The 93419-nt window shown below is 72.4% G+C and carries 100 protein-coding genes and 1 pseudogene; 59 read left to right on the forward strand and 42 right to left on the reverse strand.

Features of this window, described 5'->3' with window-relative positions; translation table 11 throughout:
- On the reverse strand, positions 1–322 hold a 322-nt coding region (locus Asi02nite_RS19160), incomplete at its 3' end, for a sigma factor (RefSeq protein ID WP_275410362.1).
- Positions 323–515: 193 nt separating this feature from the next.
- On the opposite strand from Asi02nite_RS19160, the gene Asi02nite_RS19165 reads away from it, so the two are divergent.
- The 13 genes from Asi02nite_RS19165 to Asi02nite_RS19225 all read left to right on the forward strand — a co-directional run bounded on the left by Asi02nite_RS19165 (position 516) and on the right by Asi02nite_RS19225 (position 12712).
- Positions 516–1178, forward strand: a complete 663-nt coding sequence (locus Asi02nite_RS19165; RefSeq protein WP_203714784.1) for a nucleotidyltransferase family protein — start codon at positions 516–518, stop codon at positions 1176–1178.
- Between the two features lie 32 nt (positions 1179–1210).
- On the forward strand, positions 1211–2026 hold the full coding sequence (uraD, locus tag Asi02nite_RS19170; protein ID WP_203714957.1) for a 2-oxo-4-hydroxy-4-carboxy-5-ureidoimidazoline decarboxylase: 816 nt from the start codon (positions 1211–1213) through the stop codon (positions 2024–2026).
- A gap of 5 nt (positions 2027–2031) precedes the next feature.
- Positions 2032–2889, forward strand: a complete 858-nt coding sequence (gene pucL / locus Asi02nite_RS19175; protein WP_203714786.1) for a factor-independent urate hydroxylase — start codon at positions 2032–2034, stop codon at positions 2887–2889.
- A gap of 2 nt (positions 2890–2891) precedes the next feature.
- Complete coding sequence (locus Asi02nite_RS19180) at positions 2892–3749, forward strand: FAD binding domain-containing protein (protein ID WP_203714788.1); 858 nt, start codon at positions 2892–2894, stop codon at positions 3747–3749.
- Positions 3746–4213: a (2Fe-2S)-binding protein gene (locus Asi02nite_RS19185; RefSeq protein WP_203714790.1), complete on the forward strand. Its 468-nt coding sequence runs from the start codon at positions 3746–3748 to the stop codon at positions 4211–4213. Before Asi02nite_RS19180 ends, Asi02nite_RS19185 begins: the two co-directional genes overlap by 4 nt.
- The gene (locus Asi02nite_RS19190) at positions 4210–5562 is read left to right on the forward strand and encodes an 8-oxoguanine deaminase (RefSeq protein ID WP_203714792.1); all 1353 of its coding nucleotides are present in this window, start codon (positions 4210–4212) and stop codon (positions 5560–5562) included. The genes Asi02nite_RS19185 and Asi02nite_RS19190 overlap by 4 nt, the downstream gene beginning before the upstream one ends.
- Positions 5559–7811, forward strand: a complete 2253-nt coding sequence (gene pucD / locus Asi02nite_RS19195; RefSeq protein ID WP_203714794.1) for a xanthine dehydrogenase subunit D — start codon at positions 5559–5561, stop codon at positions 7809–7811. Before Asi02nite_RS19190 ends, pucD begins: the two co-directional genes overlap by 4 nt.
- Positions 7808–8989, forward strand: a complete 1182-nt coding sequence (locus tag Asi02nite_RS19200; RefSeq protein ID WP_203714796.1) for a DUF6986 family protein — start codon at positions 7808–7810, stop codon at positions 8987–8989. The genes pucD and Asi02nite_RS19200 overlap by 4 nt, the downstream gene beginning before the upstream one ends.
- On the forward strand, positions 8977–10293 hold the full coding sequence (gene allB, locus Asi02nite_RS19205; RefSeq protein WP_203714798.1) for an allantoinase AllB: 1317 nt from the start codon (positions 8977–8979) through the stop codon (positions 10291–10293). Before Asi02nite_RS19200 ends, allB begins: the two co-directional genes overlap by 13 nt.
- Entirely contained in the window at positions 10290–11321 is a 1032-nt protein-coding gene (gene alc, locus Asi02nite_RS19210) for an allantoicase (protein WP_203714800.1), read from the forward strand. The genes allB and alc overlap by 4 nt, the downstream gene beginning before the upstream one ends.
- A gap of 4 nt (positions 11322–11325) precedes the next feature.
- A complete protein-coding gene (gene sepF, locus Asi02nite_RS19215; RefSeq protein WP_203714802.1) occupies positions 11326–11547 on the forward strand; it encodes a cell division protein SepF in 222 nt (73 codons plus the stop codon).
- 85 nt (positions 11548–11632) lie between these two features.
- Entirely contained in the window at positions 11633–11935 is a 303-nt protein-coding gene (locus tag Asi02nite_RS19220) for a hypothetical protein (protein ID WP_203714804.1), read from the forward strand.
- A gap of 21 nt (positions 11936–11956) precedes the next feature.
- Entirely contained in the window at positions 11957–12712 is a 756-nt protein-coding gene (locus Asi02nite_RS19225; protein ID WP_203714806.1) for a hypothetical protein, read from the forward strand.
- A gap of 682 nt (positions 12713–13394) precedes the next feature.
- Here the strand turns inward: Asi02nite_RS19225 and Asi02nite_RS19230 are convergent.
- Both Asi02nite_RS19230 and Asi02nite_RS19235 read right to left on the reverse strand, forming a co-directional pair.
- Positions 13395–14006 (reverse strand): general stress protein, encoded by a 612-nt coding sequence (locus tag Asi02nite_RS19230; protein ID WP_203714808.1) that lies wholly within the window; start codon positions 14004–14006, stop codon positions 13395–13397.
- An 82-nt stretch (positions 14007–14088) separates the two neighbouring features.
- Positions 14089–15483, reverse strand: a complete 1395-nt coding sequence (locus Asi02nite_RS19235; protein ID WP_203714815.1) for a glycoside hydrolase family 6 protein — start codon at positions 15481–15483, stop codon at positions 14089–14091.
- Between the two features lie 132 nt (positions 15484–15615).
- On the opposite strand from Asi02nite_RS19235, the gene Asi02nite_RS19240 reads away from it, so the two are divergent.
- Positions 15616–16419, forward strand: a complete 804-nt coding sequence (locus Asi02nite_RS19240) for a class I SAM-dependent methyltransferase (protein WP_203714816.1) — start codon at positions 15616–15618, stop codon at positions 16417–16419.
- A 235-nt stretch (positions 16420–16654) separates the two neighbouring features.
- On the opposite strand, the gene Asi02nite_RS19245 is transcribed toward Asi02nite_RS19240, so the two are convergent.
- Positions 16655–17491: a polysaccharide deacetylase family protein gene (locus Asi02nite_RS19245; protein ID WP_239126820.1), complete on the reverse strand. Its 837-nt coding sequence runs from the start codon at positions 17489–17491 to the stop codon at positions 16655–16657.
- A gap of 74 nt (positions 17492–17565) precedes the next feature.
- Positions 17566–18876, reverse strand: coding sequence for a hypothetical protein (locus Asi02nite_RS19250; RefSeq protein WP_203714818.1), 1311 nt, complete (start codon positions 18874–18876; stop codon positions 17566–17568).
- Positions 18877–19022: 146 nt separating this feature from the next.
- Here Asi02nite_RS19250 and Asi02nite_RS42580 point away from each other — a divergent pair, with 146 nt between their 5' ends.
- Together Asi02nite_RS42580 and Asi02nite_RS42585 are read left to right on the forward strand one after the other, a co-directional pair.
- Positions 19023–19271, forward strand: coding sequence for a hypothetical protein (locus tag Asi02nite_RS42580; protein WP_308440165.1), 249 nt, complete (start codon positions 19023–19025; stop codon positions 19269–19271).
- Positions 19268–19693 (forward strand): DUF4097 family beta strand repeat-containing protein, encoded by a 426-nt coding sequence (locus tag Asi02nite_RS42585; RefSeq protein ID WP_308440166.1) that lies wholly within the window; start codon positions 19268–19270, stop codon positions 19691–19693. The genes Asi02nite_RS42580 and Asi02nite_RS42585 overlap by 4 nt, the downstream gene beginning before the upstream one ends.
- 55 nt (positions 19694–19748) lie before the next feature.
- On the opposite strand, the gene Asi02nite_RS19260 is transcribed toward Asi02nite_RS42585, so the two are convergent.
- A complete protein-coding gene (locus tag Asi02nite_RS19260) occupies positions 19749–19913 on the reverse strand; it encodes an RNA-dependent RNA polymerase family protein (protein ID WP_203714819.1) in 165 nt (54 codons plus the stop codon).
- Positions 19910–20509: a DUF1684 domain-containing protein gene (locus Asi02nite_RS19265; protein WP_203714820.1), complete on the reverse strand. Its 600-nt coding sequence runs from the start codon at positions 20507–20509 to the stop codon at positions 19910–19912. The genes Asi02nite_RS19260 and Asi02nite_RS19265 overlap by 4 nt, the downstream gene beginning before the upstream one ends.
- Before the next feature lie 81 nt (positions 20510–20590).
- Between Asi02nite_RS19265 and Asi02nite_RS19270 the strand changes: the two genes are divergently transcribed.
- Entirely contained in the window at positions 20591–21064 is a 474-nt protein-coding gene (locus Asi02nite_RS19270; RefSeq protein WP_203714827.1) for a MarR family winged helix-turn-helix transcriptional regulator, read from the forward strand.
- Between the two features lie 9 nt (positions 21065–21073).
- Positions 21074–22063 carry a pirin family protein gene (locus Asi02nite_RS19275; protein WP_203714828.1) on the forward strand — a complete coding sequence of 330 codons (990 nt, stop codon included), beginning with the start codon at positions 21074–21076 and terminating at the stop codon, positions 22061–22063.
- A 6-nt stretch (positions 22064–22069) separates the two neighbouring features.
- Here the strand turns inward: Asi02nite_RS19275 and Asi02nite_RS42350 are convergent, their stop codons facing one another.
- Positions 22070–22198: a hypothetical protein gene (locus tag Asi02nite_RS42350; RefSeq protein ID WP_275410363.1), complete on the reverse strand. Its 129-nt coding sequence runs from the start codon at positions 22196–22198 to the stop codon at positions 22070–22072.
- A 163-nt stretch (positions 22199–22361) separates the two neighbouring features.
- Here Asi02nite_RS42350 and Asi02nite_RS19280 point away from each other — a divergent pair, with 163 nt between their 5' ends.
- Positions 22362–23939 (forward strand): phospholipase D family protein, encoded by a 1578-nt coding sequence (locus Asi02nite_RS19280; protein WP_203714829.1) that lies wholly within the window; start codon positions 22362–22364, stop codon positions 23937–23939.
- On the opposite strand, the gene Asi02nite_RS19285 is transcribed toward Asi02nite_RS19280, so the two are convergent.
- Genes Asi02nite_RS19285 through Asi02nite_RS19295 form a run of 3 tightly spaced genes read right to left on the reverse strand, consistent with a single transcriptional unit; the run spans position 23936 to position 26677 of the window.
- Positions 23936–25072 (reverse strand): protein-L-isoaspartate O-methyltransferase family protein, encoded by a 1137-nt coding sequence (locus tag Asi02nite_RS19285; protein ID WP_203714830.1) that lies wholly within the window; start codon positions 25070–25072, stop codon positions 23936–23938. The genes Asi02nite_RS19280 and Asi02nite_RS19285 overlap by 4 nt on opposite strands.
- Positions 25069–26283, reverse strand: coding sequence for an aminoglycoside phosphotransferase family protein (locus Asi02nite_RS19290; RefSeq protein ID WP_203714831.1), 1215 nt, complete (start codon positions 26281–26283; stop codon positions 25069–25071). Before Asi02nite_RS19290 ends, Asi02nite_RS19285 begins: the two co-directional genes overlap by 4 nt.
- A 43-nt stretch (positions 26284–26326) precedes the next feature.
- Positions 26327–26677, reverse strand: coding sequence for a hypothetical protein (locus Asi02nite_RS19295; protein WP_203714832.1), 351 nt, complete (start codon positions 26675–26677; stop codon positions 26327–26329).
- Between the two features lie 52 nt (positions 26678–26729).
- Here Asi02nite_RS19295 and Asi02nite_RS19300 point away from each other — a divergent pair, with 52 nt between their 5' ends.
- Positions 26730–27221: a metallophosphoesterase family protein gene (locus Asi02nite_RS19300; RefSeq protein WP_203714834.1), complete on the forward strand. Its 492-nt coding sequence runs from the start codon at positions 26730–26732 to the stop codon at positions 27219–27221.
- On the opposite strand, the gene Asi02nite_RS19305 is transcribed toward Asi02nite_RS19300, so the two are convergent.
- The 5 genes from Asi02nite_RS19305 to Asi02nite_RS19325 form a co-directional block, all read right to left on the reverse strand.
- Positions 27218–28219 carry a serine hydrolase gene (locus Asi02nite_RS19305; protein ID WP_203714836.1) on the reverse strand — a complete coding sequence of 334 codons (1002 nt, stop codon included), beginning with the start codon at positions 28217–28219 and terminating at the stop codon, positions 27218–27220. The genes Asi02nite_RS19300 and Asi02nite_RS19305 overlap by 4 nt on opposite strands.
- Positions 28220–28286: 67 nt before the next feature.
- A complete protein-coding gene (locus Asi02nite_RS19310; RefSeq protein WP_203714837.1) occupies positions 28287–29309 on the reverse strand; it encodes a serine hydrolase in 1023 nt (340 codons plus the stop codon).
- Positions 29310–29362: 53 nt separating this feature from the next.
- Complete coding sequence (locus Asi02nite_RS19315; RefSeq protein WP_203714844.1) at positions 29363–30625, reverse strand: cation:proton antiporter domain-containing protein; 1263 nt, start codon at positions 30623–30625, stop codon at positions 29363–29365.
- A complete protein-coding gene (locus tag Asi02nite_RS19320; RefSeq protein ID WP_203714845.1) occupies positions 30622–31290 on the reverse strand; it encodes an HAD family hydrolase in 669 nt (222 codons plus the stop codon). Before Asi02nite_RS19320 ends, Asi02nite_RS19315 begins: the two co-directional genes overlap by 4 nt.
- On the reverse strand, positions 31287–33341 hold the full coding sequence (locus tag Asi02nite_RS19325; protein ID WP_203714846.1) for an ATP-binding SpoIIE family protein phosphatase: 2055 nt from the start codon (positions 33339–33341) through the stop codon (positions 31287–31289). Before Asi02nite_RS19325 ends, Asi02nite_RS19320 begins: the two co-directional genes overlap by 4 nt.
- A gap of 114 nt (positions 33342–33455) precedes the next feature.
- Between Asi02nite_RS19325 and Asi02nite_RS41690 the strand changes: the two are divergent.
- Positions 33456–34104 (forward strand): annotated as a pseudogene (locus Asi02nite_RS41690) (mechanosensitive ion channel family protein); the annotation flags it as partial.
- A 461-nt stretch (positions 34105–34565) separates the two neighbouring features.
- Here the strand turns inward: Asi02nite_RS41690 and Asi02nite_RS19335 are convergent.
- Positions 34566–34778: a hypothetical protein gene (locus Asi02nite_RS19335; RefSeq protein WP_203714847.1), complete on the reverse strand. Its 213-nt coding sequence runs from the start codon at positions 34776–34778 to the stop codon at positions 34566–34568.
- A gap of 87 nt (positions 34779–34865) precedes the next feature.
- Here Asi02nite_RS19335 and Asi02nite_RS19340 point away from each other — a divergent pair, with 87 nt between their 5' ends.
- Both Asi02nite_RS19340 and Asi02nite_RS19345 read left to right on the forward strand, forming a co-directional pair.
- On the forward strand, positions 34866–35585 hold the full coding sequence (locus Asi02nite_RS19340) for a hypothetical protein (protein ID WP_203714848.1): 720 nt from the start codon (positions 34866–34868) through the stop codon (positions 35583–35585).
- A 38-nt stretch (positions 35586–35623) separates the two neighbouring features.
- Entirely contained in the window at positions 35624–36895 is a 1272-nt protein-coding gene (locus tag Asi02nite_RS19345; RefSeq protein WP_239126821.1) for an MFS transporter, read from the forward strand.
- Positions 36896–37067: 172 nt separating this feature from the next.
- Here the strand turns inward: Asi02nite_RS19345 and Asi02nite_RS19350 are convergent, their stop codons facing one another.
- A complete protein-coding gene (locus Asi02nite_RS19350) occupies positions 37068–37511 on the reverse strand; it encodes a MarR family winged helix-turn-helix transcriptional regulator (protein WP_239126822.1) in 444 nt (147 codons plus the stop codon).
- A gap of 82 nt (positions 37512–37593) precedes the next feature.
- On the opposite strand from Asi02nite_RS19350, the gene Asi02nite_RS19355 reads away from it, so the two are divergent.
- From Asi02nite_RS19355 to Asi02nite_RS19400, 10 genes are all read left to right on the forward strand, one after another.
- Entirely contained in the window at positions 37594–38016 is a 423-nt protein-coding gene (locus Asi02nite_RS19355; protein WP_203714849.1) for a MarR family winged helix-turn-helix transcriptional regulator, read from the forward strand.
- An 848-nt stretch (positions 38017–38864) separates the two neighbouring features.
- Positions 38865–39830, forward strand: coding sequence for an ABC transporter permease (locus Asi02nite_RS19360; RefSeq protein WP_239126823.1), 966 nt, complete (start codon positions 38865–38867; stop codon positions 39828–39830).
- Positions 39827–40699, forward strand: coding sequence for a carbohydrate ABC transporter permease (locus tag Asi02nite_RS19365; protein ID WP_203714851.1), 873 nt, complete (start codon positions 39827–39829; stop codon positions 40697–40699). The genes Asi02nite_RS19360 and Asi02nite_RS19365 overlap by 4 nt, the downstream gene beginning before the upstream one ends.
- A gap of 23 nt (positions 40700–40722) precedes the next feature.
- Positions 40723–42402, forward strand: coding sequence for an extracellular solute-binding protein (locus Asi02nite_RS19370; RefSeq protein WP_203714852.1), 1680 nt, complete (start codon positions 40723–40725; stop codon positions 42400–42402).
- Positions 42399–43496: a Gfo/Idh/MocA family protein gene (locus Asi02nite_RS19375; protein WP_203714854.1), complete on the forward strand. Its 1098-nt coding sequence runs from the start codon at positions 42399–42401 to the stop codon at positions 43494–43496. The genes Asi02nite_RS19370 and Asi02nite_RS19375 overlap by 4 nt, the downstream gene beginning before the upstream one ends.
- Complete coding sequence (locus tag Asi02nite_RS19380) at positions 43493–44389, forward strand: DUF6807 domain-containing protein (protein ID WP_203714856.1); 897 nt, start codon at positions 43493–43495, stop codon at positions 44387–44389. Before Asi02nite_RS19375 ends, Asi02nite_RS19380 begins: the two co-directional genes overlap by 4 nt.
- The gene (locus tag Asi02nite_RS19385; protein ID WP_203714858.1) at positions 44386–45099 is read left to right on the forward strand and encodes a cupin domain-containing protein; all 714 of its coding nucleotides are present in this window, start codon (positions 44386–44388) and stop codon (positions 45097–45099) included. Before Asi02nite_RS19380 ends, Asi02nite_RS19385 begins: the two co-directional genes overlap by 4 nt.
- Positions 45100–45180: 81 nt before the next feature.
- On the forward strand, positions 45181–46896 hold the full coding sequence (locus Asi02nite_RS19390; protein ID WP_239126824.1) for a serine hydrolase domain-containing protein: 1716 nt from the start codon (positions 45181–45183) through the stop codon (positions 46894–46896).
- Positions 46897–46910: 14 nt separating this feature from the next.
- Positions 46911–47495 (forward strand): GNAT family N-acetyltransferase, encoded by a 585-nt coding sequence (locus tag Asi02nite_RS19395; RefSeq protein WP_203714860.1) that lies wholly within the window; start codon positions 46911–46913, stop codon positions 47493–47495.
- Between the two features lie 139 nt (positions 47496–47634).
- Positions 47635–48390, forward strand: coding sequence for a hypothetical protein (locus Asi02nite_RS19400; protein WP_203714862.1), 756 nt, complete (start codon positions 47635–47637; stop codon positions 48388–48390).
- On the opposite strand, the gene Asi02nite_RS19405 is transcribed toward Asi02nite_RS19400, so the two are convergent.
- Positions 48343–49545 (reverse strand): glycosyltransferase, encoded by a 1203-nt coding sequence (locus Asi02nite_RS19405; RefSeq protein ID WP_203714864.1) that lies wholly within the window; start codon positions 49543–49545, stop codon positions 48343–48345. The two genes, Asi02nite_RS19400 and Asi02nite_RS19405, sit on opposite strands and share 48 nt — an antisense overlap.
- 209 nt (positions 49546–49754) lie before the next feature.
- Between Asi02nite_RS19405 and Asi02nite_RS19410 the strand changes: the two genes are divergently transcribed.
- Genes Asi02nite_RS19410 through Asi02nite_RS19420 form a run of 3 tightly spaced genes read left to right on the forward strand, consistent with a single transcriptional unit; the run spans position 49755 to position 51699 of the window.
- On the forward strand, positions 49755–50720 hold the full coding sequence (locus Asi02nite_RS19410) for a YihY/virulence factor BrkB family protein (protein ID WP_203714866.1): 966 nt from the start codon (positions 49755–49757) through the stop codon (positions 50718–50720).
- 57 nt (positions 50721–50777) lie between these two features.
- Positions 50778–51188: a DUF2795 domain-containing protein gene (locus Asi02nite_RS19415; RefSeq protein ID WP_203714868.1), complete on the forward strand. Its 411-nt coding sequence runs from the start codon at positions 50778–50780 to the stop codon at positions 51186–51188.
- A 49-nt stretch (positions 51189–51237) separates the two neighbouring features.
- Entirely contained in the window at positions 51238–51699 is a 462-nt protein-coding gene (locus Asi02nite_RS19420; RefSeq protein ID WP_203714869.1) for an SRPBCC family protein, read from the forward strand.
- A 44-nt stretch (positions 51700–51743) separates the two neighbouring features.
- Here Asi02nite_RS19420 and Asi02nite_RS19425 read toward each other — a convergent pair whose 3' ends face one another.
- The 4 genes from Asi02nite_RS19425 to Asi02nite_RS19440 are packed head-to-tail and all read right to left on the reverse strand — an operon-like array spanning position 51744 to position 54383.
- On the reverse strand, positions 51744–52523 hold the full coding sequence (locus tag Asi02nite_RS19425; RefSeq protein WP_203714870.1) for an energy-coupling factor ABC transporter ATP-binding protein: 780 nt from the start codon (positions 52521–52523) through the stop codon (positions 51744–51746).
- Complete coding sequence (gene cbiQ, locus Asi02nite_RS19430) at positions 52520–53281, reverse strand: cobalt ECF transporter T component CbiQ (RefSeq protein WP_203714873.1); 762 nt, start codon at positions 53279–53281, stop codon at positions 52520–52522. Before cbiQ ends, Asi02nite_RS19425 begins: the two co-directional genes overlap by 4 nt.
- Complete coding sequence (locus tag Asi02nite_RS19435; RefSeq protein ID WP_203714875.1) at positions 53281–53673, reverse strand: PDGLE domain-containing protein; 393 nt, start codon at positions 53671–53673, stop codon at positions 53281–53283. Before Asi02nite_RS19435 ends, cbiQ begins: the two co-directional genes overlap by 1 nt.
- Positions 53670–54383 (reverse strand): energy-coupling factor ABC transporter permease, encoded by a 714-nt coding sequence (locus Asi02nite_RS19440; RefSeq protein WP_203714877.1) that lies wholly within the window; start codon positions 54381–54383, stop codon positions 53670–53672. The genes Asi02nite_RS19435 and Asi02nite_RS19440 overlap by 4 nt, the downstream gene beginning before the upstream one ends.
- Positions 54384–54693: 310 nt before the next feature.
- Here Asi02nite_RS19440 and Asi02nite_RS19445 point away from each other — a divergent pair, with 310 nt between their 5' ends.
- Complete coding sequence (locus Asi02nite_RS19445; RefSeq protein WP_203714879.1) at positions 54694–55923, forward strand: glycoside hydrolase domain-containing protein; 1230 nt, start codon at positions 54694–54696, stop codon at positions 55921–55923.
- Here the strand turns inward: Asi02nite_RS19445 and pcaD are convergent.
- The 4 genes from pcaD to Asi02nite_RS19465 are packed head-to-tail and all read right to left on the reverse strand — an operon-like array spanning position 55910 to position 59870.
- Positions 55910–56662, reverse strand: coding sequence for a 3-oxoadipate enol-lactonase (gene pcaD / locus Asi02nite_RS19450; RefSeq protein ID WP_203714881.1), 753 nt, complete (start codon positions 56660–56662; stop codon positions 55910–55912). The two genes, Asi02nite_RS19445 and pcaD, sit on opposite strands and share 14 nt — an antisense overlap.
- A gap of 1 nt (position 56663) precedes the next feature.
- Complete coding sequence (locus Asi02nite_RS19455; protein WP_203714883.1) at positions 56664–57167, reverse strand: hypothetical protein; 504 nt, start codon at positions 57165–57167, stop codon at positions 56664–56666.
- Positions 57168–57207: 40 nt separating this feature from the next.
- Positions 57208–58848, reverse strand: coding sequence for a RecQ family ATP-dependent DNA helicase (locus Asi02nite_RS19460; protein ID WP_203714885.1), 1641 nt, complete (start codon positions 58846–58848; stop codon positions 57208–57210).
- Positions 58849–58886: 38 nt separating this feature from the next.
- A complete protein-coding gene (locus tag Asi02nite_RS19465; RefSeq protein ID WP_239126825.1) occupies positions 58887–59870 on the reverse strand; it encodes a TIGR03557 family F420-dependent LLM class oxidoreductase in 984 nt (327 codons plus the stop codon).
- 224 nt (positions 59871–60094) lie between these two features.
- Here Asi02nite_RS19465 and Asi02nite_RS19470 point away from each other — a divergent pair, with 224 nt between their 5' ends.
- Both Asi02nite_RS19470 and Asi02nite_RS19475 read left to right on the forward strand, forming a co-directional pair.
- A complete protein-coding gene (locus Asi02nite_RS19470; RefSeq protein ID WP_203714887.1) occupies positions 60095–61594 on the forward strand; it encodes a glycoside hydrolase family 3 protein in 1500 nt (499 codons plus the stop codon).
- 170 nt (positions 61595–61764) lie between these two features.
- Positions 61765–62373: a TetR/AcrR family transcriptional regulator gene (locus Asi02nite_RS19475; protein WP_203714889.1), complete on the forward strand. Its 609-nt coding sequence runs from the start codon at positions 61765–61767 to the stop codon at positions 62371–62373.
- Here the strand turns inward: Asi02nite_RS19475 and Asi02nite_RS19480 are convergent.
- Positions 62370–63536: an amidohydrolase family protein gene (locus tag Asi02nite_RS19480; protein ID WP_203714897.1), complete on the reverse strand. Its 1167-nt coding sequence runs from the start codon at positions 63534–63536 to the stop codon at positions 62370–62372. The genes Asi02nite_RS19475 and Asi02nite_RS19480 overlap by 4 nt on opposite strands.
- Positions 63533–63817: a GNAT family N-acetyltransferase gene (locus Asi02nite_RS19485; RefSeq protein WP_203714899.1), complete on the reverse strand. Its 285-nt coding sequence runs from the start codon at positions 63815–63817 to the stop codon at positions 63533–63535. The genes Asi02nite_RS19480 and Asi02nite_RS19485 overlap by 4 nt, the downstream gene beginning before the upstream one ends.
- Positions 63818–63834: 17 nt before the next feature.
- On the opposite strand from Asi02nite_RS19485, the gene Asi02nite_RS19490 reads away from it, so the two are divergent.
- The 9 genes from Asi02nite_RS19490 to Asi02nite_RS19530 all read left to right on the forward strand — a co-directional run bounded on the left by Asi02nite_RS19490 (position 63835) and on the right by Asi02nite_RS19530 (position 69930).
- A complete protein-coding gene (locus Asi02nite_RS19490) occupies positions 63835–64746 on the forward strand; it encodes a phosphotransferase enzyme family protein (RefSeq protein ID WP_203714901.1) in 912 nt (303 codons plus the stop codon).
- Between the two features lie 34 nt (positions 64747–64780).
- Positions 64781–65107: a hypothetical protein gene (locus tag Asi02nite_RS19495; RefSeq protein WP_203714902.1), complete on the forward strand. Its 327-nt coding sequence runs from the start codon at positions 64781–64783 to the stop codon at positions 65105–65107.
- 40 nt (positions 65108–65147) lie between these two features.
- On the forward strand, positions 65148–65969 hold the full coding sequence (locus Asi02nite_RS19500; protein ID WP_203714904.1) for a DUF1206 domain-containing protein: 822 nt from the start codon (positions 65148–65150) through the stop codon (positions 65967–65969).
- 123 nt (positions 65970–66092) lie between these two features.
- The gene (locus Asi02nite_RS19505) at positions 66093–66563 is read left to right on the forward strand and encodes a phage holin family protein (RefSeq protein ID WP_203714906.1); all 471 of its coding nucleotides are present in this window, start codon (positions 66093–66095) and stop codon (positions 66561–66563) included.
- Complete coding sequence (locus Asi02nite_RS19510) at positions 66560–66901, forward strand: DUF3618 domain-containing protein (RefSeq protein ID WP_203714908.1); 342 nt, start codon at positions 66560–66562, stop codon at positions 66899–66901. Before Asi02nite_RS19505 ends, Asi02nite_RS19510 begins: the two co-directional genes overlap by 4 nt.
- Positions 66902–66975: 74 nt before the next feature.
- Positions 66976–67248, forward strand: coding sequence for a DUF4235 domain-containing protein (locus tag Asi02nite_RS19515; protein WP_203714910.1), 273 nt, complete (start codon positions 66976–66978; stop codon positions 67246–67248).
- Positions 67249–67314: 66 nt separating this feature from the next.
- Positions 67315–68013, forward strand: coding sequence for an LppX_LprAFG lipoprotein (locus tag Asi02nite_RS19520; RefSeq protein ID WP_203714916.1), 699 nt, complete (start codon positions 67315–67317; stop codon positions 68011–68013).
- Positions 67991–69559: an MFS transporter gene (locus Asi02nite_RS19525; RefSeq protein ID WP_203714918.1), complete on the forward strand. Its 1569-nt coding sequence runs from the start codon at positions 67991–67993 to the stop codon at positions 69557–69559. The genes Asi02nite_RS19520 and Asi02nite_RS19525 overlap by 23 nt, the downstream gene beginning before the upstream one ends.
- Positions 69560–69726: 167 nt before the next feature.
- Positions 69727–69930, forward strand: coding sequence for a cold-shock protein (locus Asi02nite_RS19530; RefSeq protein WP_007075740.1), 204 nt, complete (start codon positions 69727–69729; stop codon positions 69928–69930).
- 113 nt (positions 69931–70043) lie between these two features.
- Here the strand turns inward: Asi02nite_RS19530 and Asi02nite_RS19535 are convergent, their stop codons facing one another.
- Both Asi02nite_RS19535 and Asi02nite_RS19540 read right to left on the reverse strand, forming a co-directional pair.
- Entirely contained in the window at positions 70044–70253 is a 210-nt protein-coding gene (locus Asi02nite_RS19535) for a hypothetical protein (protein WP_203714920.1), read from the reverse strand.
- Between the two features lie 4 nt (positions 70254–70257).
- Complete coding sequence (locus Asi02nite_RS19540; RefSeq protein WP_203714922.1) at positions 70258–71238, reverse strand: aldo/keto reductase; 981 nt, start codon at positions 71236–71238, stop codon at positions 70258–70260.
- Between the two features lie 98 nt (positions 71239–71336).
- Here Asi02nite_RS19540 and Asi02nite_RS19545 point away from each other — a divergent pair, with 98 nt between their 5' ends.
- Both Asi02nite_RS19545 and Asi02nite_RS19550 read left to right on the forward strand, forming a co-directional pair.
- Positions 71337–72125, forward strand: a complete 789-nt coding sequence (locus Asi02nite_RS19545; RefSeq protein WP_203714923.1) for a methyltransferase domain-containing protein — start codon at positions 71337–71339, stop codon at positions 72123–72125.
- A complete protein-coding gene (locus tag Asi02nite_RS19550; protein ID WP_203714925.1) occupies positions 72122–73144 on the forward strand; it encodes an adenosine deaminase in 1023 nt (340 codons plus the stop codon). The genes Asi02nite_RS19545 and Asi02nite_RS19550 overlap by 4 nt, the downstream gene beginning before the upstream one ends.
- An 87-nt stretch (positions 73145–73231) precedes the next feature.
- Here the strand turns inward: Asi02nite_RS19550 and Asi02nite_RS19555 are convergent, their stop codons facing one another.
- From Asi02nite_RS19555 to Asi02nite_RS19575, 5 genes are all read right to left on the reverse strand, one after another.
- Positions 73232–73840 (reverse strand): hypothetical protein, encoded by a 609-nt coding sequence (locus Asi02nite_RS19555; RefSeq protein ID WP_203714927.1) that lies wholly within the window; start codon positions 73838–73840, stop codon positions 73232–73234.
- Positions 73841–73880: 40 nt separating this feature from the next.
- A complete protein-coding gene (locus Asi02nite_RS19560) occupies positions 73881–75248 on the reverse strand; it encodes a sensor histidine kinase (protein WP_203714929.1) in 1368 nt (455 codons plus the stop codon).
- Positions 75249–75277: 29 nt separating this feature from the next.
- Positions 75278–75967 carry a response regulator transcription factor gene (locus tag Asi02nite_RS19565; protein WP_203714931.1) on the reverse strand — a complete coding sequence of 230 codons (690 nt, stop codon included), beginning with the start codon at positions 75965–75967 and terminating at the stop codon, positions 75278–75280.
- A gap of 91 nt (positions 75968–76058) precedes the next feature.
- Positions 76059–76448 (reverse strand): nuclear transport factor 2 family protein, encoded by a 390-nt coding sequence (locus Asi02nite_RS19570; protein WP_203714932.1) that lies wholly within the window; start codon positions 76446–76448, stop codon positions 76059–76061.
- A 68-nt stretch (positions 76449–76516) separates the two neighbouring features.
- Positions 76517–77992: an MFS transporter gene (locus tag Asi02nite_RS19575; protein ID WP_203714933.1), complete on the reverse strand. Its 1476-nt coding sequence runs from the start codon at positions 77990–77992 to the stop codon at positions 76517–76519.
- A gap of 151 nt (positions 77993–78143) precedes the next feature.
- Between Asi02nite_RS19575 and Asi02nite_RS19580 the strand changes: the two genes are divergently transcribed.
- Positions 78144–78707: a TetR/AcrR family transcriptional regulator gene (locus tag Asi02nite_RS19580; protein WP_203714934.1), complete on the forward strand. Its 564-nt coding sequence runs from the start codon at positions 78144–78146 to the stop codon at positions 78705–78707.
- Here Asi02nite_RS19580 and Asi02nite_RS19585 read toward each other — a convergent pair.
- Entirely contained in the window at positions 78704–79861 is a 1158-nt protein-coding gene (locus Asi02nite_RS19585) for a class I SAM-dependent methyltransferase (RefSeq protein WP_239126826.1), read from the reverse strand. The genes Asi02nite_RS19580 and Asi02nite_RS19585 overlap by 4 nt on opposite strands.
- Positions 79862–79957: 96 nt before the next feature.
- Between Asi02nite_RS19585 and thrS the strand changes: the two genes are divergently transcribed.
- The 5 genes from thrS (at position 79958) to Asi02nite_RS19610 (ending at position 85258) form a co-directional block, all read left to right on the forward strand.
- Positions 79958–81964 carry a threonine--tRNA ligase gene (gene thrS, locus Asi02nite_RS19590; protein WP_203714935.1) on the forward strand — a complete coding sequence of 669 codons (2007 nt, stop codon included), beginning with the start codon at positions 79958–79960 and terminating at the stop codon, positions 81962–81964.
- Positions 81964–82476 carry an HIT family protein gene (locus tag Asi02nite_RS19595; protein ID WP_203714936.1) on the forward strand — a complete coding sequence of 171 codons (513 nt, stop codon included), beginning with the start codon at positions 81964–81966 and terminating at the stop codon, positions 82474–82476. Before thrS ends, Asi02nite_RS19595 begins: the two co-directional genes overlap by 1 nt.
- 192 nt (positions 82477–82668) lie before the next feature.
- A complete protein-coding gene (locus Asi02nite_RS19600; protein ID WP_239126827.1) occupies positions 82669–83592 on the forward strand; it encodes a CapA family protein in 924 nt (307 codons plus the stop codon).
- A gap of 42 nt (positions 83593–83634) precedes the next feature.
- Complete coding sequence (locus tag Asi02nite_RS19605) at positions 83635–84135, forward strand: RNA polymerase sigma factor (protein ID WP_203714940.1); 501 nt, start codon at positions 83635–83637, stop codon at positions 84133–84135.
- Positions 84128–85258 carry a sialidase family protein gene (locus tag Asi02nite_RS19610; RefSeq protein WP_203714941.1) on the forward strand — a complete coding sequence of 377 codons (1131 nt, stop codon included), beginning with the start codon at positions 84128–84130 and terminating at the stop codon, positions 85256–85258. Before Asi02nite_RS19605 ends, Asi02nite_RS19610 begins: the two co-directional genes overlap by 8 nt.
- Here the strand turns inward: Asi02nite_RS19610 and Asi02nite_RS19615 are convergent.
- Positions 85255–86097, reverse strand: coding sequence for an SDR family oxidoreductase (locus Asi02nite_RS19615; RefSeq protein ID WP_203714942.1), 843 nt, complete (start codon positions 86095–86097; stop codon positions 85255–85257). The two genes, Asi02nite_RS19610 and Asi02nite_RS19615, sit on opposite strands and share 4 nt — an antisense overlap.
- Before the next feature lie 52 nt (positions 86098–86149).
- On the opposite strand from Asi02nite_RS19615, the gene soxR reads away from it, so the two are divergent.
- On the forward strand, positions 86150–86611 hold the full coding sequence (soxR, locus tag Asi02nite_RS19620; RefSeq protein WP_203714943.1) for a redox-sensitive transcriptional activator SoxR: 462 nt from the start codon (positions 86150–86152) through the stop codon (positions 86609–86611).
- Between the two features lie 51 nt (positions 86612–86662).
- On the opposite strand, the gene Asi02nite_RS19625 is transcribed toward soxR, so the two are convergent.
- The 4 genes from Asi02nite_RS19625 to Asi02nite_RS19640 form a co-directional block, all read right to left on the reverse strand.
- Positions 86663–87634 carry a hypothetical protein gene (locus tag Asi02nite_RS19625; RefSeq protein ID WP_203714944.1) on the reverse strand — a complete coding sequence of 324 codons (972 nt, stop codon included), beginning with the start codon at positions 87632–87634 and terminating at the stop codon, positions 86663–86665.
- Positions 87635–87688: 54 nt separating this feature from the next.
- Positions 87689–88354 (reverse strand): hypothetical protein, encoded by a 666-nt coding sequence (locus Asi02nite_RS19630; protein ID WP_203714946.1) that lies wholly within the window; start codon positions 88352–88354, stop codon positions 87689–87691.
- A 305-nt stretch (positions 88355–88659) separates the two neighbouring features.
- Positions 88660–89742 (reverse strand): winged helix DNA-binding domain-containing protein, encoded by a 1083-nt coding sequence (locus Asi02nite_RS19635; RefSeq protein WP_203714948.1) that lies wholly within the window; start codon positions 89740–89742, stop codon positions 88660–88662.
- Between the two features lie 81 nt (positions 89743–89823).
- Positions 89824–91980 (reverse strand): elongation factor G-like protein EF-G2, encoded by a 2157-nt coding sequence (locus Asi02nite_RS19640; RefSeq protein ID WP_203714949.1) that lies wholly within the window; start codon positions 91978–91980, stop codon positions 89824–89826.
- Positions 91981–92143: 163 nt separating this feature from the next.
- Here Asi02nite_RS19640 and pgsA point away from each other — a divergent pair, with 163 nt between their 5' ends.
- Positions 92144–92788 carry a phosphatidylinositol phosphate synthase gene (pgsA, locus tag Asi02nite_RS19645; protein WP_203714951.1) on the forward strand — a complete coding sequence of 215 codons (645 nt, stop codon included), beginning with the start codon at positions 92144–92146 and terminating at the stop codon, positions 92786–92788.
- Positions 92785–93419: phosphatidylinositol mannoside acyltransferase (locus tag Asi02nite_RS19650; protein ID WP_203714955.1), on the forward strand; the 635-nt coding region annotated here is incomplete at its 3' end. The genes pgsA and Asi02nite_RS19650, both read left to right, overlap by 4 nt.

Below are 93419 nucleotides of genomic sequence, written 5' to 3' on the forward strand. Positions count from 1 at the left end.
GGCGCTTGAGCTCGCCGATGATGGTCGGGATCGCGTAGCCGGCGAAGTCGACGCCGCGGCTGGGGTCGAACTTGTCGACCGCCTTGATGAGGCCGACGGCGGCGGTCTGGAGCAGGTCGTCGGTGGGCTCGCCACGGCCGCTGTAGCGGTGGGCGAGGTGGTTGGCCAGGGGGAGCCAGGCCTCGATGGTGCGGTCGCGCAAGGCCGCCCGGGAGGGGTGCGTCGGGGGCAGTGCGGCGAGGGCGGTGAGCAGCTCGGTCGCGGTGTCGGTGAGCGGGGCGGTGCGCGTCTCGTCGACCTTCTCCACCGTCTGCACGGTCATCGGGGGGACCTCCTGCAGTTGATATGTGCCTGAAGCTGAATGTTGCTATGGAGCACGGACTGGCCGTTCGGCACTCACCGTAGCCTGTTCGTCCAGCGAAAAGCTAGCCGAACGGCCGATGGATATAACACGCGAATGGGGCATAGCGGGGTGTATTACTGAAGATTTTCGACTCCGACTAGGGTGATGGGGCATGACCGCCGGGCTCGTTCTCGCCGCCGGAGCCGGTCGCCGGTACGGCGGCCCGAAGGCGCTCGTCCGCCGCGACGGGGCCCTGCTGGTCGAGCGCGCGGTCGCCACGGCCCGTGCGGGCGGCCTCGCCCCGGTCTATGTCGTGGTCGGTGCGGCCGCCGACCGGGTCCGCGCCGAGGCCGACCTCGGCGACGCGGTGCTCGTCGACAACCCCGACTGGCCGACTGGCATGGGCTCGTCCCTGCGGGCCGGCCTGGCCGCGCTCCGGGAGACCGAGGCTGAGGCGGCCGCCGTGCTGCTGGTCGACATGCCCGGCATCACCGCCGCCGCGATCGCCCGGGTCACCGACGGTGCCGGCCCGCAGACGCTGGCGATGGGCGGCTACGACGACCGCCGCGGCCATCCGGTCGTGCTCGGGCGTGGCCACTGGGTGGGCGTCGCCGACACCGCGGCCGGGGACGCCGGCGCCCGCGCCTACCTGCGCGCCCACGCGGCCGCCGTCACCGTCGTGCCGTGCGGCGACGTCGCCGACGACACCGACCTGGACACCCCCGACGACATCGGCCCGGACACCCCCGACGACATCGGCCCGGACACCCCCGACGACCAGGACACGCCGTCGCCGGGTGCGGAACGCCTTGATCGGGGGCGCGCGCTGGAGTAGTCATTCGGTATCCGCTTCACGAGGAGGACGTCATCGGCGACGTCGACCGTTTCAACCGGCTCCCGCCCGCCGAGGCCGAGCGCGAGTTGCTCGCCTGCTGCGCGGCACCCGTCTGGGCGGAGGCGGTCGCCGCCGGCCGCCCGTACCCCGATCGCACCGCCCTGCTGGCCGCGGCCGACGCCGCGCTGCGCCGGCTCACCTGGAACGACGTCTCGCTCGCGATCGCCGCGCACCCGCGGATCGGCGAGCGCCCGAGCGGCGGCGACCGCGAGTCCAACTGGTCGCGGCAGGAGCAGTCCGGAGTGGCGGCCGACGCCGACACGCTGACCGCCCTCAAGCGGGCCAACCTCGACTACGAGCGCCGCTTCGACCACGTCTTCCTCGTCTTCGCGACCGGGAAGTCGCAGGCCGAGATCCTCGACGCGCTGCGGCACCGGCTCGACAACGACGCGGCCACCGAGCAGCGGGTCGTCCAGGAGGAGCTCCGCAAGATCGCGCTGCTACGGCTGGAGCGGCTGGTCACCGACCCGACGGCGCCGCTCACGACCCACGTGCTCGACCTCGAGCGCGGCCGGCCCGCGGCGGGTGTCGCGGTGCGCCTCGAACGCGGCGCGGAGATGCTGGCCAAGGGCCGCACCGACGACGACGGCCGGCTCCGCGAGTGGGTGCCGGCGGAGGGCTGGGCGGCCGGCGACTACCGGCTCGTCTTCGACGTCGCCGGCTACCTCGACGGCGCGACGTTCTTCCCCGAGGTCACCGTCGGTTTCCGGGTCACCGCACCCGACCAGCACCACCACGTGCCGCTGCTGCTCAACCGGCACGGCTACACGACCTACCGGGGGAGCTGACGGCGATGGCGATCACCCTGGGCGACAACCAGTACGGCAAGGCCGGGGTCCGCCTCGTCCGGGTGGCCCGCGACGGGCCGCGGCACGAACTGCGCGACCTGACCGTCAGCGTCGCGCTGGCCGGCGACCTGGCCGCCGCGCACCAGGGTGACAACAGCGGCGTGCTGCCGACCGACACCCAGAAGAACACGGTGTACGCGTTCGCGAAGCGCTACGGCGTCGGCGAGCCGGAGGCGTTCGGCCTGCTGCTGGCCCGGCACTTCGTCGACACCCAGCCGACGATCCACCGGGCCCGGGTCGACCTGACCGAGCACCCGTGGTCGCGCCTCGGCCCGCACTCGTTCGCCCGCGACGGCGGCACCACCCGGCACGCCACCGTGACCGTCACCGCGGAGGCGTCCCACGTGGTCAGCGGGCTGTCGGGGCTGGTGCTGCTGAACACCACCGACTCGGAGTTCCACGGCTACGTGCGCGACGGCTACACGACGCTGCCGGAGGCCACCGACCGGATCCTGGCGACCGAGGTCCAGGCGCGCTGGCGCTGGGCGGCGGTCGGCTCCGGCCCGTCATGGTCGACCTCCTGGCAGGGCGTACGCGACGAGTTGGTGGCCGCGTTCGTCGAGACCTACAGCTACTCGCTCCAGCAGACGCTGTACGCGATGGGCAGCCGGGCGCTGGAGAAGCACCCGGAGATCGCCGAGGTGCGGCTCACGCTGCCCAACAAGCACCACTTCCTGGTCGACCTGGCGCCGTTCGGGCTCGGCAACGACAACGAGGTGTACGTCGCCACCGACCGCCCGTACGGCCTGATCGAAGGCACCGTGCTGCGCGACGACGTGCCGCCTGCCCCGGAAGCGTGGTGACCATGGAGTTCCTGCAGCCGGCCGACTGGGCCGAGGCATTGGCCGTGAAGGCGGCCCACCCCGACGCGCTGCCGATCGCCGGCGGCACCGACGTGATGGTCGACCTCAACTTTGACCGCGCCCGCCCCGGCGCGCTGCTCGACCTCACCCGGGTGACCGACCTGACCGACTGGGGCACCGACGGCGACTGGCTGCGGGTCGGCGCCGGCGTCACCTACCGGCGGCTGATCGACGAGCTGGCCGGCCGGGTGCCGGGGCTGGCGCTGGCGTCCCGCACGGTCGGCTCGCCGCAGATCCGCAACCGCGGCACGGTCGGCGGCAACCTCGGCTCCGCCTCGCCGGCCGGTGACGCGCACCCGGCGCTGCTCGCCGCCGGCGCGCTGGTCGAGCTCGCCTCGGTGCGCGGCACCCGGCGGGTGCCCGTCACCGAGTACTTCACCGGCCCGAAGCGCTCGGTCCGCACGCCCGACGAGCTGATCGCCGCGTTCCTGGTGCCGGCCCGGCCGGGCGCCGAGCAGTTCGCCAAGGTCGGCACCCGTAACGCGATGGTGATCGCGGTCTGCTCGTTCGCGCTCTCCCTCGACGCCGCGACCCGCACGGTCGGCACCGGGATCGGCTCGGCCGGCCCGACACCGCTGCGGGCCACCGAGGCGGAGGCGTTCCTCGCCGCCGAGCTGCCGTGGGAGACGCGCGGCGCGGTGCCGGAGAGCGTGGCGGCCCGGTTCGGCGAGCTGGTCGGGTCGGCCGCTCGGCCGATCGACGACGTGCGCGGCAGCGCCGACTATCGACGGCACGCGCTGGCGGTGCTGGCCCGGCGGGCGCTCGCCTGGGCCTGGACGGATCCGGGAGGTGCGGTGTGAGGGTCACCTGCGTGGTCAACGGCGAGACCCGCGAGGCCGACGACGTCTGGCCCGGCGAGAGCCTGCTGTTCGTGCTTCGCGAACGGCTCGGCCTGCCCGGCGCCAAGAACGCCTGCGAGCAGGGGGAGTGCGGCTCCTGCACGGTCTATCTCGACGGTCAGCCGGTGTGCGCCTGCCTGGTGGCGGCCGGGCAGGCTCAGGGGCGCACCGTCACCACGGTGGAGGGGCTCGCGCCCGGCTCCGGCGAGGAGCAGCTCGACCGGGTGCAGCGGGCGTTCCTCGCGACCGGCGCCGTGCAGTGCGGTTTCTGCACGCCGGGCCTGATCGTCGCGGTGCACGACCTGCTGGCCCGCGACCCGGCGCCGAGCGACCCCGACATCCGCGAGGCGCTGGCCGGCAACCTGTGCCGGTGCACGGGCTACGAGAAGATCATGGAAGCCGTACGGCTGGCGGCGACGTCATGATCCTCATCGAGAACTGCGCGGTCGCGACCGTCGACGCCGACGGCACCGAGTACGCCGACGGGCACGTGGTGATCGGTGACGACGGCCGGATCGCCGCGGTCGGCGCCGGGCACGCCGGCCGCTACCAGTCGATCCGCCGCATCGACGGCACCGGATGCCTGCTCGCCCCCGGCCTGGTCAACACCCACCACCACCTCTACCAGTGGGCGACCCGCGGGCTGGCCCAGGACGGCACGCTGTTCGAGTGGCTGACCACGCTCTACCCGATCTGGGCCGGGATCGACGCCGAGATCGTGTCGGCGACGACCGCGGCCGGGCTCGGCTGGCTGGCCCTGTCGGGCTGCACGACCAGCACCGACCACCACTACGTCTACCCGGGCGGCGCCGGTGACCTGATGGCCGCCCAGGTCGAGGCGGCCCGCGAGGTCGGCCTGCGGTTCCACCCGACCCGCGGCTCGATGGACCTGGGCCGGTCGGCCGGCGGCCTGCCGCCCGACGAGGTCGTGGAGAAGACCGACGAGGCGCTCGCGGCCACCGAGGAGGCGATCAACCGCTACCACGACCCCGCGCCCGACTCGCTGCTGCGGATCGCGGTCGCGCCCTGCTCGCCGTTCTCGGTCACGGGCCGGCTGATGGAGGAGGCGGCGGCGCTGGCCCGGCGGCACGGCGTGCGGCTGCACACCCACCTGGCCGAGACGGCCGACGAGACCGACTTCTGCCGCAAGCAGTTCGACTGCACGCCGGTCGAGTACGCGGAGCGGGTCGGCTGGCTCGGCGAGGACGTCTGGCTCGCCCACGCGGTGCACCTCGACGACGCCGCGATCGCCAAGCTCGCCGCCACCGGCACCGCGGTCGCGCACTGCCCGAGCTCCAACGCCCGCCTCGGCGCCGGCCTGGCCCGGGTCCGCGACCTGCTCGACGCCGGCGTGCCGGTCGGTCTCGGTGTCGACGGCGCCGCGTCGCAGGAGGCCAACCAGCTCGGCGCCGAGCTGCGGCAGGCGCTCTACACCGCCCGGCTGCGCGGCGGGCCGACCGGGCTGACCGCCCGCGAGGCGCTGCGGCTCGGCACGATGGGCGGGGCCCGCTGTCTCGGCCGCGAGGCGGAGCTCGGCTCCATCGAGAAGGGCAAGCTGGCCGACCTGGCCCTGTGGCGGCTCGACGACCTCGGGCACGCCGGCATCGACGACCCGGTCGCCGCGCTGGTGTTCGGCCCACCGGCCACATTGGAGCTGCTGACGGTCGGCGGCCGGACCATCGTGGAGTACGGCGAGCTGCGGACCGCCGACGACCGGGACCTGACCCGGCGCAGCCGGCGGGCGCACCGCACACTGATGCGGAGGGCGCGATGACCGTCAGCACCGTGGCGCCGGCGACCGTCGAGGGCGGCGTGGGCACGTCGGCCCGCCGCCCGGACGGCATCCTCAAGGTGGCCGGCGAGTTCGCGTACTCGTCCGACCTGTGGGCCGACGAGATGCTCTGGGGCGCGACCGTCCGCTCGCCGCACCCGAGCGCCGAGATCCGCGCCATCGACATCACGGCGGCGGTCGCGCTGCCGGGCGTCTACGCCGTGCTCACCGCCGCCGACGTGCCCGGCGCCCGCCACTACGGCCTCGAGGTGGTCGACCAGCCGGTGCTGGCGATCGACGAGGTGCGCTACGAGGGCGAGCCGGTGGCGATCGTGGCCGCCGACCACCCGGAGACCGCCCGCCGCGCCGCCGCCCGGATCACCGTGGAGTACGCGGTCCGCGCCCCGGTCACCGACCCCGAGGACGCGCTGTCCCGGGGCGACCTCGTGCGGCACGTTCCCGTGCGCCGCTTCGCGTCGGCCGGTGGCACCGCGCTGACCGCCGACGTCGTGGTCACCGGGACCTACGAGGTCGGCATGCAGGACCAGGCGTTCCTCGGCCCGGAGTCGGGGCTCGCGGTGCCGGCCGAGGACGGCGGGATCGACCTGTTCGTCGCCACGCAGTGGCTGCACGTCGACCAGAAGCAGGTGGCCGCCTGCCTGGGGCTGCCGGCCGAGAAGGTCCGGCTCAGCCTGGCCGGCGTCGGTGGCGCCTTCGGCGCCCGCGAGGACCTCTCGATGCAGGTGCACGCGTCGCTGCTGGCGCTGCACACCGGCAAGCCCGTCAAGATGGTGTACGGGCGGGAGGAGTCGTTCTTCGGCCACGTGCACCGGCACCCGGCCCGGCTGTCCTATGAGCACGGTGCCACCCGCGACGGGAAGCTGCTCTACGTCAAGGCCCGCATCGTGCTCGACGGTGGTGCCTACACGTCGTCGACGCCGGCCGTGGTGGCCAACGCGGCCACGCTCGGCGTCGGGCCCTACGACGTGCCGACCGTGGTGGTCGAGGCGTACGGCGTCTACACCAACAACCCGCCGTGCGGCGCGATGCGCGGCTTCGGGGCGGTGCAGGCCTGCTTCGCGTACGAGTCGCAGATGGACAAGCTCGCCGCCGAGGTCGGTCTGGACCCGGTCGAGCTGCGCCGCCGCAACGCGATGACGACCGGCTCCGTGATGCCGACCGGCCAGCTCGTGCACGGCCCGGCGCCCGTCGCGGACCTGCTCGCCCTCGTGCGGGACCGCCCGCTGCCCCCGGCGGCCACCGGCGATCCGCGCGAGCGCCCGGGCGGGGTGGCCAACACGACGCGCGGCGAGGGCGTGGTGCGCGGCGTCGGCTACGCGATCGGCATCAAGAACGTCTGCTTCTCCGAGGGCTTCGACGACTTCGCCACCGCCCGGGTGCGGCTGTCGGTCGTCGGCGGCGAGCCCGCCGTGCTGGTGCACACCGCGGCCGCCGAGGTCGGGCAGGGCCTCGTCACCGTGCAGGCCCAGATCGCCCGCACGGAGCTCGGCGTGACCAAGGTGACCGTGGCGACCGCCGACACCTCGGTCGGCAGCGCCGGATCGTCGTCGGCGTCCCGGCAGACCTACATGACCGGCGGTGCGGTGCGGGCGGCCTGCCAGGCCGTGAAGGCCACGGTGCTCGCCCGGGTCGGCCGCGCCGGCGAGCTGGCGCTGGTCGACGGCAAGGTGGTCGCCTCCGACGGCGCGGTCGTCGCGTCGCTGGTCGACCTGCTCGGCAACGACGTGGTCGAGGAGACCGTGGAGTGGCGGCACAAACCGACCCGGCCGCTGGACCCGGTAACCGGCCAGGGCGACGCCCACGTCCAGTACGCGTTCGCCGCGCACCGGGCCGTCGTCGACGTCGACACCGAGCTGGGCCTGGTGCGGGTGGTCGAGATCGCGACCGCGCAGGACGTCGGCAAGGCGGTCAACCCGCAGGCGGTCGTCGGCCAGATCCAGGGCGGCACCGCGCAGGGGCTCGGCCTCGCGGTGATGGAGGAGGTGCAGGTGGTCGACGGGGTCATCCGCAACCCGTCCTTCACCGACTACCTGATCCCGACGATCCTCGACATGCCGCCGATGGCGGTCGACGTGCTGGAGATGGGCGACCCGGACGCGCCGTACGGCCTGCGCGGCGTCGGTGAGCCACCGACCATCTCGTCGACACCGGCCGTGGTGGCCGCGATCCGGGCGGCGACCGGGCGCCCGCTGACCCGCGTCCCCGTGCGTCCGGAGCACATCGCGCTATGACCGGAAAGCTGCCGGAGTCGGTCTACCGGGAACTCGACCAGCGGCTCGCGCCCGTCGACGCGGTGCTGCGGGCCCGGGCCCGGCCCGCGGTGACCGGGCGGCAGCCGGTCCACACGGTCTACCTGCCGGCGGACAGGTTCGCGCCGTCGGTGGTCGCGGAGTGGGGTGCCGCGGCCCTCGCGGCGCTGGACGCGTCGCCGCCGCTGCCGTTCCCGGCGGAGCTGCGGGACCGGGTGGTCGCCAAGCTCGAACGCGAGCCCGTCGAGGACCTGCGGATCGACTTCGAGGACGGGTACGGCGCGCGCGGCGACGACGCGGAGGACGTGGCGGCGGCCGCGGCCGGTGCCGCCCTGCTCTCGCTCGCCCCGGCGCCGCCGTTCCTCGGCGTGCGGGTCAAGTCGCTGGAGGCGGCCACGCGGCGCCGCGCCGTGCGTACCCTCGACCTGTTCCTGTCCGCAGTGGACGGTGTCCTGCCGCCGGGCTTCGTCGTGACGCTGCCCAAGGTGAGCGCCGCCGCCCAGATCGCCGCGATGGCCACGCTCTGCGCCCACCTCGAGCAGGCGCACGGGCTGCCGGCCCGGTCGCTGCTGGTCGAGGCGCAGGTGGAGACGCCGCTCGCCGTGCTCGGGCCCGACGGCACCGCGACCGTCGCCCGGCTCGCCGTCGCCGGGGAGGGCCGGCTGGTCGGGCTGCACTACGGCACCTACGACTACAGCGCCGCGCTCGGCGTCGCGGCCGCCGAACAGAGCCTGGCCCACCCGGTCGCCGACCACGCCAAGGCCGTCATGCAGGTCGCGGTGGCCGGCACCGGCGTGCGCCTGTCCGACGGCTCGTGCAACGTGCTGCCGGTCGGTCCCGGCATCCACGCCGCCTGGCAACTGCACCACCGGCTCGTGCTGCGCTCCCTGGCGCACGGCTTCTACCAGGGCTGGGACCTGCACCCGGCGCAGTTGCCGACCCGGTACGCGGCCACGTACGCGTTCTTCCGCTCGGGCTGCCCGGCGGCGGTCGAGCGGCTCGGCGCCTACCTGGAGCGGCAGGCGGGCGGCATCCTCGACGAGCCCGCGACCGCCCGCGCGCTGGCCGGTTTCCTGTTGCGCGGCCTCGACTGCGGTGCCCTGGATCCCCCCGAGGTGCCGTTGCACCGCCAGACCCTGGAGGCGCTATGGGCCGTGTGATCCGCTCGTCGCGGGTGGTGCTGCCGGACGGCTCCGTCGAGCCGGCCGGCGTCGAGGTGTCCGACGGGCGGATCGTCGCCGTCGTGCCCGGCGCCCGGGAGGCCGACGTCGACCTCGGCGACCTCGTGCTGATGCCGGGCCTGGTCGACACGCACGTGCACGTCAACGAGCCCGGCCGCACCGAGTGGGAGGGCTTCGCCACGGCCACCCGCGCGGCGCTGGCCGGCGGCGTCACGACGATCGTCGACATGCCGCTCAACTCGCTGCCACCGACGACCTCGGCGGCGGCGCTGGCGGAGAAGCGGGCGGCGGCGGCCGGGCAGTGCCACGTCGACGTGGGCTTCTGGGGCGGTGCGATCCCCGGCAACACCGGCGACCTGGCCGACCTGCACGCGGCCGGCGTGTTCGGCTTCAAGGCGTTCCTCGCCGACTCCGGGGTGCCCGAGTTCCCGCCGGTGACGCCGGCCGAGTTGCGGGCGGCGATGGCCGCGGTCGACGCGCTGTTCGTGGTGCACGCCGAGGATCCGGCCGGGCTGCGGACGGCGCCGACCTCGCGGCGGTACGCCGACTTCGAGCAGTCCCGGCCCGGCGCGGCCGAGTGCGCGGCGGTCGCTGCCGCGCTGGACGCCGCCGAGGCGACCGGGTCGCGCGTACACGTGCTGCACGTCTCCGACGCGGACGCCGCCGCCGTGGTCGCGGCCGGCCGGGCCCGCGGCGTGCGGGTGAGCGCCGAGACCTGCCCGCACTACCTGACGCTCGACGCCGCCGACGTGCCCGACGGGGCGACCGAGTTCAAGTGCTGCCCGCCGATCCGCGGCGCGGCCAACCAGGACCGGCTCTGGGCGGCGCTGGCCGCGGGCGACCTGGACATCGTGGTCTCCGACCACTCACCGTCGACGCCGGCGCTCAAGGGCTTCGAGGCGGGCGACTTCGCGGCGGCCTGGGGCGGCATCGCCTCGCTGCAACTCGGCCTGCCTCTGGTGTGGACGGCGGCGGCCGCCCGGGGCCACGACATCGCGGACGTCGTGCGCTGGATGGCGACCGCACCGGCCGACCTGGTGGGCTTGCGCCACAAAGGACGGATCGAGCCGGGCGCCGACGCGGACCTGCTCGCCTTCGACCCGTCGGCCACCTTCACCGTCACGCCGGACGGGCTGCACCACCGGCATCCCACCACCCCGTACGCCGGGCGGCGGCTGTCCGGTGTGGTGCGTCGCGTGTGGCTGCGCGGCGTGAAGGTGACGCCGGGCGACCCGCCGCGCGGGCAGTTGCTCACCGCCGCGCTGCTGGAGGGGGCCCGATGAGCGCGCCCGACTGGCTCGCGCTGCCGGACCTGGCGTCGCGCCGGCTGGGCGGCGGTGTGGTCGGCACCAACGACGAGCTGTTCGCCGCGGCCGACAACCTCGTCACGCCGGAGCCGCCGGGCTTCACGCCGCGCACGTTCGGCCCCAAGGGCCAGGTGTACGACGGGTGGGAGACCCGCCGCCGGCGTACGCCCGGTGAGGACTGGGCGATCGTCCGGCTGGGCGCCGCCGGCGTGGTGCGCGGCCTCGTCGTCGACACGTCGTTCTTCACGGGCAACTACCCGCCCGCGGCGTCGGTCCACGGGTGCCGGCTCGACGGCCACCCGTCGCTGGACGAGCTGTCGGCGGCTGACTGGGTGCCGTTGGTGACGCACGGCGCGCTGGAGGGCGACACCGCCAACATGTTCTTCTCTTCGCAGGCCGGGTTGATCACGCACGTCAAGCTGGTGATCCACCCGGACGGGGGAGTGGCCCGGCTGCGGGTGCACGGCGAGGTCGTGCCCGACCCGACGCGCTTCCCGGACGGCTGGCTGGACCTGGCCGCGGTCGAGAACGGCGGGCGGGTGGTCGGCTGCAGCGACCTGTTCTACGGCTCGCCGGCACAGCTCGTCGAGCCCGGCCTCGCCCGGACGATGGGCGAGGGCTGGGAGACCCGGCGGCGCCGGGACGCGGGCAACGACTGGGTCGTCGTCCGCCTCGCCGCGCCGGGCCGGCTCCGGTTGGCGGAGCTCGACACGTCCCACTTCAAGGGCAACGCGCCCGGCGCGGCGTCGTTGCGCGGCGTGGACGAGCGCAAGGCCGACCCGGCCGACGAGGCCGCCTGGCGCGACCTGCTGCCCCGCACGGACCTGCGCCCGGACACCCGCCACCGGTTCGTGCTGCGTACGGACCCGGTCACCCACGTCCGGCTCGACATCCACCCCGACGGCGGGATGGCCCGGCTCCGGCTGCACGGCCACCTCGACGACGGTGTGCTCGACACGCTGCGCGCCGCGTGGGACCGATCGGCCGGTCGTGCGGGAAACTGAAACAATGCTCAAGACGCTCAGGCCGCGCAGCTACGGCGACGTGATCCACGTCGGGCACTACTTCTGCAACGACATCACCGTCGTGATGGACCTGACCGACCTCGCCGACACCGACCCGACCCCGCTCGTCGACTTCGCCGCGGGGCTGATCGTCGCCCGCGACGGCGAGATGTCGAAGCTCGCGCCGAAGGTCTTCATGCTCAAACCGCGGCGCCCGCGCTCCTGACGCGGCCGCGCGAGCGCGAAGATGCGCGGATAGGCCGCGTCCGGTGCGGGCTGCGGTGTAGGAGCGCGGCGACTAGCGTGCGGGGATGCACCGCTCGAGGATCGCGTCGTTCACGGCGGGGATGCTGGTCGCCAACGCCGCGCCGCACCTGGCCACCGCGGTCACGCGCCGGCGGCACCTCACTCCGCTGGCAGGCCGAGACTCCGGGCCGGCCGTCAACGGCGCGTGGGCGGCGCTCAACGTCGCCGTCGCGGTCGGCCTGCTCACGTGGTCCGCCCGTGGCAAGGCCGCGCGCTGGGACGCCGACCTGGTCGCGTTCGGCTTCGGCCACCTCACGTTCGCCGCCTGGATGGCCGCGAGCGAAGCGGTCGCGCCGATGAACCACTGACGCACCGTCTACTGTGGCGGCGTGCAGGACCTGGCGATCAACCTCGTGGCGAGTGCCCTCGCCGCGGTGGCGGCGTGGCTGATCCAGCGGGGCATCCGCTACCGGCGGCTGGCCCGCATGCGGGCCTTCTTCGGGCTGCGCGAGGGTGCGCCGAGCCTGCTGATCGCGGGACGGCACTGGTCGTCGCCGCGGGTGTCCAGCGTGCACCGCAACGACATGGGCGCCATCGTGGAACTCGGCGCGATCGTCAAGGAGTGCGGTGGCCGGGCCGACCTGGTGCCCGCCGCCGAGGCGCCCAAGGAGTTGGGCAAGGTCACCGAGTTCTGCATCGGCGGCCCGGAGAGCAACCCACGCACGGCGGCGCACCTGGCGGCGCTGCTGCCGGGCGTCCGGGTGACGACCTTCGAGGAGGCCGGCGAGGGGGTGCCGATCATCGTGGGCGAGGCGCGCTACGAGCGCCTACCGCACGAGGAGGCACACGTGGTCCTGGCCCGCGCGCTGCCCACCGCGCACCCGGTCTTCCTGCTGATCGGCCAGACTGCTTTGAGCAACCTCGCGGCGGCCCGCTACCTGGCGTCCCACCACCGCGACCTGCGACGCCGATACGGGGACGACTCCCCGTTCTGCCTGGTCCTGAAGGTCCGCCAGCCGGGAGCTTACGGCCCGGACCTGGTGCAAGTCGTCGCCGACGCGACGCCGACGGCCTTCGACGGCACCCCGCCGCCCGCCCTGCCGTCACAGCGCCGGCCGTGGTGGTCTGTCGGTCGGCGACCCTGAGCGCCGGCAGCGCCGCAGGCACAGGCCTCAGGCAGTTCGACGTCGTCTCGAACGGCGCGGGCCTGTTGGGCGCGCCGCAGCAGGGCACTGAACGCTCGCCGCGGTCCAATCGATGCCTGAGCGGCTTCGCTGTCACTCTCGCCAGTGAGGTCATGCAAGCGGACCGGGCCCGCGACCCGGTAGGCGCCCACAACTGGCCGAGCGCCGCGACCAGGGCTGCGGGTCTGGTGGCCGCGATTGACCGGACCCCCGCGATCGGCGCCGCGGGCCTGCGGGCCGTGACCCATGGGGCCTGCGGCCTGGTTGGGCGGTCTCGATTGGCTGGATGATCGGGATCGGCGCCGCGGGCCTGCGGGCCGGGATCCATGGGGCCTGCGGCCTGGTTGGGCGGTCTCGATTGGCTGGATGATCGGGATCGGCGCCGCGGGACTGCGGGCCGGGATCCATGGGGCCTGCGGCCTGGTTGGGCGGTCTCGATTGACTGGACGCCGCGACCAGCACCGCGGGCCTGCCGACTGTGACCTACCGGGGCCCTGCGGCCCGGTAGGGCGGCCTGGACCAACCGAGCCAGGCCACCAGGACGCCGGGCCTGGCGGCAGGTGGGGCGGCGGGCGTGACGGCGGGTGGGGCGCCGGCCTGGTGGCCGGCGCCCCGCCGTTGCCGCCGAGACGGCGTCCCGGTCTCAGCTGGCGCCGCTGGCCTGCCAGTTCATCCGGGTGATGAGCTGGCGGGCCGCGTCGGCGTGTTCTGCGTCGACCATGACCGAGTATTCGCTTGCCTGTAGTGAGCTGCGTGACGTGAAGTCGCGCTGGCCGCGGGTCATGCCGTGGGCCAGGGCTCCGAACAGCGCGCCCCAGAAGGCGCCGATGGCCAGGGCCGAGAAGACCACGGCGAACCAGTTGGCGTCCGTGAAGATGCCGAACAGCAGGCCGATGAAGAGGCCGAACCAGGCGCCGCTGCCCGCGCCCGCCAGGGCGGCGCGGCCCGTGGTCAGGCGGCCCAGCACGTTTTCCACCAAGCGCAGGTTGCTGCCGACGATCGCGGTTGTCTCCACCGGGAACTGGTTGTCCGACAGGTAGTCGACCGCCCGCTGGGCCGCCGCGTAGTCGGTGTAGGTCGCGACGTTCACGGTCGGGCGGCTCGGGCCCGGGTCGGTGACCGGGGCACCGCCGAAGACGCCACCGCGGCCGCCGAGGCCGCTGCCGGGCATCGGCGCGCCGGGGCCGGCGGGTGCCGCTGGTACGCCGCCGGGCCCGGGCGGGATGTTTCCGGCCGGCGTCGAGGGAGTGGTCATCTTTCCTCCTTGTTCGCGTACCAACTTCCCTGATCTTCGACCGGATAACCGTCGCCGTGGTGTCGTTCCCGTCAACTCGTCGTCAAATGACCGAACAGACGCGGTCGCCCAGGCGCCACTGGGTGGGCTGCGCGAACGTGCCCGTGTAGGTGCCCTGGAAGCCGATCGTGGTCGACCCACCGGTCGGCAGGTTGGTGTTCCACGACAGCGGGCGGGCGGTGAGCTGGCTGCCCGACTGGGTCCACGTCGCGCTCCAGCCCTGGGTCAGCCGCGCGTCGCCGCCGAGGGTGGTGGTCACGGTCCAACCGGACACGGCCGGACCGTTGTTGATCACCGTAAGCTCGGCCGTGAAGCCGCCCTGCCAGATGTTGAACCGCTGCCGCACCTGACACCCACCGGCCGCCGGCGGCGTCGTCGGCTGGCTCGTGGGCGGGTTGGTCGTCGGCTGCCCCGTCGGCTGCCCCGTCGGCTGACCTGTCGGCTGCCCCGTCGGCTGGCCCGTCGGCGGGTTCCACGGACCGGCCGCGATCGCCAGGTCGTACGCCCGCTGCGGCACGAACTGCCCCGCCCCCGCGATGCACCCGTCGGCCTCGCCGGGGAGCTTGACCCAGAGGTACGCCGCGATGGCCGTGTCACCGGTCTGCGTGGTGCTCGGCACGCCGATCGCCCGCCCGGCCGGGTCGCACCACTCGGAGCCGAGCGGCCCGTTGCCGTTGCGGCTCGTGTCGATCACGGCCTTGAGCGCCGGCGCGCCGATCGCCGAGAGCACCGCCTTGGCCCACGGCACCGCCTCGCTGTTGGCCCGGTAGTTGGAGACGTTGACCGAGATCCCGTCGGCGCTGTTGACGATGTCGGCCGCCACCGCGCGCGACGCGGCCTCGGAGGCGGACAACCAGGCCGAGTGCCCGACGTCGTAGTAGACCCGGGCCTGCGCCGAGCCGGCCTTGAGCTTCTTTCCGGCGTACGCCATCGAAGCTCTGGTCTCGGCCTGTTGGCTCGCGTTCTGGCAGTTGGTCATCAGCGGCAGCACGTCGGGTTCGAGCACGATCGTGGCGGGCCGGCCGGCGAGCCCGGCGGCCACCTCGTCGACCCAGGCCCGGTAGGCGGCGTGCGAGGGCGCCCCGCCGGCGCTCGCGCCGCCGCAGTCCCGGTTGGGGATGTTGTAGACGACCATGATCGGGATCTTGCCGGCCGCCGCGGCGGCACCGACGAACGCGGAGACCTGTCCGCGTACGGCCGAGGTGTTGGTCGTGGTGAACCAGCGGGCCTGCGGCACCTCGGCGATCCGCTCGCGGATCACGGCGGCCCGGCTGTCGGACGCGTTGGCCGCCACCCATTGCGCGGCGTTGGTCTCCGGGTCGACGTAGAAGACCGAGTCGACGGCCGCCTGCGCACCCGGGGCGACCAGGGCGGTCAGGGCCACGGCGAGGCCCACCACGCCGGCGCACGCCGCGCCGAGGATGGATCTGCGTTGCATAACGGTTCTCCCATCAAAATAGAGGACCGTCAGTGGAAGCGCTCCCAGGCAGGATACGGCGCCGACCCTCCCGTGTGAAGACCGCAAAACTCGCTGTCGCGGGGGTACGCACCGGCGGTAGCGTCGCCCGACGTGCCGGACTGGGAATGGGACGAGACGCTCTACGCCGGAAGCGCGGTGCACTACCCGGTCGGCCGGGTGGCGTACCCGCCGGCACTCGCGACGGCGATCCGTGACGCGCTCGGCCTGGACGGCACGGGCCGGCTGCTCGACGTCGGCTGCGGCCCCGGCTCGCTGACCCTGCTGCTCGCGCCGCTCTTCGCGGCGGCGGTCGGGGTCGACGCCGACCCGGGGATGCTCGCGGAGGCCGGCCGCCGCGACCCGGGCGCCACCGTCCACTGGCGCGCCATGCGGGCTGAGGACCTACCGGGCGGCCTCGGCCGGTTCCGGGTGGTCACCTTCGCCCAGTCCTTCCACTGGATGGACCAGCCGCGGGTGGCGCGGAGCATACGCCCCATGGTCGACCAGGCCTGGGTGCACGTCTTCGCGCAGACCCACCGCGGCCTGCCCGACACCGACGGCCTGCCCCATCCGCCGCCGCCGTGGGACGGGATCGACGAGCTCGTCCGCGGCTACCTGGGCCCGGTGCAGCGGGCCGGTCAGGGCTTCCTGCGCAACGGCACCAAGGACGGCGAGGAGGACGTCATGCGGGCGACGGGCTTCCAGGGCCCGACCCGGATCACCGCCGTCCCGGCCCGGGTGGTGACCCGCACGACCGACGAGGTCGTCGCCGCGGTGCTGTCGCTGTCGGGCTCGGCGCCGCACCTGTTCGGCGACCGCCTCCCCGCGTTCGTCGACGACCTGCGCAAGCTGCTCGGCGACGGCCCGTTCGCGGAACGCCTACGCGAGATCGAGATCGTCATCTGGCGGCCGTGAGTCTACGGTGGACGGATGCCCCGGCAGCGGCGTTCCGCGGGGAACGGGAACGGATCAGAGCGATCGGCGTGTACGGGTCGATGGCAGGCCTCGGTTTCGTGGCCGGCGTGCTCGGCGGGGCGTTGATCACCCAGTTCTGGGGCTGGCGGTGGATCTTCCTGGGGCCTGCGGTGGGCGTTGCTCACCTGTCTCGGTGCGTTCTGTCTGCCCGCGCTCGTGCTCGTGGCGCGGGGCCTCAGCCCACGTAGTCCTCCAGCAGCGCCGGAGTGAGGCCCGCCTTGTGGATCGCCTTCAGTGCCGCCAGCAGGTCGTCCATCAGTGCCGGGCGGAAGTGCATGAGCAGCACGTCGCCTGGGTGCAGGATCTTCTCCGGGGTCTGGTAGCGGACGATTCCCTTGTCGACGGTCTCCGACCAGTAGAAGACCGCCTTCGCGCCACACTCGTGGGCTACCGTCATCGTCGTGTCGTTGTGGTCGCCGAACGGTGGCCGGAACAGGGTCGGGCGCTTGCCGAAGAGCTGTTCGAGCTTGTCCGCCGAGCCGCAGATCTCGTGTTTCTGGCTGCTGTAAGACAAGCCCGGCAGCGAGCGGTGGCTGATCGTGTGGTTCTCCACGACACCGCCGGCGGCCTCGATCTCCTTGAAATAGTCCGTGTGCGCCGTCGCGGCCGGTGAGTTCAGGAACATCGTCACCGGGATACCCGCCGACCTGATGAAGGCCGGCACGTCCTCCGGCCGGGCCAGGCCGCCGTCGTCGATCGTGATGAACGCGACCTTCTGGTCCGTCGGCACGCGCAGCCAGAACGGCGGCTCCCCGGGCTTGATCGCCTCACGGAGCTGCGGCGTCGGTGGCAACGGTGGAAACTCCGGCACCTGGGCGACGTACCACTCCAGGGTTCCGCGTTTCGGCGGTGTGCTCGGGGTGGGGCTGACCGAGGGCGACACACTCGGGCTCGGCGGCGACGCGCTCGGCCTGGCCACGGTCACGGGTCCGGCGATGGCGTGCGAGGTGCAGGCGCTCAACGCGACCAGCGACACGACGGCCAGCAGCCGACGGACACGAGTAGCGGGCACGCCGGAACGGTAACGGTCGGTTCTCAAGATCGTGTCAGCGTACTCGGGGCTGTTGCTGGAAGGCGCGCCGGTGCTCAGGCAGCGGTCGCGGGGAACACCACGAGCGACCCGTCGCCGCTCCGCTCGATCTCGATCGCGACGTCGGCCTGGTGGACACCCACGTCGAGGCCGTCGCCGAGGGCGCGGAGGCGGTACGCGGTCCGGAGTAGCTCGTCGACCTCACCCTGCGTGAACATGATGCTGCGGAACCCGCCCGGCCGCTTCACCTCGAGGGTCGACAGCCGAAGGAGGACCGATCGGATGCCCGATTCCAACTCGTCGAGGCGACGCTCGTCGTCGCGCAATGTGCCGATGAAGCTCTTGAACGGATTGTGCGTCTCCACCGCCTGAGCGTGCTCGACGGCTTGCAGCACGAGCACCCGACGCTTGAGAGCGATGACGAGCCGGGCGAGTTCGAGATGTGCCCGGAACGCGCCGCCGTCCTCGTTGATGCCGGGAAACGCCTTCGTCAGCGCACCGACCTCGACCGGCCCTTCGGGCAGCGCGGCCAAGGCGTCCTGCCATTTCCCGAGCCGGCTCTTGGTGCGTTCGAGGGCGGTGCTGATCGCGTACGACGAGGAGTCCAGCCCCAACGACAGCCCGATCCTGCCCTGGTCGAGAAGAACCGACGTCGCCTTGTCGATGGCGTCGCGACAACCGTCCAGCTCGCTGCGCTCGGTCTCCAGCGCGTCCTCGTGCAGCTGCTCCAGGAGATCGGTGATGCGCGCGATCGCCTTCTGCCGCTGCTGGTCGGCGTAGGCACTGACGCCGACCGCGACGGCCATCAGCACCAGTGGCGCGGCCACCGTCAGCGCTCCGGCACTGGCCACGGCGACACCGGCGGTCGTGGCCGACCCGGTCGCCGCACCCGCGACAGCGGCCTTCCCGGCAACGGGCACGAACGTGGCCTGGGCCGCGATGCCACCGCCGGACGTCACCAGCGCACTGTGCACCCCTTGTGCGGCGGCCTTCGACGCCATCGGCGCGACGAGTCCTTTTCCGACCTGAGCGGCGACCTTCGCCGGCACCACCATCCGGTAGAGCACGTCGCCGGTAGCCCCGACGTCCAGCGTCGGTGATTTCGTCGTCGCCGTCACGAGCTGCGACAGCTGCTGAGCGAGCGGACTGGCCGCGTTGAGCGGAATCCCGCCGTTGCGATCGCGTCTGGTCGACAACGGGTGCGCTTCGAGCGTCGCGATGGGGGCATCCGCGAGCGTCGCCAGCACCGTGCGCAGGTCCGAGAGCCGGGCCGGCGTCATGCCCTCGTCGCCCAGCACGTTCGGCACGTTCACGGACTCGGTCGCCAAGGTCCATACCGGCACCTGTGCCGTGCTGTCAGTGGTCACGCCCCGTCCCCTCTGCGAACTCCCGTCCACGGTAGGCGGTTTGCGCGGTGCCAACATCAGCCCTTCGGGCCGCGGGCGGGGGCGTGTCAGGGATGGTGTCAGGGCTGTGGCGGGGGTGTGGCAGGGCTGCTGCCGATAGTCGACGCATGACGAAGCAGACGTTCGAAACGCCCAACGCCATCTCCGTTGTTCTCGATGTGCCCGCCGGGCGGGTTGAGTTCATCGCCGGGGACCGCAGTCACACCAGCGTCGTTGTCGGGCCCGCCGATGCCGGCAAGGGGCGTGATGTCAAGGCCGCCGAGCGGGTCACCGTCGAGTACGGCGACGGGTCCTGCGGATCACCGACCCGACCGACCGCAACAAGCTCGTCGGGTCCTCCGGGTCCGTCGCCGTGACCGTCGAAGTGCCCGCCGGGTCGCGGGTCGAGGGGAAGTCGGCAGCTTGCGAGGTCCGCGGGGTCGGTCGTCTCGGCGATGTCACGTTCGACGGCGCCTACCGGAACATCAGGATCGACGAGGCCGGAAGCGTCCGACTGACGGCGATCGACGGCGATGTCGAGGTCGTCCGGCTGGGCGGGCCGGCGGAGATCAGCACCGCCCGCGGTGACATCCGCATCGCCGAGGCCGTGCGGGGCGCGGTGGTGCTGCGGACCGAGCTCGGTGACATCTCCGTCGGCGCGGCCGCCGGCGTCTCGGCCGCCCTGGACGCCGGCACCGGCTACGGCCGCGTCAGCAACTCGCTCAAGAACGACGGCGCGGCGGACCTGACCATCCGCGCCACCACCTCGCACGGCGACATCACCGCACACAGCCTCTGAGATCACCCACCACCGGGCCCACCGCGACCGTCGCGGTGGGCCCGCCTACGTGCTGTCAGCGGTTGTCGTACGCGGCCACCAGCCGCTTCGGCGCCCTGTGGCGCCACCCCAGCTCGATCAGCGTGGCCGCGACTCGGAAGCCGGGCAAGCGGAAGTGCGGCTTCTCGATCACCGAGGGCAACGCCAGCGCCCAGGCCCGTACGTCGCCCAGTGTGATCATCTCGGCTCCTGGCCGTGGTAGTTCAGCTCACCCGCCTCGATCGGCGGCGCCAGGCGGTTCTCCTCCGGCGCGAGCGGACAGGCCCACCGGTCGTCGTACGCGCAGGACGGGTTGTAGGCGTAGTTGAAGTCGAGCCGGACACGGCCCTCGCCCAAAACTTCGAGACCGCGACCGAACGTGCCCTTGACCGTGTCCGTCAGATAACGGCCCGCGCCATAGGTCTGCGGCCCCGCGGTCCCGTCGCGGAAGGGCACGAACAGCCCGCCCCCGTACGCCGAGATCCAGAACAGCGTCAGCGGCCCCCACGGCGTCTCCGCGATGCCCACCCGGCGGTAGTGCACCACCCCGTCCGGGCCGCCCGTGTCGATGCTCTCCACACCCTCGGCCGGCCGCACAGACACCTCGGCGATCGCCCCCGGGTTGGCGGCGAAATAGCGCAGCCCCGCGAACGACGCCCGGGAGTCAGCCGGGATCGGTGACTGAGCGTGGTTCGCGAACAGCTCATCGCGACCGGCCCGGAAGCCGTCGAGATCCGCGTCGGAGAGGTAGAGGCGGGCCACCCGCTCGCGCCAGTCCGCCAGGTCAAGGTCATCCACACCACCAGGCTAGCCCCGGGAACAACAGCGGCACCGGCGCAGTTGTTCAGATTTGAAATAAGCGGTACGGTCGGAGGCGTGATGAGTGACGAACGGTCGTTGAGCCCGGCGGAGTTGGCCGCCTGGCGCGCGGTCGTGGAGTCCAGCCAGCGGCTGCTCACCCGGATCGAGGGGGAGCTGCGCGAGCAGAGCGACCTCAGCCTGGCCGACTACCACGTGCTGGTGCGGCTCTCCGAGGCGCCCGACCGGCGACTCCGGATGGGCGACCTCGCGGCCAAGCTGATCTTCGCGCCGAGCCGGCTGACCTACCACATCGGCACGATGGAGAAGCGCGGGCTGGTCATCCGCCAGCCCTGTCCGGAGGACCGGCGCGGCAGCGAGGCCGTGCTGACCGACGCCGGGCTGGCCGCCCTGCGCGCAGCGGCGCCCGAGCACCTGCGGTCCGTACGCCGGCATTTCCTCGACGAGGTCGACGAGGCCGACCTGGCCGCGCTCACCAGGATCTTCACCCGCACCGACGAGCGGCTGACCGCCGCCCCCGCAGAATCCCGCTAGGAGAGTCCCATGCCCGCCGTCACCGTCGAAGACGTCCTCGTCCTCCCGCGCCTGCCCCGCCTCGACCCCGCCGCCACCACGTTCCGGCCGGTGCGCTCGCTGACCACCGCGCCCAGCGGCTTCGAGGGCGAGGGCTTCCCAGTGCGCCGCGCGTTCGCCGGCGTCGCGCTGACCGACCTCGACCCCTTCATCCACCTCGACCAGATGGGCGAGGTCGACTACGCCCCGGGTGAGCCGAAGGGCACCCCGTGGCACCCGCACCGCGGCTTCGAGACCGTCACGTACATCATCGACGGGATCTTCGACCACCAGGACTCCAACGGTGGCGGCGGCACGATCACCAACGGCGACACCCAGTGGATGACCGCGGGTTCCGGCCTGCTGCACATCGAGGCCCCGCCGGAGCACCTGGTGATGAGCGGCGGCCTGTTCCACGGCCTGCAGCTGTGGGTCAACCTGCCCAAGGTCGCCAAGATGAACCCGCCGCGCTACCAGGACATCCGCGGCAAGGAGTCGGGGCTGCTGACCACGCCCGACGGCGGCGCGCTGATCCGCGTCATCGCCGGTGAGATCGCGGGCCAGACAGGCCCCGGCAGCACCCACACGCCGATCACCATCGCGCACCTGACCGTGCAGCCCGGCGCCGAGGTCGACCTGCCGTGGCGGCCGGACTTCAACGCCCTGGTCTACGTGCTCGGCGGCCGTGGCACCGTCGGCCTCGACAAGCGGCCGATGCACACCGGCCAGCTCGCCGTGCACGGCGCGGGCGACGCGCTGCGGATCACCGCCGACCTCCAGCAGGACGCGCACACGCCGGCCCTCGACCTCTACATCATGGGTGGCGAGCCGATCCGGGAGCCGGTGGCGCACTATGGCCCGTTCGTGATGAACACCCGCGCGGAGCTGGTCAAGGCGTTCGAGGACTACCAGGCCGGGCGGCTCGGCGTGATCCCGGCCGAGCGGGTCCCGCACTCGGCGGGCGAGGGCGACCGCCCCTGACGAGCGTCAGGCGGTCACCAGGAATATCGCGATCACGCCCAGGACGACCATGACCAGGATGGCGAGAAGGAGACCGTTTTCGCTGTTGGACTCCCGCGTACGGCCGTCCGACTCCGGGATGATCTCACTGCTCATCGGGGCCTCCTTACCTGCCGTCCTTTGACGATGACGGTAGGCGCGCCGTTACGGAGAGAAATCGCGGTTTCGCGCCATCCCCCGCGGTTCTGTGTCAACGTGTCCGGCGGCTCACGTCCGGGCCGGGGTGTGAACGGACGGTCGACAGGGAAATCCCCCATGAATGCCGATGGAGGACTGGTTTCTCACAGGGGCGGAGCGCGGCAATCCCGCGTCGGATCTACCCAACTGGAGCGAAGGCAACCACTGCGAGCCCCTCGTGCACGGCGCGAGCTACTTCGCGGACCTCGTGCGCACCGTCGAAGGGCTGAGCAAGGGCGACCACCTGCTGTTCACCGACTGGCGCGGCGACCCGGACGAGCGGCTGCTGCCCGACGGCCCCACGGTCGCGGAGCTGTCCTCCCGGGCCGCCGAGCGCGGCGTGGTGGTCAAGGGGCTGGTGTGGCGGTCCCACCTCGACAAGCTGTCCTACAGCGAGGAGGAGAACCGCCACCTCGGTGAGACGGTCGGGGCCGCCGGCGGTGAGGTGCTGCTCGACCAGCGGGTCCGCCGGGGCGGCTCGCACCACCAGAAGCTCGTCGTGGTGCGCCGCCCTGACGACCCGGCGGGCGACGTGGCGTACGCCGGTGGGATCGACCTGTGCCACAGCCGCCGCGATGACGCCACGCACCTCGGTGACCCGCAGCCGGTGACCATGGCCCGGGCGTACGGGCCGCGCCCGCCCTGGCACGACGTCCAGCTCAAGCTGCGCGGCCCCGTCGTCGACGTGCTCGACCAGGTGTTCCGCGAGCGCTGGACCGACCCGATGCCGCTGGACATCGAGAACCCGCTGGCCTACCTGCGCGACCGCTGGCGGCACGCCGACCTGACCGCCGACCCGCTGCCCGCGCGCCCGCCGGCCGCCCGCGCCGCCGGTCCGCACGCGGTGCAGGTGCTGCGCACCTATCCGGCGATCCGGCCGCGCTACCCGTTCGCCCCCGACGGCGAGCGCACCGTGGCCCGCGGCTACGCGAAGGCGATCCGCCGCGCCCGCCGGCTCATCTACCTCGAGGACCAGTACCTGTGGTCCACCGAGGTGGCCGCGCTGTTCGCCGAGGCCCTGCGGGCCAACCCCGACCTGCACCTGGTCGCGGTCGTGCCCCGGCATCCGGACATCGACGGCCGGCTGGCGCTGCCGCCCAACCAGGTGGGCCGCGAGCTCGCGCTGCGGCTGTGCCGGGAGGCGGCACACGACCGGGTGCACGTCTTCGACGTGGAGAACCACGAAGGAACGCCGGTGTACGTGCACGCGAAGGTCTGCGTCGTCGACGACGTCTGGGCCAGCGTCGGCTCCGACAACCTCAACCGTCGCTCGTGGACCCACGACAGCGAGCTGTCCTGTGCCGTACTCGACTCCACACCGGACCCGCGGGAGCCGCGCGACCCCGGCGGCCACGGTGACGGCGCCCGCGTCTTCGCCCGCGACCTGCGGCTGCGCCTGCTGGCGGAGCACCTGGACCGGTCCGGTCCGGATGGCCTGGTGGATCCCGCCGAGGCGATCGAGGCCTTGGTCGACTCCGCGGCGCGGCTGGAGGAGTGGCACCGCGGCGGCCGCCGGGGCCCGCGGCCACCGGGCCGGCTGCGCCCGCACCAACCGGAGCGCCTGAGCCGGCGCACCCGGCTGTGGGCGGTCCCGGTCTACCGCCTCGTCTACGACCCCGACGGCCGCCCGCTCCGCGAACGCCTCAAGGGGCGGTTCTAGACCAGCGACCACTCGCGCGGCACGTAGATGGGAGCCGCCGGGTCGCCGCCCAGCACCAGCGCCGCCCGCCAGCGTTCGATGCCCGGCATGCCCAGGTCGGCCCAGCGGTCGACCAGGATCCCGGCGTCCGAGGCGTACGTCGCCGCGTGCGCGCCGGCCGCCAGGATCGCGCCGTCGGCCAGGATCGCCGCCCCGCCCGTCCGGGTCTCGTCGAGCAGCACGCAACCGGTGCCGCCGTCGTACGGCGCGCCCGTCGTCCGGCGGTCCCAGGCGCCGATGCCGAACCAGAGGTCGTGGTAGCGCAGGCCGTCCAACGGCTGCGGCCAGCGGGCCGTCTCCACCTCTTCGAGCGCCGCCCAGTCGGCCGCGCGGACCGACGCCGGGTGCGCCCACGGGTAGGTCGCGCCGAGCGCGCCGCCCGCCGCCATGAAGCCCGCGCCGCAGACGCCGCCGGCCCAGATGTCGGTGCGCGGCGGCCAGCCCGGCTCGGCGATGCGCGCGGCCGGCTCCGTCCACACCCGCAGCACCGGGTTGTTGCCCGCGTGCGCGACCGGCGCCACGATCAGCCCGCCGGGCACGAGTTGCGCCAGCCAGTGCGGCGAGATGCCGGTGACACCGACGGTGACCATGACCCGGTCGTACGGCGCGCCGCTCGGCTCGCCCAGGTAACCGTCGCCGATCAGCACCCGGGCGCCGGTGACGCCGGCCGTGCGCAGCGCGTCGGCCGCCTTGGCGGCCACGTCGGGCTGCACGTCCACACTGGTCACGTCGGCGCCGAGCGCGGCCATCAGCGCCGCGTTGTAGCCGGTGCCCGCGCCGATCTCCAGGATCCGCATGCCCGCCGCGACGCCGAGCTCCTCGATCATCAGCGCCATCAGCGACGGCTGGCTCGACGAGCTGACCGGCCGCCCGTCGGCGAGCTTGGTGACCAGCGCGTCGTTGCGGTAGACGCCGGCCAGGAAGCCGTCGTCACCCGGGCGCAGCAGGCCCGCGTCCTGGCTGTGGAAGCCGTCGGCCAGGAACACCTCGCGCGGCACGGTCGCGAAGGCGCGGGTGAGGTCGTCGCGGGTGAGCCCGCCGTCGCGGCGCAGCACGTCGACCAGCCGTGCGCGCAGCCCGGACGCCTCGCTCATGCACCTACCGTAGGCGTCCCCGCGGCTTCGCGCGCCTCCCGGAGCCAGTGGGGCACGTCGGCCGCGTGGTACGGGTGTTCGGCGGGCTCGATGCCGGCGAGGAACGACGCGTAGACGGCCGCGTTGCGCAGTGCGGCGACCGGCCGCAGCGCCGCCACCGCCGCCTCGGGGACGCAGCCCGGCACCGCCGCCCGCCAGCGCGCCGCCCACGCCGCCACGAGCCCGGCCGCCGCGTCGCGGTCGACGTTCTCGCTCAGCCGCAGGATGTCGAAGACCGGGTTCCCCAGGTACGCGTCGCCCCAGTCGATCACCACCGGGTCGCCGTCGCCCGCGACGCGGGTGTTGCCGGGATGCAGGTCGCCGTGCACGAGCGTGTCCGGCAGCCCGGCGGCGGCCGCGGCGGCGAGCCGCTCGTCGAGGTCGGGGAGGACCTCGTCGACGGCCGGCCGGTGCGGCGCCAGCGTGGCCCTGATCCACTCCGCGAGCCGTGGGCCGCGCCGGTCGGGCACGCCGGCCGCGGCGAGCGATTCGAGGTCGCCGGTCGCCGCACGCTGGATGCCGTGCGCGACCACGCCGATCCGGTGGCGGCCGGCCAGGTCGGCCTCGTACCAGTCGACGCCGGGCACGTCGGCGAGCAGCAACCGGCCCTCGTCGCCGGCGGCGAGCAGGCCCGGGGCCTGCCCGGGAGCGGCGCCGGCCAGCCAGCGCAGCACGGCGCCCTCGTGGCGGAAGAACGGCGGCACCTGCTTGAGCCAGGCCTGCCGGCCGTCGGCGGCCTCGAGGCGCCAGATCGCCGACAGGTTCCAGGTGCGGTGCTGGTGCGCGGTGATCTCCGACGTCCAGCCGTGCGCGGCCAGCCGCGCCCGGGCCCAGGCCAGGCTGCGGGCGGGGCCGCCGGGCTCGGCGTAGGGCGCCCGGTGGGGCTGCGGCGCGGCCAAGCCGGCGGGGTCGACGCCGGCCGTCGCGAGCGGCTCCGCGGCCGCCGGCGCGGCCACGCACTCGGCCAGGTAGGTCACCGTGCCGCCGGGCATCTTGGGACGGTCGGCGCCGAGCAGCCGCAGGATCGTGACGTCCAGGCCGAAGTGCACCCGGGCACCGGCGACGACGTCCGCGGACTCCTGCCACCACGGCACCGGCACCGGATAGGGCGGCAGCACGCCGAGCGGCGTGCCGGCGGCGTCGACGAGGACCAGGCGGGCGAGACGGGTCACGCGCGGCAGGCTAACCGCACCGGCGGGCCGCCGCGACCGGGTTTCAGCGCAGTCCCGCGCGCGGCTCCAGCGGGGCGACCACCGGTCTGGCCGGATCGGCCGGCGGGATCGGCTCGGTCAGCCCGAGCAGCTCCTGGCGGGCGTTGAGCAGCGCCAGGATGAGCTCGTCGAGCCGGGCCGGGGTCAGCGCGTAGCGGCCGATGGGATGGGCCGACAGCACGGTCGGCGGGGTCCCCGCGTCGATCGCCTGTCCGAGCGTCAGCACGACCTGGTCGGGCGTGCCGTTGGCGTGGTCGAGCTGGGCCAGGAACTGGTTGGCCAGCTCGACGCGGGGCATGCCGTCGGCGACCCAGTGGACGGGGGCTTCGGGCCGGGCAGCGTCGTTGACCTTCACCTTATCGACGATGACACATGTGCGCCCGGCCCGCACAAGTAGCGTGGGGAGCATGCTGCTGGTCGTCATGTCGGACACCCACCTGCCGAAGCGGGCGAAGGACCTGCCTGCTCCACTGTGGATGATGGTGGACGAGGCCGACGTGGTGGTGCACGCCGGCGACTGGGTCGACGTCGACCTGCTCGACCGGCTGGAGGCGCGGTCCCGCCGGCTCGTCGGGGTCTACGGCAACAACGACGGCCCGGCGCTGCGGGCCCGGCTGCCCGAGGTGGCCCGGGTCGACCTCGACGGGGTGCGGCTGGCCGTCGTGCACGAGACCGGCGCGGCGACCGGCCGGGAAGCGCGCTGCGCGGCGCGCTTCCCGGACACGGACGTCCTGGTCTTCGGACACTCGCACATCCCGTGGGACACCGTGGCACCCACGGGGCTGCGGCTGCTCAACCCCGGCTCACCGACCGACCGCCGGCGCCAGCCCCACCACACGTTCCTGACGGTGGAGATCGCCGGCGGGGCGCTGACCGAGGTCGCTTTGCACCAGATCTAGCCGCCGTTGGACGGCTGGTAGCGGGGCGAGCGGGAGAGGCGCGCGGCGCTGTCGCCGGTGAGCGCGTCGACCGTGTCGAGGAACTGGCGGCCCATCGTCGCGCGGGCGCGTACCGCCGGGTGGGTGGCACCGAAGTCCTCGGCGCCCGGCTGGCCGTCGGCGAAGATCGCGTAGGTCAGCACCGGCGCGCCCGACCGGTCGAAGATGACGCCTGCCTCGTGCCGGGCCGAGTCGAACCAGCCGGCCTTGGTGGCGATCCGCAGCCGCTCGTCGGACGACATCTCGCGGCGGATGCCGTCGGTGAACGCGATCGGCGCCCGCAGCTTCGACAGGATCGCGTCGGTCGAGGACGGCGAGAGCAGCGTTCCGGCGACCAGCGCCTGGAGCAGGTCGTGCGTCTCGCGCGGGGTGGACCGGCCGAGGAAGAACCGGTTGGGGTTGGCCACGGGCTCGACCTGGGTGTTCGGGAAGCCCTTGGCGACGAGGATCTCGTTGATCTCGGCGGCCGGCGCGACCAGCCCGCAGAGCCGCACCGCGGTGTCGTCGGAGACGGTGAGCAGCGCGGCGAGCACGTGGCCGAGCGTGACCGAGCTCGGGTACGCGCCGTCGAGGCTGAAGATGCCGTCGCCACCGGGCACCACGATCGCGGCCGTCACGTCGACCCGCTGGTCGAGGGTGAGCAGGCCGCGGTCGACCTTGTCGAGCACCGCCGTTGCCACCGCGATCTTGTTGACGCTGTAGGCCTCGAGCACGGTGTCGGCCTCGTCGGCGACCGCGACCTCACTCGACCCGGCGACCGTGACGTAGGCCTGCCAGTTGCCGCCGGCCGCCGCCGACTCGCGCGCGTAGACCCGGCCCACCTTGCGCGCGGCCCGCAGCGGCGTGGGCTCGGCGGTGGACGGCGCGGCCGAGGCGACGGCGGGTGCGCCGAGGACGGCACCCGCCGTGGCCAGCGTGCCGAGCCCGATGGCGGACCGGCGGTTGAGCGGCGAAACCATATGAAACCCTCCCTCGTGGACAGACCGCTCGATCCAACCACGAAAGAGTTTCATCCACCGCCCCGCGCTAGACGCCGTTCGACGGCTGCTGCAGCGCTTCCGCCACCGACAGGTCCGTCACCTCGCCGTTCAGGGACGAGGCCGCGTTGTAGAACGCGCGGCCCATCCGGGAGCGGGCGCGCAGGGCCGGATGGGTGGCGCCGAAGTTGGTCGCGCCGGTCTGGCCGGTGGCGAAGATGGCGTACGTCAGCGCCGGCTTGCCGTTGCGGCCGAAGATGAGGCCGGCCTCGTGCCGCCCGTTGCCGAACCAGCCGGCCTTGGTGGCGATCCGGGACCGCTCGGCCGACGACATCTCCCGGCGGATCCCGTCGGTGAAGGCGATCGGCGAGCGCAGCTTCGACAGGATCACGTTCGTCGACGTGGGGGAGAGCAGCCGGCCGGCGGCCAGCGCGCGCAGCAGCGTGTGCGTCTCGCGCGGGGTGGACCGCCCGAGGTAGAACCGCCTGGGGTTGGCCACCTGCTGCACCTGGGTGCGCTTGAAGCCCTTCTTCCGCAGGATCTGGTTGATCTCCGCGGCCGGGACGACCTCGCCGCAGAGCCGGGACGCCACGTCGTCGGAGACGGTCAGCAGGGCGGCGAGCACGTGGCCGAGCGTGACGGAGCTCGGGTACGCGCCGTCGAGGGCGAAGATGCCGTCGCCGCCGGTCCCGACGATCGCCGAGGTCACGTTGATCCGCTGGGTGAGCGACAGGTGCTTACGGTCCACCTTGTCCAGCACGGCCACCGCGACGGCGATCTTGTTGACGCTGTACGCCTCGACCGGTGTGTCCGCCTGGTCGTCGACCGCCACCTCCTTCGACCCCGCGACGGTGATGTACGCCTGCCAGGTGCCGCCGGCCGTCGCCGTCTCCCGTGCGTACGCCTGGCGCACCTGGCGGGCCGCGTCCAGCGGCGTCGACTCGGCGACGGGCATCGCGCCCTCCACGTCCGGTGCCGCCGCCACCGCGACCGCGGGCAGTCCGAGGACGGCTCCGGCGGTGGCCATCGTGCCGAGGCCGAGTGCGGCGCGGCGGTCAAGCTGGTGAACCATATGAAAACCCCCGTAAAGTAGACATACGAGGGGATTGAAGCACGAAGAACCCGTTACCCGGCGCCAGATTCGGCTCCCGTACGCTCTCCGGCGCGATCCAGGAACGCCATCACGGGTGTCGCCGCGATCCCGTGCACCACCACGGACACGACCACGGCCAGGCCGACGGTGGCCCAGACCACCGGCTCGCCCGGGAAGTCCGCGTGCGCGGTGGCGTACGCCAGGTAGAAGAACGAGCCGATCCCGCGGATGCCGAAGATCCCGATCACCCAGTGCTCGGCCGGGCGCCCGGGTGCGCCGCGCAGCGACAGCCAGCCCGCCAACGGCCGGATCACGAACACGAGCGCCAGGGCCACCAGCGCGGCCGGCCAGGTCAGCGGCGCCAGCAGGCCCGAGACGACGGCACCACCGAAGAGCAGCAGCAGGAGTACGGTCAGCAGCCGCTCGACCTGCTCGGCGAAGTCGTGCAGCACCTGGTGGTAGTCGTGCGAGCGCTCGGCCGCCCGGATCGCCCGCGCGGCCACGAACACCGCGAGGAACCCGTAGCCGCCGGCCACCTCGACCACCCCGTAGGCGAGGAACGTCGCGGCCAGCGCCAGGAAGCCCTCCGAATGCTTGGCGAGCCGGAGCTTCTCGGAGCGGGCCCGGAAGAAGAGCTTCCCGAGCAACCGGCCGATGAGGACACCGCCGACCACGCCGACGACGCCCTTGTAGAGCACGTCCACTGTGAACCACTCGGCCAGCCAGCCGCCGGGCGCGGCTCCGTGCTGGGCGATCAGGATCGCCGCGTACACGAACGGGAACGCCAAGCCGTCGTTGAGGCCGGCCTCCGAGGTCAGCGCGAACCGCACCTCGTCCTCGGAGTCCTCCTCGTCGGTCGGCTCGCCCACCTGCACGTCGGCGGCGAGCACGGGGTCGGTCGGCGCGAGCGCGGCACCCAGCAGCAGCGCGGCCGCCGGCACCAGGCCCGCCCACCACCAGCCCAGCAGCGCGACCGCGGCGATCGTCACCGGCATCGCGATCGCCAGCAGGCGCCAGGTCGACGACCAGCGCCGCCAGCCCAGCGGCCGGTCGATCTTCAGCCCGGCGCCCATCAGCGCGACGATCACGCCGATCTCGGTCAGGTGGGTGGCCAGCTCCGGATGGTCGAGCGGGTCCGGGGCGGGCAGCCCGGTCGGCAGCGCGAAGACGAGCACGCCGAGCAGGAGGAAGGCGATCGGCATCGACAGTGGACGGCGCTCCAGCACGCGGGGCAGGACGCCCGCGAGGAGGGCACCGACGCCGAGGATCGCGAACGCGGCGTCGGTGGCGCTCACGCCGTGGTCAGCGGTGACTCGTCGAGATGGGCGAGCAGGTCGGCCGGATCCTCGTAGACGGCGACCGCGCCCGCGCCGGCCAACTCGGCCCGCGACGTGCCACCGCAGGTGAGGGCCACGCACGGAAGGCCGAGCTTGGCGCAGGCGGCGACGTCCCAGATGGAGTCACCGACGTACACCGCCTGCCCGACCGAGAGGCCGAGCTTGTCGAGCGCCGCCTGGATGATGTCGGGCTCGGGCTTGCTGCGCTCGGCGTCGCCGGACGAGGTGGCCACGTCGGTGGCGTCGTCGACGTCGAGGGCGCGGCGCATCGCGGAGAGCTCCTCCGGCGTCGCGGACGACGCCAGCGCCACCTTCTGGCCGCGCTCGTGGCACGTGCGCATCAGGTCGGCCGCGCCGGGCAACGGGCGCAGCCGGGTCAGGTAGGGCGCGTAGCGCTCGCCGTGCACCGCCCGGATCAGGTCGTCGCGGGACCGGTCGCGCTCGGTGCCGAGCAGGTGGTCGAGCAGCCGGTCGGAGCCCATGCCCACGGCGCGATGGATCTGCGCGACGGGCACGTCGTAGCCGCCCGCCCGGAACCCTTCCCACCAGGTGACGGCGTGCAAGTAGGTGCTGTCGATCAGGGTGCCGTCGACGTCGAAGAGGACGCCCGCGGGTGAGCTCATGGCACCCCGATACCCCGCTCGCGTTCATTCGATGCGCGCAGGCCGATCTCGAACCAGACGGTCGAACCGCGCACCGCGGGGTCGGTGCCCCACGCGTCACTCAGCTCCTCGATCAGCCCGAGGCCGCGGCCCCGGCTGCTCAGCGTCTCGGCGTGCGCCCGGGTGACCGAGCCGCGGGTGCCGCTGTCGGAGACCGCGACCAGCAGCCGCTCGGCGCTGAGGTCGACCTGCACCCGGGCGGCGGTGCCGGCGTGCAGCAGCGCGTTGGTCGCCAGCTCGCTCGCGCACAGCACCGCGGCGCCGATCACCTGGTCGGGCACGTTCCAGGCCGTCAGTTGCGCCGACATCCAGTGCCGGACCCGGCCGGGCGCGGTGGGCTCCGCGGGGATCTCCATGCCCGCCGACCGGCTCGGCGCCGTCGCGTGCTCGACCGCCAGCACCGCCACGTCGTCGTCGGTGGTGCCGCCGACCGCGGCACAGGCGACGGCGCAGAGGGTACGGGGGTCCCCGCCCCGCGCGTCGGCCACGCTCGCCGCCACCTTCTCCAGTCCGGCGCCCACGTCCAGCCCGCGCCGCTCGATGACGCCGTCGCTGAACATCAGCAGCGTGTCGCCCGGGGCGAGCCGGGCCTCCGCGGCGGTGCGCCGGCCGCCCAGCCCGAGCGGCGTGCCGGCCGGCACCTCGAGATAGTCGGCCGTGCCGGCGGCGTGCCGGACCAGCGGTGGCGGGTGCCCGGCCGTCGCCATGGTCAGCCGGCCGTCGCGCTCGATCACGCCGTAGGCCACGGTGACGAACAGCTCGTCGGTGCCGGCCTCCGCGCCGAGGCTCGCCACCAGCCGGTCCAGGGCGGAAAGGACGCTGGGCGGCGCCGGATCCGCGAGCGCCAGCGCGCGCAGCGCCGCCCGCACCTGGCCCATCAACGCCGCCGCCCGCACGTCGTGGCCGGCGACGTCGCCGAGCACCACCGCGAGCCGGCCGCCGGGCAGCGCGAACGCGTCGTAGAAGTCGCCACCGGCCGCGTTGCCGTCGACGCCGGGCTCGTAGCGGGCCGCCAGCCGGAACCGGGGGTCGTCGGGCAGGTGCTCCGGCAGCATGCTGCGCTGCAGGAGTTGCGCGGTGCCGTGCTGGTTCTCGAACCGGCGGGCCCGCTCTGCCGCCTGCGCCACCAGCTTCGCGGCCGCGGTCAGCAGCGCCCGCTCGGCCGGCGACCACGGATGCTGGTCGGCCCGCCCGACCGTTAGCGCGCCGCGCAGCGACGGCGTGCGCAGGGGGAGCGCGGCCAGCGCGCGGACCTTCTCGTCGTGCCGGTCCTGGGCGGCGTCGCGCATCGGGCGGCCGTCGGAGGTGAACCGGGCGAGCCCGGCATGGGCCGCGACCGCCAGCGGTGCGACGGACTCGGCGGGGATCCGGCGCCAGACCGGCGGCAGCCGCTCGTCGGCGTCGTCGAGCACCTCGCCCCGGATGCGGCGGACCATCCGCCAGTCGTCGCCGTCGTCGACCCCGAAAGCCACCAGGTGTACGTCCGGGAACGACAGTCCGTAGCGGAGCGCGACCCGGGCGACCTCGTCGAGGGTGAGCGTGCCGGCCAGCGCCTCGGCGAGCTCGCTGAGACCCTGCAGGCGGTGCGCGACCGGCACGGGCTCGGTCGCCACGACCAGCACGCCGGCGACCCGGCCGCTGCCGTCCCGCACGGCCGAGAGCCCGCGGGTGGGCAGTGCCGGGTCGGGCTCACCCTCGTCGGTCGGCGGCCACTCCTGGTCACGGGGCACGAAACCGGTGTGCCGGGTCGCCCTTACGGCCTCGCCGGCCGGGCCGTCCCAGGCGGGGCCGAACACCTCGGCCGCGGGAGCGCCGTACGCGTCGGGGTGCCGGGTGCCGAGCAACTGCCCGTACGCGTCGTTGTAGATCAGCCGGTACCGGTCGCCGTGCAGCAACGCCATCGCGACCGGTGACCCGAGGACCAGGTCGACGACCGCGAGCAGGCCCGGATCCCAGCCGGCCGTCGGCACGTCCGACGCGCCCGCTGGCGGCGACACACCGGAGCCTGGCATGCCTGCAGCGTAACCGCCGGTGACCGGAGTGGCGCGGTGACGAGATCCCGGATTGCCGACAGCGCGGTTCGGGTAAACCCCCGCGCTGACATCCACCCCGACGGAAGGTCTCACATGAACATCGGTGCCGCCCTGACTGACATGTGGCGGTCGGTGCTGCTCTTCGTGCCGAAGGCCCTGGCGTTCCTGGCGATCCTGCTGATCGGCTACCTGATCGCGCGGGTCGTCCGGCGGCTGGTCGACACGCTGCTGACCCGGGTCGGCTTCGACCGGGCGGTGCAGCGCTCCGGGATCGGCCGGCGGCTGGCCAACTCGAAGTACGACGCCAGCGACATCCTGGCCCGCCTCGCGTACTACGCGATCCTGCTGTTCGCCCTGCAGTTCGCGTTCGGCGTCTGGGGACCCAACCCGATCAGCGACCTGATCTCCGCAGTGGTCGCCTGGCTGCCGAAGGCGTTCGTCGCGATCGTCATCGTGGTGGTCGCGGCCGCGATCGCCAGCGCGCTGCGGGACCTGATCAACGGCGCGCTGGGCGGGCTCACGTACGGGCGGCTGATCGCGACCCTGGTCTGGGCGTTCGTCGTGGGCCTCGGCGTGATCGCGGCGCTGAACCAGGTCGGCATCGCCACCACCGTGACGCAGCCGGTGCTGGTCGCCGTGCTGGCCACCGTCGCCGGCATCCTGATCGTGGGGGTCGGCGGTGGGCTGGTCCGGCCGATGCAGGGGCGCTGGGAGCGCTGGCTCGACCGGGCGGCGGCCGAGTCGGCCGTGATCCGTGAGCGGGCGCGGGCCTACCAGGCCGAGAAGGCGGCGGCGGAGCAGCGGCGGGTCGACGAGGAGGCGGCGGCGGAGCGGGCGCGGGCCGAGGCATCTCGTCTTGCCGCGGAGCGCGACGAGGCGGCCGCCGCGGCGCGGCGTGAGGCCGAGCAGCGGGAGGCGGCGGCGCGGGCCGACGTGGACTCGGGGCCGACCGCGGTGATCGGCACCGAGGCCGAGCGGACGCAGGTCATCCCGCGTCCGGAGGAGCAGCACATCGTGCCCGGGATGCGGGAGCCGACGCCGGCGGAGGGCCTGCCGGTCGCGGGTCAACGGCCGGCGGAGATCTCCTCGTCGGACGCGCCGACGGATCCTGCCGCGCCGGCACCGGCTTCCGCCGATGTCGAGGAGACCCAGGTGATCCGGCCGCGGGACGCCCGCGAGAGCTAGCCCGGTGGCGCCGGCCGGCTATTCCACCTGTTCGGTGGCCGGCTGGCGCCGCTGCGCGTCATCGACGAGGATGAGCGTGCCGAACATCATGCCGACGAGGATGCTCAGCAACCAGGAGTCGTCCTGCAACAGGTGGGCCGAGATCGGCGCCTGGACGGCGATGGCCAGGAAAGCGAGCCAGGCGAAGCGACGCTGGCCGAGCGTGAGGATGCTGTGGTTCGTCTCGCGCATTCCCGCAAGTCTGCCTGGAGGTCCGGGATGCACCAGTCGGCCGTTCGGCCGAGTTTGAGTGACCTGTCTGGGTTGGTACGGGCTCTGGTGCCCGTACTGGCCCTGCTGCTCGTCACCGCGTGCACCGCACCGGGTGCCGCGCGGCCCCGCCCGCACTGGGCGGCGGACCAGGCGCGCGGTCAGGTCGCCCGCCACTCGGCCCACACGGTGGTGGGCCCGCGAGCCGGCCTCGACGCGGCGACTGTGGTCCTCGACAGCGGCGTCACCGGTGTCACCGTGCGGGTGGCGGACCTCGGCGGCGACCTGTTCCGCGTGCGTACCCCCGATGGCTCTTCGGTCGTGCCCGTCGCCTCGCGGTCCGGTGCCGACGTGCGGCTGACGACGGCGGGCACCGGCCTCGGCGGCGCGGCGGCGCTCGACGTGACGCTGCACCGCGCGGTCCGCTGGCAGGTGCGGTTGGGCGGCGGCGCCCGCGACGCCCAGGTCGACCTGCGCGACGGCGCGGTCTCGGGGGTCGAGTTCGTGGCGGGCTTCGGGCGGATCGCGCTGACGCTGCCGCCGCCCCGCGGGACGGTGCCGGTGCGGATGAGCGGTGGCGCCGACTCGTTCCGGCTGGTGCTGCCCGGTGATGCCCCGGTTCGCGTACGGGTCGGCGGGGGAGCGGGGAGCGTGGTGGTCGACGGGGTGACGCGGACGGGCGTACCGGGCGGAACGGTCGTGGAGGGTCCGACCTGGGCCGCGGCGGCGGACCGTTACGACGTGGACCTGGCCGCCGGGGTCTCGCGGTTGGTGCTCGACCGCGGCTGAAGGTGAGGGGAGAGCGCTCTCGCCTTTATAGTCGCGCGGTGACCACCCCCGCTCCGCGCCCGATCCGGATGTCCCTGCTGCTGCTGGCGTACTTCGCGTTCATCAGCCTCGGCCTGCCCGACGGCCTCCTCGGGGTCGCCTGGCCGTCGATGGCGGACGGTTTCGGGGTGGCCACGGAGGCGGTCGGGCTGCTTTTGATCTGTTCGACGATCGGCTACTTCGTCTCGAGCGTGACGGCGGGCTTCGCCCTGGCCAGGATCGGTGTCGGCTGGCTGCTGGCGATCAGCACCGCGTGCGCGAGCGCGGCGCTGGCGGGTTACGCGCTCGCGCCGGCGTACGCGGTGCTGGCCCCCTTCGCCCTCCTGGCAGGCTTCGGCGGCGGCGCGATCGACTCGGGCCTGAACGCCTACGCGGCTTCCGCGTTCGGCGCGAAGCACATGAACTGGCTGCACGCGTTCTTCGGCCTGGGGGTGGCGATCGGTCCTTTGATCATGACCGCCGTGATCACGGGTGGGGGCTGGAGCTGGCGCTGGGGCTACGCCGTCGTGGCCGCGGCGCAGGCGTGCCTGGCACTGGCGTTCTTCGCGACGGTCCGCAACTGGGTCCGCCACGCTCCGCCGTCGGCCCCTGACGCCCCGGATCCGGCCGCGACCGTGGCGCCCGCCGGGGTCCCGGGCGACGGGTTGGCCACGGCGGTCGCCACCGCGCCGCCGGCGACGAAGGTCCGTATCCGGGAGACCCTGGCCATCCCGGCGGTCTGGCTGGGCGTCCTGGCCTTCGCGGTGTACGTGGCGGTCGAGGTGGCCGCCGGCCTGTGGGCCTTCCTGCTGCTGACGGAGTCGCGCGGCCTCAGCGCCGGGGTCGCGGGCCTGTGCGTGTCGCTGTACTGGGGCATGCTCTTCGTCGGCCGGGTGGTCCAGGGCGTGGCATCGGAACGCTTCAACCCGACGCGGATCCTGGTGGGCAGCCTGTTCGGCATGGCGGCGGGCGCGGCGCTGGTCGCGCTTCCGTTCGGCGCCTGGTCCGCGATCCTCGGCCTGGCGGTGATCGGCTTCGCCGCGGCCCCTGTCTTCCCCCTCCTGACCCTGACGACAGCGGACCGCGTAGGCGCGGCCCACGCGGACCGCGTGATCGGCATGCAGATCGGTGGCTCAGGCCTCGGCGGCGCCCTCATCCCGTCAGGCATCGGCCTGCTTCTGGGCAAGTTCGGCGCGGGTGCGCTGGGCCTGTGTCTGCTCGTGCTGTCGGTTCTGCTGATCGGCCTCTACGCGGCCGCCACCCGCACGAGGGCGGGGTCCGCCGTCGCCTGATAGCTACGGGATGGCTGGGGTCGTTCGCTGACCCTTCGTCATCGAGCAGATCCGCGACACGGCCTCCGCCTCCGCTTGTCGATCCGATCTACCCCGCCGCGACCCGGGGTCGGCCGCATAACGCGGGTCAGCTGCGTGACGGCTCCGGTACAGGGGTGAGCCCGGTCGACGGCTACATCGGGTGGCCATGGTGGTCGACGAGGGTGGTGAGGAGGCGGGTCAGTTGTGCACGCTCGGGCATGGTGAGCGGGGCAAGTAGCTCCTCTTCCACCCCCGACAGGATTCGGTCGAGCTTGCCTAGCTGGCGGCGGCCCGCGGGGGTCAGGGTGATGACGTTCTGCCGGCGGTCGGCCGGGTTGGGTGCGCGGTCGACCTGGCCGCGGGTCGCGAGCTCGTTGAGGACCGCGACCACGTCGCTGCGGTAGATGCCCGTGCGGTCGCTGAGCTGCGACTGGCTCGCCGGCCCCTGCTCGGCGAGCGTGGCCAGCACCGCGTAGTGCCACTTCCGGGCGTCGGCGGTCGCCAGCGCCTCGTTGACCAGCCGGTCGGAATGGTTGGCGGCCAGGGACAGCAGTCGGGTGCGCAGGTTGCGCAGCCGGTCCACGCGTTCGGTCACGGGCTCGATGGTAGCAGTTGCGTTAGTGGCACTAACGAACTAGCTTCGTTGGTGTTACTAACGATTGCCGAGAGGAACCACCATGACCGACTTCAACGCACAGCTGATCGGCCGCACCGAGAAGGCGCTCAACGCGATCCTCGACCGGGAGCTGGCGGCCATCGGCATCACCGAGCCGCAGTGGGTCGCGCTGACCCTGACGGTGACGGGAGGCAGCACCGGGGCGGAGGTGCTCGTGGGTCGGATCGCGCAGGCGCTGCGGGTCGACGCGGCCACGGCACGGCAACGCCTCGACGAGCTCGAGGCGGCGGGCCTGACCCGCATCACGGACGGCGTTGCCGCAGCCACCGACCAGGGCACGGCGAGCTGGCACCAGGTGCGCAACGCCGTCGCCCCGATCACCCGGACGCTGTGGGGCGACCTACCGCCAGCCGACCTGGCAACGGCGGGCCGGGTCCTGACCACGGTCCTCGCCCGCGCCGACACGATGCTGTCGGCTCGCTAGATCCGTTGGCGTACGACTCCAACACCGACGCGGCCGATCCGGGCCGTCGACCACCCGCAGGCGGTGGTCGACGACCCGACGGCCGCCCGGCGGTGCGCAGCAGGTCGGTTATCCGAAGTGGACGGGCCGCCTCGCGGTGCGCTGAACGCGCCGGAGCGGTCGGTATCGACCGCAGCCCCGTCGCCCTGACGTCGGCCTCGCCGTCGGCTGAATGCGGCCGAAGCCGGCCAGCATCGACCGCAGCCCCATCGTCCTGACGCGGGCCTCGCCGTCCGCTGAACGCGGGCCGAGCGGCCGGTATCGACCGCAGCCCCATCGCCCTGGCGCCAGCCCTCGAGCGCTCAATCGCGCGAGCGCCGGAGCGCTTCGGCGAGCAGCCAAGCGCGGGCCGCCTGCTGCGACCGCGACCCGGGCCGCCCTCGCCCCGCTCGTCGACGCCCTGCGGGTCGGGGAGTGGGCGCTCATGGACGGATCGCGCCGTGGCATGACGCGTGTGAGCAACAGGCTTTCCGTGCGCGGCCCGCGGCCGGGGCCAGGCCGCACGGCCGTCAATGGCTGTCCGCTCATGCACCGAGAGAGTTTCCGAAAGTTGCGGCGTCAACCTGCCTACCCGGCGGCGCGCCATCCCGGATCCGCAGCCGCAAGCGCAACATCGAATCGCGCCACTGGGTGGCATTGACGTACGACGCTGTTAATCGTAGCGTGTGGGAAATCTTCCGGAAGAGTTTCGAGATGTATCGGGACCTTCTCGGAGCGCAGCATGCCGGTCCACCGCCGGGTCGCCCACCAGAGCGCCCGGGCGATGGTCGCTGTCCGGAAACGGGAGGGGGCGGAAGGTGGGGCAACCCTTGAGCGGCCCGGCGACCGCGGTCGACGAGCCGCCAGCACCCCCGCCGCCTCCGCAACCGGCCAAGGTGCGGCGCGACCGCTTCCTGCTGTGGGCCATGCTCCCCGGCCTCGGGCTGCTGCTGACCTTCCACTACCTGCCCCTGCTCGGCAACGTCATCGCCTTCAAGGACTTCCAGCCCTATCTCGGCCTCGGCGGCAGCCCGTGGGTCGGCCTCGAGAACTTCCGCGTCATCGTCGAGGGTGATCCGCTCTTCCTGACCGCCCTCGGCAACACCCTCGTGATCATGCTGCTGCAGATCGGCATCGTGTTCACGTTGCCCATCGCGCTCGCGTTGCTGCTCGACAGCATGATCTCGGAGCGGCTCAAGCGGGTCGTGCAGACGATCCTCTACCTGCCGCACTTCCTCTCGTGGGTCATCGTCATATCGATCTTCAACGAACTGCTCGGCGGCAGCGGGCCGATCAACACGTTCCTGCGCCAGCACGACCTCGGGACGATCGACATCATCGGCAACGCCGCGGTCTTCAAGGAGCTGATCACCGGGCAGGTGCTCTGGAAAGAAGCGGGTTGGGCGATGATCCTGTTCCTCGCCGCCCTTTCCCGGATCGACCCGGAGCTGTACGAGGCCTCCGCCGTCGACGGCGCCGGTCGGCTGCGGCAGATCTGGCACGTCACCCTGCCCGGCCTGCGCAGCGTCATCGTCCTGCTGCTGATCCTGCGGCTCGGCGACGCGCTCACCGTCGGCTTCGAGCAGATCATCCTGCAGCAGCAAGCGGTCGGCATCGCGGCCAGCGAGGTGCTCGACACCTACGTCTACAACAACGGCATCGTCCAGAGCGACTGGGGCGTCAGCGCCGCCGTCGGTCTCGTCAAGGGGATCGTCGGCGTCGCGCTCGTGCTGGGCGCCAACCGGCTCGCGCACGCCTTCGGTGAGGCCGGCCTCTACCGCCGGGAGGCGCGATGAGCGCCAAGGCCGCGCCGGCGCCGCCGATCCGGGCGCTGAAGGGCGTCGTGCTCACCGTCTGCTGTGCACTGATCGTCGTGCCGTTCGTCGGCATCATCTCCACGAGCTTGTCCACAAGGGAGCAGATTGTCCGGAGCGGCGGCTTCGTCATCATCCCCGACGAGATCACTTTCGCCGCCTACCGGGCGCTGTTCACCGGCGGCGTCGTGCCCCGCGCCGTCGCCGTCAGCATGTTCATCACGATCGTCGGCACGGCGCTCAGCCTGGCCAGCACGACCCTCCTGGCGTACGGCCTGAGCCGGCCGCACACCAGAGCCCACCGCCCCGTGCTGATGCTGGTGGTGGCCGCGCTGCTGTTCACCCCGGGCATCATCCCGGCCTACCTCACCATCGACCTGCTCGGCCTGATCAACTCGTACTGGGCGGTCATCCTCCCCGCCGTGGTCAGCGCGTTCAACGTGGTGATCCTCCGGGCGTTCTTCATGGAGATCCCGGCCGAGCTGCTGGAGAGCGCGCGCATCGACGGCGCCTCCGACGGTCAGATCTTCGCCCGCATCGTCCTGCCACTGTCCAAAGCGGTCCTCTCCGTGATCGGCCTGTTCTACGCGGTCGGCTACTGGAACGCGTTCTTCAGCGCGCTCCTCTACCTCAACGACTCCGCGAAGTGGCCGATCCAGCTCGTCCTGCGCACCTATGTCGTCAACCAGCAGCAGCTCGGCGTCGACCAGGTCGGCACCGGCAGCCTGCCACCGCAGGAGGCGCTGCAGATGGCGATCCTCGTCATCTCCATCGTGCCGATCCTGCTGATCTACCCGTTCATCCAACGCCATTTCACCAAGGGAGTGCTGGTCGGCGCGGTCAAAGGCTGACCACCCACCACAAGGAGACCCGGATGAGCCACAGCTACCTGCACAAGCCGATCAACCGTCGTACGCTCCTCTCCGGCGCCACCGCCCTCGCCGCCGGCTCCCTGCTCGCGGGCTGCGGCGACGGCGAGGGCGGCGGCAACGACAACACCGCGGCGAACAACCAGAGCGTCAAGCTGCCGGCGTACGTGCCGTCGACGGTCGTCAAGCCCGACCTCGCCGGCAACGCCGACGGCCTGCTCAACGCGTTCCTCGCGTACCCAAGCCCACCCGTCAAACAGTTCACCGGTCCACCGCTGGGCGGCGGCACCGTCTCGGCGTTCGTGCTCACGGGCTCGCCGGTGCCGCCGCCGAAGGGCAACAACGCGTTCTGGCAGGAGCTCGACCGTCAGCTCGGCGTCGACCTGCAGCTCACCATCACGCCCAGCGCGGAGATGGCCACCAAGTTCTCGACCCTGATCACCGGCGACGACCTGCCGGACCTGATCGTGCCGGCGCTGTTCCTGCCCAACGGCGTGCCCGCGGGCATCGGCAACCTGCCACAGTGGATGGCCACCAAGTGCACCGACCTCACGCCGTACCTCGGTGGCGACGCGGTCAAGCAGTACCCGAACCTGGCGAACATCCCGACCGCGGCGTGGAAGCAGTGCGTCTACAACGGCGGCATCTACGGCGTGCCGGTGCACCGCGGCGTCGGCGGGACGCTGATGTTCCGCCGCGACGACATCATCGCCAAGCTCGGCGTCGATCCCGACCCGAAGAGCTTCGCGGAGTTCAAGGACTTGTGCCAAAAGGTGACCGACGCCAAGGCCAACCGCTGGGCGATCGTCAACGCCGGTGGCCTCATGCACCTCGTGCAGCAGATGCTCGGCGCGCCCAACGGCTGGCGCTGGGACGGCAGCAAGCTGACCAACGTCGTGGAGACCGAGGAGTTCCGGAAAGCACTGTCCGATGTGGTGGAACTCTACAAGGCCGGCGTCGTGCACCCCGACAGCTTCGCCAACAACGCGCCCGTGAAGCGCTGGTTCAACGCGGGCGAGGCCGTGCTGACCGCCGACCGCTACACCGCCTGGCCGCAGTTCTACGCCGAGAACATCGCCGGACCGGAGTTCAGGATCAGCGGCATGCGGCCGCCGAAGTACGACGGTGGTGGCTTCGCGCCGACCTGGCAGTCGAGCGCCGGCTCCATCAACAACTTCACCGTCTTCAAGAAGGCCGACGAGGGCAGGATCCGCGACCTGCTCAAGCTCTGCGACTACCTGGCGGCCCCGTTCGGCACGGCCGAATGGCTGTTCCGGCGGTACGGGCAGGAGGGCGCGCACTACACCATGCAGAACGGCGGCCCCGTCTACACCCAGGCCGGGGTCAGCCAGACCGCGCTCGGCATCCGCTACATCGTCGACGCGCCCGACACCATCTTCATCCCGGGCCGGCCCGAGGCCACCCAGGCGTCGTACGACTACCAGAAGTCCATCATCGACACCGCGGTGCCGGACCCGGTCGTGGCCAACAACCTGTTCTCCGACGAGTGGTCGCGCAAGCAGCCCACGCTCGGCGGGCTCGTGCTCAACGGCCAGAACGACATCATCGCCGGCCGCCAGCCGCTCAGCCACCTCGACGAGGTGATCAGCAACTGGAAGTCGCAGGGCGGCGACAAGGTCCGCGCCGAGTTCACCGAGCAGCTGCAAAAGTCCGGTATCCGATGAGGGTCGCCCTGGTCGGCACCGGCAACATCGCCCGGATCCACGCCGAGGCCCTACGGGGCCTCGGCGGCCGGGCCGAGATCGTCGCCGGTGTCGACGTGGACGGAGCGGCCGCGAAGAGCTTCTGCCGCACCCACGGCATCCCGCACAGCGGCACCGACCTGGCCCGGGTCCTGGACACGACCCGGCCCGACCTGGTGCACGTCTGCACGCCGCCGGGCGCGCACCTGGAAGCCGCCCGCACCGCTCTCGCGTACGGGGCGCACGTGCTGGTCGAGAAGCCACCGACGCTGACCCTGCGCCAGTTCGCCGAGCTGGAAGCGGCCGCCGACCACAGTGGACGGCACGTCGCGACCGTGTTCCAGCACCGGTTCGGCTCGGGCGCCCGCCGGCTGCGGGCCCTGCACGACGCCGGCGTGCTCGGCCGGCCGCTGCTGGCCATCTGCCACACCACCTGGTACCGCACCCAGGAGTACTTCGACGTGCCCTGGCGCGGCCGCTGGGACACCGAGGGCGGCGGCCCGACGATGGGCCACGGCATCCACCAGATGGACCTGCTGCTGGCGATTCTCGGCGAGTGGACGCAGGTCCACGCACTGGCCCGCCGGCAGGCCCGCGACGTCGACACCGAGGACCTGTCGCTGGCCCACGTCGGCTTCGCCAACGGCTGCGTGGCCAGCGTCGTCAACAGCGTGCTGTCGCCGCGCGAGCAAAGCTACCTGCGGTTCGACTTCGCCCGCGCGACGATCGAGCTGACCCACCTCTACGGGTACGGCGAGGACGCGTGGCGGGTCACGCCGGCGCCCGGCCACGAGGAGGCCGTGCTCAGCGCCTGGCACGGCGGTGAGCGGGGCGTGCCGAGCGGGCACCAGGCCCAGTTCGCCGCGGTGCTCGACGCGCTCGAGGCAGGCGCGCGGCCGCCGGTCACCCTGGCCGAGACCCGGCGCACGATGCGGCTGGTGGCGGCGATCTACGCGGCGTCGTTCACCGGCAGCCCGGTCGGGCCCGGCGACCTCGGCCCGGGATCGCCCTTCCACGAACGGATGCAGGGCGGCGGCCCGCCGTGGCGGCTCGTCGCGCGGCAGGAGGTGGCATGAGCACCGAGCCCGGGCGCGTCGGCCTGGCCCTCACCCACGAGCACGACCGGGCCCTCCGGGTGACCTGGCGCGACCGGGAGCTGTTCCGCTACGTCTACCAGCCCTGGGACGAACAGCGCGAGTCGCCCCGGCCGTACCTCCATCCGATGTGGACTTTGGACGGGCGACCGGTCAGCCTCTACCGCCCCCACGACCACGTCTGGCACAAGGGGCTGTCGCTGGCGCTGGCCAACGTCGGCACCGACAACTTCTGGGGCGGCCCGACCTACCTGCGCGGCTACGGCGGCTACGCCCAGCTGCCCAACAACGGTACGCAGCGGCACGACCGGTTCACCACGCTCGCGGCGGACGACCACCGGATCGCCGTCGAGGAGGACCTGACCTGGATCGCCCAGGACGGCCGCCCGGTCTTCGCCGAGCAGCGCAGTCTCGACGTCGTGGCGCTGCCCGAGGACTCCGCCTGGCGGCTCGACCTGACCACGGCCCTGCACAACCTCGCCGGCGCCGAGGTGGCGATCGGCAGCCCGGAGACCGAGGGGCGCGAAGGGGCGGCGTACAGCGGACTGTTCTGGCGCGGCCCGCGCAGTTTCAGCGGCGGCACCGTGCGCATCCCGGACGCGGAGGGCACCGACGAGCTCAACGGCGCGCAGGCGCCGTGGATGGCGTTCACCGGCCGGCACGACGGCGACGGCGAGCAGACGACCGTGCTGATGGCCGACCACACGGGCCCGACCGCGTGGTTCGTCCGCAGCGAGGTCTACGCGGTGCTCTGCCCGGCCGCCTTCGCCCAGGTCCGTACCGTCGGGCCCGGCGAGACGTTGACCCTGCGCTACCGGGTCGTCGTCGCCGACGGCGACCTCGACCACAAGACCTGCGCCCGGCTCGCGGCATGACGCTGTTCCCCGGTGGCACGGGCGTCACCCACCTGTCCGTCTACGACTGGGCGGGCCCCGACGGCCTGCCCGGCGGCTCGGCCCACGTGCATCTCGTCTGCACCGAGGGCTACGTCGTGCTCGAGGGCCGCGGCCGGCTGCAGACGCTGGGCGCCGACGGCTACGCCGAGACGCCGCTCGCGCCGCTCACGGTCGCCTGGTTCGCCCCGGGCGTCGTACACCGGCTGGTCAACGACGGCGGCCTGAAGATCCTCGTGGTGATGCAGAACGCCGGCCTGCCCGAGGCAGGCGACGCGGTGCTCACGTTCCCGCCGGACCACCTCGCCGACCCGGCGCGCTACGCGACCGCGGCCGCGCTGCCACCGGACGACCCGGCCGGCGGTGCCCGGCGGCGCAAGGACCTGGCCGTCGACGGCTTCCTGCGGCTGCGCGAGGCGGTCGAGCGCGACGGGCCCGGCGCCCTGGCCGAGTTCTACGCGCGGGCGGCCGCGCTGGTCCGCGAGGAGCTGCCCGCGTGGCGGGGGCGGTGGCGGGACGGCCCGCTCACCGCCGCGACCGCCACCGGTGCGCAGATCGAGCGACTCGCCGACGGCGGCTTCCACCACCTGCACGACGGCCGGCTCACGGTGCTGGGTGCCCCGCCCGAGCGTGGTTACGGCATGTGTGGTCGGCTGGCCACGTACCCGGGATCGGCGTTTCCTGTCCTGTAGGTCCGAATCGGAGGGACTACGCTGGCGGCCATCTGACCAGCTACGGCTTCGGGGAGCCGGCCTTTGCGATTCGGACGAGCTGTGCGCGCGCTGGCGGCCGTGGCCACCGTCGCCGCGCTGGCCGCGACACCCGCGTCCGCTGTGGACGCCCCACCCGACGCGGCCGGCCCGCCGACGGTCACGAGCGCCGACATCCGCTTCGCCAGGCCGCCGGTGACGTTGCGCCACGGCAACGCCCGTGAGGCCGGCCTGACGCCTCGCTACGTCGACCGGATTCAGGACACGATCGCGTCGTTCCTCCAGCCGTCGCCGACGCATCCCATGTATCCCGGCGCCGTCGCGCTCGCCGGCCAGGACGGGGTGATCGTCGCCCACGACGCGGTCGGACACGCGTTGCGCTACGCCGACGCCGCCGGCACCGACCTGCCGCGGGACCAGTGGGTCCCCACCCGCCGCGACACCGTCTTCGACGTCGCCTCGATGACCAAGCTGTTCACCGCGATCGCCGCGGTCCAACTCGTCGAGAGCGGCCGGCTGGTGCTGGACGTCAACGTCGTGCGCTACCTCCCGGAGTTCGGCGCCCACGGCAAGGGCCACATCACGATCCGGAACCTGCTGACCCACACGTCGGGGCTGCCGGCCGACCCGAACCCGTCGCTGTGCGCCTATCCGACGCCGGAGGAGCAGTGGGCGGCGCTGTTCGACATCGCGCCGCTCGCTCCGCCGAATACCCAGTTCCTGTACGCGGACACGAACATGATGGTGCTCGGCAAGGTGATCGAGACGATCACGGGGCAGCGGCTCGACCGGGTCGTCGAGCGGGGGATCACGGGGCCGCTGCACATGCGCGAGACGATGTTCAACCCGCCGGCGTCGCTGCGGCCGCGGATCGCGGCGACGGAATACCAGCCCGGCCGCGGCCTCGTGCGGGGCAGCGTGCAGGACGAGAACGCGTACTGCATGGGCGGTGTCTCGGGTCATGCCGGTGTCTTCTCGACCGCCCGCGACCTTGCGACGCTGGCGCAGGCACTGCTCAACGGCGGCGCGTACGGCCGGGCCCGGATCCTCTCGTCCCGGTCGACCCGGGCGTTGTTCACGGACTACAACGGCGCGTTCCCGACCCACGCGCACGGGCTGGGCTTCGAGCTCGACCAGCGGCGCTACATGGGCGCGCTCAGCTCGCCCGTCACGGCCGGGCACACCGGTTTCACCGGTACGTCGATCGTACTCGACCCGCTAGCGCACTCGTTCGCGATCCTGCTGACCAACCGCGTGCACCCGACCCGGGAGTGGGGCAACAACAACCCGTCCCGCGCCGCCGTCGGCACGGACCTGGCGCGCGCGTTGCCGGTGCGACCGAGCCAGGGACCGACCGCCTGGTACGCGGACGGCAGCGGCACCCTGACGATCCCGCTGCGCGGTGGCACGCGGCTCGCGTTCGACCTCTGGTACGACACGGCCGACACCGACGCGGGCGCGGTCGAGGCGTCGACCGACGGCGGCCGCACCTGGCGGCTGGTGCCGCTGCTGCTGCGGGCGCCGGGCCACCGGTGGCATACCGACGGGACGTTCAGCGGCTTCGAGGGCCGGCAGTGGCTGACGGTCGCCGCGTCGCTGCCGGCGGGCACCACGGACCTGCGCTGGCGGGCGACGACGGGCGCGCCGCCGCAGGGACGCGGGATCTACGTCGACGCGGTACGCGTACACGGCCCGTCGGGTGTCGTGGTCTTCGACGACCGCCGCCCGCGCGACGCGGCCCTCTTCCGCGCGCACGGCTGGACAGCGAGCCGCGACTGAGTAACGTCGCGCGGGTGACCGTCACCGTGCGCCCGGCCAACGAGGCGAGCTGGGACGATCTGCGGGCCGTGTTCGGCACCCGCGGCGACCCGGCGAACTGCCAGTGCCAGTGGTTCAAGGCCCGCGACGTGTGGGCGCTGCCGAAACAGGAGCGGGTGGACCGCCTGCGCGCCCAGACCCACTGCGACGCGCCGGACGCGGCGCGGACCAGCGGCCTGGTGGCCTACCTGGACGACGAGCCGGTGGGTTGGTGCGCGGTCGAGCCGCGGGTGGCCTACGAACGCCTGCTCCGCGCCCGGGTGCCGTGGTCGGGCCGCGACGAGGACAAGCAGGACCCGGACGTCTGGGCGGTGACGTGCTTCGTGACCCGCGCGGGCTACCGCCGGCGCGGGGTGAGCCGGGCCCTGGCGAAGGCGGCGGTCGACTTCGCCCGCGCGCGCGGCGCCTGCGCGATCGAGGGCTACCCGATGCGCGTGGAGGAGGGCCAGACAGGCGGCGGCGAACTCTTCGTGGGGGTCGCCACGGTCTTCGCGGAGGCAGGCTTCAAAGAGGTCAGCACCCCCACGCTCCGCCGCGTCGTCATGCGGGTCGACTTCTGACCGAACCCGACCCGTCGCCATGGCGTTATGCAGGTCGACATCTGGCCGTACGTAGGTAGACGTGGCGCGGCCGCCGCGCGATCGTCTGTGCGTTGTGGACAGGACGGCGGATTCGGCAACGACCTGAGGAGTTCGACGCATGGTGGCGGATGCCCACGACGGACATGTCCCGGAACAAGCCACGGGCGGGCGGGCCCTCGACCTCCTGGACAAGGCGATCGGCCTGCAGAGCCCGCTGGTGCGTAAGAACATCGCCCGGGCGCGGCAGCGGAACCCGGAGGCGACGCCGGCGGAGGTGATCCGCACTCTGGAGCGGATCTACGTCAGCACCTTGACCGGTACGGGCGCCGCGGTCGGGGGGACCGCGGCCGCTCCCGGTGTCGGCACGGGTGTCGCGCTCGCGCTGTCCGCGGGTGAGTTTCTCTCGTCCCTCGAGCTGAGCGCCCTGTTCGCGCTCTCGATCGCCGAGATCCACGGCGTCCCGATCGACGAGCTCGAACGACGCCGCACGATCGTCATGGGGATCATGCTCGGCGGGAGCGGCGCCACCACCATCGGCAAGGTCGCCGAGCGTACGGGGCAGCACTGGGGACGGCAGGTCGTCGCCAAGGTGCCCGTCGAGGCCCTGCGCCAGATCAACCGGGTGCTGGGGAGGCACTTCGTCACGAAGTACGGGACCAAACAGGGGATTATCGTGCTCGGTCGGGTGGCGCCGTTCGGGATCGGGGCGGTGATCGGGGGTGGCGCCAACGCCGCGCTGGCCGCGTTGGCGGTGAAGGCCGCTCGCCGCGCCTTCGGCGACCCGCCGACCTCCTGGCCGACACCCGTGGGTGGCGCGGGCGAGAGCCTAGGCCACCGCGCCGCTCGGGCGGGTGTGGAGGGCGGCCAGGGCTGAGTAGACCGACGACAGCTGCGCCGCTACGCGCTTCCAGGAGTAGACCTGGCGGGCTCGGTCGATCGCTGCCGTCGCGTAGGCCAGGTGGCGGACCGGGTCGCCCAGCAGCCGGCGGATCGCCGTGCCCAGCGCCCGGGGGTCCCGCGGCGATACCAGGTCGCCCGTCAAACCCTCCACCACCGTCTCCGCGATGCCGCCCACCGCCGTGCCCACCACCGGGACGCCGCAGGCCATCGCTTCCAGCGGGCTCAGGCCGAACGGCTCGTACCACGGTGCCGCCACCAGCAGGTCCGCCGAGCGGTACCAGAGTGGCATCTCCCGGCGGGGGACCCCGCCGACGAGCTGGACGCGGTCGCCCACGTCGAGGCGGTCCGCCAGCTCGCGCAGCTCGCGCGCCGCCGGGTCCGTGCCGAGTGCCTCCGCCGGTGGGCCGCCGACCACCACGCACTCCGCGTCGGGGACGAGGCGCAGCGCCGCGATCAGGTCCTGGTGGCCCTTGCGGGACGTGAGCGCGCCGACCGAGAGCACCCGCCGGCGTGGGCCGCGCGGCTGGGCCGGGCCCTCCGGCTGGAACAGGTCGTCGTCGACGCCGCCGGGGATCAGGACCAGGCGCGAGCGTGGTACGCCCATCCGGACCAGTTCCCGCAGCTCGTCCTGGCTCTGCGCCACCACCTGGTCGACCGCGCGGCCGAGCACGCGCTCGTAGCCGATCCGCTGCGGCGGCCCGTCGAACGCGTTGTTGCGCCGCGCCGCCGTGCCCAGGTCGTGGTACGACTGCACGACCGGCACACCCGTCTGCCGGCCCGCCGTGACCGCGGCCAGGCCGCTGGTCCAGAAATGGGCGTGGGCCACCGCGGGCGTCCAGCCGCCGCGCCAGGAGTCGACGAGCCAGCGCGAGAAATCTTTCGTGTACGGCAGCAGCTCGCTGTCGGAGAGCATCCGGGCGGGGCCGGCCGGCACCCGGACGACCGTGACGCCGCCCACCGTCGTGTCGGCGGCACCCGGGCCGTCGGAGGCGACCCGGCGCGTGTAGACCCGGACGTCGTGGCCGGCGGCCGCGAGCGCGGACGACAGGTCGCCGACGTAGGCACCGCGACCGCCGCGCATCGCCCCGTCGGACGGGTCCGCGTGCTCGGAGATCATCGCGATGCGCATGCGTTCATCCTCCCGCGCCGAACCGGCGTACCCGATCAAGTCTGGCCTTTTCTGGAGATTTCGCTCGTGACGTTGGCCTCACCAGGGCTCAGAGGTATCCCCAAGCGCCGGCCCTAAACATCACCGGCCCCGCATGTACCAGCAGGTCGCGGTTTGCGAGCCGGTTGCTCTGGGTACGAACGGCCGCGCTCACAGTGAAGGGCGGACACATGGCGACGACGGCCGGCCTCGACCTCGAACCCTCGGCGCTGCCGCGGCGGATCCGTCAGCTCCGCTGGCGCACCTGGCGCGGGGTGCTGGTGCGCGCGGGCAAGGGGTTCGTCAAGGACAACTGCTCCGACTGGGCGGCGAGCCTGACCTACTACACGGTGCTGGCGCTGTTCCCGTCGGCGATCGTGGTGGTCGCGCTGGTCAACCTCGTCTCGCAGGGCGACCGGACCGTCGACACCGTGGTCGGGCTGCTGCGCGACATGGGCGCGTCGTCCGTGGTCAACAAGCCCGGCGTGGTCGACGCGATCCGCGCCGTCGTGGAGCAGAAGAGCGCGGCCGGCGTGCTGCTGAGCTTCGGTCTGCTCACCGCGATCTGGTCGGCGTCCGGCTACGTGGGCGGTTTCACCCGGGCGTCCAACGCGGTGTACGGCGTCGAGGAGGGCCGCCCGTTCTGGAAGCTGCGCCCCCTGCAGATCGCGCTGACCGTGGCCGGCCTGCTGCTGCTCGCGATCGTCGCCGTCATGCTGATCGTCAGCGGGTCCGTGACCACCGCGCTCGGCGAGCGGCTCGGCCTGGGCGAGGCGCCCCGGCTGGCCTGGACCGTCGCCAAGTGGCCGCTGCTCGTGGCGATCGCGATGCTGCTGCTGGCGATGCTGTTCTGGATCGCGCCCAACGTGCGCCAGCCGAAGTTCCGCTGGCTCACGGTCGGCGGGTTCGTGGCACTGCTCGCCACCGGGCTGGCCTCGTTCGGGTTCGGGCTCTACGTAGCCAACTTCGACTCCTACGACAAGACGTACGGGAGTCTCGGCGCGGTCATCGCCTTCCTGGTCTGGGTCTACCTGGTCAACTCGGCGATCCTGTTCGGCGTGGAGGTCAACGCCGAGGTGCAGCGGGGTCGCGAGCTGCAGGCGGGAGCCGACAAGGTCGAGGACCCGGTGCTGCCGCCGCGTACACCTGCGGAGTGACACCACTGGGACGGGTGTTCCGGTTTAGCCGCCGGACCCCGGGGTAGCCCAAAACGCATGGAACGGGGCAACGCAAAACACAGTCCACGTGTCGACGACGAGCTCGCGCATGAGGTCGACGGCATCGTGAAGGGCACCGCCGGCGGTCGCGCCGAGGAGTTCCGTGAGGCGGAACCGTCGGGCGACGACCAACCGGAGGCGAGCATGGTGCCCGAGGGCGACGACGGCACCGGCGCGCCGCAGGGCATGACGGCGCAGGAGGTCGAGCAGCGCAGCAGGTTCGGGCGGTACATCAACCGCACCGCGCTGCCCGGCGACCGCGACCGGCTGCGCAAGGACGCCGAGTCCAACGAGGCGCCCGACGACGTGCTCGCACAGATCGACCGGCTCCCCACCGGAGTCCGGTTCCAGACGGTGTCCGAGGCCTGGGCCGCGCTCGGCCACCGGAACGAGACACAACGCTGGTGACTGTCCGCCCAGGTGCGGGCACCAGCTGACTGAGGAGGTATCAAGCCACATGGGTGGCGTGACCAAGTCCGTCGACGTCGCGGTGCCGGTGCGCACCGCCTACAACCAGTGGACCCAGTTCGAGGAGTTCCCCCGCTTCATGGAGGGGGTCCAGGAGATCCGCCAGCTCGACGACACCACGACGCACTGGAAGACCGAGATCGCCGGTGTGAAGCGGGAGTTCGACGCCCGGATCACCGAACAGCTCCCGGACGAGCGGGTCGCCTGGACCTCCGTGGGCGGCACGAAGCAGTCCGGCGTGGTGACGTTCCACCGGCTCGACGCCGATCACACGCGGGTGACCGCGCAGATGGAGTTCGAGCCGGACGGCATGATCGAGAAGGCCGGCGAGAAGCTGCACGTGGTCGACCGCCGGGTCGAGGGTGACCTCAAGCGGTTCAAGGAGTTCATCGAGAGCCGCGGCGCCGAGACAGGTGGCTGGCGCGGCGAGGTGGACCGGCCGACGCCGTAACGAGAGATCAGGACGGGCCCGCGCGGGAACGCGCGGGCCCTTTCCTATGTGGAGCGGAGCTGGGCGGCCGCGAACGCCGGGTCGAAGCCGAACGGCAGCTCCAGCCGGTGGCCGCGCATCAGCTCGGGATCCGAGAGCAGGTCGACCGTCTTGCCGTCGGCGGCGATCCGGCCGCCGTCGAGGATCACCGCGCGGGGGCAGAGCTCCAGCGCGTACGGCAGGTCGTGCGTGACCATCAGCACGGTGACCGGCAACGTCCGCAGGATCTCGGCCAGCTCCCGCCGGCTCGCCGGGTCCAGGTTGGACGACGGTTCGTCGAGCACCAGGATCTCCGGCCGCATCGCCAGCACGGTGGCCACCGCGACCCGGCGGCGCTGGCCGAACGAGAGGTGGTGCGGCACCTGGTCGCGGTGTGCGGCCATGTCGACCGCGGCCAGCGCCTCGTCGACCCGCTCCCGCAGCTCCGCGCCGCGCAGGCCCAGGTTGGCCGGGCCGAACGCGACGTCCTCGGCCACGGTCGGCATGAAGAGCTGGTCGTCCGGGTCCTGGAAGACGATGCCGACGCGGCGCCGGATCTCCGCGAGCCGCGCCCGGTCGCCCGGGTCGACCGTGAGCCCCGCCACGTCGACGGTGCCGGCGCCCGACCCGGAGCCCGCGTGCAGGATCCCGTTGAGGTGCAGCACCAGCGTGGTCTTGCCGGCGCCGTTGGGCCCGAGCAGCGCGACCCGCTCGCCGTCGCCGACGGTCAGGTCGACGCCGTGCAGCACCTCGCGCCCGTCGGGATAGGCGAAGTGCAGGCCGGCGATGGTCAGCGAGGCGGTCATGCGAGCACCGCCACGAGAGCGATGGCGGCGGCGGCGAGCGGCAGAGCGGCCGAACGTGCCCAGTCAAATGTGGTCGCGCCGGGGCCTTCGGGCCGGGGGAGCCGGCCGTTGTAGCCGCGGGCCACCATGGCCAGGTAGACGCGCTCGCCGCGCTCGTAGGACCGGATGAACAGCGCGCCGACCCCGACCGCGAACGCCTTGACCTGCCACAGGAAGCGCGGGTCGTAGCCACGGGAGAGCCGCGCCACGCGCATGCGGCGGGCGTCGTCGGCGAGGATGTCGAGGTATCGGAGCATGAAAGTCGCGATCTGGGTGAAGACCTGCGGGCAGCGTAGCCGGTCGAGGCCCAGCAGCAGGTCGCGGGCCGTGGTCGTGGCCGCCAGCAGCAGCGAGGCGAGCACGCCCAGCGTGCCCTTGGCCAAGATGTTCCAGGCGCCGTGCAGGCCGTCGATCGACAGCGACATGCCGAGCCACTCGGTGCGCTCGCCGTGCCCCGCGAACGGCAGGGCGATGGCCAGCAGCACGAACGGGAGCTCGATCGTGGCCCGCTTGGCCAGCCAGAGCGGCGGCACCTTGGCGAGGACCAGCACCCCCACGAGAAGCACCAGGTAGCCGGCGAAGGCCAGGAACTTCTCGCGGGGGGTGACCACCACCACGATCGTGAACAGCAGGGTCGCGACGATCTTCACCTCGGCCGGCAGCCGGTGGACCCGGCTGTCGTGGTCGAGGTGCAGCGGGTGCGCGTGGCCCGCGCCCATCAGGCGCTCGTCGCTCCGGAGGCCGCGCGGTCTCCGTCGTTCTCGTGCTCGTCATGGTTGCCGCGACGGCGGACCAGCCAGAACACGCCACCGCCGATCGCGAACGTGACCGCGACGCCCAGGATGCCGGACAGTCCCGTCGAGAGGTATTCGTTGTCGATGCCCTTGATGCCGTAGTCGGCCAGCGGGCTGTCCTTCATCTGGTGGTCCTGCTCCTGCTGGGCCATGCAGGTGCCACCGGTGATGTTGTCGTCGGCGTCGAACGTGCAGCCCTCGCGGGCGGCGGCGTCGAGGCCGTCGGGGCTCGACGAGGCGAAGCTGGAGACCACACCCGCGAGCAGCGCGGCGACCAGCAGGCCGCCGGCGACGAACCAACCGAGTCGCTTCCTCATGCCTGCGCTCCAACGGTCTTCTGGGTGGCGACGGCCGGGCGGGTGGTGCGGAACCGGCGCAGCGCGTAGACCAGGTCGGGCCGGACCCGGGCGACGGTCGCGACGGTGACCGCCGCGATCAGACCCTCGCCGATGCCGATCAGGACGTGCGCGCCGGCCATCGAGGCGGCGATCGTGCCGAGCGAGAGCTCCGTGGTGCCGCCCAGCGCGTACTCGATGACGAACGCCTGCGACGCGACGACCACGCTGACGATCGAGGCCACGAACGCGGTGACCGCGACGCCGCGCGGCGTCTTCGGCAGCAGCCGCAGCAGGCCAGCGACCAGCAGGTAGCCGGCCGCCGTGCCGATCACCGCCATGTTGGTGATGTTGAGGCCGAGCGCGGTCAGGCCGCCGTCGGCGAAGAGCAGGCACTGGATGATCAGCACGGTCGAGACGCAGAGCGCGCCGACCCAGGGGCCGACCAGCACCACCGCGAGCGTGCCGCCGAGCAGGTGACCGGAGACGCCCGGGAGCACCTGGAAGTTGAGCATCTGTACCGCGAAGATGAATGCCGCGACCAGGCCGGCCATCGGGGCCAACCGGTCGTCGAGGTCGGCGCGTCCGCGCCATACGCAGATCGCCAGCGCCGCCGCCGCGATGGCGGCGAAGACCGCCGACACCTGGGCGTTGACGATGCCGTTGGCGATGTGCATCGCCACACCGTTCATGGACCCCTCCCCGAGGCGATCGAGCCGCCGGGCGTCGATCGTGACGCGCCGTGGCGGCGAGGTCGCCGGTAGCATATTGCGCCGGTCCGGCTATTGCATAGTGTTGGCAACAAGGACCGTCGGGCGTAGTCCACCACGCCTCCCAGCCATGGTCAACATGACCGACGGACGGTTGGATCACACGAAAGCCGCTGTTCACGGCGCGGATGCCCGCAGGGCGCGAAGAGATATACCGTCATCCATCGATTCGTGATAGAAACCTTCACGTACGTCGATGCATTGGGAGATTTTCTTCGTAGGGGGTGGGCTGATGCGCAGAACCGTCGCGCGGCTGGCGGCGCTCGTGGTCGCGGTCGCGGCCTGGTCGGTGGTGCCGGGCCCCGCCCCGGCGGTGGCGGCCGTGGCGCCGCAGCCCGGCACGTTCGTCGGGCGCGGGTTCGACACCTGCACGGCGCCGTCGCAGTCGGCGATGAACGCGTGGCGGGCCAACTCGCCGTACCGGGCCGTGGGCATCTACATCAGCGGTGCCAGCCGGTCGTGCGCCCAACCGAACCTGACCGCGACCTGGGTCGCCAACCAGGTGGCCAACGGGTGGCGGCTGATCCCGATCGAGCTGGGCTACCAGGCGCCGTGCGGCACGCGTACGCCCAAGATGTCCGCCAACCCGGCCACCGCGCGCACCCAGGGCGGCTCGGCCGCGGACTCCGCGGTGAGCGCCGCGCAGGCGTTGGGGATCGGCGCCGGCAGCACGATCTACAACGACATGGAGCACTACCCGTCGAACGCGTCCTGCAAGGCGGCGGTGCTCTCGTTCCTGTCGGGCTGGACGCAGCGGCTGCACGCGCGGGGCTACCTGGCGGGCATGTACTCCAGCGGGTCGTCCGGCATCCGCGACGTCTGTGACGCCTACCACGACCCGGCGTACACCCGGCTCGACCAGATCTGGATCGCGTGGTGGAACGGCGTCGCCGACACCGACGCGGGCAGCTACTGCCCCGACGACTACTACGCCAACCACCAGCGGCTGCACCAGTACGCCGGTGAGGTGACCGAGACCTGGGGCGGCGTGACGATCCGGATCGACCGCAACTACCTGGACGTGAGCAACGCGACCGGGCCGCCGCCGGGGGAGGAGTGGAGCGTCACGCTCGACAACTCCGGGCCCGGCTTCACGGCCAGCGCCAACTGGGGCACGTCGGCGTTCTCCGCCCAGCGGTTCGGGGCCGACTACCGGTTCGCCAACCCGGTGTCGTCGAGCGACGTGGCCTGGTATTCGACGACCACGCCCGCGACCGACACCTACGCGGTCGACGTCTGGTACCCGGCGGACGCGGGCTACAACACCGCGGCGCCCTACATCGTCGCGACGACGACCGGCAACCAGTCGGTGACCGTCAACCAGCGCGCCGGCGGCGGCCAGTGGGTGTCCCTGGGCGTCTTCACGCTCCCGGCCGGCGCGGGCAACAAGGTGGGCGTCAGCCGCTGGACCAGCGGCACGGGCTACGTGATAGCCGACGCGATCCGTCTCACCCGGGTGTGAGGTGGCGGCGGAGCAGGTCGGTGACCTGCTCCGCCCGCTCGACGCTGGCGAGGTGGGCGGCGTCCGGGAGCACGACGAGCGTCGCGCCGGGGCCGATGCCGTCCACAATGGCCTGTGCCTGGGCCGGTGGTGTGGCCGGGTCGGCGTCGCCCGCGACGACGAGGGTCGGTGCGGTGATGCGGTCGAGCACCGGCCGCAGGTCCATGCCCGCGATCGCCTCGCAGCAGGAGGCGTAGCCGCCGGGGTCGAGCGCCACCAACGTCTTCGCGAACGCGGCGGCCTCGTCGGGCGGGAAGGCGGGGGTGAACCAGCGGGCCAGCGAGGCGTCGGCGAGCACACCCATGCCCTCCGCGCGGACAGTCGCCGCCCGCTGGTGCCAGCCGGACGCCGGCGGCAGGTGGGCCGCCGTGCACAGCAGCGCCAAGCGGTCGATCCGCGCCGGTGCGTGGGCGGCCAGCCACATCCCGACCATGCCGCCCAGCGACAGGCCCGCGTAGTGCACGCGCTCCAGCCCGAGGTGGTCGAGCAGCGCGAGCACGTCCCGGCCCAGGTCCTCGATGGAGTAAGGGCCGGGCGGCACGGGCGACCCGCCGTGTCCACGATGGTCGAACGCGACGATCCGGAACCCGGCGCGCAGCGCGGCCATCTGGGGCGCCCACATCGCCCGCGTGGTGCCGAGCGAGCTGCCCAGCACGAGGACCGGCGCGGAGGCCGGCCCGACCACCTCGTAGGCGAGCACCTCAGTCGTTGAGCACCGCGGCGAGCCGGTCGCGGAAGACCCGCTCGGTGTCGGTGACGACGTCGCCGCCGACGCCGAGGATGCCGCCGGACGGGGCCGCCGTGACGACCTGCTCCGCGATCGTCACCAGCCAGTGCTTGTAGGCGCCGGCCTCACCCTCGGACGTCTTCGCCGTCAGCAGCTCCGCCGCGGCGCGGGCGCGGGCGAGCACGTCCTGCGCGTACGCGGCCGGGTCCGGCGGCTCGATGGCCGGCAGCTCCTCGCCCGTCTCCGGGTCGCCGACGCGGGTGACCAGCTCGGCGGCCACGGCCGTGACGAGCGGGCTCGCCGACTCGCGGCCCTCCGCGATCGCCTCCAGGCCCGCCGCGTTCTCGGCCAGCGTGCGGCGCTTGCCGTCGTGCTCGGCCGCGCTGGCGGCGGTCAGCACCGACTGTGGCAGGCCGACGAGCAGACCCCACTCGGAGTCGGAGAAACCGAACTCGGTGAAGACGGGAGTGTCAGTCACGATGGCGCACCTTCCAGTCGGAAACCAAACGACAGCGTAGTCAACTCGGGTCGGCGACGAGCAGGCCCTGCTCCGAGACCACGGGCACCGACAGGGTCTTGTACCCCACCTCGTCGAAGAGCACCGTCATCCGGTCCTCCTCGTAGCCCATCACCATCCCGGAGCCCCATTCCGCGTGCCGCACCGTGGTGTGCACCGGGAACGGGCCCACGGCGCCGTCGTCGGGCACGCCCCGCCCGGCCACGCAGTTGTCGCAGTGGCCGCAGGCGTGCGTGAGCTTCTCCCCGAAGTAGGCGAGCAGCGCCTGGCCGCGACAGCCGCGCGCCTCCGCGTACCCGCGCATCATGTCGGTCCGGGATTTCTGCAGGCTCTGCTGCCGCTCGGCCTCCGCCACGGCGAGCGCCGCGACCTCCGCCGCCGGTGGCGCGTACCGCGGGCTCGCGACCTTGCCGCCCGATCGGGTGACGGCGCCGCCCACCTGCTCGAGCAGGGCGACGAGCTGGCCCAGCTTGCGGGCGCCCAGGCCGGTGCGCTCGCGCAGTGTCGCCTTGGTCAGCGGCCCGTCGGCGCGCAGCACGGCGGCGAGATCGCGCAGCTCGTCCACGGACGGGAGAGCGCCGGTGAAATACCGCTGGAGTCCTTCGTCCTCGGCCCGCCAGAGCAGCAGCGTACGGGCGGGCAGGCCGTCCCGGCCGGCGCGGCCGATCTCCTGGAGGTAGCTGTCCGGCGAGTCTGGCAGGGCGACGTGCGCCACCCAGCGGATGTTGGGCTTGTCGATGCCCATGCCGAACGCGGACGTGGCGACCATGATCGGCACCTTGTCGGCCAGGAACTCCTCGTGCAGCGTCTCGCGGGCGCCCGCCGCCATGCCGCCGTGGTAGTGCGCGGCCTCGTACCCGGCGTCCCGCAGCCGCGCGGCCAGCTCCTCGGCGCCGCGCCGGGTCGGCACGTAGACGATGCCCGGCGTCTCGCCCTCCGCCAGCAGGGCCTGCAGCCGGCGCCAGCGGTAGTCCTCGGTCGCGCAGTTGTTGGCCTCCAGGAACAGGTTCGGCCGGTCCAGCCCGGTCACCATCACCTTGGGCCGCTCCAGCCCGAGCCGTTCGACGATGTCGTCGCGTACGGGCGGCGAGGCGGTCGCGGTCAGCGCGATAACGGGCGGCCGGCCGAGGGCCCGGATCACGTGCCCGAGCGCGAGGTAGTCCGGCCGGAAGTCGTGGCCCCAGGCCGAGATGCAGTGCGCCTCGTCGATCGCGACCAGCGACGGCCGCAGCGCCTTGACCGCCTCGAGCCGCTTCGGGTCGGCGAGCTGCTCCGGCGTGATGAACAGGAACTCGGCCCGCCCGTCGCGCAGCGCCTCGAGCGCGGCCTCCCGCTGCTTCGGCGTCTCGGCCGAGGAGATCCGCACCGCGTGCAGGCTGGCCGCGCCGCGCCGGGCGAGGCCGCCGATCTGGTCCTGCTGCAACGCCAGCAGCGGGGAGACGACCACGGTCGGGCCCGGCAGCTGCGTCGCCGGCACCTGGTAGAGGGCCGACTTGCCGGCGCCGGTGGGCATGACCGCGAGCACGTCGTGACCGCGCAGGATCGCGCGCATGGCGTCGAGCTGGCCGGGTCGCAGGGTCTTCCAACCGAAGAGGCTGCGGGCGACCCGGCGCAGCCGCAGGGAAGTGATCGTCGACTTCATCGCCGAGCCGCGTTACCCGGGGCGCCCGCGCCCGAAACTCACCGGCGCAGCTTCGGCAGCACCGCCGACGCGTACAGGTCGAAGAGCCCTTCGTAGTGCGGGCCGGTGTTGGCCACGTAGACCTCGTCGAAGCCCGCCTGCGCGTACCGGTCGATCATCTCGAGGTGCGCCTCGGGGTCGTTGCCGCAGACGAACGCCTCGGCGACCTTCTCCTTCGTGGCGAGCTGCGAGGCCTGCTCGAAGTGCTTCGGCGTGGGCAGGATCTGGGAGAGCTCGCCCGGCACGGCGGCGTTGGGCCACTTCTCGAACGCGATGTCGGCGCCCTCGTCGGCCGTGCCCGCGAACGCCGCCTTGAACCCGCCCTGGGCCGGCTTGTCGCCGCCGCCGCTCTCCCGGAAACCCTTGACGAGGTCCGCGTCGGGCATCGTGCAGACGTAGCCGTCGCCGATCCGGCCGGCCAGATCGACGGCCTTGGGGCCGAACGCGCTGACGTAGACGGGCGGCGGCGTGTCGGGGAGGGTGTAGAGCCGGGCGTTGCGGACCGTGAAGTGCGGGCCGCGGTGCGAGACCACGCCGCCCTGCCACAGTTCCCGCATCACCGCGACCGCCTCCTCGAGCATCTCCAGGCGGACGTCGGCCTCGGGCCAGTCGTCGCCGAGGATCTGCTCGTTGAGGGCCTCGCCGCTGCCCACGCCGAGGACGAACCGGCCCTCGTGCAGGACGGCGCTGGTCGCCGCGGCCTGGGCGAGCACGGCCGGGTGGATCCGGGTCGTCGGGCAGGTCACGGCGGTGGTGACGGGCAGCGTGCAGACCTGGCTCAGCGCGCCGATCGTCGACCAGACGAACGGGCTCTGGCCCTGGGCGTCGACCCAGGGGTGGTAGTGGTCCGATCCACAGTGCCTCGAACCCGGCCTGCTGGGCCTGCTTGGCCTGGGCGAGCAGCTCGGCGGGGGTGTACTCCTCCGAGGACAGGAAGTATCCGATACGCATGCGGCGTGCGTACCCGCGCCGGGGCCGCTCATGCCTGGGTCATTTGAAGATGCGCCGGATCGCGTACACCAGGACGAGGGTGCCGAGGATCGCACCGAAGATCTGGACACCGGGTACGTCGTACCAACTCACGTTCTCCGCCGCCGCCATGCCGGCAGCGTAGCGCCGTTCATAATTGGAAAGTTTGTTGACTATTTCCGTGGCTGGTGTGACCATTTCGGGGACCGAAGCCTTGTCCTAGCGGGGGGATACACACATGACCGAGCCTGGCGGCGAACTGCTGCGGCTGGCCGCGACCGTTCTGCAGCCCGGGTTCGTGGGCACCGCGCCGCCCGACTGGGTGCGCCGGTGGCTGGGGGAGGGGTTGGGCGGCGTCGTGCTGTTCGCCCGCAACGTCCAGACCCCCGCGCAGATCGCGGAGCTGACCGCGGCCCTGCGCGCCGAGCGGGCCGACGTGCTGGTCGCCATCGACGAGGAGGCCGGTGACGTCACCCGGTTCGAGTCGCGCGCCGGCAGCTCGCGTCCCGGCAACCTGGCGCTCGGCGCGGTCGACGACGTCGCGCTGACCGAGGAGGTCGCCCGCGATCTCGGCCGGGAGCTGGCCGCGGTGGGCGTCAACCTCGACTACGCACCCGACGCCGACGTCAACAACAACCCCGACAACCCGGTCATCGGCGTACGCAGCTTCGGCGCCGACCCCGCCCTCGTCGCCCGCCACACGGGGGCGTGGGTCACGGGCCTGCAGTCGGCCGGCGTCGCCGCCTGCGCCAAGCACTTCCCGGGCCACGGCGACACGGCCGTCGACTCGCACCACGACCTGCCGCACATCCCGCGCGACCGGGCGGGCCTCGACGCGATCGAGCTGCTGCCGTTCCGCTCGGCGATCGCGGCGGGCGTCCAGGCGGTGATGACCGGCCACCTGCTGGTCCCGGCCGTCGACCCGGCCCTGCCGGCCACGCTGAGCCGCTCCGTCCTGACCGGCCTCCTCCGCGACGAGCTCGGCTTCCAGGGCGCGGTCATCACCGACGCCATGGAGATGCGCGCGGTGGCGGCCCGCTTCGGCTTCGAGGAGGGCGTGGTGGCCGCCCTGTCGGCCGGCGCCGACGCGATCTGCGTGGGCGGCGAGAACGCCGACGAGGACGTCGCGGTGCGGCTGCGGGCGGCGATCGCCGAGGCCGTGGTCGCGGGCCGGCTCGCCGAGGAGCGCCTGATCGAGGCCGCGAAGCGGGTGGAGCACCTGGCCGCCTGGGCCGCGACGGCGCGGGCGGCGGCAGACCTGGGGCCGTGGTACGGCGCCGCCGGCTCACCCGTCGGCCTGGCCGCCGCCCGGCGGGCCGTGAAGGTCACCGGCGCGGGCCGGTCGCTGCCGCTGACGGCGCCGCCGCACGTGGTCGAGCTGTCGCCGCCGGCCAACGTCGCCGTCGGCACCGACACCCCGTGGGGCGTCGCGGCGCCGCTGGCGGCGCTGCTGCCGGGCACGACGGCGGTCCGCCTGACGGAGGCGGACGCGACCGACCCGTCCGTGGTGCTGGCGCCGGCCTCGAACCGCCCGCTCGTCCTGGTGGTCCGCGACCTGCACCGGCACGCGTGGATGGGCACCCTGGTGCGGGCGTCCCTGGTCGCCCGGCCGGACGCGGTGGTCGTCGAGCTGGGCGTCCCGGCCGCCGTCGTCGGCACGACCCACATCGCCACCCACGGGGCCACCCGCTCCAGCGGCCTCGCGGCCGCCGAAGTCCTCGCCGGCGGCCAGGCGTAGCGGAGGCACCCGCGACCTGACCGCATCCGACGGCCCAGCCACCCAGGTTCGTTCCTGGTGGCTGGGCCGTCGCCGTGTTGTCGGCTGTTGTCGGCTGATTCTGGCGGAGTGAGTGCTCACTCCGGTAGTGTTCTTGACCTGAACACGTGTCGAGGTTCGAGGGTGGGGGCATGACCGAGAGCGAGATCCGGCGGCGCGCGCCGGGAATGAGTCCCGAGCAGCGTCGGGAGGCTGTCGTCCGGGCCGCGTTGCCGCTGGTCGGCGAGCACGGCGCGGCCGTGACCACCGCCCAGATCGCCCGAGCCGCGGGCATCGGCGAGGCGACGATCTTCCGCGTCTTCGACGACAAGCAGGCCGTCCTGGAGGCGGTCGTGGCCGCCGCGCTCGATCCGACCGTCGTGCTGCAGGAGCTGCGGTCGGTCTCGCTCGACCAACCGCTGGCCGTCCGCCTGGTCGACGCGGCCGACGCGCTGGAGGCGCACTTCGCCCGCGTCGGGTCGGTGCTCGGCGCCCTGCACGCGACCGGCCACACCGGACACCGCCGCCCGGCACCCCAAACGGGCGACCGGGAGCGGTCGGTCAGCGCCACCTTCGAGGCGGTCGCCGAGCTCATCGAGCCCGACAAGGACCGCCTCCGGCTGCCGGTCGAGACGCTCACCAACGCGTTCCTGGGGCTGCTCTTCCCGGCCCGCGTCGGCGGCCCCAGCGGCCCCCGCACGGTGGCGATCGAGGACCTGGTCGACGTCCTCCTCTACGGCGCCGTCAAACCGGAGAGCTAACGCACCCGCACGCCGGCGCGGAAGACAGCCTGGACCTCGCGGAGCGCCGTGATGTCGGTGGTCGGGTCGCCGGTGACCGCCAGCAGGTCCGCGTCGTAGCCCGCCGCCACCCGGCCCTTGGTCGCTCCCACGCCGATCGCCGCCGCCGCGTCGGAGGTCACCGCGCGCAGGGCCGTCTCCGGTTCGTCGCCGAAGAGCAGGAACATCTCGGCGGCGTACGGGAGCACGTCGTGCGGTTTCGACGGGTCGATGCCGGCGTCGCTGGTCACGATCATCCGGACGCCGGCCCGGCGCTGGCGGGTGAAGATCGCCGTCAGCGTGGCCGACAGGGCCGCCGACCGCGGGTTGACCGGCTGGCCCGGCAGATAGCCCAGCGTGGCCGAGACGACCGTGCCCGCCGCCGCCACCTTCGCGATCACCGCGTCGTCCGCGGCGGCGCCGTCGGGCGTCAGGAACGAGGCGTGCTCGATCGTGTCGAAGCCCGCGTCCACCGCGGCCGCGACCGCCTCCGCGCTGTGGGCGTGGGCCGCCGCCGGCAGGCCGTGGCGGTGCGCCTCGTCGGCCGCGACCGCCAGCTCCGCGGGCGTGAACTGCATGAGGAACGGCCGGGTGCCCGGGGTGATCTCGCCGCCCGTGGCGAGCACCTTGACCACGTCGACGCCCCGCGCCGCGTGCGCGGCGATCGAGGCCCGGATGGCGTCGACGCCCTCGACCTCGCCGCCGAGCCACCAGCAGTGGCCGCGCGGGCTGGTCAGCGGCGGGCCAGCGGCGAGCACGTGCGGGCCGGTGTGCGGCGCCGCGTCGAGCTCCGCGCGCAGCCGGCGGGCCACGTAGCCGCGGTCGCCGAGGTCGCGCACCGTCGTGATGCCCGTCTGCAACGCCCGGGTGGCCGCCACGCGGGCGCCGCGCAGCAACTCGTCGTCCGAGACCGCCTGGAGGCGGCCGACCGCGTCGGTGCTCGCGTCGAAGACCAGGTGGGTGTGCGCGTCGACCAGGCCGGGCAGCAGGGTGACCGCGCCCAGGTCGAGCACGTCGACGTCGGGTGCGACGGGCTCGTCGTGGGTGACGCGGACGACGGTGCGGTCCGACACGTACACGACGGGGTTCTTGGTGGTGCGCGTCCCGTCGAAGAGGCGGGCGGCGCGGATGGCCCGTGTGGTCATTCGCCGGCCAGCAGATCCTGGTATTCCGGGTGCTTGTCGATGTAGCCGGCGACGAACGGGCACTGCGCGTAGACCCGCAGCTGCCGCGAGCGCGCCTCGTCGAGCACGGCGCGGGCCAGCTTGCTGCCGAGACCCTTGCCCTCGAACCGCGGGTCGATCTCCGTGTGGGTGAAGGTGATGGCGCCTTCGCGAAGACGGTAGGCCGCGAAGCCGGCCACCTCCCCGTCGGCGGAGATCTCGAAGCGGTTCCTGCCGGGGTTGTCGTTGACGACTGTTTCCACGCCTACAGTTCTACATCGTGATCCGCCCACTGCGGTCCCTGCTCGCACCGGCCGACGTCGCCGCGCTGGTCCGGGACGCCTACGACCGGCCGGTGACCGGGGCCCGGCTGCTGCGCACCCTCGTCAACGACGTCTACCGGGTCGAAACCGGGCAGGGCTCGCTCGTGCTCAAGCTCTACCGGCACGGCCGGAGCGTGACCGAGGTCGCCTGGGAGGCCGACCTCGCGGCGCACCTGGCCGACCGCGGCGTCCCGGTGACGCGGGCGCTGCCGCTGGCGCACGGCGCACCCGTGGGGACGCTCGACGCACCGGAAGGGGAGCGGGCCTACCTGCTCTGGGAGTGGGCACCCGGCGCGCTGCCCGGCGCCGCCCTCGACGACCGCACGGCCAGTACGTTCGGCCGCACGATCGCCACCTTCCACACCGCCGCCGCGGACGCCCCGCCGCCACCCGGTCGCGGCCCGCACGGAGAGCCGCCGCTCGACGCGCTTCGGGCCGCGGTCGACCCGGCCGACCGGAAGCTGCTCGACCTGCTCGCCGCGGCGCTTCCGGAGCGGATCGCGGCAGCGGGCCTCGAGCGCGGGATCTGCCACGGCGACGTCTCGCTCGACAACGTCCACCGCGACGGGGACCGGCTCGTCCTCTACGACCTGGACCGCGCGGGCGGGGACTGGCTCGCCGCCGACCTGACCGGCGTCGCGACGACGCCGTGGTGGCCGGCGTTCCTCGCCGGCTATCGCGACGTGCGCCCGTTCGGTGCCACGGCCGTCGCCGCCCTGCCCTGGCTCACCGTCCGCAACCTGCTCGCCAACCTGCGATTTCACCTGGTCGACAAGCCCACCTTCCGGGGCACGGACTCGATCGGTGAGGGCTGGGCCGACCGTGAGCTCGCCGCCCTGCGGGCCGCCGCCGGGCGGTTGCTGGATTAGTCCCGGGTGGACGGCACTCCGTACCCTTGGCCGGGTGAATACGCGACGAACGACCGTGAGCCTTCTCGCGGCGCTCGCCCTTGGCGGCGCCCTTCTCGCCGGCTGCAGCTCCGAAGGAGCGTCCACCAACTGCGGCCTCGACCAGTGCACCGTCACCTTCGACCGGGGTGTCCAGGGCAACGCCAGCATCCTGGGCGTGGACGCCAAGTTCGTGCAGGCCGACGCCGACACCGTCACGCTGGAGGTGGCCGGTGAGCAGATCCAGCTGACCACCGGTGGCCAGGCGGTCGACGTCGGCGGCCTGCAGGTCTCGCTGTCGTCCATCACCGACAGTGAGGTTTCGGTCCAGATCTCCCGCTAGGACGTTTGAGAAGCTGGCATGGCGGGGCACATTGACCGCCATGTCAGCAGTCAGTCGCGCCGAGTCAACGGCGACCCGGGCCGCCAACAGCTCGGGCCTCGAAGCCCTCACCCGGGCCGGGTTCATCGGCTACGGGATCGTCCACCTGCTGTTCGCCTGGTTGGCCCTGCAGATCGCGTTCGGCAAGCCGGCCGCCGAGGGCGACCAGTCCGGCGCTCTGATGACGCTGGCCGAGCAGCCGCTGGGCACGTTCCTCGTGATCGCGATCGCGGTCGGCCTGCTCGCGATGTCGATCTGGCAGCTCTCCGAGGCGATCATCGGCCACCGCGACGAGCGGGGCAAGCACCGCGTCTTCGAGCGGATCGCGTCGGCGTTCCGGACCATCGTGTACGCGTACTTCGCCTGGACCGCCTGGAAGGTATTCAAGGGCTCCCCGTCGTCCACCGCCGACACCCAGCAGCAGAAGACACAGGACCTGCTGGCCAGCGGCGGCGGCCGGGCGGTCGTGATCATCGCCGGGCTGGCCCTGGCCGGGCTCGGCATCGGGCTCGTGGTCTACGGGGTGAAGAAGAAGTTCGCCAAGCACCTCAAGACCGGCGAGATGTCGCCGCAGACGCGCAAGACCGCGCTCCGGCTCGGCGCTGCCGGCTACAGCGCCAAGGGCGTCGCGTACGGGATCGCCGGCGTGCTGTTCGTCGTCGCGGCGGCCACCTACGACCCCGCCAAGGCCCGCGGCCTCGACGCCGCGCTGGAAACGCTGCGCGACCAGGCGTACGGCGCTATTCTCCTGACCCTGATCGCTGTCGGAATTGCCGCTTTTGCGCTGTTCTGCTTCCTGCAGTCGAAGTACCGCAAGGTCTGACAGACTGATCATCGGATATGTCCGTTCCGCGGTGTATCCGCCACGCACCTGTGACTCGCTCCGGACACGAGGATTGACCGGAGCGGGCACGGGGCATACGAAAGCCTCGAGAGAGGGGGCCCGATGGTCGACGCCCGCAACGCCGCCGCACCACCACGTGCCGATGCCGACCCGTCGACGTCGGAGCTGGTGCAGCGCGCGACCGAACAGGTCTCGCGGCTCGTCCGCGACGAGCTCGCGCTGGCCAAGGCCGAGCTGACGCAGAAGGCCAAGCACGCCGGCATCGGCGCGGGGCTCTTCGGCGGCGCCGCCGGCCTGGCCTACTTCGGCATCGCCGTGCTGATCGCCACCGCCGTGATCGCGATCGACATCGCGCTGCCGCTCTGGCTGTCGGCGCTGATCGTCGGCGCGTTCCTGCTGATCGTGGCCGGCCTGTTCGCCCTCGTGGGGCGCGGTCAGATGAAGCGCGCGGTGCCGCCGGTGCCCGCCGACGTCACCGAAGGGCTCAAGGCCGACGTGCAGACCGTCAAGGACGGCTTCCGCGGCAACGGCCACCACAAGAACGGGCACGTCGCAGGGGGTGCGGGGCGATGACGGCAGCGAGCAACGGCCACAGCAACGGCAACACCACGTCGTCCGACCCGGCCGTGCTGCGGGCCGAGATACGGCGCACGCGTGCCGAGCTCGGTGAGACGGTCCAGCTCCTCGCCGCGAAGGCCGACGTGAAGGCGCGGATGAAGACCTCGGCCAGCCAGGCCCGCGACCGGTTCAAGTCGAAGGCCAGCACGGCCGCTTCGCGGATGCGGGACACCAACGGCGGCCGGCCGGCGAGCCAGCTTCGCCCGAATCCGGTGCCGGTGGCAACGCTGATCGGCGTCGCGGCCAGTGCGGTTGCTGTCATTCTGTTGGTGATGCGTCGGCGTCGCCGCTGAAGGCGGCGGCGTTGGTGGCTCAGCGCCGCCGGTAGGCCCGGCGGCGGTCCGAGGTTTCTACGGGGGGAACCGAAGTGACCAGGCAGATCAGCAAAGCCAACTACAAGCCGATCGGCATCGTGCTGGGCCTCGCGGCCGGCACGCTGTCCGGGATGGTGTTCCAGCGGATCTGGGCGATGAGCATGCGCAGTGCGGCACCGCATCCGATCGACGAGGACCGCGGCTGGGGCGAGGTGCTGCTCGCGGCCGCGCTGCAGGGTGCGATCGTCGCGATGATCCGCGCCTCGATCGACCGGGCGGGGGCGACGGGGGTCCGGAAGTTCACCGGCCATTGGCCGCACGACTAGAGCGGCACGGCTTCTCGGCCGCACGACCAACGCGGCGGGGCGCCCGGGGGTGAGTAGCATCCCCGTATGCGCCCTCCCCGCACATTCATCATTGCCGTCCTGTTGGCGGCCCTGGCCTCGGTCAGCGCCTGCGGTGACGACGACAGCGGCGCCGCCGCGGGTGACCCCAACCTGCCCGCGGCCTCGACGCTGCTCCCGGCCGCGGCCGCCAAGATGCGCGCGATCACCGCGGCCGCGTTCGACATCACGACCGAGGGGGACACCGGCGCGCTGCCGATCAAGTCCGCCAAGGGCGCGATCGACCACACCGGCACCGCCGAGGGCACCGCGACGCTGGAGCAGGTCGGCATGCCCATCGAGCTCACCTTCGTGGCCAAGGACGACACGCTCTACGTCAAGGGCCTGACCGCCGGCTGGCAGAAGGTGCCGCTGGCCCAGGCGGCCGCGCTCTACGACCCGACCGCGATCCTCGACCCCGACCGGGGCATCGGTGCGGTCCTCTCCGACGCCAAGGGCACCACGAAGGGCAAGGAGACGATCGACGGGGCCGAGCACTACCTGGTCGACGCGACGTTCGACGGGGCGGCAATGGCCAAGCTCGTGCCCGGTGTCACCGGCGACGTGACCGGCACGGTCTGGATCGGTGCCACGGACTCGCTGGTCCGCCAGTTGCGGTTCACGGTGCCCGGCGACGGCAAGGGCACCGTCACGATCAGGTTCAGCGACTTCGACAAGCCGGTCGATGTCGACGTCCCCGCCGTCTAGCCGCGGCCGCCTCGCCCTCTCGGCGGGCGGGGTGGCGGTGCTGCTGGCGGCGCTCGACGCGTACGTCGTCGTGACGATCCTCGTCGAGATCATGAAAGACCTGCAGGTCCCGGTGAACCGGCTCGAGCGGATCACGCCGGTGGTGACCTGCTACCTGCTCGGCTACGTCGCCGGCATGCCGCTGCTCGGCCGCCTCTCCGACCGGTACGGGCGCCGCCTGGTGATCCAGATCTGCCTGGCCGGTTTCGCGGCCGGCTCGCTGGTCGCCGCGCTCGCGCCCGGCCTGGTCACGCTCGCGATCGGCCGCGCCGTGCAGGGCCTGGCGGGCGGGGCGCTGCTGCCGGTGACGATGGCGCTGGCCGCGGACCTGGTGGTCCGCCAGCGCCCGCTCGCCCTCGGCCTGGTCGGCGCCGCACAGGAGCTGGGCAGCGTGCTGGGGCCGCTCTACGGCGCCGCCATCGCGGCCGTGGCGGGCTGGCGCGGGGTCTTCTGGATCAACCTGCCCCTGGCCGCCCTGGTCGCCCTGGCGGTCCACCGGGGCCTGCCCGGGCGCGCCGATGCCCGACGGGAGCGGCAGCCCGTCGACGTCGTCGGGGGACTGCTGCTGGCGGTCGCGCTGGGGCTGCTGGTGGTCGCGCTCTACAACCCCGACCCGAGCGTGGGCGTGCTGCCGAGCTGGGGCTGGCCGGCGCTGGCCGGCGCCGCCGTGGCCGTGGTCGCGTTCGTGATCTGGGAGGCGAAGGCCCGCACCCGGCTGCTCGACCCGGCCGGCGCGCTGCTGCGCCCGTTCTCGGCCGCGCTGGTCGCCAACCTGCTCGCCGGTGCCGCCCTGATGGTCACGCTGGTCGACGTGCAGTTGCTCGCCCAGACCGCGCTCGGTCGCGACGGGCTCGACGGTGCGCTGGTGCTCACCCGGTTCCTGGTCGCGCTCCCGGTCGGGGCGGTGCTCGGCGGGCTGCTCACCCGGCGGCTCGGCGAGCGGGTGGTGACCGCCGCCGGGCTCGCGCTCGCCGCGGTCGCCTACCTGCTGATCGCGAACTGGCCGGCCGACCTGGCCGCCGCACGCTGGGGCCCGCTGCCCCGGATGGACACCGACCTCGCGCTCGCCGGCCTCGGCCTCGGACTGGTGATCGCGCCGCTGTCGGCCGCGGTGCTCCGGGCCGTGCCCAGTGCGCAACATGGAATCGCTTCCGCGGCCGCGGTTGTCGCCCGAACGGTGGGCATGCTCGTCGGTGTCGCCGGCCTGACCGCGTGGGGACTGCACCGTTTCCAGGAGTTGACCCGCGACCTCGTACCCCCGCTCGGGTTCGGTGTGGACGCTGCGACCCAGGCGCGGCGACTCGCGGATTACCAGGCGGCGGTCGCGGCCGCGCTCCGTCAGGAGTACCGAGAGATTTTCCTGGCTACGGCCGTGTTGTGCGGGTTGGGAGCGCTCGTCGCGCTCGCATTGGCGGGGCGGGACGTCAATGCCCGTGGCCCGGCTGTGGCCGTTCCGGTATCGAACTCTGCGCCCGCAGATCACATGTCGGAGAAATTCGTCGGGTAGGCTATGCGGAGTTTTTCGGTACGTGGTTTGCTGGTCCCCGCTGTTGAAGAGACATCGGGGTAGAGAGACCTCCTTCGTTGAGATGGAGGCCGACTCAGGCGCCGCTGCTCGAAAACGGCCAACCGGCCGCACGGCGTTCGGCCGCCAGTTTCGACAAGGAGATACACATGGCGCAGGGAACCGTGAAGTGGTTCAACGCAGACAAGGGCTTCGGCTTCATCACCGTCGACGGCGGGGGTGCTGACGTGTTCGTCCACTTCTCGGCCATCCAGACCAGCGGCTACCGCACGCTGGAGGAGAACCAGCGGGTGGAGTTCGAGATCGCGCAGGGCCAGAAGGGCCCGCAGGCCGAGCAGGTCCGCCCCATCTGACGTTTCGAGAACCAGACGTGAGTGGCCGGCGACCGCCGGCCCATCGAGTAGGTTGAGCCCCGCCCGCCGATCGGCGTACGGGGCTCGACTTTTTGCCACGGCACCCGCCACGGTCATCGGGGCTGCCGCTTCGCGCGGTTGCGGGCCCGCAGCCCGACGACCAGCAGGGCGAGGCCGATGACGACGAAGATCGGGCCGATGATCGCCCAGACGTCGTCGCCCGACATGAGGCTGCCCCGCAGGTAGCCGAGCCCCTGCAGGGTCCACACCAAACCGACGACCACGGCCAGCAGGCCGAGCGTCAGCCGGAACCAGCCCGTCATGCGGTCACCACCGGTCGTGGACCGCCGGCCGGATGAGCTCGTCGTAGGTCTCGCGCACGCCGGCCAGCGCCTCGGGCGTCAGCGCAGGCAGGTCGGCCGTGGCCTGGTTGCCGCGGGCCTGCTCCGGGCCGCGCGCGCCGGGGATGACCACCGTGACGCCGGGCTGATCGATCACCCAGCGGAGCGCGAACTGGGCCATGGTCACGCCGTCCGGCACGTACTGCCGCAGCCGCTCGACGGCCCGCAGCCCGGTCTCGTAGTCGACGCCCGAGAACGTCTCGCCGACGTCGAACGACTCGCCGTGGCGGTTGTAGGTGCGGTGGTCGTCGGCCGCGAACGTCGTGCTGGCGCTGTAGCGGCCGGAGAGCAGGCCGCTGGCCAGCGGGACGCGGGCGATGATGCCGACGCCGGCCGCCCGCGCGGCGGGCAGCACCGCGTCGAGCGGCTTGAGCCGGAACGCGTTGAGGATGATCTGCACGCTGGCCACGTGCGGCCGGGCGATCGCGGCGAGCGCCTGGTCGACCGTCTCCACGCTGACGCCGTACGCGGCGATCGCGCCGTTGTCGACCAGCGCGTCGAGCGCGTCGAAGACCTCGTCGTCGTGGAACACGGCGGTCGGCGGGCAGTGCAGCTGCACCAGGTCGAGCCGGTCGACGCCGAGGTTGGCCCGGGACCGGTCGGTCCAGGCCTTGAAGTTGGCGGCGGTGTAGTTGGCGGGCTCCTGCGGCACCCGGCGGCCCATCTTGGTGGCGACCATGAGCGGTTCGGGCCGGCGGCCCAGGAACTGGCCGATGAACTGCTCACTGCGGCCGTCGCCGTAGACGTCGGCGGTGTCGATGAAGGTGGCACCGGCGTCGACGGCGGCGTCCAGGGTCGCGAACGCGTCGTCGGCGGTCACCTCGCCCCAGTCGGCGCCGAGCTGCCAAGCGCCCAGACCCACTACGGAAACGTCGCGGCCGAGACGGCCGAACTGGCGGAACTCCACGAGGGCACCCTATCTAAAACGTTTAAAGGTCCTTGCTCGCGGCCCCGACCGATCCTTACTCTGTAACAAGACGTACGTACGGTTTGGAGGCTATGCCAATGTGGGATCCGAATGTCTACGGCCGGTTCGGTGACGAGCGCTCACGGCCTTTCCACGAGCTTGTCGCCCGGATCCCGGTGGCCGCGCCGCGGCAGGTGGTCGACCTCGGCTGCGGGCCTGGTGTCCTGACCGTCACGCTGGCGGAGCGCTGGCCCGACGCAGTGGTCCGGGGCATCGACTCGTCCACCGAGATGATCGCTTCAGCCCGCGCACTCGGGTCCCGGGTCGACTTCGCCCTGGGCGACCTGCGCGACGTCACGCCCGCCGGCGTCGACGTGCTCGTCTCCAACGCCGCCCTGCAATGGGTGCCGGACCACCTCGCGCTGCTGGACCGCTGGGTGGGCGCCATGGAGCCCGGGGCGTGGCTGGCCTTCCAGGTGCCCGGCAACTTCGCCTCGCCGGCCCACGACGCCGTCTACGCGCTGGCCGCGGACCCCCGCTGGGCGCCGACTCTCGGCGGGGTCGTGCGGCGGATGCCGGTGCCCTCGGCGGCGGCGTACGCGACCCGTCTCACCTCGCTGAACTGCGCGGTGGACGCCTGGGAGACTACCTACGTGCACGTCCTTCCCGGCGGCGCCGACCACCCCGTCCTCGCGTGGCTCGAGGGCACGGCCCTGCGACCGGTCCGCGCCGCCTTCGGCGCCGGCGCCGACTCGGCCGGCTGGTCCGCCTACCGCGCCGAGCTGGGTGAGTGGCTGGCCGAGGCCTACCCGCTCAGCGCCGGCCGCGCGTTCTTCCCCTTCCGCCGCGTCTTCGTCGTGGCACAGATCCAAGGAGCGTCCTCTTGACCGACCTCGACGCGTTCATCGCCGGCCTGCCCAAGGTCGAGCTGCACGTGCACCACGTGGGCTCCGCCTCACCGCGGATCGTCGCGGAGCTGGCCGCCCGGCACGCCGGCAGCACCCCGGTGCCGACCGACATCGACGCGCTCGCCTCCTACTTCGAGTTCAGCGACTTCGCGCACTTCATCCAGGTCTACCTCTCGGTGGTCGACCTGATCCGCGAGCCGGAGGACGTCCGGATCCTGACCTACGAGGTCGCCCGCGAGCTGGCCCGCCAGCAGGTGCGGTATGCGGAGCTGACGGTCACGCCGTACTCGTCGGTGCGCCGCGGCATGCCGGCGCCGGAGTTCTGCGCGGCGATCGAGGACGCGCGCCTGGCCGCCGAGAAGGAGCTGGGCATCGTGCTGCGCTGGTGCTTCGACATCCCGGGCGAGGCGGGCCTGCCGTCGGCCGAGGAGACGTTGCGGATCGCGCTGGAGGAGCGGCCCGACGGCCTGGTCTCGTTCGGCCTCGGCGGTCCCGAGGTGGGCGTGCCGCGCCCGCAGTTCAAGCCCTACTTCGAGAAGGCGCGGGCGGCGGGGCTGCGGCTGGTGCCGCACGCCGGTGAGACGACGGGCCCGGAGACCATCTGGGACGCGCTGCGGGAGCTGGGTGCCGAACGGATCGGCCACGGCATCTCGGCGGCCCAGGACCCGGCCCTGATGGCGCACCTCGCGGCCGAGGGGATCCCCCTTGAGGTCTGCCCGACCTCCAACGTCCGCACCCGCGCGGTGGCGAGCCTCGACGAGCACCCGCTGCCGACACTGGTGGCGGCCGGCGTGCCGGTGACGATCAACTCCGACGACCCGCCGATGTTCGGCACGACGCTCAACCAGGAGTACGCGGTCGCGGCGCGCCTGCTCGACCTGGACGCGGCCGGTGTGGCCCGCCTCGCCGTCGCGGCGGTGGACGCGTCGTTCCTGCCCGCGGGGGAGAAGAGCCGGATCACGGAGGAGATCGACGCGTACGCCGCGACGGCCGGCTGAAAAAGCGGGACCAACCGCGGACGTGGCAGCGAAGCGGTGTCCGGCGGGAGCGACGGTCGCGCCCACCGCGCACCCGGGACAGCGCTCTTATCGCTTGGCCGTGGCTTTGGCCTTGGCTTTCGGTTTGCGCGCGGCTTCGCGTTCGGCTTCGCGACGCCGGCGGCGCAGTGCCAGCGCGAGCCCCACGCAGACGATTCCGCCGACGACGGCGATCGCGATGAGCAGCCAGGCGCTGCCGTTGCCCCCGTCGTCGGCGGCGTTCCCGGCGGCGGCGTTGCCCGAGGCGGCGAGCGGCGTCGGCGCGTCGCAGTTGGACTGCTGCGTGTTGTTGGCCGTGCCGACGTCGAACGCGGCGTTGCAGGTGCGGGCGATCGGCGGGCCGAACTCGACTGTCACCGCCCACTTCCCGGCCGGCAGCGTGCTCATGTAGACGAGCGTGCCCGGCGCCGACGACTGCACCATCTTGGCCGGCGCGACCGCCGTGCCGTCGGCCTCCTTGGCGGTCAGGGTGGCGTCGACGAAGCCTTCGGCCGGGTGCCCGTCCTCGTAGGTCACGTTGACCCAGACGGACCCGCGCCCGTCGTGGTTGACGGTGATCTTCGCTCCGCCGTGCGCCAGGGCCGGTGCCGGCCACAGCAGCAGGGCGAGAACAACGGCGAGGAGCGGACCGGCGGCGCGCCGGAGCGTGGGCTTCACCGCGCCAGTATCGCCGCCGGTCGATCGTCTGCGAAAGGGGTCAGCCGCCGCCCTGCTTGCGGCGGCGGCGGGCGGCGGGCTCGCGGGCCAGGCGGCCGACGAGGCCGAAGCGGCTGACCTGCTTCTCCGGGGTGTCGGGGTCGCGCAGCAGCATGACGACGCTGGCGCCGCCCAGCTGCGCCTGGTCGATGCTGACCGAGCCGTGCGCCTGCAGCGTGACCCGCTTCGCGATGTCGAGGCCCAGGCCCGTCGAACCCCGGTCGCTGGCGCCGCGGCGCAGCGCCCGTTCCGGGTTGGCGATGCCCGGGCCGGCGTCGTCGACGCGGACCGCGATGTAGCCGTCGCGCCGGGAGATCGCCACCTCGAACGCCGTGGCCTGCGGCGTGTAGCGGAACACGTTGCCGATCACCGCGTCGAGCGCGGCGGCGAGCTCGGCCCGCGGCACCGGCACCTGGATGCGGGTGTGCGCGCCGACCACCCGGTGCGGGCGGTTCTGGTCGTCGGCGAGCTGGGACCAGAACACCATCCGCTCGCGGACCACCTCGCTCGCGTCGCAGCTGCCGGGGCCGGCGTCCTGCGAGATCGTCTTGCGGGTGGTCTTGATCAGCACGTCGATCTCGCCCTCGAGCGTCACGATCGCCTGCCGGATGCGCCGGATCGTGCGCCGCCGGTCGAGCTCGGCCTCCGTGAACGAGCCGATGCTGGTGTCGTCGGAGTCCAGGGCGTCGGCGTCGAGGCGCAGCACCGTCAGCGGCGTACGCAGCCGGTGCGACAGGTCGGCGACCAGCTCGAACTCGTCGGTGCGGGTGACGTTGAGCCGTTCGGCCATCCGGTTGAAGGCCAGGCCGGCCTCGGCGAGCTCCTTCGGGCCGCTGGGCTTGACGCGGTAAGTCGAGTCGCCGTCGCCCAGCGCCACCGCCGCCTTCGCCAGCGTGCGGGCGGCCTCGACCGCGCGGCCGGCGATCCGGTCGACCACGATCACGGTGACCACGACCAGGGCCAGGGCGATGCCGAACAGCAGCAGCCAGGTCTGCCCGGAGCCGCCGGAGAGCACCGGATCGGTGACGAACACCTCGATCACGGCGATCCGGTTGCCGACGCGGACGGGCTCGAGCCGCAGCGCCCCGCCGTCGACGTCGACCACCACCGGGTCGGTCCCGGCCGAGGCGCGGGTGATGTCGACCTCGGCCGCCCGCGACTTGGCACCGGCCTCGATGCCGTGCACGTGGATGTCGCCGCCGGCCGCCTGGATCACGGTGGCGAGCTGGTCGGTGTCGGCGTTGACGGCGAGCGCCCCGGCCACGACGCCGCTGCGCCGGGCCGCCTCGGACAGCGCGTCCTCGCGGTTGTCGCGCTGGATCGCGATGCCGAGCGGAATCAGGAACGCCAGAGCGACGATCGTCGTCATGCCGGCCGCGAGCGCGGCCAGCGCCGGCCTCAGTCGGGGGCCACCAGCCGGAACCCGACCCCCCGCACGGTGCGCAGGTAGCGGGGTTTCGCCGCGGACTCGCCCAGCTTGCGGCGGAGCCAATACAGATGAACGTCGATCGTCTGATCCTCGCCGACGGACGGCTGGCGCCATACCTCCTCCAACAACTCCCGGCGGGAGACTACCCGGCCCGGGCGTGCCGCGAGGTAGGCCAACAGGTCGAACTCTTTGCGCGTCAATGCGAGCGCCTCGCCGTCGAGGGCGGCGCTGCGCTCGCCGACGTCGACGCGCAGCCCCCCGACCTCGTGCACGGCGGGCGCGACGGTGCGGCTGGCCCGGCCGACGCGGCGCAGCACGGTGGTGATGCGGGCGTCGAGATGGGCGCCGGTGAACGGTTTGACCATGTAGTCGTCGGCGCCGGCCCGCAGCAGCCGGACGATGCCCTGCTCGTCGTCGCGCGCGGTGGCGATGATGATCGGGACGTCGGTGATGCCGCGGAGCATGCGCAGGGCGTCGGCGCCGTCGAGGTCGGGCAGGCCGAGGTCGAGCACCACCAGGTCGGGTGTCTCGGCCGCGACCCGGCGCAGGGCGTCGAGGGCGGTGCCGACCGCGTGGACTGCGTGCCCGCGGTCGGCCAGGGACCGCAGCATGGCGCCGCGTACGACATGGTCGTCTTCGACCAGGAGGACCGTGGCCACGTGAAGAACCTACTGCCCTTGGCAAGTCGGCGAGCGGGCACACTGTCCGTCATCCGACCAGCTCCGCCCGATTCGCCGGACTTACACCGTCTTAATCGGACATAGCGGTCTGGCCCGGCGGAGAGAACGGCCATTCCTCGAATTCCCGACTTCGCCCGTCGGGGCCGAACCGGATGACCCACAGGTCCCGGTACTCGTGCGGCTCCGGTTCGGCGTAGCGGACCTCGAGGCGGACGACCGCGGTATCGCCGTCGACCGCCACGATCTCGCTCGTCATCGTGAACGGCTCGCCGGCGCTGTCCCGCTCGGCCTCCCACATGGCGGCGATGGCGGGCAGGCCCACGACCGGTTCCTCGTACGGCCCCCGCCAGTAGCGGGCGTCGTCGGTGAAGATCTGGTTCAGGCCGTCGGTGCCGGGCGTACGCCAGAGGTTCTCGTACGCGTCGACCCAGTCCGCAACCCGGTTGCGTGCGTCATCCATGCCGGCATCTTTCCCAAACGACGACGGGTCATGGGTGAAACCGCCCATGACCCGTCGTCGCCCCTCCGTCAGGCCGCCTCGACGACGACCTCCGGCTCCCGCTGGGCGACCGGGCGGCGGACCGAGCGGAAGCTCAGCGCCACCACCAGGAGGCCGGCCGCGATCACGACCGAGACGATGTTCGCCACGTTCATGCCGTGCACGAAGCTGACCGGATCGGTCGCGCCGGCGGCACCCTCGGGACCCACCGCGGCGCCGAACACCGCGATCAGCACGGCGAGCCCCAGCGTCGCGCCGACCTGCTGCATCGTCTGCAGCACGCCGCCGGCCACGCCCGCGTCGCGCGGTGCGACCGAGCCCATGATCACCGGCGTCAGCGGCACGAAGATCAGGCCGCCGCCGAGGCCGAGCAGGAACATCGGGCCGAGCAGCGATCCCGCGTACGAACTGGTCGTGGTGAGCTGCGTCAGCCAGGCCAGGCCGGCGATCATCAGTGGCGCGCCGGTCAGCGCGAGCGGCCGCGGGCCGATCCGGTGCAGCACCCGCGGCACGAGCCGGCTGACCGCGAAGATCGAGCCCGCCATCGGCAGGAACGCGAGCCCCGTGGCCAGCGGGCCGAAGTGCAGCACGATCTGCACGTACTGGGTCAGGAAGTAGAACGCCGACATCATCGCCGCGGGCGCCAACAGGAAGCCGACGTAACCCACCGCGCGGTTGCGGTCCTTGAACAGGCTCAGCGGTACGAGCGGCTGCGCGGACCGCATCTGGACGGCCAGGAACGAGACGAGCAGCACGACGCCGAGCCCGAGGGCCGTCAGCGTCTGCCCGGCGGTCCAGCCGTGCGACGAGGCGTGGATGAAGCCGTAGGTCAGTGCGCCGATGCCGAGCGTGGCGGTGGCCGCGCCGGGCCACTCCAGCCGGCCCTGGTGGCGCTCCGGCTCCCGGACGTGCCGGGGCGCGAGCAGCACCGCGGCGAGGCCGAACGGCACGTTGATGAACAGCACCCAGCGCCAGGACAGCACGTCGGTCAGGACGCCGCCCAGGATCAGGCCGATCGCGAAGCCGGCGCTGGCCATCGCCGAGAGCAGGGCGAGTGCCCGGATCCGCTGGCGTGGCTCGGTGAACGTGGTGGAGATCAGCGCGATCGTGTTGGGACCGGCCATCGCGGCGCCGACACCCTGGGCGACCCGGGCGACCAGCAGCCAGGTCGCGTTCGGGGCGAGGCCGCCGACCAGCGAGGCGATCGTGAACAGCGCGATGCCGGCGACGAACAGGCGGCGCCGGCCGAGGATGTCGCCGGCCCGGCCGCCGAGCAGCAGCAGGCCGCCGAAGGTCAGGGTGTACGCGTTGATCACCCAGGACAGGCCGGCGGTGGAGAAGCCGAGGCCCTCCTGGATGTGTGGCAGCGCGACGTTCATGACGGTGCCGTCGACCACCAGCATCAGCTGGGCGGCCACGATGATCAGCAGCGCCAGCCGGCCCGGCGCGCGGGCCTCGGTGCCGGCGCTCGAGGTGATCGCCGGCGCGGACGTTTGAGTGGACAAGATTCTTTTCCCCCGGGAGGCGTGGAACCGGAGAGACTCTCCGCTTTGCTCGTGAGCTAGCATATGGAGGACGTCTCCGATTGGCAACACTATCCGGAGGCAGTCTCCGGAAACAGTGTGTTGCCCCACAGGACCTGGAGGTGCGGGAGCGGTGACGACCGAACGTCCGCTGCGCGCCGACGCGCGCCGCAACCGGGAGAAGGTGATGGTGGCCGCCCGCGCGGCGTTCACCGAGCACGGCGAGAAGGCGACGCTCGACGACATCGCCCGGCGGGCCGGGGTCGGCCCGGGCACCCTCTACCGGCACTTCCCCGACCGCGAGACGCTGCTCGCCGAGGTCTACCGCAACGACATCGAGGTGCTGGCCGAGCGCGGCCGCCGGCTCCAGGAGCAGTTCCCGCCCAGCCGGGCGTTCGCCGAGTGGCTGCGGATGCAGTTCGACTACATCAAGAGCAAGCGCGGCCTCGGCACGGCGGTCAAGCAGATGCTCGGCACCGGCTCGCCGACGCTGGTGGAGTGCAAGGGCATCATGCGCGGGGCGATCGGCGACCTGCTGGTGCGCGCGCAGGAGAGCGGTGAGATCCGCAAGGACGTGGAGCCCGACGACGTGCTGCGGCTCGTGCACGGCGTCGTGCTGGCGACGGAGACCGCCCCGGAGATGGCCGACCGCTTGCTCGGCTTCGTCCTGGACGGCCTCCGTCCCCCTTCCGCTTAAGCGGGCGAGCCTGGCATCTTCAAGACCCAGCGGTACGCCTGCACCAGCCCGGTGTCGAAGCCGGCCGCGGAACCCCAGAGGAACAGCCGGAACCGGCGGTAGAGCGGCTCACCCCAGCGGGCCACGATCTCGTCACGCCGCGCGTCGAGCCGCTTCGCCCACTCCCGGCAGGTCAGGTAGTAGTTGTGCCGGTCGTCGTCGAGGCTGATCAGCTCGAACGGCGAGCGGGCGACGTGGCGGAGATACTGGTGCAGCAGCAGCGGCGCCGAGTTGCCCGGATAGATGTAGCGCTTCATGAACGTCGAGATCCCGTGCTTGCGGCGCATCGCCAGCGCGTCGAGATAGACCCGGCCGCCGGGCTTGAGCAGCTCCGCGTACTTCGCCAGCGTCGTCTTGTAGTCGGGCAGGTGCTCCGTGACGCCCATGTTGACGATCGCGTCGAACTTCTGGTCGCTGCGGTAGCCGAAGATGTGCTGGCGCACCACGTTGACCGGCAGCTGCTCGCGGGCGAACAGGTCCTTGAGGTAGCGCTCGGACTCGACCGCCAGTGTGGTCGTCGTCACGTCGATGCCGCGCCGGGCCGCGTGCTCCGAGAACGCGCCCCAGCCGCCGCCGACCTCCAGCACCCGGTCGCCGGGCTTGACCTCGATGGCCTCGAGCGCGAGGTCCATCTTGCGGGTCATCGCGTCCTCCAGCGGCTCGTCGTCGCTGGCGAAGACGCCCTCGGTGTAGCAGCGGTGCCGGGTGTCGAGGAACGTCAGGAAGAACTCGCTCTCCTCGTCGTAGTGCTGGGAGATGGCCCGGCGGTCGTTCTCCTTGCGCCCCTGGATCAGGGCTCCCGGGGTGAACCGGGACAGGAAGGCGATCGGGTGGAAGTCGTTGAAGAACCGGCGCATCCGCAACGCGGCGGCCAGGTCGCCGTCGACGTCGATCCAGCCCTGGAGGTACGCGACCGCGACCCCGAACTGGTCGAGGGCACCCAGCGGCTTGGCGCCGCGCGGGTCCTTGACGGTGATGGTGAAGACCGGGTCGCCGGTGCCGATCACCGCGGGGGATTGCCCGGGCGGTGCGACGGCGAACGGGACGGCCGGCTGGTTGGCGGAAAACGACTGGTAGCGGCGCCGCAGCGTGGCGATCATGTCCGACGGGCTCACGAGGTGAATGTAACCCCGAGGTACGGCTGATCGCAGCGTCGCCAGGCGTGATGACTAGCATTTACCCAAACGTCCTACCGACCGAGGAGACCCGCCGTGTCCGCACCCCGTACCCCCGCAATGGCCGACCCCGTCGTCGTCGCCGCGGGCACGACGGCGGCCGACGCGGTGGCCGCGGCCGGCCTGCCGATGAACGGCCCGAAGGCGATCGTCGTCGTGCGCGACGGCCAGGGCCGCCTGCTCGACCTCGACTGGGCGCCTGCCGCGGAGACCACGGTGACCCCCGTGGCGATCGACGAGCCCGACGGCCTCGACGTGCTGCGGCACTCCACCGCCCACGTGCTCGCGCAGGCCGTGCAGGACGTGTTCCCCGAGGCCAAGCTCGGCATCGGCCCGCCCATCGAGAACGGCTTCTTCTACGACTTCGACGTGGCCAAGCCGTTCCAGCCCGACGACCTCGCCAAGCTCGAGAAGCGGATGCAGGAGATCGTCAAGTCCGGGCAGCGGTTCCGCCGGCGGGTGTTCGCCTCTGCTTCCGACGCGCGCGAGGAGCTCGCCGACGAGCCCTACAAGCTGCAGCTCGTCGACATCAAGGGCACCGGCGAGCTCGACTCCGAGGAGACCGTCGAGGTCGGCGGCGGCGAGCTGTCGATCTACGACAACGTCGACGCCGAGAGCGGCAAGACCTGCTGGTCCGACCTGTGCCGCGGCCCGCACCTGCCGACCACCCGGCTGATCGGCGCGTTCAAGCTGATGCGCTCGGCCGCCGCCTACTGGCGCGGTTCCGAGAAGAACCCCCAACTGCAGCGGGTGTACGGCACGGCGTGGCCGACCCGGGACGCGCTCAAGGCGTACCTGAAGCTGCTCGAGGAGGCCGCCCGGCGCGACCACCGCAAGCTCGGCGCGGACCTGGACCTCTTCTCCTTCCCCGACGAGATCGGCTCGGGTCTCGCGCTGTTCCACCCGAAGGGCGGGATCATCCGGCGCGAGCTGGAGAGCTACTCGCGGCAGCAGCACGAGGTCGCCGGCTACGAGTTCGTCAACAGCCCGCACATCACCAAGGGCCACCTGTTCGAGACCTCGGGGCACCTGCCGTACTACAAGGACACGATGTTCCCGCCCATGCAGCTCGAGGGCGCGGAATACTTCCTCAAGCCGATGAACTGCCCGATGCACAACCTGGTCTTCAAGGCCCGCGGGCGGTCCTACCGGGAGCTGCCGCTGCGGCTGTTCGAGTTCGGCACCGTCTACCGCTACGAGAAGTCGGGCGTCGTGCACGGGCTGACCCGGGTGCGCGGTCTGACGATGGACGACTCGCACATCTACTGCACCCGCGAGCAGATGGCCGGGGAGCTGCGGTCTCTGCTCTCGTTCGTGCTCAACCTGCTGCGCGACTACGGCATCGACGACTTCTACCTCGAGTTGTCGACCCGCGACGACTCGCCCAAGTTCATCGGTGACGAGGCCGACTGGGCCGAGGCGACCGCGGAGCTCGAGTCGGCCGCCCGCGAGTCCGGGCTGGAGCTCGTCGCCGACCCGGGTGGCGCGGCCTTCTACGGTCCGAAGATCTCGGTGCAGGCGCGCGACGCGATCGGCCGCACCTGGCAGATGTCGACGATCCAGGTCGACTTCAACCAGCCCAAGCGGTTCGGCCTCGAATACCAGGCGGCCGACGGCACCCGGCAGCAGCCGGTGATGATCCACCGGGCGCTGTTCGGCTCGATCGAGCGGTTCTTCGGCATCCTGACCGAGCACTACGCGGGCGCGTTCCCGGCGTGGCTCGCGCCGGTGCAGGTGGTCGGCATCCCGATCCGCGACGACCACGCCGGCTATCTGCAGTCATTCGTCGACGCGTTGCGGGCCGAGGGGATCCGGGCCGAGGTCGACACGTCGGACGACCGGATGCAGAAGAAGATCCGCACCGCCCAGCAGCAGAAGATCCCGTTCATGGCGATCGCGGGCGACGACGACGTGTCGGGGTCGACGGTGTCCTTCCGCTACCGGGACGGGTCGCAGCGCAACGGCGTGCCGCTGGCCGAGGCGGTGTCGCACGTCGTCGACGTGGTGCGGTCGCGTACGAACGTGTCGCCGTCGGCGGCCTGATGACTGACGCCCCTGACGGCCTGGAGCGGCTGTGGACGCCGCACCGGTTGGCGTACATCAAGAGCGGCGGGGACAAGTCCGACGAGGGGTGCCCGTTCGACCGGGCGCCCCACCTGCCCGACGACGAGAGCCTGGTCGTCGCCCGGGGCAAGGTCGCCTACGCGGTGCTGAACCTCTATCCGTACAACGCGGGTCATCTGTTGATCTGTCCTTATCGGCACGTGGCGGACTACACCGACCTCACCGACGAGGAGGTGGTCGAGGTCGCGTCCCTCACGCAGGAGGCGATGCGCACGGTCCGCCGGGTCAGCGGGGCGCACGGGTTCAACATCGGCATCAACCAGGGCTCGGTCGCGGGGGCCGGGATCGCGGGTCACCTGCACCAGCACGTGGTCCCGCGGTACGGCGGCGACGCCAATTTCATGCCGATCGTGGGGCAGACGAAGGCTCTGCCCCAATTGCTCACCGACACCCGTGACCTGCTCTCGGACGCTTGGGGGACGGGAAGCTGAGGCTTTCTCTCGTACCCTCTCGCCATGGGACGAGGGCGGGTACGGGCGGCTGTGCTGCTGTTGGCGGCGTTGACGGCCGGATGTGCCGGCGAGGCGGCCGGTGAGCCGCGGTGGCGGTCGGGCGGGTCGGCACCTCCCGCCGCGTCTCCTTCTGGTTCGCCGCCGTCCGGTTCGCCGTCGTCCGCTGCCGCTTTGTCCGATCTGACGTTGGCGTTCGCCGGGGACGTGCATTTCACCGGGCGGACGCTGGCGCTGCTCGACAAGCCGGCGACCGCGTTCGGCGGGATCAGCTCGACGCTGGCCGACGCGGACCTGACGATCGTCAACCTGGAGACCGCGGTGACCGGGCGGGGGACCCCCGAGCCGAAGCGCTTCCATTTCCGGGCGCCGGACACCGCGTACGCGGCGCTGCGGTCGGCCGGCATCGACGCCGCGTCGGTGGCCAACAACCACACCCTCGACTACGGGCAGGTCGGGCTGCTCGACACGCTGTCCTCCGCGGCCGACGCCGAATACCCGATCTTCGGGGCCGGGCGGAACGCCGACGAGGCGTACGCGCCGTGGATCACGACGGTCCGGGGCGTACGCGTGGCCGTGCTCGGGATGTCGCAGGTGGCCGAGCTGTCGGGGTCGTGGAAGCCGACCGACACGCGGCCGGGGGTGGCGATGGCGTTCGACGGTGCGAAGGCGTCGGCGGCGGTGAAGGCGGCCCGCGCGCGGGCCGACCTGGTGATCGTGTTCATGCACTGGGGCGTCGAGGGCAGTTCGTGCCCGAGCGGGCAGATGAAGACGTTCGCGCGGCGGATGGCCCGCGACGGCGCCGACATCGTGCTGGGCACGCACGCGCACACCCTGCTGACGGACGGCTGGATCGGCTCGACCTACGTCCACTATGGATTGGGCAACTTCCTCTGGTACGGCAACTCGCACAGCACGGACTCGGGTGTGCTGAAGCTGACCGTGCGCGGCTCGTCGGTGGTGCGCAACGAGTTCCTACCGGCGACGGTCTCGTCGAGCGGCCAGCCGGTGCTGGTGTCCGGCACCGCGAAGAAGAAGATCGAGGACAAGCTCCGCGTCGCGTCCCGGTGCACCGGCCTGGCCGCCGCGCCGTCCTGATGTCACCTTCCGACCCCGCTCGTGGGTCGTAGTGGTGTGACGGTGCACGACGATCCCGACCTGCGCGAGGTCTACCACGCGAGCGTGGCCCGACTGACCGCGCAGATCTTCGGGCTGACCGGCGATCTGGCCGAGGCGCAGGACGCCGTGCAGGAGGCGTTCGCGCGGGCCCTGGCCAAGCCGGCCGCGCTGCGCGGCGTGCAGTACCCGGAGGCGTGGCTGCGCACGGTCGCGGTCAACGTGGTCCGCACCCGGCACCGGCGCCGGGCGCTCTTCGACCGGTTGGCCCGCTCGGGGCGGTTGCGGGCGGAGACGGTCGTACCCGGAATGTCGCCCGACCACGTGATGCTGGTCGCCGCGCTGCACCGGCTGCCGCGGGCGGTCCGCGAGGCGGTCGTCCTGCACTACCTCGCCGATCTGCCGGTCGCGGAGGTGGCGGCGACGCTGGGCTGCAGCGTCGAAGCGGTCAAGACCCGGCTCGTACGGGGGCGTCGGGCTTTGGCGGCGGAACTGGGCGACAGGGAGGCGTTGAGCGATGCGTGAGCGTGACTACGCCGGCCTCGTCGAGGTGGTGTCGCGGGCGGTGCGGGCGGACTGGCCGGACGTGACCGCCCGGGCGGCCCGCCGCAACCGCCTCCGGCGTGCGTTCGGGGCGCTGGCCGCGGCGGTGGTGCTGGGGGCGGGCGGGTCCGTCCTCGTCACCTCCGGCGGCGACGAGCGGCCCTCGCCTCCTCCTTTGCCACCGCGCGTGGTGGTGTCGCCGGACCGGAGCACGGTGCTGACGGGTGACCTGGACCGCTTCTACGCGGTGGCGGACGACTGCCGCGACGACCCGGCGTGCCGGGCCGGCCTCGCGGTGAGCACCGACCGCGGCGTGACCTGGGCCGTGCGCCCGGTGCCGGCGACGGCGGCGAACGGCACGTTCCGGCTGGTGGCCGCCAGCGGGCGGACGGTCCTGGCGCTGCAGTCGCTCGGGGCGGCCGAGCCGGTCTGGTGGGCGAGCACCGACGAGGGCGCCACGTGGCACCGGTCCCGGGAGATCCGGCGGGACGCGGTGCCCGACGACTGGCCCGTGTTCCGGACGATCGAGGAACTCGGCGCCTTCGACCCGCGTACCGGTGACCGGGTGCCGTTCCGGGTGCCCGGCTGGGCGTACCGGTCGGTCGGTCCGCCCGGCGGTGGGCGGTGGCTGGTCACGTTCTCCGAGCAGCGCGACGTGTCGCTGGCGAAGGCCCGCCCGGGCGGCGACTGGTCGACGACGCGGCTGCCGTTCGACGCGGCCGAGTTCTGCGACCTGGTCACGCCGGACGGGCGCCTGGTCTACGCGCTGACGTCGGACACGATCAGGACGCTGGACCTGCACGTCTCCCGCGACGGCGGCCGCACCTGGCGCCGGACGGCCACGCTCTCGGACCCGCTGCCGTCGCGGTCGACGCTGCTGCTCACCGCGGACGGCACGCTCTACCTGGCGTCGCAGTTGCGCCTGTACCGCAGCACGGACGGCGGCCGGACCTTCACGGCGCTGGACCCGGCCGCACCGCGAAAGGAGACGGTGCTGACCGCGGTGCCGGGCGGCGGTTACACGATCTCGAACCGCCTCCCGTCCCCGCAGGTGAGCTGGTCGACCGACGGCCGGACATGGACGTCGGTCCGACCGGCGTTCTAGACCTCCCGGAAGTCGTCGGCGTGGTCGACGGCCCAGCGTTCGAACGGGTGGGCGGGCCGGCCGAGGATCTCCGCGACGGTGGCGGTGACGGGCTCCGGGTGGTCGACGAGCGAGGCCCAGTAGGCGAGCGCCTGGTCGGCCCACGCGACGCCGGCCATGGCGGCCAGCGCGGTGCGGGCCTCGTCGGGCTCCTGCGCGACGACCTGGACGGGCCGCCCGATCGCGACACCGATGGCGGCGACCTGGTCGGCCTGGCTGATCACGGCGGGGCCGGTGAGGCGGTGCGATCGTCCGATGTGGTGTTCCGGGTCGGTCAACGCGGCGGCGGCCACGTCGGCGACGTCCGCCTCGTGGATCAAAGAGCGCTTGGCGAGGGGGTACGGGACGCGCACCGGCTCGCCGGCGCGGATCGCCGTTGCCCAGCCCAGGGTGTTGGTGGCGAGGCCGCTGACGCGCAGGAAGGTGTGGCCGATGCCGGCATCGATCAGGGCCTGCTCGACGGCGCCCCAGACACCGTCGCGGTTGTCGTCGGTGACGTGCAGGGCGGAGACGTAGACGACGTGCCGGACGCCCGCGTGTGCCAGCGTGGCGGCGAGGTCTTCTACGCCGTCGGGTCGGAGCGAGGGCCAGAGCAGGAAGACGCGGTCGACGCTCCTCAGTGCGGTCGCGAGGCCGCCAGGATCGCGAAGATCGCCGTGCACGACCGCGGTGCCGGGCGGAAGGTGTTGCTCGGTGCCGGCCCGCCGGACGAGCACCCGAAAGTCGGTCGTGGTGGCGAGCAGCCGGTCGACGAGACGGCGGCCGATGTTCCCGGTGCCGCCGGTGACGAGGATGGTCATGCCGTCCACCCTGAAACCTCAACATTTGTTCAGGTCAAGCTAGGCTGGCCGGATGCCACCCGCGAAGGAGCTGACGATCGGGGAGCTGTCGGACCGCAGCGGGGTCCCACAGTCGGCGCTACGGTTCTACGAGCGCCAGGGTCTGATCTTTAGCCGCCGCACGACGGGCAACCAACGCCGCTACGACCGCACGACACTGCGCCGGATAGCCTTCATCCGCGCCTCGCAGCGGGTCGGCATCCCCCTGGCCCAGGTGGGCGAGGTCCTGGGCCTGCTACCGGCGGGCGAGCCCCCGACCCGCGAGTTCTGGATCCGCGCGTCGGCTTGCTGGAGCGAGGCGCTGGACGACCGCATAGCCCAGCTACAACGCATGCGCGACCGCTTCACCCGCTGCACCGGCTGCGGGTGCCTCAGCTTCGACGAATGCGCCCTGGTCAACCCCGACGACACCCTGCGTACCCGCGGTCCCGGCGCCCACCTCCTCGACGCCTTGGTTCCGCGCCGGGAGCCGTAACCGTCGAACGATGCCTGGGTCGGCGACGGACCGGCGGAGGCGCCCGGACGATCAACTCAAGATCGTGCTGGCAGGGAGGGTCTCCGTCGGAGCGATGTCCGTGCCGACTTGCTCAAACAACGGCGGGCCGCCGATCAGCCAGTAGATATCCTCCGCTGTCCCGCCGGGAAACGTGGGCTCTTCCGTCTGGTTGTGGACGGGCCGCAGGTTCGGCATCCGTACCGAGGGCTTGGGCTCATCGTCCAGCATCTGCGGTGGCCTATCACCGCCAGCAGCCTTTTTTGCTGGCGCGTCGGTCGGATTGGGCGGCGTTGGGCGCTTGGCGCCTGGGAGCAGGATGGTCTGGAACGACTTGAGGTGGACGGGCGTACTCGCCGCGACCAGGTTCCGTCCAAAAATTCCTGGCTGGAGCGTTGCGAATCGTCTGGCGACGGTGACGGCAATGTCATTGGCGTGGGCTGTGAGCGGCATACCAGCGGAAGGGCCGACCGCCTGGAACGCTGTGTTCTTGGGCTGCTCGACGTTGTTCGCAGGCTCTTCTGAGGCAACTCCAGTAGAAAAAAGTTTCGGAGCCGCAACCCATCTCGATCCAGCCAGAGCCCGTGGGTTGCCTGAGGTTGTGGCGTCGGGCTTCGTGCCAAGTCCACGAGACGGCTCGGGCCCGCGTCCTAGTTCGGTGATGATTTCGCCAACACAGGCCGAGGTTTTAGTCGCGAGTACTTCCGAGCCGCAACCGATGGCCCGACGCGCGGGTCCAACGGCGGCCAGCGTTCCGCACAGTACCGTCACTATCAAAGGCGTGCGCCACCGCTTGGCGATTATCCCGATGTCGTAAAGCCGCCCGCTCAAGCGATAGCTAGGCAACGGTGGTGGCGTGTTGCGGAGTTCACCATCCCTGATCGCGGTGTCGATGAGACGCGAACGCACTTTCGCACGAGCCCGAAGATCGACATAGTCGACGTTGTCTGCAAGATCGGTCGGTTCGAAATGATCGTCGGGGTCATGCGTGTGCCGGTAGGCCATAACGCCCCTGTCTTTCGTCCATACGACATGCGCCGACTGTGCCGGTGCTGCCGATCAACCGCCAAGCCCTCTCAGCTGAGAATCTTCCGAGCCCTCGAGGAGTTTGATCCATTGGTCTACTGGAGTGGTGTGGAAGCGGTCGGCTGATTGGCGGAATCGGTACATGTCCACTGCGGTCGCGGCACAGTCCAGAATTTCTTCGATCGCCTTTTCGGGGTCGCGTTCAGGGTTCCGCAGAAGCTCGCAAGTCCGGAACATGAACGCCAGTAAAGTAACACGTTCAATTAGCTCCCCCGGCGCTGGGCCAAGATGGGCCGAAACGCGACTTTCTGTGACGCGCCAATACACTGTCAACTCGTGAAGGCGCCTGATTTCAACCGTCGGCGACACCGCTATTTGCGAGACTGTTGAGATGTCAAGACGACGTTTGCGCATTTTCTTGATGAGACTTACTGCACCAGTCAGAATGTCGGCAACTAGCCGGCCGACGGCGATTCCCTCTAGGAGGCTGAGGCCCGTCAGCCATGCGGTAAATGAAGCCGGTAAGTCTCCCAGAGATCGCCGCATCGTGCCCCCGAAGATCAGATTAGAATCAGCTCGATGAATCACTCGGTACTGAGCGCACCAAACAGCAACGACTTCATCAACAATTGTGACCAAGTCTCGAAGATCATCCTCGCCGCTCGGCTCTCGTTCGGCTGGCGCCTGCTGAACGGCCATCGGAGTCAACGACGCGCAGTCTGTTCAGGACGCGGCTTCGGGCAAAAAGGACTTTTCGACCATATATGACCATCGGCAAAGTGCTGTCACCCGACGCCGCTCGCAGCGCGCCGCCGCAGCGGATCGCTTCAACAGTGCGGGGTAGCGCTCACCCCAGGCAAGCCGGGTGCAGTCCCAGCTTTCGGCCGGGGCGATCGCCGACAAGATACGACGATCCCCTGCCCGGCGGCCGGGAGCCTCGGACCGCCCCGGCGACCCGGGCGGACACCGCGGGGCCTGGACCTGACGGCCCCATTCCGGTTGAGTCAGACGAAGGAGATAGCCACCGGCACGCCTGCGAAGGCTTCGTAGCGTTCGATCTCTGTTGTCAGGGCCTGGCGTTGCCTGGCCGTCGGCTCGACCAGGAGGTCGATCTCCAGGGTGACCGTCTTCGTCCTCGGTTTGCGGCGCCAGAAGCCGTTCACCTGGCCGTCGAGGGCGATCGGGTGGAGCATCGTGTTTTCCGGGTAGCGGCCCGGTGTCGCCGCTCCGGACAGGTTGTAGGCGAACTTCGTGTCGCTGTAGGCCACCACATATTCGTCGTAACCCTGCAGCAGCGCCGCCGGCGGTGGAGAAGCGGGTGGCGGGGCGTCGGCCGCGAACCACAGTGTGCGGCCGTCGAGCGTCGCCGAAGTCAGAGCGGAGCCGCACGCGGCGATGCCGCGTTTGATCTCGGCCACCGTCAGGCTCGACCACCACACGAAATCCTTGATGGTGGCCGGCCCGTGGCTGGTGAAATAGCGGCGGGTCAGCTCGGCCAGGCCCTCCTCCGGCGACCGGACGACCGGCGCGGGCACCCGCTCCGACACCAGCGCGTAGGTGTGCTGCTTTCCGCGCATCACCCCGTTGGCGATCAGCCCCTCGAGCTCGGCGAACATCACCACGTAGGCCAGCTTGTTGCCCGTCGCCGGGAAACCGCCGGCGGCCAGGGCCGCGCCCAGCTCGTTGCGGGTCAGGTGGTTGCCGCCGCGCAGCGCGTCGGTGATCAGCTTGTTGGTGGCGGCGGCCGTCGATGGGTCGAGGCCGTGCATGCGGTTGTAGTAGCCGTTGAAGACGTGGACCCGCGGCCCGGTCACGGCCTGGATCCAGCCGAGCTCCTCGCCCAGCACGAAGTGCCATGTCGGCCGCAGGATGTGGGTCCGCAGCACCACACCGTCGTCGACCATCCGCTGCACGTCGGCGTCGACCACGCCGGGCGCGCAGCGCTGGGCGAGCGACCACTTGGCCACCGCGTATTCCTGGGACTGGACGCACCCCAGCCGGCGCACCGCCGCGGCCGGGTCGGCGCACGGCGGCCCGGCGAGATGCTGCTGGTGCAACCGCCGAGGCCCGATCGATGACGCGTCCATGGCACCAGAGTCTAGAAAGGACCCCCGACAAGAAAGGGGCGCGGCGGCCAGGACGATCGCCGCCGCGCCACGAACGCAGACCTAGGCCGACTGTTCCTTGCGCACCGCCTCGGCCAGATGGCTGGGCATCGGCTCGTACCGGGCGAACGTCCGCCCGAACGTGCCCGCGCCCGACGTCATCGACCGCAACTCGACCGCATAGCGCACGAGTTCCGTCGCCGGCACCTCGGCCCGCACCAGCGTCCGCTCGCCGCCCGCGGGATCCGGCTCGGTGCCCAGCACCCGCCCCCGCCGGCTCGACATGTCGGACATCACCGCGCCGACGTAGGCGTCGGGGATCCGGATGACGATCTCGTCGACCGGCTCGAGCAGCGCCAGCAGGCCCTTCTCGGCGGCGTCCTTCAACGCCATCTGGCCGGCGGTCTGGAACGCCGCGTCCGACGAGTCGACGCTGTGCGCCTTGCCGTCGAACAGGGTGATCCGCAGGTCGACCACCGGGAAGCCGGCCACTATGCCGCGCTCCATCTGCGCCCGGACGCCCTTCTCCACGGACGGGATGTAGTTGTGCGGCACCGCGCCGCCCACCACCTTGTCGGCGAACTCGAAACCGGAACCGCGCTCCAGCGGCTCGACCTCGATGTCGCACACCGCATATTGCCCGTGCCCGCCGGACTGCTTGACGTGCCGCCCGTGGCCCTTGGCGCCGGTGACGAACGTCTCGCGCAGCGCGACGCGTACCGGCTCGGTCTCGATCTCCGCACCGCCACCGCGCAGCCGGTCGAGGACGACGTCGGCGTGCGCCTCGCCCATGCACCACAACACCATCTGGTGCGTCTCCGCGTTGCGCTCCAGGCGCATGGTCGGGTCACCGGCCACCAGCCGCCCGAGGTTCTTGGCCAGGGTGTCCTCGTCGGAGCGGGTCTTGGCGACGACCGCGACCGGCAACAGCGGCTCGGGCATCTCCCACGGCGCGATCAGCAGCGGGTCGTCCTTCGCCGAGATCGTGTCGCCCGTCTCCGCGCTGCCCGACTTGGTGATCGCGCAGATGTCGCCGGCGATGCAGGACGACACCTCGCGCAGCGACGCGCCGAGCGGCGAGTAGATGTGCGCGATCCGCTCGTCGGAGTCGTGGTCGGGGTGCCCGCGCTGCTCCATGCCGTGCCCGGAGACGTGGACGACCGACTCCGGCCGCAGCGTGCCCGAGAAGACCCGGACCAGCGACACCCGGCCGACGTGCCGGTCGATCGTGGTCTTGACGACCTCGGCCACCAGCGGGCCCTCGGGGTCGCAGGTCAGCGGCGGCCGCGGCGAGCCGTCGACGCCGGTGACGACCGGCAGGTCGTGCTCGAGCGGCGACGGGAACGCCGACGTGAGCACCTCGAGCAGCGCGTCGATGCCGACCTTGCTCTCGGCGCACGTCGGGATCACCGGGTAGAAGTGGCCACGGGCGACCGCCGTCTCCAGATCGTTGATCAACACCTCGGTGTCGATCTCCTCGCCGGAGAGGTAGCGCTCCATCAGCGACTCGTCCTCGCTCTCGGCGATGACGCCCTCGATCAGCTCGTTGCGCGCCTCGGCGATCGCGGGCAGGTGCTCCGGATCGGGGTCGCGCACCTCGGGCGGGAAGCCCTGGCTGTAGTCGAAGACCCGCTGCGTGATCAGACCCATCAGGCCGACGGTCGAGACGCCGTCGTCGCCGAGCATGGGCAGATACAACGGGAGTACGTTGTCGCCGAACACCCGCTGGCAGAGCGCGACCGTCTCGTCGAAGTCGGCGCGCTGGTGGTCGAGGCGGGTGACCGCGACCGCGCGCGGCATGCCGACGCTGGCGCACTCCTCCCACAGCGCGGCGGTCGCCGCGTCCATCCCGTCCGCGGCCGGCACCACGAACAGCGCCGCGTCCGCGGCGCGCAGACCGGCCCGCAGCTCACCGACGAAGTCGGCGTAGCCGGGGCTGTCGAGCAGGTTGACCTTGATGCCGTCGTGCATGAACGGCGCGGCGGCGAGGCTCACCGACCGCTGCTGCTTGACCGCGGCCGGGTCGTGATCACAGGTCGTGGTGCCCTCGGTGACCGAACCGGCACGGCTTATGGTGCCGGTCGCGGCCAGCAGTGCTTCGGCAAGGGTCGTCTTCCCCGACCCGGAATGTCCGACGAGCACCACGTTGCGTACCCTGCCGGGCTCATCCACCACCGGCGCGGGGCCGGTGACTCCCTTCTCCTGACCCTTTTGAGCCATGGGGACCTCCCTGGGTGAGCTAGCTCACGTCATCTCTCGATCCCACACCCGCAACCCGCCGTACACAAGCCCGACCCCGAAGGTGCGCAAGTGACGGACGACCCGCCCGGGAACAGCGGGCACCGTATCGTCACGGGCGGCGCACCGTTATCGTGGGTGCGCCATGGCGAAGATCTTCCAGGTGTCCGCGCGGGCCACGATGGCCCACGTCATCGAACCCATCGCCCGGCGACTCATCTCGTGGGGCGTCACGCCCAACCAGGTGACGGTCGCCGGGACCATCGGCGTGGTCGGCGCCTCCGTCGGTCTGGGCGCTACGGGCCATTTCATCGCCGGTGCGCTGGTCGTCACGGTCTTCGCCCTCGTCGACCTGGTCGACGGCACGATGGCCCGGCTGTCCGGCGGCTCCACCCGCTTCGGCGCCCTCCTCGATTCGACCATGGACCGCATCGCCGACGGCGCGATCGTCGGCACGGTGATCTACATCCTGGCCGGGCGCGGCGACCGCTGGGGCGTCGTCGGCGGCATCGTCTGCCTGGTCCTGGGCGCCGCCGTGTCGTACGTGAAGGCCCGGGCCGAGGGTCTCGGCATGACGGCCAACGTCGGCATCGCGGAGCGGGCCGAGCGCCTGATCATCATCGGCGTCGGTGGGCTGCTGGCCGGCTTCGGCCTCGACTGGGGTTTCGCGGCCGCCGTCTGGTTCCTGGCCGTGCTCTCCACGATCACGGTCGGGCAGCGCCTGGCGCACGTCTACCGGCAGGCGAAGGAACTGGACGCCGCCGACCGCGCCGCGAAGCCGTCGTCATGAACCCGGTCGACCTCGGCTACGCGGCCGGGTGGAAGCTGGTGCGGGGCCTGCCCGAGCCCGTCGCGCACCGGCTCTTCGAGGGCGCCGCCGACTACGCGCATCGCAAGAACGGCAGGGGTACGCGTCGGCTGCGGTCGAACCTGCGGCGGGTCGTCGGCCCGGAGATGCCCGATGCCGAGTTGGACGAGCTGACCCGGGCGGGGCTCCGGTCGTACGCCCGGTACTGGAAAGAGGCCTTCCGCCTTCCGTCCCGGACGCACCAGCAGCACCTCGACGACTTCCGGGTGGCCAACTGGCACCTCCTCGCGAAGATGCAGGAGGAGAACCCGGGCGTGATCATGGCGCTCAGCCACTCCGGCAACTGGGACATCGCCGGCGCCTGGGTGACCGCGATGGGCTGGAAGCTGACCACGGTCGCCGAGCGGCTCAAGCCGGAGGCGGTCTTCGAGCGGTTCGTGGAGTACCGCCGCAGCATCGGCATGGAGATCCTCCCGCTGACCGGCGGTGAGCGGCCGCCCTTCGACATCCTGGTCGAGCGGCTGGAGGCCGGCGCGATCGTGCCGCTGCTCTGCGAGCGCGACCTGTCCCGGCGCGGCGTCGAGGTGGAGTTCTTCGGCGGGCGCACCCGGAT

This window comes from Asanoa siamensis, from assembly GCF_016862555.1.
In the GTDB taxonomy this organism is placed as follows: domain Bacteria; phylum Actinomycetota; class Actinomycetes; order Mycobacteriales; family Micromonosporaceae; genus Asanoa; species Asanoa siamensis.

Excerpts from the sequence above, each read along its gene's own strand:
- pgsA (WP_203714951.1), top strand. The coding sequence starts at position 92,144 with ATGGCGAAGATCTTCCAGGTGTCCGCGCGGGCCACGATGGCCCACGTC.
- Asi02nite_RS19305 (WP_203714836.1), bottom strand. The coding sequence starts at position 28,219 with ATGGTTTCGCCGCTCAACCGCCGGTCCGCCATCGGGCTCGGCACGCTG.
- Asi02nite_RS19415 (WP_203714868.1), top strand. The coding sequence starts at position 50,778 with ATGGAACGGGGCAACGCAAAACACAGTCCACGTGTCGACGACGAGCTC.
- Asi02nite_RS19440 (WP_203714877.1), bottom strand. The coding sequence starts at position 54,383 with ATGAACGGTGTGGCGATGCACATCGCCAACGGCATCGTCAACGCCCAG.
- allB (WP_203714798.1), top strand. The coding sequence starts at position 8,977 with ATGGGCCGTGTGATCCGCTCGTCGCGGGTGGTGCTGCCGGACGGCTCC.
- Asi02nite_RS19630 (WP_203714946.1), bottom strand. The coding sequence starts at position 88,354 with ATGGCCGTTCAGCAGGCGCCAGCCGAACGAGAGCCGAGCGGCGAGGAT.
- Asi02nite_RS19595 (WP_203714936.1), top strand. The coding sequence starts at position 81,964 with ATGACTGACGCCCCTGACGGCCTGGAGCGGCTGTGGACGCCGCACCGG.
- Asi02nite_RS19545 (WP_203714923.1), top strand. The coding sequence starts at position 71,337 with ATGTGGGATCCGAATGTCTACGGCCGGTTCGGTGACGAGCGCTCACGG.
- Asi02nite_RS19615 (WP_203714942.1), bottom strand. The coding sequence starts at position 86,097 with ATGACCATCCTCGTCACCGGCGGCACCGGGAACATCGGCCGCCGTCTC.
- Asi02nite_RS19635 (WP_203714948.1), bottom strand. The coding sequence starts at position 89,742 with ATGGACGCGTCATCGATCGGGCCTCGGCGGTTGCACCAGCAGCATCTC.
- Asi02nite_RS19335 (WP_203714847.1), bottom strand. The coding sequence starts at position 34,778 with ATGCGCGAGACGAACCACAGCATCCTCACGCTCGGCCAGCGTCGCTTC.
- Asi02nite_RS19375 (WP_203714854.1), top strand. The coding sequence starts at position 42,399 with ATGAGGGTCGCCCTGGTCGGCACCGGCAACATCGCCCGGATCCACGCC.
- soxR (WP_203714943.1), top strand. The coding sequence starts at position 86,150 with ATGCCACCCGCGAAGGAGCTGACGATCGGGGAGCTGTCGGACCGCAGC.
- Asi02nite_RS19190 (WP_203714792.1), top strand. The coding sequence starts at position 4,210 with ATGATCCTCATCGAGAACTGCGCGGTCGCGACCGTCGACGCCGACGGC.
- Asi02nite_RS19310 (WP_203714837.1), bottom strand. The coding sequence starts at position 29,309 with ATGGTTCACCAGCTTGACCGCCGCGCCGCACTCGGCCTCGGCACGATG.
- Asi02nite_RS19480 (WP_203714897.1), bottom strand. The coding sequence starts at position 63,536 with ATGACCACACGGGCCATCCGCGCCGCCCGCCTCTTCGACGGGACGCGC.
- Asi02nite_RS19425 (WP_203714870.1), bottom strand. The coding sequence starts at position 52,523 with ATGACCGCCTCGCTGACCATCGCCGGCCTGCACTTCGCCTATCCCGAC.
- Asi02nite_RS19405 (WP_203714864.1), bottom strand. The coding sequence starts at position 49,545 with ATGCGCATCGCGATGATCTCCGAGCACGCGGACCCGTCCGACGGGGCG.
- Asi02nite_RS19610 (WP_203714941.1), top strand. The coding sequence starts at position 84,128 with ATGCGTGAGCGTGACTACGCCGGCCTCGTCGAGGTGGTGTCGCGGGCG.
- Asi02nite_RS19180 (WP_203714788.1), top strand. The coding sequence starts at position 2,892 with ATGGAGTTCCTGCAGCCGGCCGACTGGGCCGAGGCATTGGCCGTGAAG.
- cbiQ (WP_203714873.1), bottom strand. The coding sequence starts at position 53,281 with ATGGGCGCGGGCCACGCGCACCCGCTGCACCTCGACCACGACAGCCGG.
- Asi02nite_RS19325 (WP_203714846.1), bottom strand. The coding sequence starts at position 33,341 with ATGCCAGGCTCCGGTGTGTCGCCGCCAGCGGGCGCGTCGGACGTGCCG.
- Asi02nite_RS19400 (WP_203714862.1), top strand. The coding sequence starts at position 47,635 with ATGGTGGCGGATGCCCACGACGGACATGTCCCGGAACAAGCCACGGGC.
- Asi02nite_RS19560 (WP_203714929.1), bottom strand. The coding sequence starts at position 75,248 with ATGACGACGATCGTCGCTCTGGCGTTCCTGATTCCGCTCGGCATCGCG.
- Asi02nite_RS19535 (WP_203714920.1), bottom strand. The coding sequence starts at position 70,253 with ATGACGGGCTGGTTCCGGCTGACGCTCGGCCTGCTGGCCGTGGTCGTC.
- Asi02nite_RS19500 (WP_203714904.1), top strand. The coding sequence starts at position 65,148 with ATGTCAGCAGTCAGTCGCGCCGAGTCAACGGCGACCCGGGCCGCCAAC.
- Asi02nite_RS19475 (WP_203714889.1), top strand. The coding sequence starts at position 61,765 with ATGACCGAGAGCGAGATCCGGCGGCGCGCGCCGGGAATGAGTCCCGAG.
- Asi02nite_RS19280 (WP_203714829.1), top strand. The coding sequence starts at position 22,362 with ATGCCGATGGAGGACTGGTTTCTCACAGGGGCGGAGCGCGGCAATCCC.
- Asi02nite_RS19365 (WP_203714851.1), top strand. The coding sequence starts at position 39,827 with ATGAGCGCCAAGGCCGCGCCGGCGCCGCCGATCCGGGCGCTGAAGGGC.
- Asi02nite_RS42580 (WP_308440165.1), top strand. The coding sequence starts at position 19,023 with ATGACGAAGCAGACGTTCGAAACGCCCAACGCCATCTCCGTTGTTCTC.
- Asi02nite_RS19520 (WP_203714916.1), top strand. The coding sequence starts at position 67,315 with ATGCGCCCTCCCCGCACATTCATCATTGCCGTCCTGTTGGCGGCCCTG.
- Asi02nite_RS19370 (WP_203714852.1), top strand. The coding sequence starts at position 40,723 with ATGAGCCACAGCTACCTGCACAAGCCGATCAACCGTCGTACGCTCCTC.
- Asi02nite_RS19320 (WP_203714845.1), bottom strand. The coding sequence starts at position 31,290 with ATGAGCTCACCCGCGGGCGTCCTCTTCGACGTCGACGGCACCCTGATC.
- pucL (WP_203714786.1), top strand. The coding sequence starts at position 2,032 with ATGGCGATCACCCTGGGCGACAACCAGTACGGCAAGGCCGGGGTCCGC.
- Asi02nite_RS19510 (WP_203714908.1), top strand. The coding sequence starts at position 66,560 with ATGACGGCAGCGAGCAACGGCCACAGCAACGGCAACACCACGTCGTCC.
- Asi02nite_RS19435 (WP_203714875.1), bottom strand. The coding sequence starts at position 53,673 with ATGAGGAAGCGACTCGGTTGGTTCGTCGCCGGCGGCCTGCTGGTCGCC.
- Asi02nite_RS19465 (WP_239126825.1), bottom strand. The coding sequence starts at position 59,870 with ATGAGCGGCCCCGGCGCGGGTACGCACGCCGCATGCGTATCGGATACT.
- Asi02nite_RS19285 (WP_203714830.1), bottom strand. The coding sequence starts at position 25,072 with ATGAGCGAGGCGTCCGGGCTGCGCGCACGGCTGGTCGACGTGCTGCGC.
- alc (WP_203714800.1), top strand. The coding sequence starts at position 10,290 with ATGAGCGCGCCCGACTGGCTCGCGCTGCCGGACCTGGCGTCGCGCCGG.
- Asi02nite_RS19460 (WP_203714885.1), bottom strand. The coding sequence starts at position 58,848 with ATGAAGTCGACGATCACTTCCCTGCGGCTGCGCCGGGTCGCCCGCAGC.
- Asi02nite_RS19220 (WP_203714804.1), top strand. The coding sequence starts at position 11,633 with ATGCACCGCTCGAGGATCGCGTCGTTCACGGCGGGGATGCTGGTCGCC.
- Asi02nite_RS19625 (WP_203714944.1), bottom strand. The coding sequence starts at position 87,634 with ATGGCCTACCGGCACACGCATGACCCCGACGATCATTTCGAACCGACC.
- Asi02nite_RS19470 (WP_203714887.1), top strand. The coding sequence starts at position 60,095 with ATGACCGAGCCTGGCGGCGAACTGCTGCGGCTGGCCGCGACCGTTCTG.
- Asi02nite_RS19300 (WP_203714834.1), top strand. The coding sequence starts at position 26,730 with ATGCTGCTGGTCGTCATGTCGGACACCCACCTGCCGAAGCGGGCGAAG.
- Asi02nite_RS19445 (WP_203714879.1), top strand. The coding sequence starts at position 54,694 with ATGCGCAGAACCGTCGCGCGGCTGGCGGCGCTCGTGGTCGCGGTCGCG.
- Asi02nite_RS19525 (WP_203714918.1), top strand. The coding sequence starts at position 67,991 with ATGTCGACGTCCCCGCCGTCTAGCCGCGGCCGCCTCGCCCTCTCGGCG.
- Asi02nite_RS42350 (WP_275410363.1), bottom strand. The coding sequence starts at position 22,198 with ATGAGCAGTGAGATCATCCCGGAGTCGGACGGCCGTACGCGGGAGTCC.
- Asi02nite_RS19260 (WP_203714819.1), bottom strand. The coding sequence starts at position 19,913 with ATGATCACACTGGGCGACGTACGGGCCTGGGCGCTGGCGTTGCCCTCG.
- Asi02nite_RS19385 (WP_203714858.1), top strand. The coding sequence starts at position 44,386 with ATGACGCTGTTCCCCGGTGGCACGGGCGTCACCCACCTGTCCGTCTAC.
- Asi02nite_RS19410 (WP_203714866.1), top strand. The coding sequence starts at position 49,755 with ATGGCGACGACGGCCGGCCTCGACCTCGAACCCTCGGCGCTGCCGCGG.
- Asi02nite_RS19200 (WP_203714796.1), top strand. The coding sequence starts at position 7,808 with ATGACCGGAAAGCTGCCGGAGTCGGTCTACCGGGAACTCGACCAGCGG.
- Asi02nite_RS19380 (WP_203714856.1), top strand. The coding sequence starts at position 43,493 with ATGAGCACCGAGCCCGGGCGCGTCGGCCTGGCCCTCACCCACGAGCAC.
- Asi02nite_RS19270 (WP_203714827.1), top strand. The coding sequence starts at position 20,591 with ATGAGTGACGAACGGTCGTTGAGCCCGGCGGAGTTGGCCGCCTGGCGC.
- Asi02nite_RS19505 (WP_203714906.1), top strand. The coding sequence starts at position 66,093 with ATGGTCGACGCCCGCAACGCCGCCGCACCACCACGTGCCGATGCCGAC.
- Asi02nite_RS19420 (WP_203714869.1), top strand. The coding sequence starts at position 51,238 with ATGGGTGGCGTGACCAAGTCCGTCGACGTCGCGGTGCCGGTGCGCACC.
- Asi02nite_RS19570 (WP_203714932.1), bottom strand. The coding sequence starts at position 76,448 with ATGGATGACGCACGCAACCGGGTTGCGGACTGGGTCGACGCGTACGAG.
- Asi02nite_RS19235 (WP_203714815.1), bottom strand. The coding sequence starts at position 15,483 with ATGCAACGCAGATCCATCCTCGGCGCGGCGTGCGCCGGCGTGGTGGGC.
- Asi02nite_RS19165 (WP_203714784.1), top strand. The coding sequence starts at position 516 with ATGACCGCCGGGCTCGTTCTCGCCGCCGGAGCCGGTCGCCGGTACGGC.
- Asi02nite_RS19640 (WP_203714949.1), bottom strand. The coding sequence starts at position 91,980 with ATGGCTCAAAAGGGTCAGGAGAAGGGAGTCACCGGCCCCGCGCCGGTG.
- pucD (WP_203714794.1), top strand. The coding sequence starts at position 5,559 with ATGACCGTCAGCACCGTGGCGCCGGCGACCGTCGAGGGCGGCGTGGGC.
- Asi02nite_RS19530 (WP_007075740.1), top strand. The coding sequence starts at position 69,727 with ATGGCGCAGGGAACCGTGAAGTGGTTCAACGCAGACAAGGGCTTCGGC.
- sepF (WP_203714802.1), top strand. The coding sequence starts at position 11,326 with ATGCTCAAGACGCTCAGGCCGCGCAGCTACGGCGACGTGATCCACGTC.
- Asi02nite_RS19275 (WP_203714828.1), top strand. The coding sequence starts at position 21,074 with ATGCCCGCCGTCACCGTCGAAGACGTCCTCGTCCTCCCGCGCCTGCCC.
- Asi02nite_RS19355 (WP_203714849.1), top strand. The coding sequence starts at position 37,594 with ATGACCGACTTCAACGCACAGCTGATCGGCCGCACCGAGAAGGCGCTC.
- Asi02nite_RS19230 (WP_203714808.1), bottom strand. The coding sequence starts at position 14,006 with ATGACCACTCCCTCGACGCCGGCCGGAAACATCCCGCCCGGGCCCGGC.